This window comes from Pyxidicoccus trucidator (assembly GCF_010894435.1).
GTDB lineage: Bacteria > Myxococcota > Myxococcia > Myxococcales > Myxococcaceae > Myxococcus > Myxococcus trucidator.
In genome coordinates, this window is sequence record NZ_JAAIXZ010000026.1 from 1 (window position 1) to 115,343 (window position 115,343).

General features: G+C 70.0%; 93 protein-coding genes, 2 pseudogenes and 2 riboswitches (1 of these 97 running past the window's edge). Of the genes and pseudogenes, 51 read left to right on the top strand and 44 right to left on the bottom strand.

Annotated elements, in window-relative coordinates:
• The 3 genes and pseudogenes from G4D85_RS43545 to G4D85_RS43555 all read left to right on the top strand — a co-directional run.
• Positions 1-812 (top strand): annotated as a pseudogene (locus tag G4D85_RS43545) (IS701 family transposase); the annotation flags it as partial.
• Between the two features lie 208 nt (positions 813-1,020).
• Positions 1,021-1,158, top strand: a complete 138-nt coding sequence (locus tag G4D85_RS43550) for a hypothetical protein (RefSeq protein WP_164020202.1) — start codon at positions 1,021-1,023, stop codon at positions 1,156-1,158.
• A 157-nt stretch (positions 1,159-1,315) separates the two neighbouring features.
• Positions 1,316-2,326 (top strand): hypothetical protein, encoded by a 1,011-nt coding sequence (locus tag G4D85_RS43555; RefSeq protein ID WP_164020203.1) that lies wholly within the window; start codon positions 1,316-1,318, stop codon positions 2,324-2,326.
• 15 nt (positions 2,327-2,341) lie between these two features.
• On the opposite strand, the gene G4D85_RS50500 is transcribed toward G4D85_RS43555, so the two are convergent.
• The gene (locus G4D85_RS50500; protein ID WP_164020204.1) at positions 2,342-5,143 is read right to left on the bottom strand and encodes a protein kinase domain-containing protein; all 2,802 of its coding nucleotides are present in this window, start codon (positions 5,141-5,143) and stop codon (positions 2,342-2,344) included.
• Between the two features lie 188 nt (positions 5,144-5,331).
• On the opposite strand from G4D85_RS50500, the gene G4D85_RS43565 reads away from it, so the two are divergent.
• The 8 genes from G4D85_RS43565 to G4D85_RS43595 all read left to right on the top strand — a co-directional run bounded on the left by G4D85_RS43565 (position 5,332) and on the right by G4D85_RS43595 (position 15,580).
• Complete coding sequence (locus G4D85_RS43565; protein ID WP_164020205.1) at positions 5,332-6,342, top strand: hypothetical protein; 1,011 nt, start codon at positions 5,332-5,334, stop codon at positions 6,340-6,342.
• A gap of 116 nt (positions 6,343-6,458) precedes the next feature.
• Entirely contained in the window at positions 6,459-6,749 is a 291-nt protein-coding gene (locus tag G4D85_RS43570) for a hypothetical protein (RefSeq protein ID WP_164020206.1), read from the top strand.
• Positions 6,750-6,882: 133 nt separating this feature from the next.
• Complete coding sequence (locus tag G4D85_RS43575) at positions 6,883-7,905, top strand: C2 family cysteine protease (RefSeq protein ID WP_164020207.1); 1,023 nt, start codon at positions 6,883-6,885, stop codon at positions 7,903-7,905.
• The gene (locus G4D85_RS43580; protein ID WP_164020208.1) at positions 7,902-8,315 is read left to right on the top strand and encodes a hypothetical protein; all 414 of its coding nucleotides are present in this window, start codon (positions 7,902-7,904) and stop codon (positions 8,313-8,315) included. The genes G4D85_RS43575 and G4D85_RS43580 overlap by 4 nt, the downstream gene beginning before the upstream one ends.
• Positions 8,316-8,688: 373 nt before the next feature.
• On the top strand, positions 8,689-11,856 hold the full coding sequence (locus G4D85_RS43585) for an HsdM family class I SAM-dependent methyltransferase (RefSeq protein WP_164020209.1): 3,168 nt from the start codon (positions 8,689-8,691) through the stop codon (positions 11,854-11,856).
• Between the two features lie 134 nt (positions 11,857-11,990).
• Positions 11,991-12,608, top strand: coding sequence for a hypothetical protein (locus tag G4D85_RS43590; protein WP_164020210.1), 618 nt, complete (start codon positions 11,991-11,993; stop codon positions 12,606-12,608).
• A 278-nt stretch (positions 12,609-12,886) separates the two neighbouring features.
• Positions 12,887-13,009 (top strand): hypothetical protein, encoded by a 123-nt coding sequence (locus G4D85_RS50505; RefSeq protein WP_275900384.1) that lies wholly within the window; start codon positions 12,887-12,889, stop codon positions 13,007-13,009.
• A 66-nt stretch (positions 13,010-13,075) separates the two neighbouring features.
• Entirely contained in the window at positions 13,076-15,580 is a 2,505-nt protein-coding gene (locus G4D85_RS43595; protein ID WP_164020211.1) for a hypothetical protein, read from the top strand.
• Positions 15,581-15,613: 33 nt separating this feature from the next.
• On the opposite strand, the gene rapZ is transcribed toward G4D85_RS43595, so the two are convergent.
• Together rapZ and hprK are read right to left on the bottom strand one after the other, a co-directional pair.
• Positions 15,614-16,477, bottom strand: a complete 864-nt coding sequence (gene rapZ, locus G4D85_RS43600) for an RNase adapter RapZ (protein WP_164020212.1) — start codon at positions 16,475-16,477, stop codon at positions 15,614-15,616.
• Positions 16,474-17,439: an HPr(Ser) kinase/phosphatase gene (gene hprK / locus G4D85_RS43605; protein WP_164020213.1), complete on the bottom strand. Its 966-nt coding sequence runs from the start codon at positions 17,437-17,439 to the stop codon at positions 16,474-16,476. The genes rapZ and hprK overlap by 4 nt, the downstream gene beginning before the upstream one ends.
• Before the next feature lie 50 nt (positions 17,440-17,489).
• Between hprK and G4D85_RS43610 the strand changes: the two genes are divergently transcribed.
• The 3 genes from G4D85_RS43610 to G4D85_RS43620 all read left to right on the top strand — a co-directional run bounded on the left by G4D85_RS43610 (position 17,490) and on the right by G4D85_RS43620 (position 20,348).
• The gene (locus G4D85_RS43610; RefSeq protein ID WP_240359856.1) at positions 17,490-18,980 is read left to right on the top strand and encodes a glycosyltransferase family protein; all 1,491 of its coding nucleotides are present in this window, start codon (positions 17,490-17,492) and stop codon (positions 18,978-18,980) included.
• A gap of 60 nt (positions 18,981-19,040) precedes the next feature.
• On the top strand, positions 19,041-19,385 hold the full coding sequence (locus G4D85_RS43615; RefSeq protein ID WP_164020214.1) for a histidine triad nucleotide-binding protein: 345 nt from the start codon (positions 19,041-19,043) through the stop codon (positions 19,383-19,385).
• A 192-nt stretch (positions 19,386-19,577) separates the two neighbouring features.
• Positions 19,578-20,348, top strand: coding sequence for a YoaK family protein (locus tag G4D85_RS43620; protein ID WP_164020215.1), 771 nt, complete (start codon positions 19,578-19,580; stop codon positions 20,346-20,348).
• Positions 20,349-20,378: 30 nt separating this feature from the next.
• Here G4D85_RS43620 and G4D85_RS43625 read toward each other — a convergent pair whose 3' ends face one another.
• The 17 genes from G4D85_RS43625 to G4D85_RS43705 form a co-directional block, all read right to left on the bottom strand.
• Positions 20,379-22,619 carry a fused MFS transporter/spermidine synthase family protein gene (locus G4D85_RS43625; protein ID WP_164020216.1) on the bottom strand — a complete coding sequence of 747 codons (2,241 nt, stop codon included), beginning with the start codon at positions 22,617-22,619 and terminating at the stop codon, positions 20,379-20,381.
• A gap of 34 nt (positions 22,620-22,653) precedes the next feature.
• The gene (locus G4D85_RS43630) at positions 22,654-24,345 is read right to left on the bottom strand and encodes a carbon starvation CstA family protein (RefSeq protein WP_164020217.1); all 1,692 of its coding nucleotides are present in this window, start codon (positions 24,343-24,345) and stop codon (positions 22,654-22,656) included.
• Between the two features lie 87 nt (positions 24,346-24,432).
• Positions 24,433-25,215: an ABC transporter ATP-binding protein gene (locus G4D85_RS43635; RefSeq protein ID WP_164020218.1), complete on the bottom strand. Its 783-nt coding sequence runs from the start codon at positions 25,213-25,215 to the stop codon at positions 24,433-24,435.
• A 4-nt stretch (positions 25,216-25,219) separates the two neighbouring features.
• Positions 25,220-28,759: a serine/threonine-protein kinase gene (locus G4D85_RS43640; protein WP_164020219.1), complete on the bottom strand. Its 3,540-nt coding sequence runs from the start codon at positions 28,757-28,759 to the stop codon at positions 25,220-25,222.
• Positions 28,760-28,852: 93 nt separating this feature from the next.
• The gene (locus tag G4D85_RS43645) at positions 28,853-30,541 is read right to left on the bottom strand and encodes an FHA domain-containing protein (protein ID WP_164020220.1); all 1,689 of its coding nucleotides are present in this window, start codon (positions 30,539-30,541) and stop codon (positions 28,853-28,855) included.
• A 165-nt stretch (positions 30,542-30,706) separates the two neighbouring features.
• Complete coding sequence (locus tag G4D85_RS43650) at positions 30,707-31,240, bottom strand: QcrA and Rieske domain-containing protein (protein ID WP_240359857.1); 534 nt, start codon at positions 31,238-31,240, stop codon at positions 30,707-30,709.
• The gene (locus G4D85_RS43655; protein WP_164020221.1) at positions 31,237-32,007 is read right to left on the bottom strand and encodes a cell surface protein; all 771 of its coding nucleotides are present in this window, start codon (positions 32,005-32,007) and stop codon (positions 31,237-31,239) included. Before G4D85_RS43655 ends, G4D85_RS43650 begins: the two co-directional genes overlap by 4 nt.
• Positions 32,004-33,308, bottom strand: coding sequence for a hypothetical protein (locus G4D85_RS43660; protein ID WP_164020222.1), 1,305 nt, complete (start codon positions 33,306-33,308; stop codon positions 32,004-32,006). The genes G4D85_RS43655 and G4D85_RS43660 overlap by 4 nt, the downstream gene beginning before the upstream one ends.
• Positions 33,309-33,449: 141 nt before the next feature.
• Positions 33,450-33,658, bottom strand: a riboswitch (cobalamin riboswitch).
• Between the two features lie 62 nt (positions 33,659-33,720).
• Entirely contained in the window at positions 33,721-34,800 is a 1,080-nt protein-coding gene (locus tag G4D85_RS43665) for a FecCD family ABC transporter permease (protein WP_164020223.1), read from the bottom strand.
• A 67-nt stretch (positions 34,801-34,867) separates the two neighbouring features.
• Positions 34,868-35,347, bottom strand: coding sequence for a hypothetical protein (locus G4D85_RS49075; RefSeq protein WP_205525968.1), 480 nt, complete (start codon positions 35,345-35,347; stop codon positions 34,868-34,870).
• A 108-nt stretch (positions 35,348-35,455) separates the two neighbouring features.
• Positions 35,456-36,361: an ABC transporter substrate-binding protein gene (locus tag G4D85_RS43675; RefSeq protein WP_164020224.1), complete on the bottom strand. Its 906-nt coding sequence runs from the start codon at positions 36,359-36,361 to the stop codon at positions 35,456-35,458.
• A gap of 28 nt (positions 36,362-36,389) precedes the next feature.
• Positions 36,390-38,000 (bottom strand): MXAN_6577-like cysteine-rich protein, encoded by a 1,611-nt coding sequence (locus G4D85_RS43680; RefSeq protein WP_164020225.1) that lies wholly within the window; start codon positions 37,998-38,000, stop codon positions 36,390-36,392.
• Positions 37,975-40,185 (bottom strand): TonB-dependent receptor plug domain-containing protein, encoded by a 2,211-nt coding sequence (locus G4D85_RS43685; RefSeq protein WP_240359858.1) that lies wholly within the window; start codon positions 40,183-40,185, stop codon positions 37,975-37,977. Before G4D85_RS43685 ends, G4D85_RS43680 begins: the two co-directional genes overlap by 26 nt.
• A 59-nt stretch (positions 40,186-40,244) precedes the next feature.
• A riboswitch (cobalamin riboswitch) is annotated at positions 40,245-40,491 on the bottom strand.
• A 6-nt stretch (positions 40,492-40,497) separates the two neighbouring features.
• Entirely contained in the window at positions 40,498-41,025 is a 528-nt protein-coding gene (locus tag G4D85_RS43690) for an FHA domain-containing protein (RefSeq protein WP_164020226.1), read from the bottom strand.
• 120 nt (positions 41,026-41,145) lie between these two features.
• Positions 41,146-41,421, bottom strand: coding sequence for a hypothetical protein (locus tag G4D85_RS43695; protein ID WP_164020227.1), 276 nt, complete (start codon positions 41,419-41,421; stop codon positions 41,146-41,148).
• A 46-nt stretch (positions 41,422-41,467) separates the two neighbouring features.
• On the bottom strand, positions 41,468-42,118 hold the full coding sequence (locus G4D85_RS43700; RefSeq protein WP_240359859.1) for a hypothetical protein: 651 nt from the start codon (positions 42,116-42,118) through the stop codon (positions 41,468-41,470).
• A gap of 128 nt (positions 42,119-42,246) precedes the next feature.
• Entirely contained in the window at positions 42,247-43,518 is a 1,272-nt protein-coding gene (locus G4D85_RS43705; RefSeq protein WP_164020229.1) for a dipeptidase, read from the bottom strand.
• A 280-nt stretch (positions 43,519-43,798) separates the two neighbouring features.
• Here G4D85_RS43705 and G4D85_RS43710 point away from each other — a divergent pair, with 280 nt between their 5' ends.
• The 11 genes from G4D85_RS43710 (at position 43,799) to G4D85_RS43760 (ending at position 55,886) form a co-directional block, all read left to right on the top strand.
• On the top strand, positions 43,799-44,047 hold the full coding sequence (locus tag G4D85_RS43710) for a hypothetical protein (protein WP_205525970.1): 249 nt from the start codon (positions 43,799-43,801) through the stop codon (positions 44,045-44,047).
• Complete coding sequence (locus G4D85_RS43715; protein WP_164020231.1) at positions 44,044-44,394, top strand: ComEA family DNA-binding protein; 351 nt, start codon at positions 44,044-44,046, stop codon at positions 44,392-44,394. The genes G4D85_RS43710 and G4D85_RS43715 overlap by 4 nt, the downstream gene beginning before the upstream one ends.
• A 190-nt stretch (positions 44,395-44,584) precedes the next feature.
• Positions 44,585-44,998, top strand: coding sequence for a cupin domain-containing protein (locus tag G4D85_RS43720; RefSeq protein ID WP_164020232.1), 414 nt, complete (start codon positions 44,585-44,587; stop codon positions 44,996-44,998).
• 302 nt (positions 44,999-45,300) lie between these two features.
• Complete coding sequence (gene cysK, locus G4D85_RS43725; RefSeq protein WP_164020233.1) at positions 45,301-46,215, top strand: cysteine synthase A; 915 nt, start codon at positions 45,301-45,303, stop codon at positions 46,213-46,215.
• An 87-nt stretch (positions 46,216-46,302) separates the two neighbouring features.
• A complete protein-coding gene (locus G4D85_RS43730) occupies positions 46,303-48,018 on the top strand; it encodes a dipeptidase (RefSeq protein ID WP_164020234.1) in 1,716 nt (571 codons plus the stop codon).
• 326 nt (positions 48,019-48,344) lie between these two features.
• Positions 48,345-48,887: a MarR family winged helix-turn-helix transcriptional regulator gene (locus G4D85_RS43735; protein ID WP_164020235.1), complete on the top strand. Its 543-nt coding sequence runs from the start codon at positions 48,345-48,347 to the stop codon at positions 48,885-48,887.
• Positions 48,888-49,118: 231 nt separating this feature from the next.
• Positions 49,119-52,265, top strand: a complete 3,147-nt coding sequence (locus tag G4D85_RS43740) for a DUF4175 family protein (RefSeq protein ID WP_164020236.1) — start codon at positions 49,119-49,121, stop codon at positions 52,263-52,265.
• Positions 52,266-52,273: 8 nt separating this feature from the next.
• Positions 52,274-54,052, top strand: coding sequence for a peptidase MA family metallohydrolase (locus G4D85_RS43745; protein WP_164020333.1), 1,779 nt, complete (start codon positions 52,274-52,276; stop codon positions 54,050-54,052).
• Between the two features lie 97 nt (positions 54,053-54,149).
• Positions 54,150-54,548 (top strand): DUF1622 domain-containing protein, encoded by a 399-nt coding sequence (locus tag G4D85_RS43750; protein WP_164020237.1) that lies wholly within the window; start codon positions 54,150-54,152, stop codon positions 54,546-54,548.
• Positions 54,549-54,767: 219 nt separating this feature from the next.
• Positions 54,768-55,505 carry a DUF4142 domain-containing protein gene (locus G4D85_RS43755; RefSeq protein WP_205525971.1) on the top strand — a complete coding sequence of 246 codons (738 nt, stop codon included), beginning with the start codon at positions 54,768-54,770 and terminating at the stop codon, positions 55,503-55,505.
• Between the two features lie 99 nt (positions 55,506-55,604).
• A complete protein-coding gene (locus G4D85_RS43760) occupies positions 55,605-55,886 on the top strand; it encodes a hypothetical protein (RefSeq protein ID WP_240359860.1) in 282 nt (93 codons plus the stop codon).
• An 84-nt stretch (positions 55,887-55,970) separates the two neighbouring features.
• On the opposite strand, the gene G4D85_RS43765 is transcribed toward G4D85_RS43760, so the two are convergent.
• Complete coding sequence (locus G4D85_RS43765; protein WP_164020238.1) at positions 55,971-58,007, bottom strand: S9 family peptidase; 2,037 nt, start codon at positions 58,005-58,007, stop codon at positions 55,971-55,973.
• 274 nt (positions 58,008-58,281) lie between these two features.
• Here G4D85_RS43765 and G4D85_RS43770 point away from each other — a divergent pair.
• A pseudogene (locus tag G4D85_RS43770) lies at positions 58,282-58,845 on the top strand (DsbA family oxidoreductase); the annotation flags it as partial.
• 61 nt (positions 58,846-58,906) lie between these two features.
• On the top strand, positions 58,907-59,242 hold the full coding sequence (locus G4D85_RS43775) for a tellurite resistance TerB family protein (protein ID WP_164020240.1): 336 nt from the start codon (positions 58,907-58,909) through the stop codon (positions 59,240-59,242).
• A 54-nt stretch (positions 59,243-59,296) separates the two neighbouring features.
• Here the strand turns inward: G4D85_RS43775 and fliB are convergent, their stop codons facing one another.
• Together fliB and G4D85_RS43785 are read right to left on the bottom strand one after the other, a co-directional pair.
• Entirely contained in the window at positions 59,297-60,565 is a 1,269-nt protein-coding gene (gene fliB, locus G4D85_RS43780; protein WP_164020241.1) for a flagellin lysine-N-methylase, read from the bottom strand.
• 10 nt (positions 60,566-60,575) lie between these two features.
• On the bottom strand, positions 60,576-63,866 hold the full coding sequence (locus G4D85_RS43785) for a TIGR02266 family protein (RefSeq protein WP_164020242.1): 3,291 nt from the start codon (positions 63,864-63,866) through the stop codon (positions 60,576-60,578).
• Between the two features lie 145 nt (positions 63,867-64,011).
• Here G4D85_RS43785 and G4D85_RS43790 point away from each other — a divergent pair, with 145 nt between their 5' ends.
• Complete coding sequence (locus G4D85_RS43790; RefSeq protein WP_164020243.1) at positions 64,012-65,151, top strand: hypothetical protein; 1,140 nt, start codon at positions 64,012-64,014, stop codon at positions 65,149-65,151.
• Positions 65,152-65,250: 99 nt separating this feature from the next.
• Positions 65,251-66,270, top strand: coding sequence for an endolytic transglycosylase MltG (gene mltG, locus G4D85_RS43795; RefSeq protein ID WP_164020244.1), 1,020 nt, complete (start codon positions 65,251-65,253; stop codon positions 66,268-66,270).
• A 137-nt stretch (positions 66,271-66,407) separates the two neighbouring features.
• Here the strand turns inward: mltG and G4D85_RS43800 are convergent, their stop codons facing one another.
• From G4D85_RS43800 to G4D85_RS43810, 3 genes are all read right to left on the bottom strand, one after another.
• Complete coding sequence (locus G4D85_RS43800; protein WP_164020245.1) at positions 66,408-67,199, bottom strand: enoyl-CoA hydratase/isomerase family protein; 792 nt, start codon at positions 67,197-67,199, stop codon at positions 66,408-66,410.
• A gap of 17 nt (positions 67,200-67,216) precedes the next feature.
• Complete coding sequence (locus tag G4D85_RS43805; protein ID WP_164020246.1) at positions 67,217-68,791, bottom strand: P-loop NTPase family protein; 1,575 nt, start codon at positions 68,789-68,791, stop codon at positions 67,217-67,219.
• A 90-nt stretch (positions 68,792-68,881) separates the two neighbouring features.
• Positions 68,882-70,261: a hypothetical protein gene (locus tag G4D85_RS43810; protein ID WP_164020247.1), complete on the bottom strand. Its 1,380-nt coding sequence runs from the start codon at positions 70,259-70,261 to the stop codon at positions 68,882-68,884.
• A 277-nt stretch (positions 70,262-70,538) separates the two neighbouring features.
• Between G4D85_RS43810 and G4D85_RS43815 the strand changes: the two genes are divergently transcribed.
• The 3 genes from G4D85_RS43815 to G4D85_RS43825 are packed head-to-tail and all read left to right on the top strand — an operon-like array spanning position 70,539 to position 74,555.
• Entirely contained in the window at positions 70,539-71,567 is a 1,029-nt protein-coding gene (locus G4D85_RS43815; protein ID WP_164020248.1) for an AAA family ATPase, read from the top strand.
• 13 nt (positions 71,568-71,580) lie between these two features.
• Positions 71,581-72,459, top strand: coding sequence for a DUF58 domain-containing protein (locus G4D85_RS43820; protein ID WP_164020249.1), 879 nt, complete (start codon positions 71,581-71,583; stop codon positions 72,457-72,459).
• Positions 72,456-74,555: a BatA domain-containing protein gene (locus G4D85_RS43825; RefSeq protein WP_164020250.1), complete on the top strand. Its 2,100-nt coding sequence runs from the start codon at positions 72,456-72,458 to the stop codon at positions 74,553-74,555. The genes G4D85_RS43820 and G4D85_RS43825 overlap by 4 nt, the downstream gene beginning before the upstream one ends.
• 30 nt (positions 74,556-74,585) lie before the next feature.
• On the opposite strand, the gene sitI6 is transcribed toward G4D85_RS43825, so the two are convergent.
• The 7 genes from sitI6 to G4D85_RS43860 form a co-directional block, all read right to left on the bottom strand.
• Complete coding sequence (sitI6, locus tag G4D85_RS43830; protein WP_164020251.1) at positions 74,586-75,326, bottom strand: SitI6 family double-CXXCG motif immunity protein; 741 nt, start codon at positions 75,324-75,326, stop codon at positions 74,586-74,588.
• Between the two features lies 1 nt (position 75,327).
• Positions 75,328-76,029: a SitA6 family polymorphic toxin lipoprotein gene (sitA6, locus tag G4D85_RS43835; protein ID WP_164020252.1), complete on the bottom strand. Its 702-nt coding sequence runs from the start codon at positions 76,027-76,029 to the stop codon at positions 75,328-75,330.
• 56 nt (positions 76,030-76,085) lie between these two features.
• Positions 76,086-77,486, bottom strand: coding sequence for an apolipoprotein N-acyltransferase (lnt, locus tag G4D85_RS43840; RefSeq protein WP_240359862.1), 1,401 nt, complete (start codon positions 77,484-77,486; stop codon positions 76,086-76,088).
• A 14-nt stretch (positions 77,487-77,500) separates the two neighbouring features.
• Positions 77,501-78,673 carry an exonuclease/endonuclease/phosphatase family protein gene (locus G4D85_RS43845; protein ID WP_240359863.1) on the bottom strand — a complete coding sequence of 391 codons (1,173 nt, stop codon included), beginning with the start codon at positions 78,671-78,673 and terminating at the stop codon, positions 77,501-77,503.
• A gap of 27 nt (positions 78,674-78,700) precedes the next feature.
• Positions 78,701-79,807, bottom strand: coding sequence for a lipase secretion chaperone (locus G4D85_RS43850; protein WP_164020253.1), 1,107 nt, complete (start codon positions 79,805-79,807; stop codon positions 78,701-78,703).
• A 98-nt stretch (positions 79,808-79,905) separates the two neighbouring features.
• Positions 79,906-81,288 carry a DUF4785 family immunoglobulin-like domain-containing protein gene (locus G4D85_RS43855; protein ID WP_164020254.1) on the bottom strand — a complete coding sequence of 461 codons (1,383 nt, stop codon included), beginning with the start codon at positions 81,286-81,288 and terminating at the stop codon, positions 79,906-79,908.
• Between the two features lie 20 nt (positions 81,289-81,308).
• Positions 81,309-82,679: a hypothetical protein gene (locus G4D85_RS43860; protein ID WP_164020255.1), complete on the bottom strand. Its 1,371-nt coding sequence runs from the start codon at positions 82,677-82,679 to the stop codon at positions 81,309-81,311.
• 242 nt (positions 82,680-82,921) lie between these two features.
• Between G4D85_RS43860 and G4D85_RS43865 the strand changes: the two genes are divergently transcribed.
• From G4D85_RS43865 to nagZ, 3 genes are all read left to right on the top strand, one after another.
• Positions 82,922-84,415, top strand: a complete 1,494-nt coding sequence (locus tag G4D85_RS43865) for an ATPase domain-containing protein (RefSeq protein ID WP_164020256.1) — start codon at positions 82,922-82,924, stop codon at positions 84,413-84,415.
• Between the two features lie 2 nt (positions 84,416-84,417).
• Entirely contained in the window at positions 84,418-84,783 is a 366-nt protein-coding gene (locus G4D85_RS43870; RefSeq protein WP_164020257.1) for a response regulator, read from the top strand.
• Positions 84,784-84,929: 146 nt separating this feature from the next.
• On the top strand, positions 84,930-85,994 hold the full coding sequence (gene nagZ, locus G4D85_RS43875; RefSeq protein ID WP_164020339.1) for a beta-N-acetylhexosaminidase: 1,065 nt from the start codon (positions 84,930-84,932) through the stop codon (positions 85,992-85,994).
• Positions 85,995-86,036: 42 nt separating this feature from the next.
• On the opposite strand, the gene G4D85_RS43880 is transcribed toward nagZ, so the two are convergent.
• The 3 genes from G4D85_RS43880 to G4D85_RS43890 all read right to left on the bottom strand — a co-directional run bounded on the left by G4D85_RS43880 (position 86,037) and on the right by G4D85_RS43890 (position 87,907).
• Entirely contained in the window at positions 86,037-86,531 is a 495-nt protein-coding gene (locus G4D85_RS43880) for a hypothetical protein (RefSeq protein ID WP_164020258.1), read from the bottom strand.
• Positions 86,532-86,653: 122 nt separating this feature from the next.
• Positions 86,654-87,328: a thioredoxin-dependent thiol peroxidase gene (bcp, locus tag G4D85_RS43885; RefSeq protein ID WP_164020259.1), complete on the bottom strand. Its 675-nt coding sequence runs from the start codon at positions 87,326-87,328 to the stop codon at positions 86,654-86,656.
• Positions 87,329-87,391: 63 nt separating this feature from the next.
• On the bottom strand, positions 87,392-87,907 hold the full coding sequence (locus tag G4D85_RS43890; protein WP_164020342.1) for a hypothetical protein: 516 nt from the start codon (positions 87,905-87,907) through the stop codon (positions 87,392-87,394).
• Between the two features lie 67 nt (positions 87,908-87,974).
• On the opposite strand from G4D85_RS43890, the gene G4D85_RS43895 reads away from it, so the two are divergent.
• From G4D85_RS43895 to G4D85_RS43905, 3 genes are all read left to right on the top strand, one after another.
• Positions 87,975-88,619 carry a hypothetical protein gene (locus G4D85_RS43895; protein WP_164020260.1) on the top strand — a complete coding sequence of 215 codons (645 nt, stop codon included), beginning with the start codon at positions 87,975-87,977 and terminating at the stop codon, positions 88,617-88,619.
• A gap of 90 nt (positions 88,620-88,709) precedes the next feature.
• Complete coding sequence (locus G4D85_RS43900) at positions 88,710-90,002, top strand: AHH domain-containing protein (protein ID WP_164020261.1); 1,293 nt, start codon at positions 88,710-88,712, stop codon at positions 90,000-90,002.
• A gap of 4 nt (positions 90,003-90,006) precedes the next feature.
• Entirely contained in the window at positions 90,007-90,579 is a 573-nt protein-coding gene (locus G4D85_RS43905; RefSeq protein WP_164020262.1) for an imm11 family protein, read from the top strand.
• Position 90,580: 1 nt separating this feature from the next.
• Here the strand turns inward: G4D85_RS43905 and G4D85_RS43910 are convergent, their stop codons facing one another.
• Entirely contained in the window at positions 90,581-91,906 is a 1,326-nt protein-coding gene (locus G4D85_RS43910; RefSeq protein ID WP_205525972.1) for a response regulator, read from the bottom strand.
• Positions 91,907-92,024: 118 nt separating this feature from the next.
• On the opposite strand from G4D85_RS43910, the gene G4D85_RS43915 reads away from it, so the two are divergent.
• The 6 genes from G4D85_RS43915 (at position 92,025) to G4D85_RS43940 (ending at position 97,849) form a co-directional block, all read left to right on the top strand.
• On the top strand, positions 92,025-92,414 hold the full coding sequence (locus tag G4D85_RS43915) for an MXAN_6627.5 family MYXO-CTERM protein (protein ID WP_164020344.1): 390 nt from the start codon (positions 92,025-92,027) through the stop codon (positions 92,412-92,414).
• Between the two features lie 12 nt (positions 92,415-92,426).
• Positions 92,427-93,470, top strand: coding sequence for a class I SAM-dependent methyltransferase (locus G4D85_RS43920; RefSeq protein ID WP_164020264.1), 1,044 nt, complete (start codon positions 92,427-92,429; stop codon positions 93,468-93,470).
• 122 nt (positions 93,471-93,592) lie between these two features.
• Entirely contained in the window at positions 93,593-95,038 is a 1,446-nt protein-coding gene (locus G4D85_RS43925; RefSeq protein WP_164020265.1) for a UbiA family prenyltransferase, read from the top strand.
• A gap of 13 nt (positions 95,039-95,051) precedes the next feature.
• Entirely contained in the window at positions 95,052-96,443 is a 1,392-nt protein-coding gene (locus G4D85_RS43930; RefSeq protein ID WP_164020266.1) for an FAD-binding oxidoreductase, read from the top strand.
• Positions 96,444-96,467: 24 nt separating this feature from the next.
• Complete coding sequence (locus G4D85_RS43935) at positions 96,468-97,205, top strand: SDR family oxidoreductase (RefSeq protein ID WP_164020267.1); 738 nt, start codon at positions 96,468-96,470, stop codon at positions 97,203-97,205.
• A 128-nt stretch (positions 97,206-97,333) separates the two neighbouring features.
• Positions 97,334-97,849: a Uma2 family endonuclease gene (locus G4D85_RS43940; RefSeq protein WP_338052947.1), complete on the top strand. Its 516-nt coding sequence runs from the start codon at positions 97,334-97,336 to the stop codon at positions 97,847-97,849.
• Here the strand turns inward: G4D85_RS43940 and G4D85_RS43945 are convergent.
• A complete protein-coding gene (locus G4D85_RS43945; protein WP_164020269.1) occupies positions 97,753-98,841 on the bottom strand; it encodes a phosphatidylglycerol lysyltransferase domain-containing protein in 1,089 nt (362 codons plus the stop codon). The genes G4D85_RS43940 and G4D85_RS43945 overlap by 97 nt on opposite strands.
• Positions 98,842-98,925: 84 nt before the next feature.
• Here G4D85_RS43945 and G4D85_RS43950 point away from each other — a divergent pair, with 84 nt between their 5' ends.
• From G4D85_RS43950 to G4D85_RS43970, 5 genes are all read left to right on the top strand, one after another.
• Complete coding sequence (locus tag G4D85_RS43950) at positions 98,926-99,759, top strand: diiron oxygenase (protein WP_164020270.1); 834 nt, start codon at positions 98,926-98,928, stop codon at positions 99,757-99,759.
• Complete coding sequence (locus G4D85_RS43955) at positions 99,756-100,373, top strand: hypothetical protein (protein ID WP_164020271.1); 618 nt, start codon at positions 99,756-99,758, stop codon at positions 100,371-100,373. Before G4D85_RS43950 ends, G4D85_RS43955 begins: the two co-directional genes overlap by 4 nt.
• Positions 100,364-101,155 carry a lysophospholipid acyltransferase family protein gene (locus G4D85_RS43960; protein ID WP_164020272.1) on the top strand — a complete coding sequence of 264 codons (792 nt, stop codon included), beginning with the start codon at positions 100,364-100,366 and terminating at the stop codon, positions 101,153-101,155. Before G4D85_RS43955 ends, G4D85_RS43960 begins: the two co-directional genes overlap by 10 nt.
• The gene (locus G4D85_RS43965; protein WP_205525973.1) at positions 101,143-102,621 is read left to right on the top strand and encodes a radical SAM protein; all 1,479 of its coding nucleotides are present in this window, start codon (positions 101,143-101,145) and stop codon (positions 102,619-102,621) included. Before G4D85_RS43960 ends, G4D85_RS43965 begins: the two co-directional genes overlap by 13 nt.
• Positions 102,622-102,795: 174 nt before the next feature.
• On the top strand, positions 102,796-104,208 hold the full coding sequence (locus G4D85_RS43970; protein WP_240359865.1) for a DoxX family protein: 1,413 nt from the start codon (positions 102,796-102,798) through the stop codon (positions 104,206-104,208).
• Between the two features lie 7 nt (positions 104,209-104,215).
• On the opposite strand, the gene G4D85_RS43975 is transcribed toward G4D85_RS43970, so the two are convergent.
• Positions 104,216-105,283, bottom strand: coding sequence for an MBL fold metallo-hydrolase (locus tag G4D85_RS43975; RefSeq protein ID WP_205525974.1), 1,068 nt, complete (start codon positions 105,281-105,283; stop codon positions 104,216-104,218).
• Positions 105,284-105,512: 229 nt separating this feature from the next.
• Between G4D85_RS43975 and G4D85_RS43980 the strand changes: the two genes are divergently transcribed.
• Entirely contained in the window at positions 105,513-107,189 is a 1,677-nt protein-coding gene (locus tag G4D85_RS43980; protein WP_164020276.1) for an FAD-dependent oxidoreductase, read from the top strand.
• Positions 107,190-107,209: 20 nt separating this feature from the next.
• On the opposite strand, the gene G4D85_RS43985 is transcribed toward G4D85_RS43980, so the two are convergent.
• On the bottom strand, positions 107,210-107,776 hold the full coding sequence (locus G4D85_RS43985; protein WP_205525976.1) for a Uma2 family endonuclease: 567 nt from the start codon (positions 107,774-107,776) through the stop codon (positions 107,210-107,212).
• A 215-nt stretch (positions 107,777-107,991) separates the two neighbouring features.
• On the opposite strand from G4D85_RS43985, the gene G4D85_RS43990 reads away from it, so the two are divergent.
• Positions 107,992-108,573: a hypothetical protein gene (locus tag G4D85_RS43990; protein WP_164020278.1), complete on the top strand. Its 582-nt coding sequence runs from the start codon at positions 107,992-107,994 to the stop codon at positions 108,571-108,573.
• Between the two features lie 146 nt (positions 108,574-108,719).
• Here the strand turns inward: G4D85_RS43990 and G4D85_RS43995 are convergent, their stop codons facing one another.
• From G4D85_RS43995 to G4D85_RS44010, 4 genes are all read right to left on the bottom strand, one after another.
• On the bottom strand, positions 108,720-109,286 hold the full coding sequence (locus G4D85_RS43995; RefSeq protein ID WP_164020279.1) for a Uma2 family endonuclease: 567 nt from the start codon (positions 109,284-109,286) through the stop codon (positions 108,720-108,722).
• Positions 109,287-109,521: 235 nt separating this feature from the next.
• Positions 109,522-113,379 (bottom strand): NHL repeat-containing protein, encoded by a 3,858-nt coding sequence (locus tag G4D85_RS44000; RefSeq protein WP_164020280.1) that lies wholly within the window; start codon positions 113,377-113,379, stop codon positions 109,522-109,524.
• A 76-nt stretch (positions 113,380-113,455) separates the two neighbouring features.
• The gene (locus G4D85_RS44005) at positions 113,456-114,016 is read right to left on the bottom strand and encodes a hypothetical protein (RefSeq protein ID WP_164020281.1); all 561 of its coding nucleotides are present in this window, start codon (positions 114,014-114,016) and stop codon (positions 113,456-113,458) included.
• On the bottom strand, positions 114,013-115,343 hold the end of the coding sequence (locus G4D85_RS44010) for a PKD domain-containing protein (protein WP_164020282.1). Its footprint extends 3,160 nt past the window's final position; 1,331 of the gene's 4,491 nt are visible here — the last part of the coding sequence; its start codon lies off the right edge, out of view; the stop codon is at positions 114,013-114,015. Before G4D85_RS44010 ends, G4D85_RS44005 begins: the two co-directional genes overlap by 4 nt.

Here is a 115,343-nt window from a genome sequence, read left to right on the forward strand (position 1 = left end):
GCCAGATTGGCGTCAGCCTCAGTGTCGCCACCCGCACCGAGCACCTGCCCCTCGACTTCGAGCTGTACCTGCCCGAGGGCTGGACCAACGACGCGGCTCGCCGCCGCGAGGCCCGAATCCCCGCCGATGTCCCCTTCAAGACCAAGCCCCAACTGGCGCTGCAAATGATTGACCGGGCCGTGAAGGACGGTGTTCCTCCGGGTGTCGTCCTGGCGGACACCGCCTACGGCACCTCCAGTCAGTTCCGAGCGCACCTGCGCTCGTTGGGCTTGCACTACGCGGTGGCGGTGGACCCCCAAACCACCGTCTGCGGGCTGGATGAAAAGGGGCGTCCCCGAGGGGACGCGCGGAGTGTTTCGGACCTGGCCCTGCGCATTCATGAGCGGGGAGGCTTCCGCCGGTGCACCTGGCGCAAGGGCACCCAGGAGGACTTGTCGGCATGCTTTGCCCTGCGTCGAGTCATCGCCGCGGGCGTGCCCCAGCGCGAGCAGGAGCCGCTGGAGCTGCTCATCGAGTGGCGGGACGATGAGCCCGAGCCCGCCAATTACTTCCTCGTTTCCCTGCCGGGGTTCAGAACGAAGAAGCAGCTCATCCGTCTGGTGATGCAGCGCTGGAGAACCGAGCGCGTCTACGAGGACCTCAAGGGCGAGCTGGGGCTGGACCATTACGAAGGCCGCCGCTTCCCCGGCTGGCATCACCACGTCTCGGTAGCCCTGTGCTGCTACGCGTTCATCGTTGCCTAACGTGCGCGGCGTTTTCCCCCCTCGGCCCGAGGGGCGGTTGAAGCCCACACGCAGCCGCTCCCGGCCTGAGCGCCACTTCCACGACAGCTTCATCACCGTACGGCTCGCCATGGCGCGCGTGATTGCCACCTGGCTGCCTCGCTGTCCCACCTGCCACCGCTCCAACCACCGACGCGCCTCACGCAGCCTGCCCGGTCTCCCCGTTCATCCCGCGGGCCCCTGATGCAGTAGTGTTAGCAGGAGCCGGAAAAGAGCCCTGGGCAACGCGGCCATCTTCGTGAGGCACGTCAACGGCGAGCTGCTTGCGCCGTGGAAGACGGACAACTGCCACGACAACAAGGACTACGCCGTCCTGTTCTACCCGGCCAGCGGCAAGGTCATCGTGCCGCAGGGCAACCACGGCTACGACTGGTGAGTCGTGACGTCGGGGCGCCCGCGGCTTCACTCCGTGGGCGTTCCGATGCGTCCTTCCGGCGGGTGCGGCGTGAAGCCACGTTGTCATGGCGCCGCACCCGCTCCGTGGAAGAATGGCCCCGCCGGGTGGGCCTTCCGCCCATCCGCCGGGAGCAGTCATGTCGCTGTGGGGTTCACTGCGAAAGCACTTCTTCGGAGCACCTCGGGAGCCGGGACGGGTGGACCGCTTCGAGGTGGAGCCCGGAGGGCTGGTGCTGTTGACGATGCGCCACACGCTCCGCGTGCAGGGAGGCCCCGTAGAGTGCCGCTCGTACGTGACGCAGGGGCTCGCGGCGCATGGGCAGCACGAGATGGTGTTCACCCTGCGCGAGAACTCCGGCATGGCGGACGACGTCCTCCAGCAGAAGCTGGCCTCGCTCTTCGACCGCTTCCGGCAGCTGGCGAGCGAGGGCCGCACGGTGGACGTGGGGGATGTCACCATCTTCGGTGAGCACCGGCTGTTCCCGGGGATGCACGTGCTCTACACCCGGGCCTCGCCCATTCCCGGGCTGCCGGTGCCGCCGAGCGCGCTCGCGCTCCTGCTCATCACCGACAAGGAGCTGGAGCTGGTGCAGCGCTGCGGGCCGGCGAGGATGATGGCCGCGCTGGGCAAGGCGTACAGCCACTACCCCTGCCCTTCGTGGTCGGACATCCGCCGCCCCGAGCTGCCCGTGGAGGCCATCCTCGAGCAGAGCCTGCTGCCCCGGGTCAGCCACTCGCGCGTGTGGAGCGCGCGCATCGTGAAGCAGGACGCGGACATCGTCCTGCGCATCGCCCCCGGCCAGCACGCGCAGTTCCGCCAGCTCTTCGAGCAGCTCCCCGAGGAGACGCAGCCCTTCGCGCTGCTCACCGGGATTGATGACGCCGCGAACGGGTGTCTCGCCTGGGAGCCGGGGCAGACGGGGCCCGTCGCCATCACCCCGCCGGGAAGCACGGGAGACCGCATCAGCGGGTGCTTCCTCCTCGTCCTCCCGGGCATGGAGCAGGAGGAGGCGCGGCTCCACGAGGACGGCTTCATCTGGAGCCTCTCGCCCGCGTCCTCGAAGGCCCTGTGGACCGCGCTGTGCGAAGGACAGGGACTCGCGCTGCTCGTCGGCGAGACGCGGCTGCGCGTGGAGTGGGTGGCCTGAGGCGCCCCCGCATCCCTACTTCCGCCGCTTGCGCTCCGTGCGCGGGGACTTCTTCGTGAACTTCGCGGGCTTCACCTGCTCCTCCGGCGGCAGCGACTCCAGCCACGTCCGCACCGCGTCCGCGCGCGGGGCCCGGCCGGACTCCTTGAAGAGTGCGCCGGCCTTCGCCGCCTCGGCCCGCGCCTCGGCGGGCTGCCCTTCCTTGTAGAGCGCCTGGGCCAGCGCGAAGCCGGACTCGCCCAGCGAGTCCTCCTCCGCGCTCGTGAAGGTCACCGCCTTGCGCAGCGGCTCCAGCGCGTCGCGCGTGCGCCCCAGCCCCAGCAGCGCCTGACCGACGCCGTCGTACGAGTAGTGGAGCTCCTCGTCGTCCGCCTCCAGTTGCTGGCGCTTCACCGCCAGCGCCTCCTCATAGACTTTCAGCGCCTCTTCGTAGCGCTTCAGTCCGAGCAGGCTCATCCCCTCCTCGTCGAGCGCCTCCGACAGCTTCAGGTGGCTGCCCCCGAGCAGTTCGCGGTGCAGGGCCACCGACGCGCTCGCATGCTCCAGCGCCCGGGGGAAGTCCTCCAACCCGCGCAGCGCCATGGACAGCGCCTGGTGACGCCGCGCCACGTCCAGGTGCCGGGCCCCCACGGCCGCCTCCGTCTGGCGCAGCGCTTCCTCCAGTACCTTCGCCGCCTCGGCATACGCGCCCATCTCCAGCAGCGTCCGCCCCAGCGTGAAGGTGACCCGCGCCCGCTTCGGATGCCCCGGCTCCAGCGCCCTGCCCAGCAGCGCCGACGCTTCTTCCAACTGGCGGCGCGCGTCCTCCGGCTGGCCCTGCATCAGCGCGAGGTTCGCCCCGTTCACCAGCAAATCACCCTCCAGCACCGCGTCCCCGCCCAGCCGCTGGAGCGTGGCCTTTCCCAGCCGCGCCCACCGCGTGGCGTGCTCGAAGCGCTCGCGCTCACCCTCCACGAAGAGCAGCTTGTTGAGGACGGAGACCTCCAGCCGGTCCGCCCGCCCCACCTCCGCGTCGAGGACGGCCTGCTCCAACAGCCCCGCGCCCTGCTCCTTCTCCCCTTGCAGCGCCTGGAGCCACCCCAGGTGGAAGCGCAGCTCCGCCACCAGCGGCAGGTACCCCGTCGCCACCACCTGCGGCTCCAGCGCGCGTGCCTTCTCCAGCGCGAGCGGATAGCGGCTCGTGTCCAGCAGCGCCTTCACCTCCGACAGCCGGCCCTCCACCGCCTCCAGCTCCGCCCGCTTCGCCGGGTCCGCCGGACGCGGCTGCTGCCCGGTGAGCGCCTCCAGGTCCGCGCAGTCCTTCGGCGACGGCAGCGCGTACGCCGCGTCCAGCGCCTTCTCCACGCCCGCCTTCTCCACACCGGCCAGCGCGTCCACCAGCGCGTGCAAATCCTGCCGCCGCCGCTCCAAACACACCACCCGCTGGGACAGCAGCGCCTCCGTCTGCACCGCGTGCACGCGCGTGGCCTCACACGCCTCGGTGTGCTGCCGCGCCCACGCGCCCGCGTACGCGTCCAGCACTCCGCCCACGCGCGCCGCCATGTCCGCCGCCAGCGGGCTGCCCGTGGCCGCGAAGGCCGACGTCACCCGCTGCCGCGCCGCCGGGCCCCAGCTGTCCGCGAGCAGCCCCTCCGCCCCCGCGCAGACTCGCGACTGCCACCACGCCACGCCACCGACGGCCGCCACCAGCGCCGCCGCGGCGATGGCGCCGCCCCCTGCCCTGCGACGCCGCGCCAGCGCCTGCTCCTGCGACAGCGACTCCAGCAGCGCCGCCATGGACTCGAAGCGGCCTTCCGGCTCCAGCGCCAGCCCGCGCATCACCGCGCGCCGCACCCAGGCAGGCACCTTCGCGTCGCGCGGGGGCTCCTGGATGAGCTCCGGCGCCAGCGTGGGACGCCGCGGCGCCTCACCCGGAGCACCAGGGCCAGACGGCAGCGCCTTCGCGGCCCGCGACAGCTGCTCCGGGTCGAACGGGCGCGTCCCGAAGAGCGAGCGGTACAGCGCGGCGCAGAAGCTGAACTGGTCCGAGCGCGCGTCCACCGCGTCACCCCGGAACTGCTCGGGCGACATGAACTGGGGCGTGCCCAGCACCACGCCCGCCTGCGTGAGCGGCTCGTACAGCCGCCCCGAGCCCTCCGACGCGGGCGACGGCTCTTCCAGCGAGCCCTCGTCCCGCCCCGGATTTCCCACCGGCCGCGCCAGGCCGAAGTCGGTGACGTAGACGCGGTGGTCGCGCCCCACCAGCACGTTGGTGGGCTTGAAGTCGCGGTGCACCAGGCCCGCCGCGTGCGCAGCCTCCAGCCCCCGGCCCGCGGCGAGGTACGTCACCAGGATTTCCCGCCACGAGCGCGGCTTCGCGTGCATCCAGTCGCGCAGCGTGCCGCCCTCCACCAGCTCCATGGCGACGAAGACCTGGTCCTCCCAGGTGCCCACCTCGAAGACGGGGATGACGTTGGGATGGGAGATGCGGGCCATGGCCTGCGCCTCGCGCAGCAGCCGCGTCCGCCCCGCCTCCAGGGCCCTGGCCGAGCCCGCCACGCGCAGCAGCTTGACGGCCACCTTGCGGTCCAGGTCCGGGTCATAGGCCGCGTACACCACGCCCATGCCGCCCTGCCCCAACACCTTCAGCGGGATGAAGCGGCCCACCTGCGCGCCCAGCGTCCGCGAGCGCGCCCGCGCCTGCATGGGCTCATCACGCCCGGTGTTCGGCACGCTGCGCGGTGGTGACTCGTCCCCGCCCGACACCGTCACCTTCGTCGGCGGCTCCGGCTCCGGGCCGGTTCCACGCGGAGCCCCCGTGTCATCTCGGTCGACCATGCGCGCCAGTGTAGCGGTGAAGTCCCGGAGCGCTGCTTCCCGCCGCGACGACTCATCGCCTCCGGGGTTTCCCTTACGCACGCTCCCGTGTCGTCGATTTCAAAACATCCGAAAACATTTCTATTCGGCAACCCGGGAAAGGCCGGGTCGATAATGCGGCAGGCGATGAGCGTCTGGGAGGGCCCGCCATGACCGTGAACCTCAATGTCTTCACCGCGCGCGTTCGGGACGGCGCGCTCACGGGTCCTGTGAAGGTGGAGGCGCCCACGGTCATCGGGCCCCAGCCACTCCCCTCCGCGCCGCAGATGGGCCCGGTAGCGCCCCAGCGGTTCCAGGACACCTTCGAGGCAGCCTGCACGAAGCGGGAGGACCTGCCCAAGCTGACGGTGCCCGACGCGCCGGGAACGACGGAGCTGCCGCGCCTGAAGGACCCGGCGCCAGTGAATGAGGCGGCCGAGGCCCAGGCCCAGAAGGGTTGGGAAACCGACGAAGAGGCCGTTGCCCAGACGACGGAGTCCGGCTGCGGCGAGGCGAGCCTGGCCTTCGTGAGCAAGGCGAGCCGCAAGGACAAGGCCGAGAAGGCGAAGGCCCGGTCGGAGGAGAAGGAGCTCCAGGAGGTCCGCGCCAAGGCCGAGGCCATCAACACGCCGAAGACCACCGAGAAGAAGGTGGACGTCAACCTGGCCGATGGAGCCACCGCCGAGGAGATGGGCGTGGTGCTCGGGGAGATGGGCATCGACGTCACCGACGGCTACGAGTCCTACGACTCCAACGCCATGAGCGAGGCCTTGAAGCGGGGCGAGTTCGGGCTGGCCCTGGTGGACTCCAACGCCATCCTCAATGCCGCCCTGCCCGCCCACAAGCAGCGCAAGGAGCCCGGCGTGCTGCACTGGGTGACCATCGACGGCTTCAACAGCGGCCGCTCGAAGAAGGACTCCTCGGACGACCTGTACCGCGTGAAGGACCCCGTCAACGGCGAGTACTGGGTGTCCGCGAAGGACCTGGAGAAGGCCATCGAGCAGGGCAAGAAGAGCCACGGTGGCGGCGGGGTGCTCGCCGTGGAGAAGCGGAACGACAAGGACGTGGACACTCGGGAGAAGCGCGAGTCGCTCGCCGAGAAGAACCGCCGCCACTCGGCCTCGCTCGGCAAGGCGGGCGGACATGGCAGCCGGCGCATGAGCGTGGGCGAGTCCAGCTAGGACGCGCCGCGCGCCAGGCCGCCGCTGCCTCGAAGCCGGCCCCATGCTAGCCTTGGCGCCCTTGAACACGGGCGGCACGGTGCGTGCGCGCCCGTCCCGATTGGGGGGTAACCGACTTGGATTCCGACACGCTGACGCTGACCCGCGGCCATGGCCCCCTGATGCTGCCGGAGGTGCCGCACCTGCGGCTGGCCAGCGGCAACTTCTGGCCGGAAGAGGTGGGGGGCGAGCTGACGGCGGGCCTCTTCATCATCGACACCCGCACCTCGCCCTCCAAGCAGGAGCATGTGCGCGTGCGCCCGGCCCAGGTGGTGGAGGTGGACGGGGCCACCCTGGAAATCGTCAAGGTCGGCCCCTACGAGGAGGGCGGCGAGCCCGCAATCCAGCTCCGGGTGCGCGTGCGCTGAGGCGCGGTGCGTCAGGCGCCAGCGGGCGGGCCGCGCAACTCCAGATCCGCCCGCTGCGATAATCCAACATACCGTCGCGCGCCCTTCGGGCAGCCGCGGCCTGCTGCAATCGCGATTCGAGGGGGAAACAGCCATGAGCATGAAGATCGGTGGGAACGACGGAGTCCGGGTCACCCGTAGCACCCAGGAGTCCACCGAGGTCGCCCCGACGCAGACGAGCCGCGCGGAGCCCCAGGCTGTCGCGAAGGAGACGACGCCAGCGTGGGTCAACGCCCGCTCGCAGGACGGCATGCTGCCCCCCAACCGCGGGAAGCAGTTCGCCGCCGCGCTCGGTGGCGCCGTGGAGCAGACCAGCAACGCCGAGGGCCCCAAGGACCCGAAGGCCATCAAGAACCCCAACGTCACCGGCACCTATGGCCCCGTGCCCAACAGCTCCCTGTTCGAGGCGGGCGCGGACGGCACCAAGGCACACTGGAATGACGTGCAGCAGGGCCAGATTGGCGACTGCTATCTGATGACGTCCATGGGCGCCATCGCCCGCGCCAACCCGGCGGCGCTCGAGAACATGATCAAGGGCCCGGACAAGGAAGGGGCCTACACCGTCACGTTCCACGAGAAGGACTGGCTCGGCCGCGACAAGACGGTGGACATCAAGGTCAGCCCCGAGATGCTGCTCGACAAGAACAAGAACCCCATCTACGCCGGCACGCCGCAGGACAACGGCAAGGCGGAGCTGTGGCCGGCCGTCATCGAGAAGGCCTATGCCCAGTGGAAGGGCGGCTACAAGGACATCGTCTCCGGCAACAGCTCCGACGCCATGGAGGCCATCACCGGGAAGGACAGCAGCAGCTTCAACCCGGACAAGGCCACGCTGGCGGACCTGGACAAGCGCCTGAAGGCGGGCGAGGCCCTCACGGCCGGCACGCACGACGACATCAAGTTCCTGGGCATCGACTTCAAGGACGGCACCGACGGCGCGGCCTACAAGGACGGCCGGCTGGTGGCGGACCACGAGTACTTCATCACCGGCGTGGACACCAAGGCCGGCACGGTGACGCTGCGCAACCCCTGGGGCGCCGGGACGCCCGACGTGGTGCTCACGGAGAAGGAGTTCCGCGAGTCCTTCCAGTACGCCAACAGCAACCCGACGAAGTGAGGCGACGGGGCCCGCGCGGAGGACTCCTGCCCGGCCTGGCGCTCGTCGCCGGGCTGGTGCTGGCCGGGTGCGCGCGCGAGGCCCCTGCTCCCCGTCCGTCGTCAGCCCAGGCACGGGACGCGGAGGTCGTCACGCTGACGAGCGGCCATGGTCCGCTCCAGGTGACGCCGGACCTGCGGCTGGCCACCGGCAACTTCTGGCGGGAGGAGACGGACGGAGGCGTGCGTCAGCCCACCGCCGCGCTGTTCCTCTTCGACTTGCGCACCGGGCCGCCCAACCAGCGGCACGTGCGCGTGCACGCGGGCCAGGTGGTGGAGGCCGCGGACCAGGAGGTCGAAGTAGTGGAGGTGGTGGAGCGCGGCGACAGCGGACCGGAGCTGCGGGTGCGGCTGCGGAGTCGCAAACCGTGAGAATTCTCCCTCAAAGCGCGACGCTGCTGCAGCGCCCGTCAATGGCACGAAGCCGAAGCCTCTCGCATCGCACGACAGGCGAGCCGCAAGCTGCTCTTCTGGGATGCGGCTACTTTAAAGCGATCGACGCCAGTATTCTGGTAACTCATCCGCCAAGTTCGCGCCTCCACGTTGGCAGCCCAGCAGGACGTGGCGCCCGTACAGAGTAGCGCCGACGGAAAATCCGTCTCGCCGCCATTAGTGCATCTTACGACTTGTTGACCACAAGCGATGCTGCGTGCGAAATGGTGCAGTGCCGTCGACCACCAGCAAAACCGACCGTGAACTACTACGTCATGCCTGCAGAACCCTCGGACTAGTAGAGGGATGTCTGTTGCCTGCATCGAAGAGCCCGCAGGCAAGTAACGAATCTCACTGGACCGATAAGGGCGACTGGCTGGCTCTTGCACACCAACTTGATGCCGAAAGCCTCTTTTTTGTCGGTCAAGAACCAATAGCCGTTCTCGCATCACTTCCTGACGGGGAGGATGAGGCTCGCTTTTTCAATCGCGTTTGGTGCATGGCTCGCCCGCAGTTGTTCTTCTTGGCTCGTGCGGGGGAACTGGCTGTCTATCAATTGACCAAGCCACCAGTGCGCGGCAATGAATCTATCAACTCAAATGGCCGGCAGTTAGCGCTAGCTCGATCGGCATCGGAGATCCAGGAGCAACTTGCGGATTTCAGGAGGGAAGCACTCGAATCAGGAATGATTTATGGCGACGAGCGCTTTTCATCCGGTGCCTTCCGAGCAGACCGCGCATTAGTCCATGATTTGAAGACAGTGCGCCGTCTCCTCATCACTGAGGGCAAGGGCCTGGATGCATCAATTGCCCATTCCCTAATTGGCCGAGCACTATTCGTGCGCTACTTGGAAGATCGGCGCATCATTACGCCTGACTACTTCCAATCCGTGGCTGCGCGACACCGTGAATGGCGATTGATTCTCGCGTCTGAAGAGGCGGAGCATTTTGCAGAGCCAGAACTCGCCTCAATTCTCTTCTTCAAAGTCCTGAAGGACAAAGACTTCACATATGCACTATTTGAGCAATTGGCTGCCGACTTCAACGGCGATATATTTCCTGTAAGCAGTGAGGAGAGTCGCGAGGTCAAACCTGCGCACCTTCTACTCTTGCGTCGCCTACTCATGGGGGACTCAGTCTCACCCCAGCAGCAGCTTTTCCTATTTGCGTATAGATTTGACATTATTCCCATTGAACTAATCAGTAGCATCTACGAAGAGTTCTACACAGCCCATCGAGGCAAGGGAAAGAATCAATCCAGTTACTACACTCCACCGGCGCTAGTCGATTTTCTTCTTTCTCAGGTCTTAACCGAGAGAGTGTTAGACCAACGACCTCGGGTCATTGACCCAGCCTGTGGCTCAGGAATTTTTCTTGTCGAAACATTCCGTCGCATGGTTCGCCAACGCGTGCGGAAGCACGGGCGACGGTTATCACAGCGTGAATTGCGCTGCATCCTACGAGACCAGATTGCTGGGATTGATCTAAACCCAGAAGCGGTTCCTGTCACAGCATTTAGCCTTTACCTTGCCTACCTACACTACCAAGAGCCGCGAGAGATCAACGTCGACCGACGGCTGCCCAACCTACGTTGGAACCCAGATCGAAAAGAGCGGCAACCAGATCAGCACTTTGACATCCTCTATTCTGGCAATGCCTTTGAAGCCATCGACGAGGAAGATGCGGTGGCTCATGCGCACTTTGGACCAGCCTGTGCCGACATTGTTGTCGGTAACCCTCCATGGGGGGAGATAAAGAGAGATGACGACCTAGGAAGAAGAGCGCTTCCTGCCATTCTCGACTGGTGCAAAGAGAAGAAGGAAAGAGTCATTGGGGACCTTGAGTTGTCCCAAGCTTTTGTTCACCTCGCCACGGAACTACTTCGAGACGGAGGAAAAGCTGCACTACTTCTCTCCTCTGGCGTGCTTTTTAAGCAGCATGTAAACAGCCGCCAATTCCGGCAATCATGGCTCACTCGCTGCAAGCTACGACAAGTCATCAACTTTGCGCACGTTCGACACCTATTCTTCTCTGACGCTGGCCGTCCTACAGAGAAGGGGCACGCAGTTCGCGAAAGCGCCGGTGTAGCGCCTTTCATTTCAGTAGTCTTTGCGAAGGAATCCCCACCGGAAGATCATCGCTTTGCCTACTGGTCGGCAAAACGAACTCTTGAGGTTGAGAAGTCGCGCGCATTGATTCTCAGCCGTGCAGACATGCATTGGCTTAATCAGACGGAATGCCTACGCTACGAAAGTCTCTGGAAGATTTACTGGTGGGGCACGAAACGGGATGAAGGACTCATCCGGACGCTGGAAAGATTCCCATCCCTTGAACATGTACTTCGTGAAAGGGATGCAGATTGCCTCATAGGCCAAGGATATACTCCTGGCAATGCATGGCCTTCACCTGAATGGATGATGGACTACTCGGACTTACTGCCAGACGCGATGGTACGCTACTCGCCGCTCAGCAACATGCCCATGAGTCCTCCTCCACAACGTGTAGAATATCGGCCCCGCAGCGACGAACTCTTCAAGGGGCCTCGCCTCCTCGTACGTAGAGGCATCGGCGGAGTCGATAAACGTCCTATCGTTGCTCGGCTTGAGACATCGCCATTCTGCTTCCGCAGCTCAGTAAATGCATTCCGACTCGACTCAATGTCAGATGAAGAGCGACTTCTTGCTCTCGGTGTGTATTGGTCATCGCTCACGGAATATTATTTTTGGTTAACCGCGCATTCCTGGGGTCTCTGGCACGATGAACTGCAGAAGGAAGTAGCGGGCAAAATGCCACTCTGTCTAACAGGCAGCAAGGGTTCGACGAAGCGAGTCATCTCCGCCACGCGGGCATTGCGAGACTCCGCGCCTCTATTCGAGCAGGAAATTCAAAAGCTTGAGTCCGAACTCGATGAAGCGGTTTTTGATCTTTACGAACTCAATGAAGCGGACAGAGATTTGGTTCGTGACATGTCCCGCTTTGGCCTTGATTTTTACTATCGACGCAGCTCCAGCAATGGAGTAGCGCCCTTAAGACTTCCTTCCGTCCGCCACGGCCTTGCCTCTGACCTCCCTCAGAGAAAAGCAGATGGTTTAATTGGTTACCTTCAAGTCTTCCTTCGACAATGGAATGCCGAGTTAGTGCCTGATGGCGAACTTGGATGGGAAGCTATTGAAGGCCCATCCGGAGCACCCATTCTGGCACTGCTCTTCTGCACGACGCCCAAGGGCGACAAGCCTTCCTGGGTTACCGACGATAGCAGTGCTGCTTGGGCGGACGTGCTTGGGCATATGGAGAAGAATAGCCTCGTAGCACTAGACGCCCAGAAGATGATCTATACCGACACTTTCATCCGAGCGGTGAGCGAACATGAAATCTTAATCGTGAAGCGCAATGAGCAGCGGTTCTGGACACGTAGCATGGCTCGTGAGGATGCAGATACGACTCTCGTGCAAGCCATGCGCCTTTCCGAGCAGAGCAGATGAGAGAGCTTCCAAAGAGACCTTCTCTCATTTCGCCAAAGCGGTGGGAGGTAAGGCGCGCGCACTATCTCGCCGTTTTCGAGAAGGCACTGCTGCTCCTTCGAACCTGTAATGAACTTCCAGAAGACGAACCGAACTTGACTCGTGAATTGTGGTTCAAAATAACAACCGCGCGCCGAGAACTCGACCCCGAGGGTAGATTCTCCCATCCTGTTCCACAGGCAGATAATCTACCCGATCCCGATGCTACCGAAGTGCAGTCGCATGAATTCAAGAAGCCAGACTTTCAATGGATTCACGACGATGACAGCGAAGCAGATGAGCGTTATATCCAAAAATCTTTCGCCATCGAATGCAAGCGACTCGGTGCGCCGACGAAGTCTCGTTGGCGGCTTAATGAGCAATATGTTGTTGGCGGAATGAATCGCTTCCGCGACCCCCGATGGAAGTATGGCCGAGGAATGGCTGAAGGAGCCATGATTGGATTTATCCAAAACATGGAGTTCGAAGCAATTTCCTCCGCAATAGATTCGGACTCAAAACGAATTGGCTTCGACCGTATTAGCCGCGACCCAAGGGGCTGGCAGGAACGAAGCGTCAGCCGCCTTGGCAACTCATTCCGCCGAGAGTTTCCCATTACTCCGTTTCGCCTCTTCCATTTATGGCTAGACATCAGAGATGTTCCCTTGAAAGCCAAGAGAAGTGTTCATCCAGCACCCAAATGCGCACCCAAGCGACGCCGCACGCCGCGTTAGCTATACATACTTCTCAGTAAATCGTCCTTTCGTAGCCTCCTGGCACGAAGCGATCGCTCGCAGGCGCGAGCAAAGATGGCACAGCACTTTCACATACCAACGTGGCTTCGAAAATACGTCGTTACCCGAGAAAGCAGACCGCCCACGGCGAATGAGAGCCGTTTCATGAGTCGCCGCTTCCTCATGTTCCCGCGAACCCGCAATACGCCACCTGACGATGTCCACCACTGGGTAAGGAGGTAAAGTGCCTGCGCACCGGGCCGCCCAACCAACGGCACGTGCGCGTGCACGCGGGCCAGGTGGTGGAGGCCGCGGACCAGGAGGTCGAGGTGGTGGAGGTGGTGGAGCGCGGCGACAGCGGACCGGAGCTGCGGGTGCGGCTGCAGAGTCGCAAACCGTGAGAATTCAGTAGCCACTCGGGCAACCGCTCATTCCCTGCCGCCGATAATCGGCCGGAGGAGTGAGCCATGACCCGGATTGGTGATGCGGCAGCCGAAGCGGCACGTCGGGCGGCGGAAGCCATGGAGCGCGCGCGCAAGGCGGCCGACGAGGCCGCGAAGCGCGCGGCCCAGCAGGCCAGGAGCGCTCCTGGGCTTCGCGCTACCGCGAGCACCTTCGAGACGCGCCCGAGGGCACCCGTGGCGCTGGAGGCGCGGCCGAGCGACGCTCCGTCCCCGGGAAGTGGTGTGCCACGGCACATGCTGGCGCAGTGGACCGCGCCGGCCTCCGACGCTCCAGGTACAGCGACAGCGCTGCTCGCGGGCCTTGTCTCCATGCCCGAGGCAGCGGCGGCGACGCTCGCGGGCTTTGCCTCCATGCCCGAGGCAGCGACAGCGCCACTCGCGGGCTTTGTCTCCACGCCCGAGGCAGCCACAGCGTCGCTCGCGGGCTTTGTCTCCACGACTGGTAACGCGGACTCCGTCGCCGCCACGACCGACCCGGCGGTCTGCGACCTGACCACCGGGGACGCGGCGGAAATCAACGAGCTGGCGGAGACGAACCCGGCCGAGGCCGCGCGGCGGATGGAGGAGCTCATCGCCACCGACCCGAAGTACCAGGACCCGGCGATGGTGGACATGCTCCTCCGGAACTGTGCCCCGGCGCTCACCGCCATCTACGAAGTGCTGGGCAAGCGGGCCGAGAATGGCTTCGACGACTCGGGGAACTCGCCCTACACGCGCGACACGCTGGAGGCGCTGGCCTTCATCACCTCGCGAGCATCCCCGGAAATGCAGCAGCAGATTGGCGAGGGCCTCGCCTTCTGGCTCCCGGACGGCGACCTGAACCAGCTCGACGACATCCTCGGGGAGCTGACCGCCGCGGGAGGGCCGGGCGCGACGCTCTACAACGTGCTCTTCGGCGCGCTGTCCGCGACGAAGCCGGCGGCGGCGCAACAACTGGAAGCCGAGCGCATCGCCGCCGCCACCCAAGCCTTCAACGAGGCGCAGGCCGGCATCGACGAGCTCAACAACGAGCTGGCGGCCCTCATCGGCGCCGCCGGGCCGGGACTGACGCAGGCCGAGTACGACGCGATTGTCGCCAACTTCATGGCGGAGCATGCGCAGGAGTACGCGCGCTTCGAGGCCGCTGGCGCCGACCTCACCGCGCTCATCGCGGACAACGAGGACGTGCTCCTGCATCCGGAGAACTACGACCCGGACCTCGTCGCCCAGGTGCAAGGCGCGGCGAACGAGCTTCCGGAGCTGGCACGGACGCAGGCCGGCTTCCAGTACCTCAACAACGAGATGCTCGCGTCGGGCCGGGGCGAGCCGTCGCTGTTCGACGCGCTCACCGAGGGCGCGGAGTGGCTCGAGACGCCCGTGGAGTTCTACGACGCGCTCTCCACGGTGCTGGTGGAGGCCGCGGGGCTGGCCATGCTGACGGGCCGCCCCGAGGATGCCGAGGCGGCGCTCGCCTTCCTGGAGGCAAAGCCACACGTCTTCGGGCTCGACAAGAAGGAGGCGCAGCAGCTCCGGAGGGACCTGCACGACATCCACATGGGCGCGCAGCGAGGCGCCTCCCGTGCGGACATGGCACGGCGCTTCGAGACGCTCCGTACGCACGTCGAAGGCTTCGGACTCTCCTCCCGGGGCGCGGACAAGCTCCTGGCGCTGGGGGCCATCATCGGACTGGCGGGGACGGACTTCAGCCCCGAGAGCGTGTCCGAGGCGCTCGGCACCGCGCTGGAGTTCCTCGGGGGCTCCGCGGACGTCGGCACCTTCGTGCTGGGCTCCGCCAGCCGCATCGGTGGGACGCTGGGGCACGTCTCCCTGGCGACGGGGTTCCTCACCGGGGTGATGGACGGCGTCCAGGCGTATGCCTACGCCCGGCAGGGTGAGTGGGACCATGCCACGTCGAGCAGCCTGCTCGCGGCGAGCGGCCTTGCCCCGCTCATTGGCGCCTGCATGGGGTTCCCGGGACTGGGGACGCTGGTCGGCGGCGTGCTCCTGCTGGGCGGGGCGGGCGTGGGACTGTGGGCCCAGCAGAACGACCAGGAGCAGTTCAAGGAGCAGCGGCTGGAGGCGCTGCTCGCGGCCGGCGTCCCCGAGCACGTCGCCAGGGTGCTGGTGGACGCGGACCCCTTCCGCATGCAGCAGCTCCAGGACGCGGGCTTCACGCCCGACCAGATTCGCGTCATGGCCGAGCGCTATCCCGGCATGCTCACTGGAGACACCGCGTCGCCCACCGAGGGGATGTACCACGCGGTGATGAGCGGCGCGTTCACCCCGGACGAGGTGATGGCGATGCTCGATGCCGCCAGCCAGGGCGGCACGGACCCCTTCGGCGCGGACACGCTCCTGATGGCGTTCGAGACCCTCCCGCACGAGTCGGGCCGGCTCGACGGCGGCCCCACCACCCGCGAGGGGTGGATGGAGCTGCTGAACTGGGCGCTGGAGAACAGCACGCACTCCGTCATCGACAGTGACGTCGGCCGCGCGGCGATAGAGCGGGCCCTGGCCGCGCTCGGGTAGCACGCGCGGCGGGCCCGGACTCCAGACCGGCCGCTACTCCTTCTCGATGTCGCGGTCCCAGAGCTGGACGCGGGTGTTGGCGTCCTGGAGGCGGCGCGTCAGCTCGGCGGCGATGGCCACCGAGCGGTGCTTGCCGCCCGTGCACCCCAGCGCGACGGTGAGGTACGCCTTCCCCTCCTTCTGGTAGCGGGGGAAGAGGAAGCGGCAGAGGTCCACGACCTTCTCGAGGAACTGCTGCGTCTCCTCGCGGTCCAGCACGTAGGCGGACACCTTCGGCACCTTGCCCGTCAGCCCCTTCAGCTCGGGGACGAAGTACGGGTTGGGCAAGAAGCGCACGTCCAGGACGAGGTCCGCCTGCGGCGGCACCCCGTACCGGTAGCCGAACGACATGATGGACAGGCTGGGCCCCGCCGCCGGCTCCGGGCTGAAGCGCGCCTGCACCATGCGCTTCAAGTCGTGCACGTTCAGCGCGGACGAGTCGATGACCTGGTCCGCCAGCTCGCGCAAGTCGCGCAGCGCCTCGCGCTCGGCCTTGATGCCCTCGGCGACGGTGCCGCTGGGCGCCAGCGGGTGGCGGCGGCGCGTCTCGCTGAAGCGGCGGATGAGGCTGTCATCGCTGGAGTCCAGGAAGAGCACCTCCACCTGGTGCCCGGCGCGGCGGACCTCGGCCAGCATGCGCGGCGCGTCCTTGAGGAAGACGCCCTCGCGGACGTCCACCACCAGGGCCATGCGCTCGAAGTTGCCGCCACCCGCCAGCTCCGTGAGCTTGGGCAGCAGCAGGACCGGCAGGTTGTCGATACAGAAGAACCCCGCATCCTCCAGCGCCCGGATGGCGGTGGACTTTCCGGAGCCGGACATGCCGGTGATGACGACGATTTGCTTGGCGGGCGCGGTCACTCGACCTCTTCTCCCAGGGTGCGGCGCATCGCCCCTTCGGCGATGGCGCGGTTGAGCCGCTCGGCGAACTCTCGCGCCGAATGGTGGCCCTGCAGCTTCAGCAACTGGTTGCGGGCGGCCACCTCGATGATGGTCGCCATGTTACGGCCCGGACGGACCGGAACCACGGACAGCGGGATGTCCACCCCGACGATTTGGAGATGTTTGTCGTCCACTCCCAAACGGTCGTACTCCTGATGCGGGTCCCACTCCTGCAACTCGATGACCAATTCAATCTTCTTCTGCTCTCGGACGGCGGCAACCCCGAAGAGGTCCTTGATGTTGATGATGCCGAGGCCCCGAATCTCCATGTGGTGCTTGATGACGGGGTTGCCGGCGCCGTAGACGGCGCCCTTGCGGCGGGTGACGTCGACGATGTCGTCGGCCACCAGCCGGTGGGCCCGCATCACCAGGTCCAGGGCAATCTCGCTCTTGCCGATGCCGCTCTTGCCCAGCAGCAGGATGCCGACGCCGAAGACGTCCATCAGCACGCCGTGGAGGCTGCTGGACTCGGTGAGGGCCTCCTCCAGGAAGGTCTGGATGCGCATGATGAAGTCGCTGGAGAGCAGCGGCGTCTTCATCAGGGCCAGGCCCCCCGCCTCGCACGCGGCGACGAGGGCGGCCGGAATCTCCAGCTCCTTCGTCACGACGACGCAGGCCAGGTCCTCCTCGCCGAACAGCTTGGCGAGCGACTCGTGCTGTTTCTCCTCCGGCAGGGTGCGGAGGTAGGAAATCTCGGTGTTGCCGAAGACCTGGACGCGGTGGGGGTGCAGGTGCTCGGTGAAGCCCGCCAGGGCCAGGCCCGGCTTCTGGATGCGCGACGAGTCCACGGTGCGCGCCAGGCCGCCGGAGCCGGCGACCAGGGTCAGCCGCAAGTCGTAGTCGCGGTCGTCCAGGAGCTGGGAGATGCGGATGGATTTCATCGTCAGGACGTGGATATCACCGGAGCGCCCTTTTGAGGTGTCCGCCAACCGTGCCCCCTGCCCCGCCCCCCGCTCCCACCTCCGGCGACTCCCCTGACGCCCCTCCGGAGGTCCTGACCGAGGGGGCCCTCGGCCGGGCCCTGCTGATGGCAGTCCTGGCCTCGGGGGCGGCCCTCCGGATTCATTGGGCCCTCAACGATGAGGGGCTGTACTGGCCGGACGAGGTGTACCAGAGCCTGGAGCCGGCCCACCGGCTCGTCTTCGGCTACGGGCTGGTGGCCTGGGAGTTCGTCGAGGGCGCGCGCAACTGGGCGCTTCCGGGGCTGGTGGCGGGGGTGCTGGGGCTCGCCCGCCTGTTCGGTGGCACCAACCCGGCCGTGTACCTGGACGTCATCAAGGGCTTCTTCGCCCTGCTCGGGGTGGCGACGGCCTGGGGGAGCTGGCGGCTGGCCCGGGCGTACGGGGCCTCCGAGCTGGCGGCGACGGCGGGGGCGTCCCTCTTCGCGCTGGCCGCGGTGCCCATCTACTTCGCCCCCCGGGCGCTGAGTGAGAACGCCTCCGCGCTGCCGGTGGTGCTGGGGCTGGCCCTGGCCCTGCCCAGGGGAAGCTCGCGGCGGGCGGTGCTGGCCGGGGCGTCGCTGCTGGGGCTGGCGGTGCTGCTGCGCCTGCAGAATGGCGTCTTCTGCGTGGGCCTGCTGGGGGTGCTGGTGGCGCAGCGGCGGTGGCGCGCGGCGGGCGAGTCCCTGGCGGTGCTCGCCGGGTGGGCCTTCGCATATGGCCTGCTGGACAGGCTCACCTGGGGCCGCTGGTTCCACTCGGCGCGGGTGTACCTGGACTTCAACATCCTGCGGGACGGGGCGTCTGCCTGGGGCACCGCGCCCTTCAGCTACTACGGCCGCGTCTTCTTCCAGGGCATGCCGGCCGTGGCCCTGCTCACGGGCGGGCTGGCGCTGCTGGCCGCGCGCCGGGCCCCGGGGCTGCTGGCCGTCACCGCCCTCTTCTTCCTGCTGCACGCGCTCCAGCCGCACAAGGAACTGCGCTTCCTGGTGCCCGCCCTGCCGCTGTTCGCCGCGCTGGCGGGCGTGGGGCTGGACGCGGTGCTGGCGAGCTGGCCGCCCCGGTTCGCACGCGTCGCGGCAATGGGCGTGGTGGCCGTGGCCACCGTGTCCGGGGCCAAGGCAGGGAGCCTCACCTTCGGGGACGTGGGCCAGTACGAGGACTCGCGGCCGGGGGCGAGCGCCTGGGACGACTCGGGGGACGTCAACCGGCTGCTGCTGGCGGCCAGCCGGCGCCAGGACCTGTGCGGGCTGAAAATCGAGGTGGTGCACCTGGCCTGGACGGGTGGCTACAGCTACCTGCACCAGCCGGTGCCGCTGTACCCCCACAACGGACCGCCCCGGGGCTCGGGCCTCTACAGCCATGTCATCACCCTGCCCGGGTACGCCCCCGGCGAGGTGGTGGCCCAGTCGGGGCCGCTGGTGCTGTCCCGCCTGCGCGAGGGGTGCGTGCCGGACCCCGGCTACGCGTGGCGGCTTCCGTGAGCGAACGGAAGCCCACCGAGGCCATTCCCCCGGGCCTCGCGCGTTGCTAAGCCCGGGGCCATGTCCGACTGCCTCTTCTGCCGAATCCGAGACGGCCTCATCCCCGCGCGCATCGTCTACCGCGATGAGCTGTGCCTGGCCTTCGAGGACATCAATCCCCAGGCGCCCACTCACGTGCTGTTCGTCCCGCTCCAGCACATCGCCACGGTGAACGACATCACCGCGGAGGACCGCGAGGTGGTGGGCCACCTCTTCACCGCCGCCGCCAAGGTGGCCCGGGAGCGCGGCCACGCCGACAACGGCTACCGTGTGGTCATGAACACCCAGCGCGACGCCGGGCAGACGGTGTTCCACATCCACCTGCACCTGCTGGCGGGCCGGCCCCTGCTGTGGCCGCCGGGCTGAGGGCCCCCTCGTCCAGGAGACCGGGCTGAGCGCCCCGGTCCTCCAGAAGACCGGGCTGCGCGCCCGGTCCTCCAGAAGACTCCGCCGCGCCCGGCTTCCCACCGGCCATCCGAGCGGGACGGTGGGGATGCGCCGCCCGACGGGTGTCCCGGCGGGTGGTAGCGTAAGGCGTCCGTCGGGGTTCCCTGCCGTATGCCTTTCAGCGCCCAATCGTCCCCTCGCCATCGACGCGCCTACACGGTGCTCTCCCTGCTGCTGGCGGGCGTGGCGGGGGCGGTGAACGCCACGGGCTTCGTGGCGCTCGGGCTCCACACGTCCCATATGTCCGGAAACATGGCCACGCTGGGCGAGTCCCTCGCGTCCCGGGACTGGCGCATGGCGATGCTGGGCGCGCAGGTGCTGCTGGCCTTCCTGCTGGGGGCCGTGGCCGCGTCCGCGTTGATGGAGGCCGCGCGTCACCGCGCGAGGGGCCGGCATGCGCCCGCGCTGCTGCTGGAGGCGGTCATCCTGGGGGGCATCGGCGTGTGGCTCACGTCCACGCCCGGCACGCGCGAGCCCACCCTCATGTGGGGCCTGTCCTTCGCCATGGGCCTGCAGAACGCGCTCGTCACCCGCGTGTCCGGCGCGGTGGTGCGCACCACGCACATCACGGGCGTCCTCACCGACATCGGCATCCAGGTGGTGCAGATGTTCGCCTGGGTGCGGGACGGCGCCCGGGGCGACGGCTTCCGGGGCGTGCTGCGCCAGATGCGGGCGTTGCCCTCCGCCATCCAGTTCGAGCGCACCCGGCTGCACCTGGGACTGGCCGCCGCCTTCCTCTTCGGGTGCACCACCGGGCCGATGCTCTATCTCCAGTACGGCCCGGCCACGCTGGGGCTGCCGTGCGCGGTGCTGGTGCTGCTGGCGGCGCTCGACTTGAGCCCCGCCGCCCTTGCCCAGGCCGAGCCCGCGCCGCGCACCTGAGTCACTCCGGCGCAGGCCGCGAGACCCGGGTCACTGCGGCTCTGGCTGCGACACCTGAGACGGTGCGGGAGGGCCGGAGGAGGGCTCCACGTCCTTGACGATTGGCGCGGGGCCCTGCCGACGAATCACGTGCAGCACGCTGCTCTGCTCGTCCGTCCAGATGAAGTCGGGCTCGCTGCGCAGGCCCAGGCGGCGCACACGCGCGGAGGCCTGGGTGAAGGTGGGGCCCCAGGAGAACTCCCGGTCCGGGCTGAGCACCATCCAGTTGCTGCGCAGCGCGTCCTCCGACGTCTCGTGGAAGATGAACGTCGAGTGCAGGCCCAGCGCCCGCGCGTGCGCCAGCGTCACCGGCACCAGGTCCAGGTGCACGTTGCTGATGTGCAGCGCGAGCACGCCGTGCGGCGCGAGGTGCTTCTGGTAGAGCGCCACCGCCTCGCGGGTGAGCAGGTGGACGGGGATGGCGTCGGAGGAGAAGGTGTCCAGCGCGAGCAGGTCGAAGGCCTGGGGCTCGCCGCGCTCCAGCTCCTGCTCCAGGGAGATGCGCGCGTCGCCCTCCACCACCTCCACGTTCGCGGGCGTGTCCTTCAGGAAGCTGAAGAAGCCGCCCTCGCCCTCGGCCAGGGAGATGACCACCGGGTTGATTTCGTAGAAGCGGCCGGAGTCCCCCGCCTCGAGGAGCGCCGCGCTCGTGCCCACGCCCAGCCCCAGCACGCCCACGCGCAGGCCCGGAGCAAGGCCCACGGCCTCGCGCAGCCGGCGCTGCTCGGCGATGGCGAGGCCCAGCCCGGACTCGCGCGTGAAGTAGGTGGTGGGCTGGTTGCGCCGCTCGGGGGCGACGTACTGCCAGCCGTGGGTGATGGCGCCGTGCCGCAGGCTGTAGAGGCGCGCCTTCGGGTCGTCCGCGTTCTGCTCCATCACCCGCACCACGCCGAAGAAGTTGCGGGCGCTGAAGCTGGACCGGCCCAGCTCGCGGCCCACGGTGATGACCAGGTTCAGCGCGACGACGGCGAGCATCACCCCGCGCAGCATGCGCCGCACGTGCAGGCTCCGCGTTTCCGCCGGGGGCTGGCGCGCCATGCCCACCAGCGCCACGAGGCAGCACAGGCCCAGCGCCAGCGGGTACTCCCAGTAGGCGCGGAACAGCGCGGTGGCCACGATGCTGACGAACAGGCCACCGAGCACGCCGCCCGCGGAGACCCACAGGAAGAAAGCGCTCAGGTGACGCGGCGAGGGGCGCAGGCGGTACAGCTCGCCATGGCACACCATGCAGCCCGCGAAGAGTGCCGTCGAGTACGCGACGAGCTGCAAGGCGAGCGCGGCGTGAGGCCCGGCCGTCTGCGCGTGCGCGACGCCCGCCCCCGAGGCGATGAGCAGCACCGAGCACAGGGCGCGCGAGTAGAAGGACTCGCGGGAGAACGCGAGGATGAAGGTGAGGAGGTAGATGGCCAGCGGCAGCACCCAGAGGAAGGGGCCGGCCGCCACGTCCTGGGAGAGCTGGTTCGTCGTCGCGAGGAGCAGCACCGAGGCGCACGCGCTCAGCCCCAGCCACAGCAGCGTGAGCCGGAGGCCGGGACGGGGCTCCTCGCCGGCCGCGCCGCTCGCGTCCACCGGGAGGCCCCCTTCCATGGCCGGCGCCGTGACTGGCACCGCCACCTGCGCATCCGCGTTCCGCAGCACGTCCACGGCGCACACCGCGCACGCCACCGCGAAGAGGACGAAGCCCGCCCCCCAGCCCCACGCCTGCGCGCCCCGCCCCACCCAGGGCTCCACCAGGAAGGGGTAGCCGAGCAGCGCCAGCAGCGAGCCCACGTTGGACAGCGCGTACAGCGGATACGGTGAGCGGCCCGGCCGTGCGCGCGCGAACCACGACTGCAAGAGCGGCCCGGTGGTGCTCAGCACGAAGAAGGGCAGGCCGATGGTGGCCGCCAGCATCGCCAGCAGCCGGAGCACCGGCAGGTCCGTCCCTGTCGGCCGCCATCCGGGCCCCGGCGCCACCGGCGAGCCCTCCCACAGCGTCCGCGCGCCCAGCACCGCCACCGCCACCGCGAGCAGCCCCAGGTGCACCCGTGCCTGCGTGCGGGGAGCCAGCCGCGACGCCAGCCCGTGCGCGTACGCGTACCCGCCCAGCAGCGCCACCTGGAAGAAGAGCATGCACGCCGTCCACACGCCGGGCGTGCCGCCGTACCACGGCAGCGCATAGCGCCCCGCGAGCGGCTGGACGCCGAACAGCAGGAACGCGCTCGTGAAGATGGCCAGGGCGTAGCGGAACATGGTGTGGGGCCAGGGGAAGGCGGGGGACGTCAGGTTACACCGCCGGTGCGGTGGCCTGGGGCCCCCCTCGTGAAAACAGGGCGCGCGCGCCCGCGGTGAAGAGGGACAGCGCCAGCGCCAGCAACACCACCGCCACCACGCCGTTGACCCGCGCCGCCGCCGCGCTGGCCGGCAGCAGCGCCTCGCGCACCAGCAGCACCAGGCTGGACAGCGTCACCGCCCCCACGAAGAGCATGGGCACCAGCGCGTAGACGTACGGCCGGTTCGTCCGCTTCAACCACACGCAGATGCCCAGCAGGGACAGCGACGCGAGCAGTTGGTTCGACGTGCCGAACAGCGTCCAGAACGAGCGCCACGCCCCGGAGCCCGCCAGCAGCACGAAGCCCAGCGGCACGCCACACGTCACCGCCGTGCCCACCATCGCCGCGACGCGCCCCTTCCGGTTCGACAGCTCCTGGAGGATGTAGCGGCCCAGCCGCGTGGACACGTCCAGCGTGTCGAACACGAAGGTGGAGAAGGCCATGGCGCCGAAGGTGGTGGCGATGACCAGGTACTCCGGGCCCAGCACCGTGACGATGAAGCGGCCCAGCCCCGCGCCATACACCGCGCCCGGCGCCTTGCCCATCAGCTCACCCTTCGTGGCAATCATCACCGTGGCCAGCGCGATGAGGGCCACGAAGCCCTCCAGCAGCATGGCCCCGTAGCCCACCGGCTTGCAGTGCGGCTCCCTGTCTATCTGCTTCGACGTGGTGCCCGAGCACACCAGCCCGTGGAAGCCCGAGCACGCCCCGCAGGCGATGGTGACGAAGAGGAACGGGAAGAGCGAGCCCGTGGCCCCGGGCACCTGGAAGCCCGAGAAGGCCGGCTGCTGAATCGACACCTCGCCGGTGAAGCCGCCGTAGAAGATGCCCACCACGCCCACCGCCAGCGCGGCGTAGAGGACGAAGCCGCCCAGGTAGCCGCGCGGCTGCAGCAGCACCCATACCGGCGTGAGCGACGCGACGAAGCAGTAGGCGAGGATGAGCGCGGACCAGCTCTTCGCGTCCATCACCAGCAGCGTGGAGTAGCGCGTGCCCAGCCACACCACCCCCAGCGTGGCCGGAACGAAGATGAGCGTCTGCAGCCACAGCGGCGGCTTGAGGAAGCGGTCCACCAGCCCCATCACCATTGCCAGCAGCAGATAGGCAATCGAGGCGAAGGCCACCGCGCCGCCCGGGTTGAAGCGGAAGGTGATACCCGTCAGCTCCACGTCGCCGCTGACGAAGGTGGACGCGGTGGCGTCCGTGAAGGCGACGATGACGTAGACGAGCGTCACCCAGATGAAGGCCAGCATCGCCACGCCCGCCGTGGGCCCCAGCTGGCCGCGCACCACCTCCGCGATGGACACCCCGCCGTGCCGCACGCTGGCCACCAGCGTGGCGAAGTCATGCATGGCGCCGATGAACACCGAGCCCACGACAATCCACAGCAGCGCCGGCAGCCAGCCGAACTGCTGCGCCGCCAGGATGGGGCCGGCGATGGGGCCCGCCGCGGCGATGGCGCTGAAGTGCTGCCCCAGCAGGTAGAAGGGCTTCGTGGGCACGAAGTCCACGCCGTCCCGCTGCGTGTGCGCGGGCGTGGCCGCCGCGCCGTCCAGGCGGAACTGCCGCTCGATGAAGCCGCCGTAGAAGCGATAGCCGAGGGCCAGCACCGCCAGGAAGGCACCGGCAAGCAGGGGGAGGCTCATGCCCCCAGGCTTTCCCGCACCCAGGCCCCTTGTCAAAACCCCGGCGTCACGGTGCGCCGAGCAGGCAGCCGGAGCAGGCCTCTCGACTCAGCGCGGCGGCGCCCGGGGAGCGAAGAGCCGTGCGCCGGAAGGGGCGAGCGCCATCTCCATGGGCAGGCCATAGAGGGACTCCAGCGCGTCCCGCTCCAGCACCGTGGCGGCCGGGCCCCGCGCGAGCACCTTCCCGTCTCGCAGCAGCAGCACGTGCGTGGCGAAGGCGGCGGCCAGGTTGACGTCGTGCAGCACCGCCACCGCGCCCAGCCCCGCGTCCACGCGCGCGCGCACCCGGGCGAGCGTGCCCACCTGGTGGGCCACGTCGAGGAAGGCGGTGGGCTCGTCCAGCAGCAGCAGCTCCGGCGCCTGCACCAGGCCCCGGGCCAGCAGCAGCATGCGCCGCTCGCCGCCGGAGAGCGCCTCGCCGGGCCGGTCCGCGAGGTAGGCGACGCCCAGCTCCTCCAGCACCGCGCGCGCCAGCGCCACGTCCTTCGCCGAGGGCAGGCCCCACAGCCCCAGGTACGGGCCACGGCCCATCAGCACCAGCTCCAGCCCGCTGAAGCCCTCCGCCGGCTCGAAGGTCTGCGGCACCCACGCCAGCTTCCGGGCCAGCGCGCGAGGCTCCCACTCCGCGCGCTCCTGGCCGAACAGCCGCACCTCGCCGCGCATCCAGGGCACCACGCCGAGCACCGCGCGCAGCAGCGTGCTCTTCCCCGTGCCGTTGGGGCCGAGCACCGCCCACAGCTCGCCGGGGCGCACCTCGCAGTCCACCCCGTGCAGCACGGGGCGCGGACCGTAGCCCGCGTGCAGCGCCCGGGTGACGAGCAGCGGCGTCACGGGGCTATTCCAGCTCCCGCTGTTTGGCCAGCAGCTGGACCTTCATTTTCTTCACCTTCTTCAGCGTGTCCGGGTCGTTGACGTCGCCGGCCGCCTCCACCTCGCTGCGGATGTCCTCATACCGATTGCACCACAGGCCGAGCTGGATGCAGGAGTACTGGGACTCGAGCTTCTTGTAGAGCGCGTTCGCCTCGCGCCACTCGCGCTGGAGCGGCGTGGCTTCCTTCCCGCGAGAAACGACCCGCACCTTCTTCGCCGCTGGCGCACGCTTCACCTGGGCCGGCTTCTGCGTGGGCGCCTCGGGCGAGGGAAGCGGCGCGAGGAGGTCCGAGTCGTCGACGGCAATCGCCTCGGGCGGGCCCGCGGGTTCAGGAGCAGGGGCCGCCGCCTCGGCCACGGGCGCGGGTGCTTCCCCTGCTTTCGGGGCGGCGGCATCGGGGGCGGCCGCAACCTGGGCGGGCTCGACAGCCTCGGAAGGAGCGGCCTCGGGAGGAGCGGCCTCGGGAGGAGCAGCCTCGGTGGGAGCGCCTTCGGTGGGAGCAGCGGCTGAGGGGGCCGTGTCCTCGGTGGGAGCGGCCTGGGAGTCCCCGCCGGCCTTGGAAGCACCCGAGGAGGGGGACGACTTGCGCGTCGGCCCCATGGGCTTCGGCAGCGGAGGGCCGTCCGGAATCCCCTGCTCCAGCCCCATCGACATACGGAGCGCGGGGCTGAGCGCGAGCGTCAGGATGGCCCCCGCCAGCAGGAGCACCACGAGGCCCACGGCCATCACCCCCGTCCCCTTGCGGCTGGAACCGGGGGCCGGTATCGCCGTGCGGCGGGTGTCCTCTCCAGGGCGCCGCGCGCCAGGCTCCGAGCCCGGGCGGACGGGAATGGGAGTGCGGCGCGTCTCCTCATGCGGGGTGAGGGACACGCGGACGTCATCGTCCTCGTCTTCGTCGTCCATCCGCACCGGCGCGGGCGCGGGCGCCGGGCGAATCGCGGCGACGGGGCCCGTGCGGCGCGCGCCCCCCTGCACGGGGATTCCCACGGCGGAGGCGGTGCGCGGCCGGCGAGGCGCGCCCCTCGGGCGGTTCGGCCCGGACTTCTCGTCAGGCTCGTTGGAGGTGCCCTCGACGTCGCGCAGGAGCGCCTCGTCCAGCACCACTCGGGGCTGCGTGGCGTCGTGACGCTGCTGGACGCGCGGGTCCGTGTCGCCATCGCGCGCGACGCGGGGCTGAGTGTCCTCGTGCCGCTCGGTCCGGGACGGACGGGCGAAGCGCGGGTGCGTGTCCACCTCGCCGGGCCGGGACGCATCCTCGGCGTGGCCCATCTGCTCCGGGGTGAGGACAGGCAATTCCGAGTCGGCCCCGCCCTCCGCGCCGCTGTCGGGCGAAGCGCCCCAGGAGGCGTCCTCCTCGGACTCGGCGACACCGGGCACCACGTCCAGCTCGGCCGAGGGCGTGACAGGGGGCGTGCCCCGGGACGGCGTGGAGCCCGGGGGCGGCGCCACCACGGGCATCGCCGTCAGGGACGCGGTGCGCTGCGGAGGAGGCACCGGCGCCGCCACGGCGATGGCGGGCATCATCACCGCGCCCGTGCGCTGCGGAGGCGGTATCCCGGCGGCACGCAGGGCCTGCGACTCGGACGGAGCAGGCGCCGGGGGCGCGACGGGCGGCGGGGCGACGCCCACCGCCGGACGCGGCGGCACCACCGCGGGCGGAGGCGGTGCGCCCACCGCCGGACGCGCCGGCATCATCGCGGGCGCCACGGCGGGCGGCGGCACCGGCGCGTGCGCCTGGGGTGCACCCGCGCGAGGAGTCGCGGAGACCGGGGCGGGTGCCGCTGGCGGGCGGGGCGCTTGCGGCGCGCCCACCGCGGGGAACGCGGAGGCGACGGCCGGCATGCCCGTGCGCGACGGCGGAGGAGGCGGAGGCGGTATCCCCGCGGCGCGCAGGGCCTGCGACTCGGACGGAGCGGGAGCGAGCGGCTCGGCCCGGGGGTCGGTCGCCTCCGCCATCCTGGCGGCGGGCGGCTCCTCGGCGCCGTCATCCCACGGCATCTCAGGGGGGACCTGGCGGGGCTGGACGCTGGGCAGCGCGAGCTCGGTGGGGCGCAGGTCCGGCGACATGGGCCGAGGCTCGGGCGCGGGAGGAATCGCCTCCGGCGGCAGCACCGCCATCGGCACTTCGCGCGTCATCGAGGGCGGTCGAGGAGCGGGCGGCGGCTCGGCGGGAAGCTGGCGGTCGAAGGCCTCCGGCCGCACCTCCACCGAGGACGAGGACTCGCCCGCGGCGGATTGCTGCCGGGCGGCGCGGGCGCGGGCCTCCTCCTCCAGCGCCTCCAGCGGGAAGGCGGGCCGGGTGGACTCGTCCACCATGACGCCAGGACGCGTCTCGCCGTCCGACACCGGGCCACCGCCCTCGCGGCTGCGCGGCGTGGGATGGAAGGACAGCGGCTGCACCGGCCCATCCAGGCGGATGGTCTTCGCGGGCAGCATGGCCGGCATCATCGGGCGCGGCGTCAGGCCCCCCTCCTCCGGCCAGGACTCGCCGGCCGGCACGCGCGGCACCTCCTTGAGGGTCGCCAGCAGCCGGCGCTCGGACTGGAAGTCCGCGGCGAACAGCTCGCGCATGAAGCGGCTGACGCTCTCCGGGCCCGCGTTCGCGTCAATCTCCATCAGGCACGCCTGCAAGCGCCCGCGGAACTCCTCCGCCGTCTGGAAGCGCTGCGACGGCTCCACCGCCAGCGCCTTGCTCACCAGCGCCGTCACCACGCGCGGCGTGAGCGGCTCCACCTCGTCCAGCGGGGCAATCTTCGGCTGCGCCACCACCGTCATCAGCTCGCCGGGGTGCACGCTGTCGAAGGGGTTCTTCCCACAGATGAGCTCGTAGAGGCACAGGCCCACCGCGTACAAGTCGCTGCGGCGGTCCACCGGCTGGTGCCGCGCCTGCTCCGGCGACATGTAGAGGAACTTGCCCAGGATGATGCTCGGGTTCGTCTTCGCCGCCGACAGCCGGCTCTTCGCCAAGCCGAAGTCGATGACCTTCACCTCCCCCTCGTAGGAGATGAGGATGTTCTGCGGAGAGATGTCGCGGTGGACGAGCCGCAGCTCCTCCCCGTCGTCATCCTTCTTGCGGTGCGCGTAGGCGAGCGCGTCCAGCACCCGGCCCATGGTGTAGAGGATGAACGTGAGCGGCAGCGGCGACTGCCTGTCGCGCACCCGCGCCGCCACCTTGCGCAGGTCCTTGCCGTCCACGTACTCGAGGGCCATGTAGGCCTCGCCCTCGTGGAGGCCCATGTCCAGCACCTGGGCGATGGAGCCGTGGCTGAGCCGCACCAGCGTGCGCGCCTCGCCCACGAAGCGCTCCACGAAGTCCGAGTCCGCCGCGAGCTGCGGCAGGATTTTCTTGATGACGCAGAGCTTCTCGAAGCCCTGCGCGCCCTCCAGGCGGGCGAGGTAGATCTCCCCCATGCCACCCGTCGCCAGGTGCGACAGGAGCGTGTACCGGCCAAAGGGCTGGGGCCTGAAGGGTCTCAGCCGGGCGGGTTGGTTCGAGGCGTTCATGCGGTGTGGGGAGGCACCACTGGGGCGGCGGGGAGGGCATTGAACCCCGTCCTGGCCCGTTCCATCAACCCGTCAACCGGCCGCGAGGGGTTTTCACCTCAGGCCCGGGTTGGTGAGCATGCCTACATCCTCTTCGAGCACCTCGAAGGCGGCCATCCGGTCCTTGGGCGGGCGCAGGAGCCGCTCTCCCAGGGGCTGCACGTCGAAGCGGGCCCCCACGGAGGCCAGGACCTTGCCCGTAATCAGCACCTGCCCGGGGTTGCCGGTAGCAGCCAGCCAGCCAGCCACTCCCACGCCCTCGCCCACGGCCGTGTAGTCCGAGCGCACCTCGTTGCCGATCATCCCCACCAGCGCGCGGGTGGTGTGCAGGGCGATGCGCAGCTCGCAGCGCTCGTCCTGGGGGCGCCGGAACATGGCCCGCTCCCAGTCGGAGCGCAGGGACAGCGCGGCGCGGACGGCCCGCACCGAGTCCTCGCCCTTGGCGTAGGGCACGCCGAAGAGGGCGCGCATGGACTCGCCGAGGAAGCCCTCCACCGTGGCCTCGAAGCTGAAGACGATGCCCGTCATCCGCGAGTGGAAGTCGTTGAGCATCTGCGACGCCCGCTGCGCGCCGAGCTTCCCGGCCAGCTCGGTGAAGCCCACCAGCTCCGCGTGCAGCACGGTGACGTTGCGCTCCTCCAGCCCGGGGAGTCGGCCGCCCTGGCGCTGGGCCTCGGAGGCGCGGCGCTCGGCCACGTCCGCGGGGTGGTAGCGCTCCAGCGCGCGTCGCATCCGCTCGGTGGCGGGCGAGCTCTCGCGCGGGCCGAACTTCTGCACGCCGGTGGCGACCAGGTGCGCCACCGCGCTGCAAGCGTCCAGCATCACCTCCACGCTGGTGTCGCCCTTGGCGGCGGTGTTGACGTAGAGGACGCCGGTATAGGGCGGCTCGGAGCCGATGGGGATGCACAGCACCCGGTCCACGCCGTAGAGCATGACGCTCTCGCGGCCGGCGAAGCGGCGGTCGTCGCGCACGTCGTCCACGGCGAGCGCGCGGCCCTGGCGCAGGGCCTCCTCGACGATGGCGTCCGACACGGGCACTTCGCCCTTGGCCAGCTTCCCCCGGTGCCGCACCGCCGCGGGCACCATGGCGCCGGACGAGTGCTTGAGCAGCACCACCGCGGTGGTGGCGTCCGTGCGCTCCAGCAGCCGGTCCATGGTGGTGTCCAGGAAGCCGGACAGCGTGGTGGCGGAGGCCAGCGCTTCCGCGGTGCGGAACAGCAGCACCAGCGACTCCTGGCCCACCCGGGGACTGGCGGTGGGCGGCACCGGCGAGGACCCGGAGAAGGAGTCATCGAAGGGGACGGACCCCACGTTGTCCAGCAGGCGCAGGACGTCCGCGTCCTTCACGTTCTTCGCGAGCAGCACGGACGGGCCCACGTCCTGCCCGTGGCCGAAGCGCACCACCCCGCCCGCGCCCAGGTCCACCATCTCCGTGGCCGCGCTCTCCACCGTGTTGGGCTGGCGGACGGAGAGCGTGTTCTCCCCCAGCGCCACCATGTCCCCGGGCGACAGCTGCCGCGAGCCCTGCAGCGGCGCGCCGTTGACGCGGCTGCCGTTGCGGCTGCCCAGGTCCTCGATGCGCAGCACGTCACCCTCGACATAGAGGCGTGCGTGACGGCGCGAGACGAGGTCGCCGCCCAGGACGATGTCGTTCTCGTCCGCTCGGCCGAGACTCGTCACGCCCTCGGGCAGATCGTAGGACGTGTCGAAGTAGCCGGGCCCGTTGATGATGATCTGCCACATCGATTGCCCGACATTACACGACTCTCCCGACTCTTGAGAGAGGGAGGAAAAGGCATGGGTCTCCACGGGGTCTACCCGGACTCTCGGCGGGACTTCCGGGCGCGCGCCTTGACTGGGAGTACGGCCCGGGCGCTCGGGGAGGTGGGCGCCCCCCCGGCCCCGGGGTCAGCGGGGCCGGTGGATGAAGACGGAGTCCCCCACCCTCACGGCCGGAAAGGCGGTGAGGGGGCGGGTGGCGGGCCCGGTCAGCACCCGGCCGTCCTGCCCGAAGCGCGAGCCATGGCAGGGGCACTCCAGCACGCCGTCGGCGGGCTTCCACCCCACGGCGCAGTCCCCGTGCGTGCAGATGCGCCAGAGGGCCGCGTAGCAGCCGGGCGAGGTGTGCACCACCACCACGTCCAGCAGCGCCTGGGGGACGCGCACCTCGGCGAACCCGTCTGGCTCCCTGAGCCCGGGGTGCTCTTCGAGCCGCACCTCCACCCAGCCCTCCCCGGCGGTGCCCGGCGTGGGCCCCCCGGAGCAGGCCGCGCCCGGCGCCCCGGCATCCGGAGCCGGCGCGTCGAGCACCACCGCGTCCCGCCACTCCCCGCCACACCCGGCCCCGACGGCGGCCAGGGCGCAGGTGCCCCGCAGCAGGGTGCGGAGCGCGGCGCGGCGGTCCACCTCCTTTATATGCGGGGCAGGCGGAGTCCTGCTCACGGCGGGGTCCCCTGGAGGGGCTCCCCATTCACCACGGCGACGGCGTCCAGGTCGAAGCCGCCGCCCGTGCCGCCGTAGCCGTTGGCGCCGCTGTCGGTGATGCGGACGTAACGAATGCGTGACAGGCCCAGGGTGGCCAGGTCGAAGCCGTCACCGCCCGCCACCGCGGGGTCCGTGGCGCTGACGCCGTTGGCCGGGTTGGCCTGGATGGGGCGGACGCCGGCACAGCCCGGGTAGCCCCCGTCCGCGTCGGTGGCGGCGCAGGGGAACGGGTGAAAGGTGACGCCGTCGTCGCTCACCGCCACCACGCCCGTCTCCGAGTAGGTGCCTCCGCCGGGAATGGCGAAGGCGTTCTCGAAGACGAGCAGGTCCACGCCGGGCCCATCCACCACGCCCACGTCGGTGAAGCGCAGGATGATGGTGCCCCCGCGGCCCAGCGAGAGCACGTCGAGCGAGCCGTTGTCGGGGCCCACGCCCACGGGAGGACCGAGGACGATGGAGGGGAAGCGGTCCTGTCCGAAGCCGGCGCCTTCACCGGGCTCGAAGGAGACCACCTCGTCGGCGTACGGGTCCGACGGGCGGACTCCAGCGTCGGTGCCGCTGTCCGGCGTGCCGGCGTCGGTGCCGCTGTCCGCACCCGCGTCCCCGGCAGGGTCCGTCCCCGCATCTGGCGTGGTGGGGCCGTCCTCGTCACCGCAGGCGGCGAGCGACAGGAGCACGGCGAGCGCCGCGCCCCAGGGCCAGAGGCTGGAGCCGCGCGAGCTCATGGCGCCTGCTGGATGCGAACGAGGCGGCGGCCGTTCTTGTCACGCAGGCCCACCAACAGGTCCGAGCCGAGGGGCGCCATCAGCTCCACCGCGGTGCACTGGGTGGTGTCGTAGGTGAGCACGGGCACGCGCTCGCCGATGGTGACAGTCTGGGGGCCGCCGATGCCGAACGTGAGCGCGAAGCGGGACACGTCGGTGGAGACGAAGTTGAAGGAGGCATCGTAGGCGCCGCGGTTGAACACCACGCCTTCGCCGAAGGTCGAAGAGGCGTTGGCGTTGCTGCCCACGTCAATCTCCGGCTGGTCGGCCAGCGTGAACGGCGTGCCGGAGGTGAGGGCGTCGGCCACCACCGTCGGCGGCACCGCATGCGCCTTGTTGCCAGCGGAAGCAAAGTAGCCCAGCACCGCGATGTCGTTCTCCGCCACATGGGTGACGCCGCTGCCCGTCGTGCCGTCAGGGAAGTTGGCCAGCTTGGACGTCACGAACGGCTCGCGGGACGTGAGCAGCGCATAGATGCCCAGGCCGCTGGCCGTGTCGCCCAGGGCCGCGCCGTTGACCAGGAACGCCGTGGTGCCGTCCCGGTTGAAGGCATCGGCGGTGAAGTTGCTCGCCGCGGTGACGTAGGTCGACGCCGCGGGGGTGGCCACGTCATAGACGGCGAGGTTGCCCGCGAAGCCCGTGCTGCTCGTCGTGTACCCGGCGGCCAGCCGCTTGCCGTCGTAGGCGAGGTAGCCGTTGGCGAACACCATGGGAGTGCCCGCGCGGTCCGCGGCGGTGACGACGTCGTAGAGCTTCGGGTTGGCCGTCTGCAGGTCCGGCCACGTGCCCAGCGAGCTCAGCGCCGCCTCCTTGCCACCGCCGCGCAGCGCGTAGAGCGAGTACGTGGGCCCGGGCGTCGACGCCACCGTCACCACGTCGTCCGGCAGGGCGACGGACTCGGCGGACGTGAAGCCCGTCTGGAGCATCAGCGTGCCCAGCTTCGCGTCATGGGGAACGGGGTCGCACGGGTTGCCCGCGTCCGTCCCGGCATCCGTGCCCGCGTCCGTCCCGGCATCCGTGCCCGCGTCCGTCCCGGCGTCCACGGGCGGCGGCGTGCCTTCGAGGGGGACGGTGTCGCACTGCTCGTCGCGGCAGACCCACTGCTCGCCCTCGGGGGGCTGGCCGTTGTCGCTGCGGCAGTCGTACGCGTCGACGCACTCGGGATTGCAACCGGTGGTGGTCAGGGCCAGGACGAGCGTGGCCACGGCGAGGGCCGCGGGCTTCGTCCAGGGTGCGGCGCGCTTCAGGTCGGCGGTCTTCATCGGCGTCCAGCTTCCTCTCCGCCCCCACGGGCGGGTTGGGCCTCGAAAGCGAGGAGCGGGACGAAGGCACACCCCGGACACACGTGCGCAGGGGTGGACGCCTCCGTCGCCTCCCCTCGGAGGCTTCGGTGATGTCCGTGCATGGGGCACGGGTCTTCGGCAGGTCTTCGGACTCGCAGGCGCGGGAGCCCGAAGGCACCCACCTACTGGCCGCCGCTTCCCAGCCCGAGGGCCAGTGCGTGCTCGACGGCGTTCGTTCCTGCTCACCGCTGCGGGGCAGTCCCGGACTCACACCGGGTTCCCTTGAGCCGCCGTGGAATCACGGAGGCACCGAGGACTGGCGGGGAAGTACGGCGGGTAGAGGGCGTTGTCAATGCTCGGACAGGCCGCCCCCGTCCGGTGGCACACCCTCTCAGGTCTGCCCCAGCCGCACGCTTCGCCGCAGCAAGCCAAGAAAGAGCGGACCTCCGAGGAGCGCGGTGACGACGCCCACGGGAAGGTCCTGGTTGAAGAGGGGGAAGGCCAGCCGCGCCAGCAGGTCCGCGAGCAGGAGGAAGGCCGCGCCGCCCAGCGCGGACAGCGGAACCAGCAGCCGCTGGTCCGGGCCGAAGGCCAGCCGCAGCAAGTGCGGGACGATGAGGCCCACGAAGCCGATGAGTCCCGTGAGCGCCACCGCGCCGGCCACGCTGACACTGGAGGCGAGCAGCAGCCAGCGGCGGGTGGCATTCACCGGCACGCCTAGCGAAGCCGCGTCATCGTCACCGAGCGACAGGAGGTTGAGCCGGCCGGACAGCGCCCACATGACGCCGACCGCCGCCACCTGGAGGAGCGCTGACAGGGCCAGCGTGTTGCCGCGCTCATAGCCGAGCGTCCCCACGAGCCAGTGGAGGATTTCGCCCAGCCGCTCCGGAGCGGACATCGTCTTGATGAGGGTGATGGCGGCGGAGGCGAAGGCGTTGAAGACGACCCCGGTGAGGAGGGCGGCGTAGGGCGCGCGGGCGGTGGCGCCCCCGCTGGCGGAGAGAACGAAGAGGATGGAGGCGCCCGCGCCGAGGAAGGCGAACAGCGCGGGTGCGGACAGGCGGGCCAGCGCTCCGCCCAGGCCTGGAGCGACCTCGCTCACGGTGCCCAGGCCCACGGCGAGCGCCAGGGTGGCCCCGAGCGCGGCCCCGCCGGAGACACCGAGGATGAAGGGGTCGGCCAGGGGGTTGCGAAGCAGGCCCTGGAGCGTGGTGCCCGAGACGGCGAGCCCCGCGCCGACGATGGCGGCGAGCAGCGCGCGGGGCAGGCGCAGGGACCAGAAGATGACCGCGTCGGAGGAGGCGGGGTCCGTCAGCGCGGCGGTGAGGGAGATGGGCTGCTCACCGAAGCGCACGGCCACGGCGAACGAGACGCACAGCAGCGCGAGGAAGGCACAGAAGAGCGCGAGGACTCGCGAGGCGCGGAAGCCATACGCGCCTCTGCTCGAAACGGGTGTCTCCGCGCTCGTCACGGCGCGCCCCTCCCTTCGCCAGGGACGCGGTGCGAGTCACGGCTCGGGATGCGTGCGCCCACCCCCGTCACCGCTTGGGCCGCATGAGGACGTAGCGCCGCGTGCTGCCATCCACGTCGACGGTGGCGACGACCTGCCACCCCTCGGCGCCGAGCTGCTGGAGCTGCGCGAGGTCCGCCTCCGGGTCCTCGCGGCGCAGGAACGTGTACTCCACGGCCTGCACGGGCGCGGGGGACGGAGGCGAGGGGGCGACGGCGGCCGAGGACGACTCGGTGGGCACGGCCTTGCGGGTGGAGGCCGGTGGGCGGGAAGCCGGAGCTCGCACGGGTGCCTCAGCCGGAGCAGCCACCCGGGTGGGCGTCGCGGCCGGCGCGGGAGCTGGAGGTCGCGCCTCGGTCCGGGAGGAAGCCGGCGCGGGAGTGGAAGCGTCGGGGCGCGCCGAGGGCGAGGCCGCCTGCGCGTGGCCGTCGGCAGGCAGCAGCGAGGCGCCCAGGGCAACCGGCACGAGGCACGCGGAGACGACGAGTGACGACAGACGGCGGAGCATGGGGGAGCACTCCAGGGAGAGACGGCCACGCATCTACTCCGGTCGCCGCCGCCCCGAAAGCCCTCCGCGCATCACCCGTTCGGAAGGGCACCGCACGCCCCGGTGCGGCTAGGGCTTCGCGCCACCCTTCCCGGCCGCTTCCGGGTGAAGCAGCCGGAACAGCTCCTCCAGGCCCTGGCCCAGCGACGGACCGGGCTGCAGCAGCGCGAGCGAGGGCAGCTCTACCCAGCGAGCGCCCGACAGGCCCGGGAGCCCACGCAGCTTGTCCTTGCCCACGTCCACGTCCGCGGCGTCCACCACCACGTCGGGACGGGAGCGAACGACGCGCTCCACCGAGTACACGGGATACGCGGAGCCTCCATCCGCGGCCACGTTGATGCCCCCCGCGTCCTTCAGCAGCTCATTCGCGAAGGAGCCAGGGCCGGCGACCACGAGCGGCTCGAAGCCATAGGCGAACAGCACGCGCGGCGCGGGGAGCTTCTTCGCGGCCTCGCGGACGCGAGTGCGCGTGGCCTCGATGCGGGAGACGACGGCCTCCGCCTCCTTCTGCCGGCCGAGCGCCACGCCCACCGCGCGCATGCCGGCGAGCACGTCCGCGACGGAGTGCAGCGGCAGGAGCAGCACGGGCACACCCAGCTCCGCCATCTTCTCCACGGGGCGCTGGTTGCCCGGACCCGGCTGCACCAGGACGAGGTCCGGCTTCAGCGCCACCACCGACTCGACGGACGGGTCCACGAAGCCGCCCACGCGGGGGAGCTTCTCCACCTCCTTCGCCTCGTCGAAGCGAGACACGCCCACCAGCGTGCTGCCCGCCCCCACCGTGAGCACCATCTCCGTCAGCGATGGGGCCAGCGTCACCACGCGTCGCACCCGGGCCGGAGCCGGCGGCCCCAGCGTGCGAGGCCCCTGGTGCGTGGGGGCACTGGCCGCCCCCGCCGAGCCCGTGACGAGGCACAGCACGGTGGCCAGCACGGCAAGCCACGGGACGCGGAAGCTGGAAGAGCGCAGGTTCATTCTCACGGTGGATTCACCCTCGGGAACTTCAAGGCAGCGCGGTGACGTCGATGGCATTGGACACGGGACGGCGAGGGTCCACGGGGCACGCCTCCAGGGCCGGGCCTCGCGCCTGGGGCGTCGTGTGGCCACGGCGCTCCACGAGCCTGCCGTCCTCCACCTCCACCACGAAGACGCGGCCCGCGTTGGTGTCGCCCAGATACACGGCGCCTCCCGCCACGGCGAAGCGGCTGGCCACGGCGAGACGGCAGCCCTGGGTGCCAGGCTCGCAACCCGGGCTCAGCGCGTAGGACGCCACGGCCACGTCGTCCTTCACCAGCACCAGTCCGGTGGCGCGCACGGAGTCGGCGAGGCCGCCATTCGCACGGTCGAGTCGGGCCTCGCCCAGGCAGGCGACCACGAGTTGCTCCCCCACTCCCTCCACATAGCCGGCGTTGAGGCAGTCCTCCGCGCCCAGGTCGATGGCACTCACCCCACCATCCGCGGGGTCGATGCGCGCGAGCATCCCCGGCCCGTTGGGCAGGTAGTTGTTGTACGGGTTGAGGTTGGTGAGGGCCACGTACACGCCACCGTCCGTCGCCGCCACCGAGTACGGCAGCGGCAGCACCGTGCCGCCGTCGAAGGACTTCAAGTCCAACCCGGTGAGCGGAATCGTGTCCACCCTGCTCGGCTGCTCGGGGTTGGAGACGTCCAGCCGGACCACCGCGTTGCCGGAAGCGAAGTCATTGCTGGCGGTGCCGAACAACGGGACGTAGAGCAGCGTGCCCCACTTCGCGATGCCCTGCGGGCTGGTGTTCCGCCCCAGGTTCACCTGCGACACGGTGCGCAGGCCCAGGCCGCCGCCCTGGGTGGGGCCCTCGCGCTTGAGCACCTGGAGCGTGTTGTTCACCGAGTCGACGACGTAGACATACGGCGGGTCCACGAACACGTCATTGGGCGAGCCGGCCGTCGCGCCCAGCGAGTCCTCCTCCACCACGGCCCCCAGCTCACCGCCCGCGGCCTGGAGCAGCCGGGAGTTCGTCGCGTCCGCGGCGAGCACGAAGCCCTCCCACGCGGCGAGCGACTGCACTCCGGCACCAAACTGCCGCCGGGGCCCGAGTGCATCCGTCCCCGCCTGGATGCCCACCAACTGCCCGTTGGTGTAGCAGGCCGTCACCACGTCGTACGCGCACCGGCCCGCGTGACACGACTGCACGTCCGGGCACGCGTTGCCGCAAGCGCCACAGTTCAACGTGTCCGCCCGGAGGTCCACGCACGAGTCTCCACACCGCGTCGCGCCCGCCGAGCAGCCCTCGCGGCACGTCCCTGTCTCGCACACCTGGCCGGAGGGACACGCGTTGCCACACGCGCCGCAGTGGGCCACGTCGCTCGCGGTGGCCACGCACGCGCCGCCGCAGGACTCCGTGCCGGGGCGGCACTCACACGCGCCCTGCTGACAGGACTGCCCGGCGCCGCACGCATTGCCGCACGCGCCACAGTTCGACGTGTCACCGCCGAGGTCCACACACGTCTCGCCACAGACACTGAGGCCCGAGGTGCACACCACGCCCTCGTCCGGGCAGCCGGTGAGCGTCAGGCCCGCCAGGGCCACCAGCAGCAGCGGGAGGAGCGGCTCAAGGGGACGAGGCCAGCGCGGCATGAGGCTCCTCGGGGGTAGGAGAGGCGGATGAGGTGGAGGGCGCGGAGCCCTCCCGGTCCAGCGCCACCGCGAGCGTCACGTACGCGGCGCGGCCCGGCAGCGGGAAGCCGGTGAAGTCATAGGCCCGCACGTCGAGGAGGTTCTTCACCTCGACGGAGAGGGTAAGGTCCGGCTTGTGCAGGAAGGTGCTGGAAGCGCCCGCGCTCAGCAGGGCGCGCGAGGGCAGGCTGCGCGAGCCGGTGCGGTTGACGAGCTGCGAGGCCTGGTAGAGCACCTCGGTGCGGGCGTTGAGCCAGTCCGGGCCCGCGCGCACGCGCCCTACCCACTTGTGGCGGGGGCGGTACGGCAGGTCCATGCCAAAGAAGCGCGGGTCTCCAAAACGGTTCTGCGTGCGCAGCCACGTGTAGCTGGCGCTGGCGGACAGCCACGGGAGCGGGTGTGCCTCGCCCTCCAGCTCCGCGCCCCACACGCGCGCGGCGTCGAAGTTGTACGGACGCGCGAGCAGCGGCGGGTACAGCTCATACGCGATGAGGTTCTCGTACAGCGCGCCGAAGACCCCCGCGGTGGCGCTCCAGCGGGGCTCCGCGTCGTCCTCCTCGCCCGCGCGAGCGTCGGAGCGCCAGGACACCGCCGCGTCCGCGTACAGGGCGCGCTCGGGCTTGAGTCCCGGGTTGGGCAGCAGTGTGCCCTGGCGGATGTACAGCTCCAGGAAGGACGGCGCACGGTGGGACTGGCCGACGTTGGCGCGCAGGCTGAAGCCGCCGCCTGGTGACACGGCCGCGCCCAGCTTCGGGGACAGCAGCCAGTACGGACCCACGCGCTCCACCCGCAGCGAGGGCACCACACTCACGGCGCCGCCGAGGAGCCGCACCTCGTCCATCGCCATGACGCTCGCGCGCCACCATGACGCGGACTGCGCGTCCTGCGCCTCGGTGACACCCTCGGCGGAGGAGGCCACCGTGACGGTGAGCGCCTGCATGTCCCCCAACGCCCGGCGTCCCTCCAGCTCCACACCGCCCACCGAGTGCCGCTGCACGCCGCCCGCGCCCGGCAGGGCTCCCGTCACCTCCAGCCCGTTGCGCTGGAAGAAGCCTCGCGCACTGCCCTGCCCCACGGCGCCAAGGAGTCCCGACCAGCGCAGGCCCAGCGCCAGTCGGCCCAGCTCCTGGTTGCCGGAGGACTGTGGGTTCTGCACGGTGCCGGGGATGGCGCGGTCCTCCAGCGACAGCTCCGCGAGCGCATCCAGGCGTGAGCCTCCGGGAAGCCGCCGCCGGTAGCGCAGCAGCCCACCGCCACCCCGCGCGTCGTTGCGCGCGCGCAGCTCGGAGACGAGCGGGTTGTCGTCCACCGCGGGCAGCTCGTCCAGCTCGTACGTGAAGTCCCCGTCCGAGCGCCCCGCATGCACCAACAACAGCGCCTGTCCGTCGAGCAGCGGGCCCGTGGCGGCCACATGGCCCAGCACCGTGTCCCAGCTCCCGTACGTCACCTCGCCGCTGGTGCGCAGGTGCGGACCGGGCGCGCGGGTGATGATGTTCACCGCGCCGCCGAGTCCTCCCGAGCCATAGCGCGCGCCCGCGCCACCGCGCAGCACCTCGAAGCGCTCCACCAGCGCGGCGGGAATCTGCGACAGGTCCGCCATGCCGCCCGCGCCGTTGAGGGGAATCCCATCCAGGAACACGAGCACGCCGTTGGCCGCCGCACCGCGCACCACCAGGCTCTTGCTCTGCCCGTAGCCACCGGAGTCCTGCACCGCGAGCCCCACGGAGCCCACGAGCAGCTCCGCCGTGTCACGCGCCTCACCCGCGCGCTCGCGAGCGTCGATGACGGTGATGGCGCCGGTGGGGTCTCGACGCTCCGGCGACTCCGGAGGCGGGGGCGTCTTCCCGCGGACCACGGTGGTGCGAGGAGCGAACGGCTCGGACTCAACAGCGGGGGCATCACCCGGCGCGGAGGCAGCGGCCGGCATCCCGCCATCGGCCGGCTTGGAGGCAGCAGCCGGCTCGGAGGCAACAGCCGGCTCGGAGGCAGCGGCCGGCTCGGACGCAACAGCCGGCTCGGACGCAGCGGCCGGCTCGGAGGCAGCAGGGGGCACCCCGCCATCGGCCTCGGGAGCCTGTGCGTGCGCGACGAGCGGGATGTTGAGCGCCAGGCACGCCACGGCCCTGGCGAGGAAGGTCCACCGCATGCTCCGCCTTCCGCTCTCTCCATCGAAGAGAGAAGGCCACCCGCCCGTGCCGTTGCATGGCACGGTCGAACCCCTGGGCAGGTCTCCTGGCTGACGGGCTCCGGAGTCAGGCGCACGCCGCGCCATTCCGGAAGGGGCCTTCCGCCTTCCCCCGAAGCGCCGCGAGGCCGCTGCCGGAGTGGCGACTGACCGAAGTCCCCGGCCCTGACCTCAGGGCTGCCCGTTCACAGTGGCGGGACCGCGCCGGAATCTCACCGGCTTCCCTCTTGAAAGCCCGACATGGGCACCCAAGGGCGCACCCCTTCTAGGGGGTCACCCCCCGCGCGTCAAGCGAGCCGGGGGACGCAGCGCGGACGAGCGGACATACTGTTCGAACGCCTCCGCCTGGAGGAACAACAACTCCACACCGCCCAGCCGCAGCGAGGCCTGGCGGAACAGCGGCGCGGGCCGGCCCGGGAGAATCAGCACCCCGTCCTGGAACGTCCCGTTGTGGCTCTCCAAATCCGTGACGCTCCACATGCCGGTGTGCGGCTCCTGGCGGAAACGCGCGTGCATGCGGGACACGGTGGGCTCCGACACGACGATGTCGCACTCGGAGCTTCGGCCCACCGTCACCTCGGACGTGCCGGTGCGCGGACGCGGGCGGACCTCGAAGACGAGCGGCTCCACCGAGCGGGCCTGGGGCCTGCGCCCCGTCTGAGTGAGGCCCTGCGTCTGCGTCACGGTGGTCGGCAGCGCGGGCACCGCCTCCCACACCAGCACGGGCCAGCGGAGGGTGCGCAGCAGCGCGTCACGGTCGGCCAGCAACTGGGAAACCAGGGTGGACAGGCGATGGAGCACGGGCTGGTTCCTCCAGCGCGAGAAGCGGCGGAGCGAACCTGTGCATGGGGGTTCCAACCGGACACCCCCCGGTGCTCGGAATTTCGGCGGACGCAACCACCCCGGCGGGCAGGCGCAGCGTTACTCCGCCACCACTCCCGCGTCGCCGCACGGCACGCCCGCGTCAGCCACATCCCGGGCACAGTCGGGCAGGAAGCCCTCGTCCGGAGACGGAGCCCACTGCCCGTCCGGTCCTTCATCGTCCGTGGACAGCGGGCCCGAGCCCGAGTCCGGGGAGAGGATGTAGGCGACCGGGTCCTCCACGGCACAGCCCACCGCCCACGCCAGGAGCCCCGCGAGGAGCAGCCCTCGTGCGCCGACGAAGCGGGAACGCGGAACGGAGGGAAGGCGATTCATCGTCCTCTACTTTCGCGCAGGAGGAACAGGAGTGCCATCGGGGCGCTCACGGGAGGACGACGAACGCGAGGGTCAACCGGGGCTGCACCGCCCAGCCACGGTGGAGCGGCTGGAAGCCGTCGTCCGTGACGTAGCCCAGGATGGGGCGGCCGAAGACGACATCCATCGCGGCGGTGCCCTCCACCGCGAAGAAGCGCGACAGGCGCCAGCGCACGGAGGTATCGGGGCCCGTGAGGAGCGAGGGGATGAAGCGCGGCTTCGCCGGCTGGACGCCCCCGAACAGGGGGAAGGAGGACCGCGCGAAGACGCGCAGGCCCGCGCCCAGGCCCGCGCCCCACCGCAGGCGCCGGGTGCGGAGCACCGCCGCGTCCAGCCAGAAGCCAAAGGTGTACTGCTCCAGCTTCACCTGGGTGCGGGGGTCGAAGATGTCGTCCGGCAGGCCCGCCAGGAACTGGAAGCGGAAGCGCAGCAGCGGGAACTCCCACCCCGACCCGAGCAGCAGTCCCTGGTGGCCTGATGGGGTGTACCCATCCAGCGAGGCCAGGCCGCCCACCATCAGCTGCCACTGCACGGAAGAGCGCGCCACCTGCGCCGAGGGCGGAGACTCCGGAACTTCCGTCACGGGTGGAGGCGACGTCTCCTCGGCCAGCGAGGCCGGGCCGACGAGGAGCGCCACCACGAATCCGAACCGAAGCAACCCACTGCCCGATGCCATGCCCCGGACGCTAGCGCCCGGGGACGCGGTGGGGGAAGGCCCAGGGGGGCCGCCGGCCCGCATCCTTGACGCACGGTAGGGGTGGGTTGACGGGAGGCGGGTTTCTCCCCTCAGCGCTGGACACCCGGGGACGCACGCAGCTCGCGGCTGACGCGCTCGGCCTCGCGGAAGACGCGCAGCAGGTTGCCGCCGAGAATCTTGTGGAGCTGCTCGCGGGTATAGCCCCGGGCCATGAGGGCCTCGGTGATGCGGGGCAGGTCGGCCACGGACTCGAGGCCCTCCGGCGTGGAGGTGATGCCGTCGAAGTCCGAGCCCAGGCCCACGTGGTCCACGCCCGCCACCTTGGCGATGTGGTCGATGTGGTTGATGAGCGCGTCGAGCGGAGGCCGCTTCACCTTGGCGGCCCACTCGAACTCGGCCTCCTGGGACTTGCGGAAGCGCGTGGCGGGGTCGGCGTCCTTGAGGCTCGCCTCCAGCGCTTCGATGGCGGCCCGCCGCTCGGGAGCCGCGGCGGCGTAGCCCTTGCGGAAGGTGTCGTCGATGAAGGCCGAGAAGAAGTTGACCATGACGACGCCGCCGTTGGTGGCGACGGCCTTGAGCATCTCGTCGGTCATGTTGCGCGGGTGGTCGGTGAGCGCGCGGGCGGACGAGTGCGACGCGATGACCGGCGCCTTCGTCACCTTCATCACGTCGAAGAAGGTGGAGTCGGCCACGTGGGAGATGTCCACGAGCATGCCCAGCCGGTTCATCTCGCGGACGACCTCCTCTCCGAAGGGAGTGAGGCCGTCATGGTGCTTCACCTTGGGGTCATTGATGTCGCCGGACGAGTCGGCCCAGTCGGTGGAGTTGGACCAGGTGAGCGTCATGTACCGCGCGCCCAGGCGGTAGAAGTCGCGCAGCACGCCCAGGTCGTTCTGGATGGCGTGGCCGCCCTCGACGCCCATCAGCGTGGCGAGCTTCTTCCGCTTGCCCGCGCGCGCGGCGACGATGTCCTTCGAGGAGAGGGCCAGCACCATCTCATCCGGGTGGCGCTCCACCTGCTGGAGCACGGCGTCGATGAGGCGCAGGGCGCGGTGGGTGTGCTGGCCTGCGAACTCCTTCGGCTCCACCCAGATGGAGAAGAAGGCGGCGCCCAGGTTGCCGGCGCGAGCGCGGGTGAGGTCCAGGTGGCCCGCGCCATTGGGCGGCTTCGAGCCCAGGTCGAAGCCCTCTTCGAGCATCCGAAGGGGCGTGTCCACGTGGGTGTCGATGATGAGCGCGGACTCGTGGACGGCGCGGGCCTTGGCGGAGACCTGCGTGGGCGGAGCGGCGGGAGCAGCGGGCGTCGCGGCGAGAGCGGGAGCCCCCAGCAGGAGCACGGAAGCGAGGACGGAGCGATTCACGCGGGCACCTCGGGAAGAACGGACGCGGGGACTCTCCCATGGGGCGCTGACAGGATGAAGCGCGCCGAGCAGCCCGCTCTCGTCCACTGAGAAGCCACTGGAGCATCCACGCCCGTCCTGCCAGCGGGACGGCTTTCACGAACCTGCACGGTGCCTGGCGGGTGCTTCCGAGGGAAGGCGCGCTGGCACGCCGCCTGCTCATGCAGCCGTCGACCTCAGGCGGTCGAGCTGACGAGGCAGCCGCGCCGTGGTGGCGCGGTGAGGAGCGTGGAGGTGGTTGATGCTTACGGCGGGAAAGCGGTTGGCGGTGTTCTCCATTCGTGAGGGCAAGGGCGGGAGCATCTGGGTGCGGGCGGGGAGCGCCTTCGTGAACAAGGACGGCTCGCTGAACGTGTTGCTGGATGTGCTGCCGCTGGACGGGAAGCTGCACGTGCGCGAGGCGGCGGAGAAGCGGGACGCGGCGGCGGCGGGCAGCCGGTACGCGGGGGAGTCGGGCCTGGACTCGATGCCCGTGGGTGGCCACTCGTGAGGGGGCTGTGGGCGGTGGTGCTGGGCCTGCTGCTGTGCGGGCCCGGCGTCGCGGAGGCCGGCAAGCTGCGCACGCAGTACTCGGGCACGGTGAACCTCAACGAGGCGACGGCGGAGCAGCTGGACCTGCTGCCGGGCGTCGGTGAGAAGGCCGCGCAGCGAATCATCGAGCATCGCAAGAAGCGGCCCTTCCAGCGGGTGGAGGAGCTGGTGCGGGTGAAGGGCTTCGGGAAGAAGAAGTTCCTCAAGCTCAAGGCGCACCTGGCCCTCGTGGGGCCCACCAACTTGAGGGTGGAGCAGGTGCCCGCCCCTTCCGAGAGAAAGGAGGTGGTCGACACGAACAACTGAACTCCTGAATCAGAACTCCGGCAAAGGGGGCCGCCGCCCGGGACTTTTCCTCTCGTGGCCTGGGGCGGCGGCCCTGTCGTGGGTCCTCGCGCCAACGAGGTACAGGTAAAGTTCGTACAAGCCGGTCCGAGGGCACGGCGGTACATCGCCGGTATGCTCGAAGCGAGAGGGAATCCCCATGAGTGACAGCGTGAGTCAGCCGGCAGCCCCGAAGGGTGCGGCGAAGTCACTGAGCTCTACGTACGTCCACCTGCGCGACGACAAGTCCGCGGCCGACGTCGAGGTGACACCGACGTTCTGGCAGGAGCTTGGCAGCGGCGAGCGACCCGGGCTCGACGCCGGGCGCCTGCTCATGCAGCTCGACTCCACCGAGGACTGGCCGACGTGGGAGATGCACCCGGCGGGCGACGAGGTGGTGTTTCTCGTCGCGGGAACCGTCGAGTTCGTGCTCGAAGTGGATGGACAGGAACAATGCGTAACGCTCAAGGCGCCAGGGGACTTCGTCCGCGTGCCGCGCGGCGTCTGGCACACGGCGCGTATCTCCAGTCACTGCTCGCTGGTCTTCGTAACGCCGGGGGAAGGAACCCTGAACCGGCCCAGGTGACGCCAGGGGTCCTCCCGTGCGCGCAGAGCAGGGGTCAGTGCCGTCCCGGGATTGACGGCCCCCATTCTCGACGGACATAGTGACGGGTGAATGTTCCTCCCGCTCCCCACGACTGGCGCTCAGTGCTGCTGCTGCTGCCGCGTGGCGTGTGCCTGCTGCTGTCTGGCGGGCCCCGAGCCCCGGGAGAGCGCGTAACGCGTTCCTGAACTCTCCCGTCGCTCGCGCGGCCCGCCCTCCAACGAGGTGTCGGGCCGCTTCCATTTTCACGTCCTGAAGTCCCCTTCCCACCACGAGGCCCCGCGATGAAGGCAGCCAACATCCTCCAGACCATCGGCAACACCCCGCACGTGCGCATCAACCGCCTGTTCCCCTCGCGGGTGGAGGTCTGGGCGAAGCTGGAGCGCGCCAACCCGGGTGGCAGCATCAAGGACCGCATTGCCCTGTCGATGATTGAGGACGCCGAGGCCCGGGGCGTGCTCACGAAGGACAGCATCATCATCGAGCCGACGTCCGGGAACACGGGCATCGGACTGGCGCTGGTGGCGGCGGTGAAGGGCTATCCGCTCACGCTGGTCATGCCCGAGTCGATGAGCATCGAGCGCCGCCGCCTCATGGCCGCCTACGGCGCGAAGCTGGAGCTCACCCCGCGCGCCCAGGGCATGAAGGGCGCCATCGCCCGCGCCCAGGAGCTGGCGGCGCAGACGCCGAACAGCTGGATTCCCCAGCAGTTCGAGAACGCCGCCAACGTGGAGGTCCACCGCCGCACCACCGCGCGCGAAATCCTCCAGGACTTCCCCGAGGGGCTCGACTACCTGATTACGGGCGTGGGCACGGGCGGCCACATCACCGGCGTGGCGGAAATCCTCAAGGAGCGCTTCCCGAAGCTGAAGGTCTTCGCGGTGGAGCCGACCAAGTCCCCCGTGCTCAGCGGCGGAGCGCCGGGCCCCCACCCCATCCAGGGCATCGGCGCGGGCTTCATCCCCAAGGTCCTCCGCACGGAGCTGCTGGACGGCATCGTCCAGGTTCCGGAGGAGGAGGCCTTCGACTTCACTCGCCGGGCCGCGAAGGAGGAGGGCATCTTCCTCGGCATCTCCTCGGGCGCGTCCCTGGCGGCCGTACACCGCAAGCTGGGCGAGATTCCCGACGGCAGCCGCGTGCTGACCTTCAACTACGACACCGGCGAGCGCTACCTCTCCATCGAGACGCTCTTCGCCTGACGTCCCACCGCGTCAACGGAGAGCAACCAGGGAGGCACACTCCCTGAGCGGTAGCCAACCGGAAGCGACTTGGTAGGCTCCGCCGCCATGAACCGACGCATTGCGAACCTGCTCACGGTGCTGCCCGTCACGGCGGCACTGGTCGCTCCGCCCGTGCTCGCCTGCACCAGCATGGTGGTGTCCAAGGGAGCCACGGTGGACGGCGCCACCCTGATGACCTACTCGGCGGACGCGCACGAGCTGTACGGCGAGCTGTACTACACGCCCGCGCGCCGCCACGCGACGGGCGCCATGCGCGACATCTTCGAGTGGGACACCGGGAAGTTCCTCGGCCGGATTCCGCAGCCGCCCGCCACGTACTCGGTGGTGGGCAACATGAACGAGCACCAGCTCTCCATCGGCGAGTCCACCTTCACGGGCCGCGAGGAGCTGGAAGGGCCGGCGGGCATCGTCGACTACGGCTCGCTCATCTACATCGCCCTGGAGCGCGCGAAGACGGCGCGCGAGGCCATCCAGGTGATGACCTCCCTGGTCGCCGAGCACGGCTATGCCTCCACGGGCGAGACGTTCTCCATCGCCGACCCGAAGGAGGCCTGGCTGCTGGAGCTGATTGGCAAGGGCAAGGGCCAGAAGGGCGCGGTGTGGGTGGCCCTCCGGCTGCCGGACGGCTACATCTCCGCGCACGCCAACCAGGCGCGCATCACCCAGTTCCCCCTGAACGACCCGAACAACGCGCTCTACTCGAAGGACGTCATCTCCTTCGCGAAGGAGAAGGGCTGGTTCAAGGGCGCGGACGACAAGTTCAGCTTCGCGGACGCGTACCACCCACTGGACTTCGGCGGGCAGCGCTTCGCCGAGGGGCGCGTGTGGAGCATCTTCCGGCGCGCGGCCCCGTCGATGAAGCTGGGCGTGGAGTACGCGGACGGCTCGGCGCCGGGCAAGCGGCTGCCGCTGTGGGTGAAGCCGGACAAGAAGCTGTCCGTGCAGGACACCATGGCGCTGATGCGGGACCACTTCGGGGGCACCCCGCTGGACATGACGAAGGACGTGGGCGCGGGCCCGTACGCGGCGCCCTACCGCTGGCGGCCGATGACGTGGGAGGTGGATGGGAAGAAGTATGTCCACGAGCGCGCCATCTCCACGCAGCAGACGGCCTTCTCGCTCGTCGCGCAGATGCGCCAGTCGATGCCGGGCCCCATTGGCGGAGTGCTCTGGTTCGGCCTGGATGACACGGCAATGACGGTCTACACGCCCATGTACGCGGGCATCCGCGAGGTGCCGAAGAACTTCGCCCAGGGCGTGGCGAGCCGCGGGAAGTTCTCCTGGGACTCGTCCTTCTGGGTGTTCAACTGGGTGTCGAACCAGGCCTACGCGCGCTGGAGTGACATATCCGTGGACGTGCAGCGCGAGCAGGGCGCGCTGGAGGGCCAGTTCCTCGCGGACCAGGCCGACGTCGAGAAGGCCGCGCTGGAGCTGTACAAGCGCAGCCCCGAGGAGGCGCGCCAGTACCTCACCGCGTACTCGGTGAAGCAGGGCGAGCGGGTCCACAGCCAGTGGCGCAAGCTGGGTGAGACGCTGCTCGTGAAGTACATCGACGGCAACGTCCGCGACGAGCAGGGCAAGGTGAACCACCCGAAGCACTCGGAGGAGTGGTACCGGCGCATCGCGAAGGAGCGGGGCAGGACGCTGGAGATGCCGCCCGAGCCCGAGAAGGAGGAGCCGAAGCCCGTTGCCGCTCCGGCAGCTCCCGCGACTCCGGCCGCGAAGCCCGGACCGAAGCCCACCGTGGCCCCGGCGCCGTAGGCGGAGCCCAACGACTCGCGCCAATGGCCCTTCCCGCCCGCACCGGGGAAGGGCCTTCGTGTTTCAGCCGCCTACGCGACGCGGCAAGCGACCAGGCAAGCCCCTCCAGCCTCCCCCCTCCCCCCAGGCCCTTCCCGCCGCGTGGCCCGTCCAGCGCGCCAGGGCCGCCCGGGGGCTCCCAGGGCGAGCGGAAGTCCGGCCCGTCGCTTGCTGGTGACCAACAGGCAACGGATTTTCCTCAGCAGGAGTCCCCCTGAAGGGATACACCATGTGCGACTCAAACGACCGGAGAGACAGGGAGGCAGCAGGTGAAGGATGATGTATCCATGAAGGACATGGACACCGACGAGCCAGCGCCGCAGGAAGGCGAGCGGCCCAAGGGCCCTCCCCTCGGAGAGGTGCTCGAGTTCATGCGCCTGCTCTGGGCCGTGGACCACGGCCTCCAGTCCACCTCCAAGCGCATGGAGTCCACGCTCGGGCTCACCGGGCCGCAGCGACTGGTCGTCCGTCTGGTCGGCCGCTTCCCGGGCATCACCGCCGGCACGCTCGCGCAGATTCTCCATGTGCACCCCAGCACCCTCACCGGCGTCCTCAAGCGGCTGGAGAAGCGAGGCCTGCTGGAGCGCAAGGCGGATCCGCTCGACGGGCGCAAGGCGCTGTTCGCCCTCACCGAGACGGGCCGCTCGCTCGACATCCCCTCCGAGGGCACCGTGGAGTCCGCCGTACAGCGCGTCCTCTCCCGCATGTCGCGCACGCGCATCCTCTGTACCCAGGACGTGCTCACCGCGCTCGCCCAGGAGCTGGGTGGCGTCCCCATGCCGGAAGACGACGGCGGCGAGTCCGGCGCCCGGAAGCCCGCCTCGCGCTGACCGGCCGCCCGCCCCCCGCCAGGAGCGCGCGGGGGGCCTGGAAGGGTCGGGTGTCCCCTCGCGTTGCCTCCCGGACCCTCTCCCTTCCGCCTCCTTCCGGCGCCCGACACCGCGAGCCGCTCCCGTGAGTCCCCGGGCCCGGGCACCTCGCGCCGGAGGTGAGGCTGCTAGAGAATCGGGAAATAGGCTGCCTCGGTACGGGTTGCCTCGCCACAGAGCGGACAGGACAGCGTGAATCTCGACACCCCGCAGACCCCAGGCCCCGAGCTGCCGCCCCCGCCTCCCCCGCCCCCCTGGGCGCCGGCCTCCCGGGCCACGCCGGGCTCCCAGACGCTGGGGGTGGCGGCCCTCCTCTCCGAGGTGCGCACCCGCCAGCGCCGCAACCTGTGGCTGCAAGGGAGCATGCTGGGCCTCTCCGCGGCGGCGGTGCTGCTGGTGGCCGGTGGCTTCCTCGGACTGGCAGTCCCCCGTCTGGGTGGCTCCGTGCTGTGGCTCGCCCTCCCCGTCGGCGTCGCGGTGGCCTGCGCCTTCGGCCTGTGGCGCGCGAAGCAGCAGGTGGGCGACGACGTCCGCACCGCGCGGCTGGTGGGCCAGCGGCGCCCGGAGCTGTCGCTGGACGTGCTCGCCGCCGTCGAACTGAAGCGCCAGCGAGGCCCCGAGGCGGGCTGGTCCTCGGACCTGGCCGGCGCCTTCCTGGAGCAGATGGACACGCGGGTGCGCACCGTGGACGTGCGCTCCGTGGTGGACGGCCGCCCGGTGCGCCGCGCCGCGCTCGCCTCCGGTGGCGTCCTGCTGGCCCTGGCCGTGTTGATGGTGCTGCTGGGCGGGCGTTGGAGCGCCGGCCTGGCGCGCATCCGTGAGCTGGCCAGGAGCCCCCAGGCCCAGGCGCAGGTCGAGCCGATTACCGGCGACATCGAGCTGACGTACCGATACCCCGCGTACACGGGCCTCACGCAGCGCACCGTGCCCGGCACCAACGGAGAGGTGAGCGCCCCGGCGGGCACCGAGGTGGTGCTCAAGACGCGCTCGGACCGCCCCGTGGAGCGCGCGGAGCTGGTGGTCAACGGCCAGCCGCTGCCCCTCACCGTCGCCGGCAACCGGGAGTTGGAGGGCTCCTTCGTCGCGAAGCAGTCCGGCCACTACCGCTTCGTCTTCTATGGCCCGCGCGACAAGCTCCTCGTCACCGGCCCCGAAATCGCCCTCAACGTGGAGGCGGACAAGGCGCCGCAGGTGTCGCTGATGACGCCCGCGATGGAGCTGGAGGTGGACCCTGGCGAGAAGGTGACGCTCAAGTACGAGGCCACCGACGACTACGGCCTGTCCGGCCTCGCGCTCGTCTTCCGCACGCCCGGCACGACGAAGGAGACGCGTGTCCCGCTGCCGCGCGAGGACGGCCGCCGCAACCGCGCCACGCACACGTGGGACCTGGGCGCGCTCAAGGTCGACCCTGGCGACAGGATTACCTACTACGTGGAGGCGCAGGACAACGACGCGGTGGAGGGCCCGAAGAAGGGCGTCAGCCGCACGCAGGTGCTGCGCATCTACTCCGCCGCCGAGCACCGCCGCGCCGCGCTGGAGAAGGCCGAGCAGCTCTGGGGCCGCATGGTGGACCACCTCGCGGACCGCCTGGAGGGCCCGGACCGCGCGAAGCAGAAGGACCCGCAGGCCGTGGCCTCCGCCGCGTCCGTGGACACCAGCGGGCAGCAGTTGGTGACGGACATGCGCACGCTGGCCCGGGAGCTGGCGCGCGAGCGCGACGTGCCCACCGAGCTGGTCTCCGCGCTGAGCCACATCTCCGAGTCGCTCGGCAGCCACATCAACGGCACCGCCGACTTCCGCCGCCTCTACCTGCGCACCCAGCGCGCCCGGGGCGAGGACTGGGGCACCGGCAACCGCCTCACCTCCACCGTCAACGAGGAGATTGAGGAGCTGGAGAAGGACATCCTCTACCTGGAGTCGCTCATCGACCGGCAGAAGCTGGAGGCCCTGCAGGAGCTGGGCAAGCAGCTCGCCAACGAGCGGCGCGAGCTGGCCAACCTCGTCGAGCAGTTCAAGAACAACCCCGACGAGGAGGCCCGCCAGGCGGTGATGGAGCAGATTCAGCAGCTCAAGAATCGCATCAACGAGCTGATGCAGCGCATGGCGGAGATGCGCAAGGGCATCCGCGACGAGCACTACAACGCCGAGGCCCTCTCCGAGATGATGAAGGAGCAGGACATGCAGGGCGCGCTCGACGAAGTCGAGAAGCTCATGCGCGAGGGCAAGACGGAAGAGGCCCTGGCCAAGCTCCAGGAGCTCGGCATGCAGATGGACGAGATGCTCCAGAACCTGGACAAGGAGTCGAGCGAGCTCGGCTCCGAGCAGAACCCCGAGCTGGTGGAGAAGTTCGGCAAGTTCATGGAGGAGCTGCAGACCACGGTGCAGGAGCAGCAGAAGGTGGCGGACCAGACGCGCCAGCTGAGAGACCAGGCCCGCTCTCAGAACCGCGAGCGGCTGGCGGAGAAGGGCAAGGCCCTCAAGGACGAGCTGCTGCGCAAGGTGCAGCAGGCGCAGGAGGACTACAAGAAGCTCCAGCCCGAGCAGCTCAACAGCCGCGCCGCGCGTCCCCTGGAAGAGGCCCAGTCCGAGCTGCAGAACGTGGAGCAGGCGCTGAAGGTGAACGACTTCGACCTCGCGGCCGAGGCCGCCGCGCGCGCCGAGGACGCCGCCCGGCAGCTCTCCATGATGGGCGAGCAGCAGAAGCAGCTCGACGAGATGTTCGGCAACCCGCCCGAGGTGCGGCAGCAGTCCGCCAACCTCGCGCAGCGCCTGGAGCGCGACGCGCGCAACGTGGAGGAGGTCAACAAGCAGCTCCAGTCCCTCTTCCCGCCGCCGGGCTCGCAGCTGTCGCAGCAGGAGCGGCAGCAACTGCAGCAGCTCTCGCAGCAGCAGGGCGAGCTGGAGCAGCGCGCGCAGGGGCTGCGCCAGCAGATGGAGGAGATGCAGCAGATGGCGCCCCTCTTCGGTGAGGAGGCCACGCAGCAGATGGAGGGCGTGGGCCAGCGCATGGGCGAGGCCGCGCAGCGGATGCAGGGCAAGGACCCGGGCCGCGGCTACGGCGAGCAGCAGGCGGCGCTGGAGGGCCTGCGCCAGTTCCAGCGGCAGATGCAGGAGGGCCAGCGCGGCGGCAAGGGCGGCCTGCCCCTGCCCATGGGCGCGGGCTCGCGCCGCCAGGAGGGCAACGGGAAGGACCCGCGCAACGAGGTGGAGCTGCCCGACGAGGACGCCTTCCAGGCGCCGAAGGAGTTCCGCAAGGACCTGCTGGACGCGATGAAGCAGGGCGCGCCGGAGAAGTACCGCGAGCAGGTGAAGCGCTACTACGAGGAGCTGGTGAAGTGAGCCACGCCATGCCGAAGCACGAGTCTCCGCTGGCCGTGAGGGCCCTCTTCGCCGTGCTGGCCGTGGCCGTCTGCTGCCTGCCTCCGGCGGCGTGGGCGCAGGACGCCTCGCTCAAGGACGAGGTGAAGGACCGGCTGGGCCGCGTGGACCAGTCCCTGGACGACTGGGACCTCCCCGGCGCGAAGCGCGAGCTGGCCGAGGTGGAGCCGCTCGTCCCCGCCGAGCTGGAGCCGCTGAAGTACTACCAGGGCCGCCTGGCCTTCGAGGAGGGGCGCTACGAGGACGCGGTGTCCCTGCTGCAGGGCGCCAACATCGAGGACAAGCCGGGCAGCTACCTGCGGCTGGCCAAGGACACGCGCGACATCATCAAGAGGCACCAGCGCGCGGAGAGCGAGCACTTCATCTTCTTCTACCCGAACGGGAAGGAGGAGGTGCTCGTCCCCTACGCCCTGGAGACGCTGGAGGCCATCCACCGCGCCATGGCCGAGGACCTGGGCTGGACGCCGCCGGGCGGGAAGATTCGCGTCGAAGTCGTCAACAACGCGCGCGAGCTGGCGCGGGTGAGCACGCTGACGGAGAAGCAGATTCGCACCACGGGCACCATCGCCATCTGCAAGTTCAGCAAGCTGATGGTGACCAGCCCCAAGGCCGTGGCCCAGGGCTACGACTGGCAGGACACGCTGGCGCACGAGTACATCCACCTCGTCATCAGCCAGATGAGCCGCAACACCGTGCCCATCTGGCTGCACGAGGGCCTGGCCAAGTTCCTGGAGTCGCGCTGGCGCGGCAAGGGCGGCCTGGCCATGACGCCCTCCACGCAGGCCCTGCTGGGCAAGCGCGTGAAGGCGGACACGCTCATCCCCTTCGAGAAGATGCACCCGTCGATTGCGCTGCTGCCCACGGCGGAGGACGCGGCCGTCGCGTTCGCCGAGGTGTTCTACGCCATCGACTACGTGCACCAGACGAAGGGCTCCGCGGGGTTTCGCGCCATCATCCAGGAGCTGAAGGCCGGGCAGAAGGACCGCAAGGCGGTGGAGACGGCCACGGGCATGCCCTTCGCCCTCTTCGAGAAGGCGTGGCTGGCCCACATCAAGAAGCAGCCCTTCCCGCAGGAGCTGCTCCCGCGCGAGGAGCGCGTGGTGCTCAAGGAGGACGCCAAGGGCAAGGCGAAGGACGAGAGCGAAAAGAAGGGGCGGGAAATCTCCTTCGGCGACTTCGACAACGTGGAGGAGGTGCCGGCGCGCCGCTTCGCCCATCTGGGAGAGGTGCTGCGCGAGCGCAACCGGGTGAAGGCCGCGGCGGAGGAGTACGCCAAGGCCCACAAGCTGGTGGGCGACAAGTACGAGTCCATCTCCAACAAGTACGCGCTGGCGCTGCTGGAGCTGCGGCGGCTGGACGAGGCGGAGAGCGTGCTGCGCGGCAGCCTGCGCGTGTACCCGGGCTCGCCCTCCACCAACGTGCACCTGGGCCGCATCCTCGTGTTCCGCAAGGACTACCCGAAGGCGAAGACGGCATACCTGGAGGCCCTGGCCTCGGACCCGTTCGACCCGGAAATCCACCTGGCCCTCACGCGCATCCACGGCGAACTGGGCGAGTCGGCGCTGGCCACCCGCGCGCGCACAGCCGCCGTGAAGCTCACCAACCTCAAGCCCGAGCAGGTGGACCACGTGGCCCAGACCTTCCTCAAGGATGAGGATGAGCTGTCGGAGATGAATGTCTCCGCCGCCGGAGTCCCTGGCGGGGAGCAGCCGGCACAGCAGCAGCAGGCGCCCGACGCCGGACGCTGAGCCGGCGACGCGGGCGGGCAGCAGCCGTCCGGCCGAGCGCCCACCCATCCATGGGCGCTCCCCTGTCCGTGCGTAGCTTCAGGCGCGGGGGGGCAGGATGGAGCTCGACTCGCTCATCGCGCTGTCCGCGCAAATCATGGAGGTCGCGGGCGTGGCCGCCATGGTGCTGGGCGCCCTCCTGTCCCTGGTGCTGCTCGCGATGCGCGGGGGCCTGATGCGGGACGTGGCCTACCACCGCTTCCGACTCAACCTGGGTCGCGCGATTCTGCTGGGCCTGGAGTTCCTCGTCGCCGCCGACATCATCCGCACGGTGAGCGAGGAGCCCTCGCTGCGCGCCGTCCTCGTGCTGGGCCTCATCGTCCTCATCCGGACCTTCCTCAGCTTCACCCTCACCGTGGAGCTGGAGGGCCGCTGGCCCTGGCAGCAGCGCGAGACGGGCTCCAAGGCCGTGAATGGCCCCGGGGCTCCCCCCGCGTCGCCCCCGCGTGCCCCGTGAGGCCGATGAGGCGGAGCGCTCCATGCGGCATGGAGCGCTCCCAACCGAGACTGATGGGCAGGGCCACCGTTGGCCGGCGCACCCATGAGCCCTCCGAACGTGTGGTGCTTCACGGACCGCCGGTCCGGCGCATACGACTTGCCGCGACCTCGTTCCAAGGTGCGCGCCCGACAGCCAGGGGTTTCAAGACTTTCCGAAGTACGAAAGGAGAAGCACGACATGAAGCGCACCCTTCAGGGAATCATCGTCACGGCCTCGCTCCTCACCGGCGGTCTCGCCCTCGCCCAGGGCCCGGGCAGCCCGTCTCCCGGTCAGCCGATGAAGGCCGAGAAGGGCATGGGCGGCGACTTCAAGGGCTTCATGGCCCCCAAGGACGAGAAGGCGCTGCTGGACCAGCTGCACTACGCCAACCAGCAGGAAATCAAGCTCGGCCAGCTCGCCGAGAAGAGCGCCATGAATCCCGAGGTGAAGTCCTTTGCCAGCATGATGGTCAAGGACCACACCGCCATGGACCAGAAGCTCATGGACCATGCGAAGGGCAAGGGCCTGAAGGTCGCGGACATGCCGAAGCCGGCGAACGACCTGGAGAAGAAGATGATGGCCCAGGACAAGGCCAGCATGGAGGAACTCCAGGTGCTCAAGGGCGCCGCCTTCGACTCGGCCTACATGGCCGGCCAGGTCGCCGACCACGACGCCACGCTCGGCAAGGTGATGGCGTCGAAGCAGGCCATGCCCACCATGGACCCGCAGATGACGGCGATGATGCAGGAGCTCACCCAGAAGGTGCCCGCGCACCGCGAGCAGGCCTGGACCATCCTCGGCAAGCTGGACGACGGCATGGCCGTGGGCGGCTCCGGCACCATGGGCAGCACGGGCGGCAACATGGACCACGGCTCCATGGGCCACGGCTCCACGGGTGGCACGACGGCGCCCACCACGCCCGCACCGAAGAAGTAGCCCTCGTCACCTCGGCAATACGGGCGCGTTTTCGCCTCATGACACCCCGCGCCTCCTGGTGATTCCGGGGGGCGCGGCTTCGTTGCATGATGCCGCGCCATGATGCTCCGGACCCTGACCCTGGCCACCGCGCTCACCCTCGGCTCGCTGCTGACGGGCTGCGCGAACGACGCGGACTCCATCTGCGACAAGCGGCAGAACTGCTTCGACGACGACATCGACACCGGCGCGTGCGCCGAGCGCGTCGAGGAGTGGGTGGAGGAGGACGACGAGGACGACCGCCGGGAGCGCGTGGAGAACTGCGCTCGCTGCATCGACGACCGCACCTGCGCGGAGGTCCTCGAGAACTGCATCGACGAGTGCTTCGACATCCCGTCCTGAGTCGCGCCGACGCTCCTGCGCCGCTCGGGAGGCGTACCGGGGCCCGCGCCTGAAGCGGGGCCCCGGCGGGCGTGACTCACGCCGCTACTTGCGCGTCCACTGGTCCAGCCAGGCCAGCACCTCGTCGTGCCACTGCACGCTGTTGGCCGGCTTCATCACCCAGTGATTCTCGTCGGGGAAGTAGAGCAGCTTCGAGGGGATGCCCTTGCGCTGCAGGGCGGTGAAGGTGCCCATCCCCTGCGTCTCCACCACGCGGAAGTCCTGGCCGCCGTGGATGACCATCATCGGCGTCTTCCACTTCGCCACGTGGTTGATGGGGCTGTGCTTGCCGTAGCCCTCGGGGTTCTCCCAGGGCGTGCCCTTGTGCTCCCACTCGGGGAACCACAGCTCCTCCGTGTCGAAGTAGCCCATGCGCTCGTCGAGGATGCCGTCGTGGTTGACGAGGCACTGGAAGCCGTCCGGCCAGTTGCCGGCAATCCAGTTGATCATGTAGCCGCCGTAGCTGGCGCCCAGCGCGCACCCGCGCGTCTTGTGGATGAAGGGGTAGCGCTCCCGGGCGGCGGCGAGGCCCTTCTGCAAGTCCTCCAGCGGCTTGCCACCCCAGTCATCGCGGATGGCGTCGGTGAAGGCCTGCCCGTAGCCGGTGGAGCCGTGGAAGTCGACCATGACGGCCACGTAGCCACGCGCCGCGTACGACTGCGGGTTCCATCGGTAGTGGAAGTGGTTGCCGAAGGAGCCCTGCGGGCCGCCGTGGATGAGGAAGGCCAGCGGGTACTGGCGCTTCGCATCGAAGTCCACCGGCTTCACCACCCAGGCGCGCACCGTCTCGTTGTTCCAGCCGGGGAACTCGAACTGCTCGAAGGCGCCGAAGCGGATGCGGGCCAGGTGCTCCTGGTTCACCTGGGTGAGCTGACGCGAGCCGGTGCCGTCCGCGTTCATGACATGCAGGTCCGCGGGCGAGTCCAGGTCGTCATGCACGTAGACGACGCGGCCTCCGGCGGCGGGCTGCGGGGAGTCGTCGGTGCCGTCCTTGGTGAGCTGGCTCACCTTGCCGCTGGCCACGTCCAGCGCGAAGACGGGCTGCAGGCCGAGGTGGTTGGCCACCGCGTAGAGCGTCTTGCCGTCCGCGCTCCACGCGAGGGCGGAGGCGGAGCGGTCCCACTCCTCGGCGAGCACGCGCTCCTGGCCGCCCGGCCAGGCACGGAGGATGACGCGGTAGCGGTCCGCCTCGTAGCCGGGACGCGACATGGCGAGGTACGCCAGCGTCTTGCCGTCCGGGCTGAAGACGGGGCTGGTGTCGGTGGCGCGGTTCTTCTCGGTGAGCTTGCGCGGCTTCGCCTTGCCGTCCACGGGGGCGAGGAAGAGGTCCAGGTCCGTGGACCAGGACTCGGCGCGGCCCACGTCGCGAGCGGTGAAGACCACGCTCTTGCCGTCCGGGGTGAAGGTGAACTCGTCCGCGCCGCCGAAGGGCTTGGAGGGGCTGTCCGCGTCCATGCCCTTCATCACGTCCACGGGCGTGCCGCCGGCCACGGGGACGACGAACAGGTGCGAGCGCTTGCCCTCCTTCCACGTGTCCCAGTGCCGGACGAAGAGCTTGTCGTAGCTGCGGCCGGTGGCCTTCTTCTTGGAGCGCTCGACCTCACGCTGGGGGGAGCACTCCAGGTTGGGGCAGTCGGGGAACACCTCCAGGGCGACGGCCAGCTGGCTGCCGTCGCGGGACAGGCGGAAGGCGCCCACGTCGAGGGGGAGCTTCGTTACTTGAAGCGGCTCGCCGCCGTCCACGGGCAGGCGCCACACCTGCGAGGAGCCGCCGCGCGAGGAGAGGAAGAAGAGGCTCTTCCCGTCGGGGGCCCAGATGGGCTCGGAGTCCGCGTCCGGGTGCGAGGTGAGCTGGCGTGGGGCGCCCTCGGCGTCGAGGTGGGCGAGCCACAAGTCCGTGCGCCCGCGGTTGGCCTCCATGTCGGTGGTGCGCAGGACGTAGGCGAGCTGCTTTCCATCCGGGGAGACGCGCGGGTTGCTCAGCCGGCGTAGGGTGACCTGGTCCTGGATGGTGTACGGCTGGGGCCGGGCCGGCGCGGGTGCAGCGCCAAGGGCCAGGGCCGCGATGAGCGACAGCGGCAAGGTGTTCCTCCTGGGTGGGCCCGCGTCCGCCCCACGAGGAGTCAGGGCGCGGGAGTGCGTTCGGGAGTGGACGCTGCCCGCTCCCCCGAGCGCTGTCCACCTCGCGTCACAAGGACCGCGCGTGACGCGCCCTGGGCCGGTGCGTCACGTCCACGGCCGCACACCGCGCCTTCACGTAGGCATGACGGCGCGAGGCGAGGGTGTTAGAGCCATGGGCATGAGCGACCCTGTCATCGTCCGCGTCTGGTCCGACTTCGTCTGACCCTGGTGCTACGTCGGCCTCGTGGAGGTCGAGAAGCTGAAGAAGGAATATGACGTCCAGGTGGACTGGCGTCCGTTCTTCCTGCGCCCGGAGACCCCGCCAGAGGGCCTGCCCCTGCCGGCCTACGTGCGCGAGAAGATGAAGGACCCCAACAACCCGCTGAAGCGCCGCGCGGCCGCGGCCGGGCTGACCATGGTGGAGCGGGAGGTCATTCCCTCCACCCGGCGTGCCCACCAGGCCGCGGAGTACGCCCGAGAGCACGGGAAGCTGGAGCCCTTCAACGCCGCCATCCTCCGGCGCTACTGGAGCGAGGGCCAGGACCTGTGGCAGTGGGACACGCTCCGGGGCGCGGCCCAGGAAGCCGGGCTGAATCCGGACGACGTGCAGCGCGCCGTCGAGGAGGGCCGCTACAAGGAGGCCGTGGAGGACTCCGTGCGTCAGGCCCATGAAATGGGCATCAACGCGGTGCCTACCTTCATCCTCGGCGACAAGTTCGGCCTCCAGGGCGCCCAGGAGTACTCCGTCTTCAAGCAGGCGATGCAGCGGCTGGGCGTGCAGCCCCGCGCCACGCCCTGAGCGTTCCTGGTGCCCCGGGGGGCTTTCCTGTCCCCGGGGAGTCGCTTAGGAATGGGGCGCGATGACCACCGCGTCGGGCGATGCCCGCTTCCAAATCGAAGTCGTCAAGCTGCTGCTCCAGGTCGCCACCAGCGATGACCGCGTCACGCGCGAGGAAATCGAGCACGTCGTGGACACCGCGCGCGGCATGAGCGTGCCTCTGGAGGAGCTTGCCGCGATTACCCGGTGCCTGAAGAACGGCGAGCCGCTCCCCGCGCCGAACCTGGGCGTGCTGCGCGCCAATCCGGACGCCGTCATCCAGTCGGCCCGGACGCTGATGGCCAGCGACAGCCACGTGCATGGGGACGAAATCGAGATGCTGCGGCAGCTCCGCGAGCTGCTCGGCGTCACGCGCTGACTCGTCCTCCGAGGCCCCGGGCTCACGCCTTCACGGCCCGGGCGGCGTGACGGCTCACAGTCCCTTGAGCAGCACCAGCATCCGGCCCAGCGTCTCCGCGCCGCCCTTCCCCGCCAGGCCCTGCGCGAGCGAGTGCAGCTCCGGCGCCTGCTCCACGTGCTTCGCGATGACCTGGAAGCACTCCACCGCGGCGGCGTCGAGCCGGGCCCGCGCCTCCCCGGTGTCCCCTGCCCCGCCCTCGCACAGCGCCACCACCGCCGGGTGCCCGAAGAGCGTCCACCGCAGCACCGCCGCGCGCAGCGTCAGCCGGAACACGTAGTCCAGCAGCGTGGGCGCATCGGTGAACGGGTGGCGCAGCCAGTGGTTCACCGCGTGGTGACGGAAGTACTGCTCCACCCGCTCGGCCAGCGCCGGGTGCAGCCGCTCGCGCCGCTCCGCATGGATTCGCCACGCCGCGTCCGGTACCTCCGCGCCGCCGTAGGACGTGAGGACCGTACGCACCAGCGTGCTGAACCGCTCGCTCCGGACGGAGCCCAGGCGGGCCCTGAGCACGGTGGCGCAGATGCCGGCCCACGGCCCTCCGGGCAGCGACAGTGAAGTGAAGCCCTCGTGCAGCTCCGCCAGCGTCTCCGGCAGGGTGAAGGAGCGCAGCACGTCGGAGAGCAGGGCCGCGGACTCCCCGTCGAACGCCTCTGTCCCGCGGAAGTAGAACCCGTCCACCCGGAGCGCGAGCTGCCCGAGCGCGAACAGCCGCGAAGCAAACGGAAGCTCCCGCCGCTGGAGCAGCGCCACCGCCGTCGCGCGCACGGCCTCCGCGTGCCGCGTCCACGCATCCTCCGCGTCGCCTCCGAGCCGCCGCGCGACTTCCGGGCGCACGGCCACGTCCTCGGAGACGGGCACGGGCTCCACGCCGTCCTCCGCGAGCAGGCACAGCCGAGCCACCTCCGGGCACGCGAGCGAGCCGACCACTTCCAGCCGCTCACCCCACCGCGTGGCCACACGTGGGAAGGTGGCGCAGGCATCCGGCAGGACGGCCTCTCCGTGCGCGCGGTGGAGCGAGCACAGCTTGCGCTCATCGAGGAACGTGCAGTGCCCGTCCTCGCGCTTCGCGATGACCCCAGCCTCCGCGCCGGGGCCGCTGCCTTCATCCGGCCGGATGAGCGCCTCCACCCGCGCCGCGTCCGGGCCACCCGCCACCGTCTCGCGCAGCCGCTTCCAGCGCGCCTCGCTGACGGTGACCACGAGCCCCGCGCAGCAGGTGTCCTCGCAGGAATCCGCGAGGCACCTGAAGCGCGTCATGTAGCGGGGCGCAGAGGCCGTCATGGCGCGCGGGCTACTTGCGGCCCAGCGCCTTCTTGACGAAGCCCCAGAAGCCGCCGGCGCGCTCCTTGAGGTCGGCGCCGCGCCGGTCCTCCGCCGCCTTGACCGACTCCTTGCTCACCTGGAGCTGCTTCTGCAGCTCCTCGGGCGAGTAGCGCGTGGCCAGCGTGGCCTTCACTTCCTTGCGCGTGGAGTACTCGCGCGCCTCCACGTGCAGCACGCACTCGGAGTCGAGCTTGATGGTGACGGCGACGCGGACGGAGCCCTTGGGTCCCCGGGGCAGGCCCTCGATTCGCACCGTGCCCAGGTACTCGTTGGCGGAGATGTGGTTGTCCTCGCCCTGGAAGATGGACAGCTCGAGGAACTCCTCGTTGTCCTTCGTCGTGTTGATGGCGAAGGAGCGCTGGGCAGGCAGCGGGCTGTTGCGCTCGATGACGCGCTTGAAGGCGCCGCCGGGCATGGCCACGCCCACCGTCATCGGCAGCACGTCGATGAGCACCACGCTGCTCACCTTGTCCACCGAGCCCGAGTACAGCGCCGCGCCCAGGGCCACCGCCTCGTCCGCGTTGACGCTGGCCTGCGGCCCCTTGCCGAACAGCTCCTTCAGCTTGTCGCGCACCATGGGCATGCGGCTCATGCCGCCCACGAGGATGATGTCGTCCACCTCGGAGGCCTTGAGCTTCGCGTCCAGCAGCACGTCGCGCACCACGTCCACGGTGCGGCTGAGCAGCGGGTCGCAGATCTTCTCCAGCTCCGGCCGCGTGAAGACGACGCGCAGGTCCCGGGGCCGCCCCGCCGCGTCCATCATCAGCATGGGGATGTGGACCTCGAAGCTGGCGCGCTCGGAGAGCGCCATCTTCGCGCGCTCGGCCGCGTCGCTCACGCGCGACAGGGCGATGCCGTCGCCGGTGAAGGCGATGCCCTCCTTCTCCTGGAAGCGCGCGAGGAGGAAGTCGACGATGAGGTTGTCGAAGTCGATACCGCCCAGGAAGATGTCGCCGCCGGTGCCGAGCACCTCGAAGACGTTCTTCTCGATTTTGAGGATGGTGGCGTCGAAGGTACCGCCGCCCAAATCGTAGACGAGGACCTTCTTGTTCAGCTCGCGGTTGAGGCCGTAGGCGAGCGCCGCGGAGGTGGGCTCGTTGAGGATGCGCTCCACCTTGAGTCCCGCGAGGATGCCGGACTTGCGGACGGCCTCACGCTGCGGCTCGGAGTAGTACGCGGGCACCGTCACCACCGCGCGCTCCACCTTCTGGTTGAGGTGGGCCTCCGCCATCTCCTTGCACTCGCGGAGGATGATGGCCTGCACCTCCTCGAGCGACAGGACGTTTTCGCCGAGCAACACGGCCGCGCGGCCCGCGGCATCGGGGACGATTTCGTAGTGGAAGCGCTCGCGGACCTGGTTCACCACGGCGCTGTCGTAGGGACGGCCCACCAGTCGCTTCGCGCCGTAGATGGTCTGCTGCGGGCGCAGCACGAGCTGGTTCTTCGCCCGGTGGCTGACGAGCAGCTTGTTCTGCGCGTTGAGCGAGATGACGGAGGGGATGGTGTTGTAGCCCTCGCGCGAGCGCAGCACGACGGGCCGTCCGTTGCTGAGCAGCGCCACGCACGAGTTGGTGGTGCCCAGGTCGATGCCGATGACCGGCCCCGTGCCGGCGACCTGCCCCGGCGGCGACAGGAAGACGAGTCGGGGCAGGCCGCGCTCGTCCAGCGGGGGCGCGACGGGCGCCTGCTTCGCCGCGGCCGGGCTGAGCAGCGTGGGCATGCCCACGGGCTCGGGCGCGCGAGGCGCCTCACGGCGGACGTTGGGCAGGGACGGCGCGGCCGGAGGCGCGGGAGGCGGCGCGACAGGCGCGGGCCGGGGCGCCTGGGCCGCCGCCGGAGGAGGCGGAGGCGGCACCGGAGCGGCCATGGGCCTGGGCGGAGGAGGCGGCGCCTTGGCGGCGGGCGCGGGCGTCGGGCTCCCGAACTCGAACGCGTCGACATCCTCCGACATGTCCAGGTCGAACTCGATGCTGCCACCCGAAGCGCGGGCCGCGGGGGGCGCCGGAGGTGGCGTCACCGGCGCAGCGGGCGCTGCGCGAGGCGGAGGGGGGGCCTCGAGGGGCGCCTCCTCCATGGCGTCGGACAGGTCCAGGTCGAACTCGAAGCTACCGCCCGAGCGGGCCGCGGCGGGCGCCGGAGGCGGAGCCACGGGAGCCGGTGCAGCGCGAGGAGGCGGAGGCGGGGCGGCGCGAGGCGGCGGCGCCACGGGTGCCTCTTCCACGGCGTCGCCCAGGTCCAGCTCGAACTCCAGGGCTCCACCCGAGGTGGGGGGAGGCGGCGGAGGCGGAGCGGCGCGGGGCGGCGGGGCCGCAGCGCGGGGCGGCGGCGGCGCCTCTTCCACGGCATCGCCGAAGTCCAGCTCGAACTCCAGGGGCGCGCCCGAGGGCGGAGGGCCCGAGGAGGACGGCTCGAGCTCCACCGTGAAGCCGACCTCGATGGGCGGCTCGTCGAGCGGCTCGCCCAGGGCCACGGGCGTGCCGGTGACAGGGGCCTCCATCTCGAACTCGAACCCGGGCAGCGGCTCGTCCCCGTCCGGGGGCGAGGGTGGAGGCGGGGTGCTCGCGATGAGCTCGTCGAGCGGGATGTCCACGTCGTCCTCCGCGGGCGGAGGCGGCGCGAAGGCCATGGCGGCCGGGAAGGGCGCGGGCGTCCGGGGCTCGGCGACGGGAGGCGGGAAGTTGAACGGCTCATCCGCGACAGGCGCCTCGGGCCCCTCCGAGGACTCCAGGTCATCGAAGAGCGAGTCGAGCGCCATGCCCCCCGCCGCGCGCGGAGCAGATGCCGGAGCCACCGGGGGCGCGGGGGCAGGCCGCACCTGCGCGGGAGCAACCCTGGGCGCCACGGCGGGGGCGACGGCGGGAGCCACGGAAGGGGCCACCAAGGGAGCCACGGAAGGCAGCGACGGAGCGACGGAAGCGACGGCGTCCGGCTTGCGTTGGAGCATCATGTCGACGAGCGCGCGGCTCGCCGTGTCGAGCTCCTCGAACTGGAGTCCCATGCCGGGAGGCCCGGACGGGTCTCCGACTTCGCGGACCCAGCGCACCAGGGCGGCGCCGCGCAGCACGCGCACGCCCCCGGCGATCTGCACCTCGAACTTGACGGGTGTCCCCACGGGCTGTGGGGTGCGCGAGCGGATGAACATCCCGCCCGGGCTCAGGTTTGTGGCGAACTCTTCAGCGAAGCTCCCCACGGTTTCATGCTTGAGCTTCACCAGCAGACCCACTGCTTTGCGGTCCGTGGTGCGCCTGCCTTGATCCATAGCGCCTGACCATCGCGGTACGGGCCGCTCCGCTCAAGAGGGTTTTGACCCCTCGGCTGGCCGCTCGGCGAATGGACGACACCAGGTACGCCTGTGACCTACCTGCACCTTCCTATATCCTGATGGCCTTCGCAGGAGCCCTCGCATGAGCACAGCCACCCTCACCGCCCCCGCTCCGGCCCGCACGGGCTGGCTGGTGGACCGGCGGCACGACCTGATTTCCACCGTGGGCGGAGTGGCCGCGAGCTTCGCCCTGGTCGGGCTGCATGTCTGGGGTGGCATCAGCAGCCTGGTGCTGTGGTGGGCATGGGTGCTGGCGCTCGACGGACCGCACCTCTTCGCGACGGTGTCGCGCACCTACCTGGACGCGCGCGAGTGGCAGACGCGGCGCCGGCTGCTGCTGGGGAGCCTGGGGTGGTTCGCGGCGGGGCCGCTGCTCTTCGGCGTGTCGGCGCTGCTGGGGACGAAGGTGCCCTTCGTGGTGTTCCTCACGCTGTCGTCGCTGTGGGCGTACTGGCACGTGGTGCGGCAGCACTACGGCATCATGGTGCTGTACCAGCGCAAGGGGGGCGAGTCGTCGCCGCTGGACCGGCGGCTCGACAGCGTGACGCTGTACACCGGGCTGCTGGCGCCGTTCGTGGCGTTCGCGGTGACACACCCGACGGCGCGCAAGCAGCTGGGGCTGGTGGGAGCCCCCACGTGGGAGCCGGTGGTGGCGGGGGCGTGCTTCGCCGTCGTGCTGGCGCTGGTGCTGCTCCATGCGGCGCGGCAGGTGCAGCGGGCCCGCACGGGGCTGCGGGTGAACGGGCCGAAGCTGCTGATGATGGGCGCGGCGCTGGGGCTGACGGCGGTGGTGTTCTGGCCGTCGGTGTCGGCGCGCATGGACTTCGTCATGTTCGCGGTGGCGGTGACGGCGTTCCACAACGTGCAGTACCACGGCGTGGTCTGGTTCTATCACCGCAACCGCTACCACGCGGCCGGAGTGGACCCGGCGCCCTTCGGCCTGGCGCCGAGGGTGAGCCGGCGCTTCATCATCTACGCGGCATGCGGGGTGGTGTTCACGCTGCTGTATCGCGGGCTGGGCTGCGGCTTCGGCGCGCACCCGGGCTGCGGCGGCTTTGACTTGCGGATGCCGCTGGCGGCGGGGCTGACGCTGAGGGATTTGGTGGGGGGCTTCATCTGGGGCTTCGCCCTCCACCACTACTACCTGGACCAGAAAATCTGGCGCGTGAGCCGGGACGCGGGGCTGAACAAGGATTTGAAGCTGGGCACGGCGTCAGCGTAGGGGCTGCCGCCTGCCCTACCGCCGAGCCAGCGCCTGGGACCGGACATCCCGTGACGTAAGCCACTGCGAAGCGGAACGCAGGTGCTACCCTGCGCCCCGATGAAGCGTTTCATTCTCTTCGTGTGCGTGGTCGTCGTACTGCTGGCCGTGGGCGGCACCGGTGCCTTTCTCTGGGCCGAGGGTCAGGTGCAGAGCACCATGGCGCCTCCCGGAGCGGCCCCGGTGGAGTTCACCGTCCCCAAGGGCACGTCCGGGCGCGGCCTGGGCTCGCTGCTCGCCTCCCAGGGGCTCATCCGCGATGCGCGCATCTGGCGCTGGCACCTGTTCCGCCGTGGCGCCTTCGCCCCCAAGGCCGGGCGCCATGAGGTCAGCCCCTCCATGACGGTGGCGGAGCTGGCCACCGCGATGGAGGGCAACCCCATCCCCGAGGACGTCCCCTTCGTCGTGGTGGAGGGCTGGCGCCTGCGCGACACCGACGCGGCGCTCGTGGCCGCGGGCTTCATCACTCCCGGCGCGTACATCGCCGCGGCCAGCAACCCCGGCAAGTTCACCGCCCCCTTCCCCCTGCCCACCGCGGGCACGCTGGAGGGCTACCTCTACCCGGAGACCTACGGCATCCTGCCGGGGAAGCTGGACGTGCAGGCGCTCATCCAGCGCCAACTGGACGCTTTCGCCGCGCGCTTCTACGCGCCCAACCGAGAGGCCATCGCCAAGAGCGGCCGCACGCTGCACGAGGTGGTGGTGATGGCCTCCATGCTGGAGCGCGAGGAGCCCGTCCCCGCGCAGCGCCCTCTGGTGGCCGGCATCCTCTGGAAGCGCGTGGACAAGGGCTTCCCGCTCGGCGTGGACGCGACGTCCCGCTACGAGCTGGCGCAGTGGAACGACCGCGTCGCCTTCCTCAAGCGCCTGCGGGACACGCAGGACCCGTACAACACCCGGCACCGTAAGGGCCTGCCGCCGAGCCCCATCGGCGCGCCCACCGTCGCCTCGCTCCAGGCGGCCATGGAGCCGAAGCCGAGCGAGTACTGGTACTACCTGCACGACGCCCAGAAGATACTGCGCCCCTCGCGCAACGCGGAGGAGCACGAGGCGCTCCGCAAGAAGTACAACGTGTACTGAGAGGGGACGCGGCCCGCGCCCTGAAGACAGGCGTGGGCCGCAAACCGGAGCCACCGTGCGAGGTGAGCGTCCGCGCCGGAGTCAGCGCCCCTGGAACCCCGAGCCGCCGCGCGAGGTGGGCGCCCGCGCCGACGGAGTCAGCGCCCCTGGAAGACGGGGGCCCTGCGCTCCGAGGCGGCGGCGAGTCCCTCGCCCAGGTCCGCGCTCCCGTAGCTCTCCGCCTGGAAGCGCGCCTCCTCCTCCAGCGCCGTCCGCAGCGCGGCCCGGTCCGGAGCCAGCCGCTGCTTCAGTGCGTGCGTGGCCAGCGGGGCGTTGCCGGCAATCTGCGTGGCCAGTGCCCGGGCCCGCGCGAGCACCCCGCCCGCTGGCGCCGCCTCCAGCGCCAGCCCGAGCCGCACCGCCTCCTTCCCGTCAAAGCGCCGTCCGGTGAGGAGCAGCTCCGCCGCGGCCTGCGCACCGGCCCGCCAGGGCACGAAGTACGTCGCGCCCATGCCGGGGTGCAGGCCCAGCTGGACGAAGTTGAGCGCGAGCTTCGCGTCCTCGCCCACGACACAGAAATCACACGCGAGCGCCACGCACAGGCCCGCGCCGATGGCCGGCCCGTCCACCGCCGCCACGGTGGGCATGGGCAGCTCCAGCACGCTCAGGTAGCGCGCGTAGAAGTCGAGCATGAACGTGCGCGCCTCCTCGAAGGAGGCCTTGCGCAGCCGCTCCAGCATCTTCAAGTCGCCGCCAGCGGAGAACGCTCCACCGGCGCCGGTGAGGACCACCGCCCGCACGTCGCGGCGCTCGCGAAGGGCTTCCACGCGGGCCCGCAGCGCGTCCCCCAGCTCGGGAGTCATCACGTTGCGGCGGGCGGTGTCATTCAGGGTGAGGGTGGCGACGGCACCCTCCACCTCCAGCAGGACGTCAGCGGCAGGAGCGGACATGGGCGCGCACTGTACGCTCAGGCTCGCAGCACGGTCACCTTGCGCCCGGAGGGCGCCTGCGCCTGCTCGAAGCGGGTCCTCGACTCCGTACCTCCAGCCTCCGGCCGGCGGTCGAAGACCACGAGCACGCCCTCATCGAGCCCCAGTCGCTCCAGGTACTCATCGAGCTGGGTGAGGCCCTTCTCCAGTGGGTCCTTCTCCCCCTCGCGCCACACCTTCAGCTCCAGGGCATGACGTTGCAGGCGACGCTGGCCGTTCTCCTCGTAGGGCCAGCGCACCAGCAGGTCGATACGCCCGCGCCCCACGCCGTACTCCCGGTCCACCTGGCCGCCGCCATTCACCACCCGCTGGAGGAAGGCCATGAGCACGAGCTGAGGGGCCACCTCATGGTAGGTCATCCCGGCGGCCAGCACCTCGCCGTGCTCGCGCCAGAAGTCGGCGAACTCCCGGAGAATCCGCGCGAAGTCCAGCCGGCCATCCGGCAGGATGAAGCTCCTGGGAACGACCACCACCTTGGGCTCGGCGTTGCCAGCCAGCACCCGGGCGATCAGCTCCTGGTAGATGGGGTTGGCTACCCGCACCGGGTCATTCGGAGCGCACAGACCCAGGTCCCGGGTGTACTGGAGGTCGTCCTGATAGCTGTCCCCGCCTCCCGCAAAGGTGCCCGCCAGCACAGGCTCCAGGATGGCGCGGACCCGAGGCTCACGCAGCTTGTCGGTGAGGCTGTCCAGGTGCGTCTCGCGGCGCGCAATCAACACCGCTCTGGCCCGCTCCACATCTTCACGGCGGATGGGCTGGGCACGGTCGGGGACCAGCTCTTCCACGGCCACCTTGGCCAGGGCGTTGACGAGCCACGGCTGCCCTTGGGTGGACTCGAAGGCCAGCGCCAGGGCCTCAGGCTCGAAGCGTTGACCGGTCTCGGCGGTGTGCTGGGCGTAGAGCTCGACAACCTCCCCTGCGGTGAAGCTGCGGAGGGTGAGCGAGCGCACCTTGATGTTGAAAGGGCTCGCGGTGCCCAGGTGCTCGCGATCTTCAGCGGCGACCTTGTAGTCGCGCACGTCCCTCAGGCCGATGAGGGCCATCGAGGAGGGGAAGTACGTGGGGCGCCTGGGGTAGCCACTGCGAAGCTGGCGCAGCACGCTGAGCAGCGTCACGTCTCGCAGCGCGTCGACTTCATCAAGGAAGACAACCAGGGGCCTGGGTGCTGCCTCGGCCCAGGCGGTGAGGGCCGAGCTGATACGACTGCCAGGGGGGGCGTCGGGGAAGGGTGGAGGCTGAAGCTCAGGAGGCAGTTGATGGAGTGCATCCTTCCGCCACTCCTCGAGCACCGCGAGCTCAGCGGTCCCGACGTCCTGGGGAAAGGGGTTGCCCATCTCCATGGACACAAGCACCGCGACGTGTTGGCCTTCGGCCGTCAGTTCCCATGCGAGCGAGCGCAGTGCAGTTGTCTTGCCCACCTGACGGGGGGCATGGACGACGAAGTAGCCCTCCTGGTCAATGAGGGAGCGCAGTTCGGGCAGGCGCCGGAGTGCCGGCAGCATGTAGTTGCGGTCCGGGCGGCACGGGCCAGCGGTGTTGAACCAGCGGGGCATGGCGCTCACCCTGTAACCGCCGGAGGGCGGGGCGCAAGAGGGACTTGCGGCCCCGGTGACTTCGCAACCCTCCTGCCCCGCCCTGAGCGCCTACGGCACCACGAGCCGCAGGAACGCGTCCTGGTTCCACGCGTTGCCCGCGCCATCGCGCTGCCACCCCGTCACGGCGAGCCCCTTCCCGGGCACCACCGCCATCCCCGCCGCCGAGAGCGAGCACTGGCCGCTCTCGCACACGGCCACCGGCAGCCGCTGCTCGTCCCGCCAGGCCCCATCGGCGCCATACCGCGTGAGCACGTTGCCGCACGCCACCGCCACCGTGCCCTCACCGTCCACCGCCACCGCCGGCCCCACCTCCGTCACCGGGCCACACGCCGGCTGCTTCAGCCAGCGCTCGTCCCCATCCGCCCCCGCCGTGAGCACGTACGGCCCCGACGTCCCCAGCGAAGCCTCGCCCCACACCATCAGCCCCGTGAAGTCGCCAGCCACCGCCACCGCGCCATCCGCGCCCACGGCCACCGAGGTGACGCGCCCCTTCGCACCCGGCACCTCGCGGCCCCACGCCAGCTTCCCGTCCTCGCCGAACGCGAGCACCACGAAGCCGCGCACGCCCACGGTGCCGAACGTCTGGCCATCCACCTCCAGCGTGTCCGACAACTGCCCCGCGAGCACCGACAGCCCGGAGGGCGTCACCGCCACCGCCTGCAACAGCGTGCCCTCCCCCACCCCCGCGAAGCGCCGCGTCCACCGCACGGCGCCGTCCGCGCCGTAGCGCGTGAGCACCGGGTCATGCGCCCCGGCCGTCCACTCCTCGCCCGCCGCCAGCACTCCGCCCGCCGCATCCGCCGCCACGGCGTACACCTTCTGCCCCACCCGCCGCTGCCACACCGCCTCGCCGGCCGGGGAGAACTTCACCAGGAACCCGTCCTGAGCCTCGCCCAGCCCGAAGTCCGCCGAGTACAGGAACGCATTGCCCGTGAGGAACACCGCCCCGTCGCTCCCGGGGGACGCCGCTACCCGCGTCTCGGACAGGCGGTTGCGGAGGAACTCCTTCGACCAGCGCGCCTTCCCATCCGCCGCATACCGCGTCAGCGTCAGCGAGAGCTTCTCGCCTTCCACCGAGTCACGGTCCTCGTCCGAGCGGGGCGTGCTCGACACCACCACCACCACGTCCCCGTCACGCCCCACGGCCACGCCCGTGCCGCTATCGTCCTGGGGGCCCCCCACCACCTGGGTCCACGCCCGTCCGCGAGGCCGCTCCGGCAAGGGGATCTCCCCTGCCGTGGGCGGCTGCGTGGCCGTGCCCGGGTCTCCAGAGTCTCCAGGAAGGGAGGGAGCCGCCTCCTCGCCGGGCTGCCCGTCCCCAGCCAGGGAGGCCGCATCAGCGCCGTTCCCGCCACACCCCGTCCCCATCCACAGCAGGGCCACCGGCAGAAGCCCCAGCCAACGGTTGCCAACTCGCTCTGACCGCATGTGCTCTCCAAGGAGCCCGCTCCCGTCTACCGGGGGCAGGGCCTTGGGAACCTAAGCAGCGTGTTCGGGGGGCGGCATTCCCCCGCCCTCGGAGGCGGCGCTACATGCCCGGAGGGCGTGCAGGCGGCCGGTACGGAAGTCCTCCTGTACCCCGACGTGCCGGAATGTACGGCAGCGGAATAGGTCTACGCCCCAACGGTTGCCAGCGCACGCCTCGGCCACTCTCGTGGCGGAAACCGTTGGTCCCCGCGCCGCCCCGAATTAAGAGAACCCTTCCATGGAAAGCGCCGCCCCTGCCCCACGCCCCGTGCCCGACGCCTCGAGCGACGACCTCCGCGCCGTCGAAGAGCTCGCCCAGGCCCGCAACGAAATCGTCGGTCAAATCGAGAAGCGCGTCGTCGGCCAGCGCGAAGTGGTGGAGCACCTGCTCATCTCGCTCTTCGCCCGCGGCCACTGCCTCTTCGTCGGTGTGCCCGGCCTGGCCAAGACGCTCCTCATCTCCACCCTGGCGGACGTCCTCAACCTGTCCTTCAACCGCATCCAGTTCACCCCGGACCTGATGCCGTCGGACATCACCGGCACGGACATCCTCGAAGAGGACCGCACCACCGGCCGGCGCACCTTCCGCTTCCTGCAGGGCCCCCTGTTCGCGAACATCATCCTCGCGGACGAGGTGAACCGCACCCCGCCCAAGACGCAGGCCGCGCTGCTCCAGGCCATGCAGGAGTACCGCATCACCGCGGGCGGCCGCACCTACCCGCTGGATTTGCCCTTCCTCGTCTTCGCCACCCAGAACCCTATCGAGCAGGAGGGCACGTACCCGCTGCCCGAGGCCCAGCTCGACCGCTTCATGTTCCTGGTGGACGTGGGCTACCCCACCGCCGAGGAGGAGGTGCAGATTGTGAAGAGCACCACCGGCGGCCCGCAGCCCAAGCTGGAGAAGATTCTCTCCCCCGAGCGCATCCTCGCCCTCCAGGAATTGGTGCGCCGCGTGCCCGTCCCGGACCACGTGGTGCGCTACGCGGTGGAATTGGTGCGCCACACGCGTCCCAAGGAGCCGGGCGCGCCGGACTTCATCGCGAAGAATGCATCCTGGGGTGCCGGTCCTCGCGCGAGCCAGTACCTGGTGGTCGCCGCCAAGGCGCGCGCCATCCTCAACGGCCGCTTCGTGGCCACCGTCGAGGACGTGCGCGCCCTCGCCCGCCCCGTGCTGCGCCACCGCGTGCTGCCCAACTTCACCGCGGAGAGCGAGGGCATCACCTCGGTGAAGCTCATCGACCAGCTCCTCACCGTCGTGAAGGGCTAGGCGCGCGCGCACCATGCTGCTCGACGCCCAGACGCTGGCCCGCCTCCGGGGAGTGAAGCTGCGCGCCCGCGCGGTGATGGAGGGCGTGCTGTCCGGCCTCCACAAGAGCCCCCATCAGGGGCAGAGCGTGGAGTTCGCCGAGCACAAGGAGTACGCCCCCGGCGACGAGCTGCGCCACCTGGACTGGAAGGCGTACGGCAAGTTCGACAAGTACTACGTCAAGCGCTACGAGCACGAGACGAACCTGCGCGCCGTCATGGTGGTGGATGCCTCCGCCTCCATGGGCTACAGCAGCGGCGCGCTGAGCAAGCTGGAGGTGGCCACCACGCTGGCGGGCGCGCTCTGCTACCTGCTGGTGCGCCAGCAGGACGCGGCGGGCCTGGCGCTGATGGTGGGCGGAAAGTGGCGGGACGTGCCGCCGCGCGCGTCCGCGGGCCACCTCAACGTGCTGCTGGAGACGCTGGAGTCCACCCTGCCCAACGGCGCCACGGACCTGGGCAGCGCGGCGGACCACCTCGCGGAGGTGCTGCCCCGCCGCTCCACCGTCATCGTCCTCACCGACTTGCTGGACGAGAAGCAGGACGCGCTCAAGCGCATCCTCGCGCTGCGGCAGCGGAAGAACGATGTCTCCGTGTTCCACCTGGTGGACCCGGCGGAGCTGACGTTCCCCTTCGATGACCCCACGCTGTTCCTCGACATGGAGGGCGAGGGCCGCATCGAGGTGAACCCCCGTGAAATCAAGGAGAGCTACCTGGAGGAGTTCAACGCCTTCCTCGCGAGCGTGAAGGCGGCGTGCGCCGAGGCGGACGTGGACTACGAATTGGTGCGCACCGACGAGAAGCTGGACGACGTGCTGCTGCGCTACCTGGCGCGGCGCGGGAGGCGCGGGTGACGTTCGGCAATCCGTGGATGCTGCTTGGCGCGCTGGGCGCCCTCATCCCCCTGCTGGTGCACCTGTTCGACCGGCGCCGTCCGCGTCCGCACCCCTTCGGTCCGCTGGCCTTCGTGCTGCGCAGCCAGAAGCGCACCGCCAGCCGCCTCAAGCTCAAGCGCCTGCTGCTGTACGCGCTGCGCACGCTCATCCTCCTCGCCATTCCGCTGGCGCTGGCCCGGCCGGAGTGGCGCCGCGACACGGCCACGGCCCTGGTGGTGAAGGGCCCCGCGGCCACGGCCATCATCCTGGACGCGTCGCTGTCCATGCGCTGGTCGGACGGCACATCGCTCTTCGAGCGCGGCCGGGACGAGGCGCGCGACGCACTCAAAGACTTGCTCCCCGAGGAGCCCGCCACGGTGCTGGTGTGCACGGAGTCTCCGTCCGCGCCCCCGCCGCCCGGGTTCGACCGAGGCCGGCTGCGCGGGCTGGTGGACGAGGCGAAGCCGACCTACGGGGCGGCGGACCTGTCGCGCTGCATGGACATGGCGGCGCGGGCGCTGGAGGAGAACCCCATGCCGGGCAAGCGCCTGGTGGTGGTCTCCGACATGACGGCCGGGGCGTTCCGGCTGGAAGCGCCGCCGCCCACGGTGAAGGGCCCCACGGGCGCGCCGGTGAAGCCGGAGGTGGTGCTGCGCGACGCGGCCGAGGGCCGGGACGTGCTGAACAACCACGCCATTGTCGACCTCAAGGTGGAGCCCGCGCTGCAGGCGGGGCCTCGTGCGTTCCAGTTCACCTTCACGGTGCGCAACTTCGGCGCGGAGGCAGTGAAGGATTTGGAGGCGGCGGTCCGCGTGGGCGAGACGACGCTGGCCAAGGGCTTCGTGGACGTGCCGGCCGGAGGCACCACGCAGAAGGCGCTGACGGTGCGCTTCCCGCAGGGTGGCACGGTGGTGGGACAGGTGACGCTGGCGCCGGACGCGCTGGTGGAGGACGACCGACGCGCCTTCGTCCTACCGGTGCCCCGGGCGCTGAAGGCGCTGGTGGTGAACGGCTCTCCGCATGCGACGCGCTACCGGGATGAGGCCTTCTTCGTGGACGCGGCGCTCACGGCGCCGGGCTCGCCGGTGGAGGTGGCCACGCGTGACGCGGAGGTGGGGCTGCGCGAGGACTTCTCCGCGTATGACCTGGTGCTGCTGCTCAACGTGGCGGCGCCGGGTGCGGACGATGCACGGCGGCTGGCGGAGTTCGTGGAGAACGGCGGCGGCCTCTTCATCAGCATGGGCGACCGGGTGAACACCGAGGAGTACAACGAGCGGCTGAGCGCGGTGCTCCCGCGTCCGCTGCGCCTGGTGCGCACCAGCGCCGAGCGCGATGACCCGGACGCGGAGACGAAGACGGCGCGGCTGGCGAAGGTGTCGGTGGAGCACGTCCTCTTCTCGCCCTTCACAGGCCGGGCGGAGGAGGGGCTCATCGGGGCGCGCTTCTTCAAGTACATGCTGCTGGAGGCGGACAACCCGGGCTCACCGGGTGCGAGCCAGGTGCTGGCCACGTACGAGGACGGGGCTCCGGCGGTGGCGGTGATGCGCAAGGGCAAGGGGCGCGTGGCGCTGCTGACCAGCACGGTGGACCGCGACTGGAGTGACTTCGCGATTCGCACGTCCTTCCTGCCGCTGATGCAGCGCTTCGCCGCGTACCTCACGGGCTCGCTGGAGGAGCGCGAGGAGATTCGCGTGCGCGTGGGCGAGGGAGCGACGCTCCGGCCCGAGGGCACGCAGAAGGTGACGGCGGTGCGGGCACCGGACGGCAGCGAGGTGCCGGTGAAGGAGCAGCCGGACGGCTCGCTGGTGGCGGGCCCGGTGGCGGAGCCGGGTGCGTACTCGGTGCTGGGCGCGGACGGCAAGGTGGTGCCGGCCCTGTCCTTCGCCGCCTCGCTGGACCCGGTGGAGAGCGATTTGGGCCGCGTGCCCCAGGATACGCTCACCGCATACTTCGGAGAGGAGACGGTGAAGGCGTCCACGGGGGACTCGGACAAGCCGTCCGTGCCGCTGTGGACATGGCTGATTCTGGCCGCGTGCCTGGCGTTCTTCTTCGAGGGCACGCTGCTGCGGAAGTAGCGGGGCTCCCTGACTCGGGGAGCCGCTGCTTCAGCCGCGTGGGGCCTTGACCGGTGGCGCTGTCGCCACCTCTGTGAACACCACGTCGCTCACGCCACAGCCCTGCGCGACCTCGACGAATCGCTCGCTCGCGAGGATGTACATGGAGTTGTCTTCCAAGCGAAACACGTCGAGGTCGGTCGGTAGTGACGCGGCGTCAACCCAAGGGGCGGGGTGCACACGCACATCCTCTCGGCCGCAGAGAGCACAGGGTGGTGCCGGGTCTGGCAGGTAGCAGTCAGGGTGCAGCCGCCCTCTAGAGTGAAGATGCAGTTCGAAGAGAGCCGGTGTTGGAGGCTTCTTGAACACCGGCGACACCGGAACGATGTCCCGCAGCCGCTCTGCCTGGAAGGTCCGCAGTGCGTCCTCCCGGACAAGGAGCCCCCAAAGGAACTCCAGGGTCAGCGGTCCGAAGCGCCCTCTGGCTGTGCCATGAAGAGGCCCAAACATGGTACCTGGCTGCACCAGTGTACCGGGTGGGCAGATGGTGCTCACCAGCTCCGCGAGGCGCTTGTACTCGGCAAGCGGCTCAGGGCGGAGCACCTCCAGCGCTCGGCGCTCCGAAAGGCCGCTGACGTCGATGGCCGGATATGACGTAAACCCGCTCCAGGTAGCGCCACACCCGGGGCAATCCGCAATACCGGGCAGCCCCCAGCGTCGCTGCACACGGCAGGTACCGGTCCAGGTCCGGGGGACCAGGTAGTGTGGCTCCGAGAGTTTGTAGTAGCGCACGTCAGTATTTGGGGGGTGCGGCTGGAAGTTCGAACCGCTGCCAATAGGTGATGGGCAAGCCCCAGAGATTGTAGCGCTGGATCATCAGCGACGCCTGGTCGAAGTGCTCCTCCTTCGTTGCAACAAACTGCTTCTCTCGTATCCAGGCCTGCCAGTCCGCATTCCAAGGTCCGCCCTTCGGGCCGTGGTGGATGCGAGCATGCTCCTTGGTGTCGATGACCAACACCCAGTCATGAATGTTGATGTCCCTGCTCAAGAAGTAGGGCTGGAACGCTCTGGGAAAGATGTGGTGCCGCTCCTTCGGGCGCTGTCTCCACGCCTCCAGGATGCGCCGGGCCTGCTGCTGGCTGGGTAGCTCCTCCGGCCGGTACCACTGGATGATCAGCACCGGCTCCCCGCCGCCGGGCAGGACCTGCGCGTTCCCCCAGTAGCGCTGGCTGTCGGGAGGAGGACGCACGGGCAGGGAGCCGCGCGTACGCACCACCCGTCCTGGCGTCAGGTCCTCGCAGCGATAGAGGGCGCAGATGTCCCCAACGCACGCAGGTGCGAGGCAGGGGTCCGCCTCAGCGCCCTCGCAATCGCCTCTGTCACCGACCTCCGCCCAATCGGTGGCCGGGGAATACGCCTGCCCGGCCTCGGGAACCGGCGCGGAGGCGGCACACGCACAGAACAACCCGAGGAGTGCCAGCCATCTCACGCGCATGTGCTCTCCAGCAGTGTTACCGCGCCCCCATGATACTGCCGGAGGGCACCGCGGGCTCACAGTCCCAGGTTGCCACCGCGGCTCACCCGGCCGTACGGCGTTGTCACCGGCCGGGGAAGGAGCCCCACCCCCTGGCCTTCCGCCGAGCCCTGCTCTCGCGCATCCACCCAGCGTCCACCGGAAGCGGGGTCGAAGAAACCGCTGTACCCGCCCGTCACGGAGCGCACGAGCGGGAGCCCGTACTCGAGCGAGCGGGCCATGCCCATCGCCAGGGTCATGCGATGCATGAGGGCACTTCGGAACCAGCTCTCGTTGCCGATGTTGAGCAGCACCGTGGGCCGCGCGTCTGGCCGGACCAACCCGGTGAAGGCCACCTCGAAACAGATGAGGGGAATCACGGCCACGCCGTCCACGTCGAGCGGAGGTTGTGGCCCCGTCCCGGCAACCACCTGGCTCTTGAGGGTATTCACGCCGAGCCACGCGAAGAGCCGCCGGAAGGCCTCCCCGGGCAGGTACTCCGAGAACGGCACGAGCTTCTGTTTGTAATAGACCGGCTCGCCACTCCCCAACTCGACGAGGGTGTTGTACCTGCCGGCGGGAGCCCGCAGCAGCGCTCCCGCAAAGAGCCTCCGGCCCGCCAGGGACAACAGCTCGCGCAGGGGGCCGATGCTCGCCTCGCCATCGCGGATGACGGACTCCGGCCAGATGACCCAGTCCGCCTCGGTCCGCCGGGTGGCCATGACGTACCGTGAGAGCAGCTCCAGGTCATCCCGCTCGCGGTCGCCCGCGCTCGCCTCGTCCAGGGCGACGACAGCCACCCGGACGGGCCTGGCACCCGCGCTCGGGCGGAGGCTCCCCGGAATGAACAGCACGGCGCTGAACACCCCCACCGCCAGGAGGAGTTGGGCCCGGGCCCTCGGCAGCCAGCTCCACAGTCCGAGACACGCCGAGAGGTAGAGCAGCAACAGCCCCGACGCGCGGGCGCCGACGAGGCCCAGCCATGCGCCGAACGGCCCCTGCGCCAACCAGTAGCCGGAATGCAGCCACGGAAAGCCAAGCCAGACATCGTGGACGAGCACCTGCATCAGCCACAGCCCGAGGGCCTGCGCATACACCGGCACCGGACGGCGTGACGGCAGGGCCGCCACGAGCCCCCACAGGCCATAGGGCAACGCGACCAGCAGCAGGAACCCGCCGAGCACGGCGGCACCGACGAGGCGCTCGCCGGGCGTCAGCACGTAGAGGACATCGACGAGCCAATACAGACTGCTGGCCGCCAGCAGCAGGCCAAACAGGTAGCCGGCAAGGAACCCGGCACGCGGTGTCCCACTCCGGCCGAGCGCGTGGAAGTAGCACGCGAACCCGGCGACGAGCCCGAGCAGGTTGGCGGGGAAGAGCAGGATGAGGTGGGCCGAGAGACCCACCAGCAGGGCCCCGAGCGTGGAGACCCGCGCCACGGAGCCCCTGACGCCTAGCAACCGGGCTTCACCTTCAGCCACCGGCCGTAGTGGTCGGAGTGGGTGTAGAAGGGCCACTTGCGCTGCTGGGTATCGAGCGTCTTCCAGGCGGGCGCCCAGCCGCTATACGAGATGCTCGCCGCCGGGCAGGTGCCGAACCAGGCGGGCTTGCCGAGCAACACGGTGTCGAAGTCGCCCTTGAGGCCGGTGGCCATTCCGTTCGGCCCGGTGTCGGTGGCCGTGCCGGTCCAGTTGGACTTGAAGCCCGCAGTCTCGAAGCCACCCAACACCGCGCCGGCGCCCCGGTAGGCGTAGGGCTCGAAGAACGCCCCGCTGGCGGAAGCCTGCCCCAGGAGCTGGTTGCCCTTGGAGTTGGCGACGGTGCTGTCGAAGTCGGCGTTGAAGTCGCCCCCGAAGAGGACGTGCGCGGGAGGGTAGCTGGCCTTGTTGGCCTCCACCGCACCCCGGATGAAGGCCAGGGACTCCTGCATGTTGGAGATGCGGGAGCTGTCCGAGGCGGCATGTCCGTCGAGGTGGCTGTTCTCGCCGTAGGTCAGGTGGGTGTTGAAGACATAGTAGTAGCGCCCCTCCTTGGCGAAGATGGCCCCCCAGACACCCTTCTCCTTGTGCACGTCGAAGCCCGTCACGTTGGTGAAGGCCTTGAAGCCGAGCTCCTTCACCAGCGAGGTGCCGCTCTTGTAGAACATCACCAGGCCGCTGCAGTCGTTCTCGATGGCCCCGTCGAGCGAGTCATCGCAGTAGTAGCCGGAGGGGGTCACCATGCCGTAGCCGCGCGCGGCCAGGTCGGCCTTGGGACCATCCAGGATGATGTCGTCGTAGTCCCAGGCCTCCTGGAACAGGAGGATGTCCGCGCACTTGAACACCTTCCCCAGGCTCTGCTCCATCTCGTCTCCGAAGTCGGTGACGAACGGGACGTTGTGGAAGATGTTGTAGGACGCCACGGTGAGCGCACCGGCGTCATTGCAGCTCTCGTTGAGCTGCCAGGAGCGGGTGAGCGAGGGGTTGAAGTAATCCGCTTCGCTCACGGCGTCGAACCACTCCGTGGGACGGTTCGAGTAACGGGCGTCGAAAGACGGCGTGGACTCGGCCAGGGCGGCTCCGGGGAGGAACAGCCCCAGCAGCACGGGCAGGACGAGGAGTGAGCGGCTGGAATTATGAGCTTCCATCTTGGGCCTTCCGTGACTGGGCATGGGCTATTGCAGCTGGTACTTGACGAGTAATTGTTGATCGATGGCGGGCATCCGCTGACGCAGTTGCTCCGGCGTCAGGCCGGAGCGGGTCAGCTGCTCGAGGAGCCGCGCCCGCTCCTGATTGAAGGCGCTCAGACGCTCGCTCCGCTCCGTCTGCTCCCGCTGATGCTCCAGATACCGCAGGCTGGACTCGGAACCGGCATGGCGCTCGTACACGGCTCGCTGCTGCTCCGGACCGAGCGGGCCGGCCGTCTCGCGAATCCGCAGCTCGAGCTTCGCCAGCTCCAGCGGCTCCACCACGGACGCGAGCTGCACGCCGTGCTCGCTCTCGAGCCGTTGGAGCCATTCCCGGTAGGCGGCGAGCTTCTGGTCCACCGAGGTATGGGAATTGGTGACGAGACGGTCCACCTGGTGGGGAAGCTGGAAGAGGTCATCGGAGAGACCGAAGAGCTGCCGTTCGATTGAGGGACCGAGGATGCCGCGGCGCGCCTCACGGAAGCGCTCGTGGGCGGCGAGGAGCGCTTCGTCCGAAGCGAACGGAAGCTGTCTCACCACGAGCCGCTCATATTCGGCGTCGACCTGCTCCAGCATGCTCCAGAGCCGCTCCTGGGTGAGGTCGTCGGGGAAGGCGAAGCGCTCCTTCAACCAGGAGAACAAGAGACTCTGGCACGCCGCGGCACCGTCCGGACCCTCGAGCTGGAGCTGGGCCCGGTAGGGGGCGAGTTCCTCGAGGTTGCGCCGCAAGGCCCCACAGCGCCTGTCGAGAAGGCTCTTCAGGAGACGGCTGGGAGTGAGCGCGAAATCCCCTCCCGCGGCGGTGCGCTCGTAGGCAGTGCCCAGCCTCTGTCTGAGCTGAGCCACCAGGAGCCGCGCCTTGATTTCCTCCGCCTCGGGCGCGGTGGCCTCCGTGGGGCCCCCGGCCGCGGCCGTCTTCCCCTCCTCCCGCGCAACCGGGGAGCGTGCCCGGGCAGAGTGCTCGGAGGCGCTCGCGGCACCGCCCCTCCCCGCAGGAGACGCGCTGCTCTCGGAGGCCTCGACATACCACCAGGCCGTGAGCCCGAGGAGCGCGGCACACATCAGGACGCCAGTGACTCTCGAAGGGGCGCTCATGGGTGCTCTCCTTTTCCCACGGACTGTAGCGCTGGAGCATCAGCCCTTGCTGCTGACTGAAAAAAGCACGGGGGCCCGTCACCGGGCCCCCGCGCCAACTACGGCACGAGGTTGAACTCACCCTCGCGCAGCAGGTGCTCGATGGCGGGCGTCACTTCCGCCGCCGCGAGCTCGGAAGCGCGCACCGCCGGGAAACGCACGCCGAGCCCCTGGTTCAGCCGGTGGTACAGCGCATTGGTGCCCAGCGAGTACAGCTGCAAGCCCCGCAGCGCATAGGTGCCATCCAGCTTGGACAGCCCCGCATGCCCCGCCTCGAAGCGCAGCGTCAGCGTGTGCGTACCCGCGCCCAGCTGGTCCGTCACCTGCGCCTCGGCCACCGGACGCTCCGCGCCCTTCGCATCCGTGGCCACCAGCGTGCCCGTGACTTCGTAGCGGTCCACCGCGGCGCTCTCCAGCACCACGTCCACCTCGAGCGCCGCCACCTTGCCGGCCGCGTCACGCACCAGCCTCGCGCGACCCACCGAGTCGATGCGCGCCGTCGGCACCGCGAGCCCGAAGGACGTCTGCGCCAGGCGGTCGAAGGACTGTCCTCCCGCCGAGCCCACCGCGCGCACCTCCAGCACCCACGCGCCCGGCTCGTCCTTCTCGTTCAGCACGCGCGACACCATGGCGCGGTGCGCGTTGCCCACCTTCACCACCGGCACCACGCGGTCCTTCTCGAAGCGCGGCGTGTAGAGCACGGCCTCGTAGCGCACGTGGTCCACCTTCGCGTCCGACTGGAGGCCCACCGTCACGTAGCCATCGTCCCCCGGGAAGAGCTGCATCGCCGAGGCCGTGAGCGACAGCTCGATGCTCGAGCCCGGCACGCGCACCTCCACGGCCAGACCCAGCTCAGCCGCCTTGCGCCCCACCTGCACCTCGTACTGCCCGCGCCCCATCTCCTTCTCCAGGCGCAGCATTGTTATCGGCCGGGTGACGCCCTCGGTCTTGAGGCGCGCCGGGTCCACGCCCATCTGCGCGTTCGCCCGACGCTCGGCCTTCAGGTCCGCGCGGCGGCCCTGCGGGTCCAGCATCGTCACCTCGCGCAGCGCCTCCTCGCCCGCCTTGGCGTTGTTCCCCCTGGGAATCAGCATCACCCACGCCTCGTCCGGCGCGTCGATGGACAGCGACAGCTTCGTGGCCGCCGAGCCCGGCGGCACATGCACCACCGTGGACTTCGAGCGCCGCGTCTCCGGCGCCAGCGCCTCCGCCAGCGGCAGCTTCGGCGAGGACGGGTTGGACACCGAGACGCGCCCGGGGCCAATGCCCTCGCGCACGTCGCGGCCGAACAGCCGGCCGGGAGCCACATCCCCCGCGGAGAGGGAAGCACCCGCGGTGCGCTGCATGTCGGCGGCCAGCGCCGTCTCCGGCGTGAAGGCACCCAGGATGACGGCGGCCAGCGCGAGGCCCGTGGACCTGAAGAAGAAGTGAGGGAAGTTCATGTTCGGTCTCCGGGTCCGCATCAGTGGAGCGCTTCGACGACGACGTAGTTGTGGATGCCGTAGTAGGTGTCCCACGCGAGCGCTCCGCAGAAGTTGGAGCCGCCCGGCGGCGACTGCACGCAGTCATTCGCGCCCGACGCGCCCGTGGTGGCATCGAAGCCGTACTTCGCCACGAGGCACGCGTCGCAGATGCCGTCACCCGCCCACGAGTCGGGGCACACCTGCGTCCACGTCTGGTAGTAGGACGCGTTGAGGTACGGATTCCAGCTCGCGGTGCTGGGGATGCGGTAGCTGCTCGAGTAGCCGTAGGCGATGAGGCAGTCCGGCTCCATGTAGCCGTTGTTGAGCTGGCTGGCGGAGCAGCCGTACTTGTAGACGGTGTTGCCGGTCATGAAGTCATAGGCGTAGCCCGAGTAGTAGTTGTTGCAGGCCTGCCCCGCGGCCGCGACGTTCGTCTCGGGGGGGTACGTCTGGTTCGCTGGCGGAGGAATGGGCGCGGCGGCCACCTTCTGGCCAATGAGGTTGCCGCTGTTGTGGCAGCTGCGGCGCGACTGATGGTGGTTCAGCCGACCGTCGTCGATGATGATGTTGCCGAAGTAGCCCGAGCTGTCGCTGCCGATGAAGCCGTCCGTGCTGGCGTTGAAGCTGCCCCAGCCGAGCAGCGACGCCGCCTTCAGGCCGATGGTGTACAGGTAGCCGCCGCAGTGCGCGTCGCTGGAGAAGAGGTTGGCGTAGACGCGGTTGCCGCGCACCACGGAGATGGGCTTGCCGCCCACCGTCGTCGCGCCCTGCGTGCCGGCGAACGTCCCGTTGGAGTTGAACACGCGCATGTTGTCCGTGCGCTGCTGCACCACCGCCGGGTTGTTGTAGCTGCCGCCGCCGAAGAACTCGACGATGCTGTTGGCGATGTTGAGGAACGAGCCGCTCGTCGTCACCTGGTCCGCCAGCGGCGTGCCCGTCAGGTCCGGCGCGGAGAAGATGACCTGCGAAATCTTGCTCGTCATCGCGCTGACCGGACGGCCCTGCGCGCTCACCGCGCCCGTGTGGCCCAGCATGTAGCGCAGCGGGCTGGAGCCGTTGGAGTGGGTGATGACGGTGTAGCTGGTGATGCCGTTGGCGGTCGCCCACGGCACCACCTGGTCGACGATGGGGCCCCAGCTGCACTGGCTGTAGCCCGCGCAGCTCGCGCCGGGATAGCCCACGACGAGGTACGGCCGGCCATTGCGCATGGTGTCGATGGACGACTGCGTCCAGTAGCCCACCGCCGAGCTCGGCGACTGGTCACCCGTACCGTGGACGAAGACGACACCTGCCGTGGCGAGCGCGTCGCCACTCGCGCCGAGCAGCACCGCGCATGCCGCCGCGAGCGCCCAGCCTGTTCTGGAAGACATCCGCATGAGACCTCCGTGAGGGGGAGGCTGAAGCTCCTCACGAAGCGGTCGCGATTAAAAGGTGCATCGCGTAATCCAGGAGCGCGGGCCGGATGCGGTTTTCGGCACCGGACAGCGAGTGGCCGCCGGTGGACTCCAGCCGCCAACGGCCTGCTGGAAGTCGTGTCCCCGCAGGAGGCCCGGCGCTAGGCTCGCCGCTCCAGCGGGGCGCGCGACGGCGGCTCCAATGAAGGGAACGCGAGATGACGGACAGCAGTCCCCGTGGGGTGGAGCGGATTCCGACCGGAGTCCCCGGCCTCGATACGGTCCTCCACGGCGGCTTCCGGAAGGGCCGCACCTACATGCTGATGGGCCTGCCGGGCGCGGGGAAGACCATCCTCGCCAACCAGGTGTGCTTCCACCATGCCGCCCAGGGCGGACGGGTGCTCTACCTCACGCTGCTGGCCGAGTCGCACACGGAGCTGGTCGCCAACCTCAGCTCGCTCACCTTCTTCGACGGCTCCCGCCTCCCGGACGCCATCACCTACCAGAGCGCCTTCAGCATCCTGGAGCAGGGCGGGCTGGAGGCCCTGGCGGAGCTCATCCGCAAGGAGACCAAGACCCAGAAGGCCACGCTGCTCGTGCTCGACGGGCTGGTGGCGGCGGAGGAGGTGGCCCCCTCCACACAGGCCCTCAAGAAGTTCATCCACGGCCTCCAGGTGGTGACGAACCTGGTGGGCTGCACCGCGCTGGTGCTCACCACGGGCGGCGGCGGCGGAGGCGGCCTGCGCGCCGAGCACACCATGGTGGACGGCCTGCTCATCATGAAGCAGCGGACATTCGGCGCGCGGACCCTCCGCGAGCTGACCGTCCGCAAGTTCCGCGGCAGTGACTACCTGCTCGGGAAGCACAGCTTCGAAATCACGCGCCAGGGCATCGTCCTGTACCCCCGGCTGGAAACGCTCGTGGACGAGGAAACGCCCCCACCCCACCAGGGCGACGCGCGGTGCACCTTCGGCATCGAGGGACTGGACCGGATGCTCTCCGGCGGCCTTCCCACCGGCTCGTCCACCCTGCTGCTCGGTCCGTCCGGCAGCGGGAAGACGCTGCTCGGGCTGAGCTTCCTGGCGGCGGGAGTCCGCGCCGGCGAGCGCGGCCACTACTTCTCCTTCTATGACTCTCCCGAGCGGATGCTGGCCCAGACGGCCGGAATCGGAATGGACCTGAGGCCCTTCGTCGAGCGGGGAGAGCTGGAGGTGAGCTTCCGGGTGCCCGCGGAGAACATCCTCGACAAGCTGGGCGCGCAGCTGCTGGCGGCCATCCGCGAGCGCGGGGTGAAGCGGCTGTTCCTCGACGGCTACGACGCGCTCCACAAGGCCGCCGTCCGGCGCACACGCGCGGCCCGCTTCCTGACGGCGCTGGTCAACGAGTGCCGCCTGCGCGGGGTGACGTTGGTCTTCTCGGTGGAGACGACGACCGCCTTCGGCCCCCAGGTAGAGCTCCCGATGCGGGGCATCTCCATGGTGGCGGAGAACCTCCTCTTCCTGCGCACCGCCGAGCTGCGCTCCGAGCTGCGCCGCTTCATCTGCGCCCTGAAGGTGCGCAACAGCGCGCATGACCCCGCCCTGCGCGAGCTCGTCATCAGCGGGAAGGGCCTGGAGGTGGGGCAGACCTTCGACGACGCACAGCAGCTCATGACGGGTCAGCCCCGGTCCATCGAGCCCGTCCCTCGCGCCCCCGAACACCGGGGGAAGTAGCCATGGGGCCCGTCCTCATCGTCGACGACGAATTTGGCATCGTCGAGGCCATCCGGGATTTGCTCTCCGACGAGGGCTACCGGACGGCCATCGCGCTCAATGGCCGCGAGGCCCTCGAACGAATGGCGGAGGAGCGTCCGGCCCTGGTGCTGCTCGACTACATGATGCCGGTGATGAACGGCCCCGCGCTGCTGGAGGCCATGCAGCGGGACAAGAGCCTGTGGGACATCCCCACGGTGATGATGAGCGCGAGCACCCCGGACCGCTGGCGGCACCTGAGCTGTACCGCCTTCCTGCCCAAGCCCTTCACCCTCGACCAGCTCCTGGCCACCGTCCAACGACTCACCGGGGTGGACCCGAAGCGGTAGCCCGGCCCGCGCTCCACCGCTCCGAGCCCTGACAGGCAGCCGACACCTGGCGCGGAACCGCCACGCCAGTGCCCAGCCCGGGCCTCCGTTCTGCCAGACTGCGCGGCGTGACTTCCGCCCTCTACCGCGACTGTGCCCGCCTCTTCATGGTGGGCTTCCCCGGCACCCGCATCGACGGCGACCTCGCCGCGTTGATGGACGACGGCATCTACGGGGCCATCCTCTTCAAGCGCAACGTCGGCACCGCGCAGGAGACGGCGGCGCTGTGCCACGAGCTGAAGGTGCGCGCCGGCCGGCCCTTCATCCTGTCGGTGGACCAGGAGGGCGGCCGCGTGGCCCGGCTGCGGGGCGCGCCCTTCACCACCCTGCCCCCCATGCGCGAGCTGGGCCAGCGCGGCGACGCCGCCCAGGTGGAGCGCGTGGGCCGGCTGCTGGCCCATGAGCTGCGCGCGGTGGGCTTCGACTGGGCCTTCGCGCCGGTGCTGGACGTGGACACCAACCCGGCCAACCCCGTCATCGGTGACCGCAGCTTCAGCCGCGACGCACAGGAAGTGGCGCGGCTGGGCGTGGCGCTCGCGCGCGGGCTGGAGGCCGGCGGGGTGGCGTCCTGCGGCAAGCACTTCCCCGGCCATGGCGACACCACCTCGGACAGCCACCTGACGCTGCCCCGGCTGGCGCACGGCCTGGAGCGGCTGCGCCAGGTGGAGCTGGTGCCCTTCCGCGCCTTCGCCCAGGCCGGGCTGGCCTCGTTGATGACGGCGCACGTCCTCTTCGACGCGCTGGACCCGGGCGTGCCCGCCACCATGAGCCAGCGCGTGCTCCAGGGCGTGCTGCGCGAGGAGCTGGGCTTCGACGGCGTGCTCGTCAGCGACGACCTGGAGATGAAGGCCATCGCCGACCACTACTCCGTGGAGGAGGCCACGGTGCAGGGCACGCTCGCGGGCGTGGACCTGTTCCTCGTGTGCCACCGCGCGGACGTGCAGCGCCGCGCGATTGAGGCGCTGGTGAAGGCGGTGGAGTCCGGCCGCGTCCCGCGCGAGCGCATCTCCGAGGCGCACCGGCGGCTCGACGCGCTCTCGGCCCGCTTCGCCCACCCGGCGGAGGACCGGTTCGTCACGCTGGGCGATGCCCAGCACCGCGCGCTCGCCGAGGGCCTCGCCAGCAGCTTCGCGGGCAAGGACCCCACCGAGGTCATGCTGGCGTCCCGCTAGCAGCGCGGGCGCCGGAGCGCCCGCGCCCCCTTCGGCACCGGCTCAGCGGAGGTTCCGGGCGTTCCGGTCCTGCCAGCCCAGCGGGGCGTAGCCCGCGCGGGTCTGCTGGTGCGGCATGTTCCCCTCCCTGGCGCCGTCCTCGCCGCCCAGGCCCTGCGAGGTCGGCGCGTAGGCGGCGCCGCCGAGGGAGGAGTACCGGTCCTCCATCATCTTCCCCGAGTCATCCCAGATGGAGTTGTTCTGCTTGCCATCCGCCTGGGGCGTGCGCGGGTCGATGCTGGAGCCAAGCTGTTTGATGGTGGAGTTGTAGCCACGCCCCGCCGTCATCGTCCACGGCGGGAGCTGCTCCTTCGGCTGGGCGCCCTCCATGTTCCGCAGGGCCTCGGCCTGTTCGCCGCGATTGGCGAAGACATTGCCCCGCGACTCGTCCGCCTGATACCCGCCCGTCTCGGGCAGCCCGCGGCAGCCCACGGTCAGCAGCATGCCCACGGCCAGCGTCGCTGCCTGGCCCCACCGCCGAAAAGTCCGCTCGCGCATGTCCACTCCTCCGAGTCCCTGACGTCGGTTGTCCGTCACCCGGAGGAATGGGCACGCCGTGTGTCCGAACCACGAGGCGGCGAAGCGGCGGCCCGGTTGGCCGCCTGGGCGCAGGTATAGCTTCAGCGACGGGCGCGGCCAGCCTTCTTCGCGGCCGTCTTACCAGTGGCGGACTTCTTCGCCGGGGCCGGCGCCTTGCGCGCGGTGGCCTGCTTCGCGGGCGTCGCCTTCTTCACCGCCCTGGTGCCCGTGGCCTTCTTCGCGGGCGCGGGCTTCTTCGCGGGCGCGGCGGGCTTCGCCGGAGCGGGCGTGCTCGCGGCGGGGGCAGCGCCCTTCGCACCGAGCGCGGCCAGCACCTCGGCCACGTGGCCGCTCACCTTCACCTTCGGCCACGCCTGCTTCACCCGGCCGTCCGGGCCGATGAGGAAGGTGGCGCGGGTGATGCCCTGGAACTTGCGGCCATACAGCGACTTCTCGCCCCAGACGCCGTACGCCTCGAGCACCTGGTGCCCGGGGTCCGCCAGCAGGGGGAACGGGAGGCTGTACTTCGTCGCGAACTTCCGGTGGCGCTCGGTGCTGTCCGCGGACACGCCCAGCACCACCGCGCCCGCGGCGCCGAGCGCCGAGTGCTCGTCACGGAAGTCGCACGCCTCCGTGGTGCAGCCGGGAGTGTCGTCCTTCGGATAGAAATAGAGGACGACGTGCTTCCCCGCGTGCTGGGAGAGCGAGACGGAGTTGCCGTCCTGGTCGGGGAGCTGGAAGCCGGGGGCCGTGTCACCTGCTTGGGGCATGGGCATGCGGGCTTCCATAACCACAAACCCCGCCCCGCTCAACGTCCAGCGTCACCCGCCGCGCTCCCGCTACCCTGGGTCGCCCGCGTCGGTGGCGGGAGTCTCCGCGCCGCCATGCTCGTGGCCCTGCTCCCCCGTGGGGTGGCCGTGGGCCTCCAGCCGGGTGAGGTCCACGCGGCACTGCTCCAGCGCGGCCTGCAGCGGCGCGCGGGCCGCTTCCTCGCGCGTCTGTCCCAGCTTCTTCGCCAGGGCCGCGCACGCGGCGCGCTTCGCGTCCGCCTCGTCCGTGCCCGGCCCCGTCGCGCCCGGCGTCGCCAGGGGACGCGGGGGCAGCGTGCCGCGCAGGGTGCGGATGGCGGCGAGCCGCTGGTCCGCCTCGGGCCGGGCCTTCGAGTCGCGGGGCACCGCCTCGTAGGCGGCGATGACGGCGTCCCAGGCCGCGTCCCGCGGCGGCACCTTGCGGTCGATGAGCGCCCTGTACTCGGCCTCGGCGTCCCGGAGCTGGTCGGGGCCCTTGTCACACCCCGCCGCCAGGTGGAGGCAGAGCACGAGGGGCAGCGCGGTCCGGACACGTCGGAAGGTCATCCACATCAAGGTCGGGTCCTCCTGTCCTGCTGGCCTCCCGATTGAACCACGGGTAGGGTGCCGCGTCGTGTCGCCCATCCTCCTCGCCTTCCTGGTCGGTCTCTCCCAGGGCCTGCTCCACGCCGTCGGGCCGGACCACTGCGCCGCCATGGCCACGCTCGGCACCCTGGGCGGGGGCCGCAAGCGCCTGGCCCTCGCCACGGCCCTGCGCTTCGCCCTGGGCCATGCGGCCATGCTGGGCGGAATCGCCGCCGTGTGCCTGCTTGCCGGCGTGGGCCTCTCCGAGACCTTCGAGCGCTGGGCCGAGGTGTTCGGCGGCACCGTGCTGCTGGCACTGGCGGTGGCGGCGCTGCTCTTCCCTCACAGCCTGGGCCACGGCCACCCGCACCTGCCCGGCCACTCCCGCGAGCCGCACGAGCACGTGCACACGGTGAGCACCGCGGCCGGCGCCTTCATGGCCATCAGCGGCGTGCGCTCGCTGCTGCTGGCGCTGCCCCCGCTGCTGATGGGCGGCAGCATGAGCCTGGCCGCGTGGACGTACCTGCCCGGCTTCGCGCTCGGCATCCTCGTGGGCATGGGCGCGGTGGGCCTGCTCTTCGCGGAGGGCCTGTCCCGCCTGAGCGCCGGCCTCACCGCGTGGGTGCACCGCGCGGTGGCCGTGGGCTCCGGGGCACTCGGGCTGTTCTGGATTGGCTCGCGGCTGGGTGGGTAGGAAGGCAGCCGGCGCAGTGCTGGCGCTCAGCCCGGGTCGAGCATCCACATTCTGGCCAGGTCCTCGCCCACCATCCGCACTGGGAGTTCCATGAGGATTTGCGGGATTGTTGCGCTGCTCACGCTCGCGGCCGGCTGCGTGACGACGCGGGTTGTTCACCTCGACACCGGACAGGGAACGCTGGTCGTCCACACACCGGTCGAGTCCGCTCCTGTCGAGATTGACGAGGACGCGTTCAAGAGTGCCGTCGCGCAGCTCGTGCTCGACTTGAAGCTGGACGTCGCCCTCAAGGAGGTCGGCGAGCAGGACCGGCGCTCGTTGCTCGCTTCCGCGGGCGGGATTGTCGACGGAACCCAGGGCCGTACGGTGCCTGCCTCATATGAACGGATTTGCCGGCGGCAGAGTGAGCCTGAGAGCTGCCTGAGCCTGCTCGCAGGTGGGTCTACACCCGGCGCCATGGAGCGGCGGACGATGGCTCTCTACTTCGCGCTGGATACAGTCTGGGAAGGCGTCGAGGAGGCGATAAGGGATTTGGCGGACCCTGTCGTGCTGCGGGCGATGATCACGACAATGATAGGGACAGCGCTCATCCTGATTGTCGCACCCGAGCCCATCACGAAGCTCGTCGCGATTGCGTTGACGGCGTCCTTGATTGCATATCTTGGCACCGGCCCTGTGTGGCACATGGGTCGGGCATTCCTGCGACTCCTGGAGGAGTCAAAAGACTCCCGAAACCTTGCTGAGTTGAAGGATGCCGGGCACCGCTTCGGGAAGGTGCTCGGCGCCAACGGCACTCGTGTGCTGGTCCTCGTCGCCTTGGCAGCGCTCGGTGGAAAGAACGCCATGGCCGCACAGCGGCCCAGGCTGCCGGGCGCGGCCCAGGCTGCAATGCGGGCACAGGCCGAAGGCGGATTCCAGCTGTCAGCGGCCTTCACGGGCGAAGTACAAGCAATGACCGTCCCCGCAGCCGGGGTGCTGAATATCACTCTTGCGCCGACGGCTGTTGCAGCGGTTGCCCTGGGGACTGGAGGCGGGATTCAGGGCGACCTCGAGGGCGAGATTCATCACATCTGCACCAACAAGAACGAGGTATCCGATAGGACAGGCGGCCCGTGGAGCCCCATCTTTGAAGACATCTTCAAACAAGCAGGGATGACCTTGAATGACACCGTCAATCTGGTGCGCATCAAGGGGCACAAGGGGTCCCACACGCGCGAGTACCATCAAGAAGTGCTGAACCGGATTGCCAGGGCGATGAAGGGGTGCAAGGACACCGCTCAGTGCCGGACCAGGCTGGTCAATGAGCTGAGTCGAATCGCTCACGACCTGACGACGCCGGGCACGATGATGAGAAGACTCATCATGAAAGAGCCTGGGGTCTGACCCGATGGAGCGACACTTCTTCAGTCTCGACTTCGACGTGTACGTGCCAGGACGTTGGTACCTCGCCGAGCCCACCACTCCCGCGGGGCAGAAGGTTCCTGATATCTGGGCATTCGTCAGCGGATGCCCGGTAGAGCCCCCCGGGCCGCTGCGAATCCCGTTCTCCCGTCCAGGCAGGTCGCTCGACTTCGACAAGACAACGGTTGCCGGGACCCCCATCATCAGCGCGCAGGTTGCGAAGGTGTTCCGCGAGCTGGCGGGTAACGACGTGCAGCTCTTCCCGGTGGAGGTGCAGGAGCAGTCCGACGCCTACTACCTGCTGAACGTCGCGCGGACGGTCAGGTGCATTGACGACGCGGCGAGTGCGGAAATCCAGCTCTACACTCCAGAGGACGAGGAGCCGGAGCGGGTCGGTGAGTACCGCTCCGTCTCGGGTCTGCGGCTCGACAAGTCGCGGGTCGGCGACGCTCGCGTCTTCCGGCCCTGGGGCTGGCATCCCCCCATCATCGTTGAGGGGGAACTCAAGGAGGCCCTGGAGCGAACCGGAATCGTAGGCGGACGGTTCGACGCGGTTTGAGCTACGAGCGCTTGTCCAGGATGCCCAGCGACATCATCGCCACCAGGAAGCCGTAGACGACGTGCTCGGGGCGGTTGGCGAAGGCCAGCAGCTCCGCCACGGTGCGGTTGCCGTCAATCTTCGGCAGCAGCTCCGCCTCCCACCGCTCCAGCTCCACCTCGTTGAGCTGGTAGGCCGGGGCCACGGCGGGGATGAGCCGGTCCTCGGGCTGGAGCAGCCGGCGCAGGCGCTCCGGCTTGTAGAGCTTCTTGATGCCCCGGACGATGAGGTTGGCCGGGTGGACGTCCAGCTTGATGGACTCCGAGGAGGCCTTCTCCCGGAAGCTCATCACGTAGGTGCCCTCGTCCCACGCGAAGAGCGAGTAGATGACGGCCTTCACCTGCTGGCCCACGTAGTAGAGCCGCTCGGTGTCCTTCAGCAGGCCGCGCTCCACCAGCACGTCGCCGGTGCGGCGGTTCGTCTGCGCGGCCACCGCCGACGCGTCCTGGAGCTGCTCGGGCTTTATCTTCCCGACGCGCACGAGGAACTGCCCGAAGCGGTCCGCCAGCAGGTTGGAGAGGGCGAACACCGGCGTGCCCTTCTCGAAGTACACCACCTTCTTGACCTTGCCCTTCTGGATGCCCAGCTCGCCCGTCTCGCGCGACAGGTAGAAGGCGGTGAGCAGTGAGGGGAGGTTGTCCTTCAGCTCGCCCCGGCGGCTGCCCGGCGCGCCCGCGCCCACGGGCAGCGGGTCCGGCGGCCGGCCCGGCGTGGGCGGGCGCACATGGGTGGCCGGCACCTTCTGCATGGGGCTGGCGGTGAGGTTGGCGCCGCGGATTTCGGCGGTGATGTTGCCGCCGCCCGTCACCTTGATGCGGCCGGTCAGCTCCATGACGTCCTGAGGACCCTCGTCCTCCACGTCGATGTCCAGCTCCACCTCGAAGGCGTCCTGGAGCGAGGCGGCGGCCGGGCCCTTCTTCTCCGGGGGGAGGACCTTGGTCATCGCCTCCAGGAGCTTGTGGGCCTCGAAGGGCTTCTCGAAGTAGCCGGCGGCCTGGTACTTCGTGCGCGCCTCCACGGCGTGCTTGCCGCCCTTGAAGACGCCGGTGATGAAGAGGAGCGGGAGCTGGGGGTTGTCCTTCCGCAGCGCGTCCGCGAGGTGGTACCCCATCATGTCCGGCAGCAGGATGTCGAGAACGGCTGCCGCGGGGGGGTTCGCCTTCGCCACCTCGACGGCCTGCTTGCCGCGATTGGCGCCGGTGACCTCGTAGCCCGCTTCCTCGAAGAGCTGCGTGAGGAGGGACAGGAGTTCCTGGTTGTCGTCGACGACGAGGATTCGGGGTGCCATCGCGGGGCGTACCGTACCAGAAGCGGGGTCAAGGGTCAGACAATCCGCCACCCGACAGGGGCCGGTTTCCGGGGAGGATGCATCCGTCCCGCCGGGGGGTTAGGGTGGCTGCCCCGTGATGTCTTCCATCCGTCATCCCCTCCTCTCATGGACGGTGGGCCTGCTGGCCTGCCTGCCCCTCCTGCTGCCCGCCGTGTCCCTGGCGCAGTCCTCCGGCGACGCGGGCGTCCCCGATGGCGGCATTCGCATCCCCCTGCCAGATGCCTCGGTGGGCGAGGATGGCGCGGACCGCGACAACCCCGAGGGTGAGGACGGCACCGGGCGGGTGAACACCGTCTGCCGCAGCACCGGGGACTGCTCGCCCCGCTTCACCTGCCAGGGCGGCACCTGCCGCTACACGGGTGTGCGGCAGGCGGAGCGCGTGGGGTGTCTGCTCGGCCCCGAGGCGGCGCTGGTGCTGGTGGGACTGGCGGCGGTGGCCGCGCCCCGGCGCAAGAAGAAGCAGTAGCGGGGGGCGCGCATGCGGCTGGGGCTCAAGGCGGACAACCTGCTGGAGCGCGTGGCGGACTGGTTCAACCTGGCCCCCAAGCCGGTGGCGCAGGCCTTCTTCGGGATGATGGCCTCCCGCACGCTGATGGCGGGCGTGCGCCTGGGCGTCTACGCCGCGCTCGCGGAGGGGCCCGCCTCGGCGGAGTCGCTGGCGGAGCGGCTGAAGCTCTCCCCCGAGGGCACCCGCACCCTGCTGGAGGCGCTGGTGGCCTGCGACGCCGTGGAGCGCCAGCGCGGCGGCCGCTACCGGATTGCCCCCCGGGCGAAGCGGTGGCTGGACCCGCGCTCGCCGAAGTACGTGGGCGCCTTCCTGGAGTTCAACTACGCCCAGTGGGACTGGTGGACGGGGCTGGAGGGCGTGGTGCGCTCCGGCCAGGCGGTGGACATCCACCAGTTCGCGCCGGAGGACCCGCGCTGGCGGGACTACATCCACGCCATGCACCAGTTGGCGCGGCTGGCGGCCCCCGAGGTGGCGGCGGCCATTCCCCTGCCCCGGGGGGCGAAGAGCCTGCTCGATTTGGGAGGCGCGCACGGCTGGTACGCCGCGGAGATGTGCCTCCGCAACCGGGGGCTGAAGGCCACGGTGCTGGATTTGGAAGGCAGCGCGCGGGTGGGCCGGGACATCATCACCTCGGCGGGGCTGAGCCACCTCGTCACGCACCGCGAGGGCGACGTGCTCACCGCGGAGCTGGGCGGCCCGTACGACACGGTGCTGCTCTTCCAGGTGATGCACCACCTGTCGCCCGCGCAGAACGTGGCCCTGCTGCGGCGGGTGCGCGGTGCGCTGGCCCCCCGGGGCACCCTGGCCGTCCTCGAGTACCTGCGCGAGGACATCGACGACCCGACCAGCTCCGCGCCGCTGATCGGCCTGCACTACTTCCTCACGTCCGGCGCCGCGGCCTATGCGCCCGCGGAGGTGGAGGGCTTCCTGGACGACGCGGGCTTCAAAATCGAGCAGACCCGGCCCATCCGCCACCTCCCCTTGCAGACGCTCCTGGTGGCCCGGCCGGACTGAGCCGGGGCCACCCTGCCCTGGGGATGGAGGTCCGGTCCGCTGGTCGCCAGCCGGGCGGAGCCTTCCAATCCTGGTTTTCGGCATCCCCCCTTCCCCCTGCGTTAGCCTGCGTTCTTCTTCCGATGCTCCCCGATACACCCCTGCCAGCCGACCCGCCGGACGTGCCGCTCGCCGTCGACCTCGACGGGACGCTGGTGCGCACGGACACGCTCCACGAGAACCTGCTCGCCCTCTTCAAGCACGCCCCCTGGCTGCTGCTGCTGGTGCCGCTGTGGGTGCTCAGGGGCAAGGCCTTCTTCAAGGCGGAGGTGGCGCGGCGGGTGGCGCTGGACGCGGCGCGCCTGCCGTACAACGAGGAGCTGCTGGCCTTCCTCCACGAGGAGAGGGCGCGCGGCCGCCGGCTGGTGCTGGCCACCGCGGCGGACCGGCGCATCGCCGACGCCGTGGCCGCGCACCTGGGCCTCTTCTCCGAGGTCCATGCCAGCGACGGCACGGTGAACCTGTCCGGCGCGCGCAAGCTGGCGAAGCTGAAGGAGTCGCTGGGCACCTTCGACTACGCGGGCAATGACGGGGTGGACGTGCCGCTGTGGCGCGAGTCCCGGCAGGTGGTGGTGGTGCACGCCCCCGCCGACGTGCTGCGACGGGCGCGCGGGCTGGGCCGCGAGGTGCACCGCGTCTTCGAGCGCCCCCGCGTGGGCCCCCGCGTCTGGGTGAAGGCGCTGCGCGTGCACCAGTGGGCGAAGAACGCGCTCGTCTTCGTGCCCATGCTGGCCGCCCACAAGGCGCTGGATGCGGACCTGCTGGTGAAGGCGGTGCTGGGCTTCATCGCCTTCAGCCTGTGCGCCTCCAGCGTGTACGTGCTGAATGACCTGCTGGACCTGGACTCGGACCGCCGCCACCCGACGAAGTGCAAGCGCCCCTTCGCGGCGTGCGCGCTGCCGGTGAGCACGGGCGCGGTGCTGGCGCCCGCGCTGCTGCTGGCCGGGGCGGCGGTGTGCCTGCTGCTGCCGCCCGCCTTCTCCGCGCTGCTGGCCACGTACTACGCGCTGACGCTGGCGTACTCGCTGCGGCTGAAGCAGGTGGTGATGCTGGACGTGCTGGTGCTGGCGGGCCTGTACACGGTGCGAATCTTCGGCGGCTCGCTGGCGGTGGGCGTGCCCACGTCGAGCTGGCTGATGATGTTCAGCATGTTCCTCTTCCTCTCGCTGGCGCTGGTGAAGCGGCTGAGCGAGGTGCGGCGGCTGCGGCTGACCAACGAGGCGGCGGCCCACGGGCGCGGCTACCTGGCGCAGGACTACGAGCAGCTCGCCAGCCTGGGCGCCGCCGCGGGCCAGGTGTCCGTGCTGGTGCTGGCGCTCTACATCACCTCCAAGGAGGTGACGGCGCTGTACTCGCACCCCGAGCGGCTCTGGCTGCTGTGCCCGGTGATGCTCTACTGGGTGGGGCGGGTGTGGGTGCTGGCGCATCGCGGGCTGGTGAACGAGGACCCGCTCGTCTTCGCGCTGAGGGACCGGGTGAGCTACGCGGTGGGGCTCGTCTCGGCGCTGGTGCTATGGGTCGCCCGGTGAGAGGACTCGCGCGATGAAGGCTCTGGAGTCCTGGGGGCGCTATCCCCGCGTCGAACAACGGACGCAGCCGCTGGTGTGGCGCACCGACGCGCTGCCCCGGCCCGGCGGGACGCTGCTGCCCCATGGCCTGGGCCGCAGCTATGGCGACTCGTGCCTCAACGAGGGCGGGACGCTGCTGCTCACCTCGGGGCTGGACAGGCTCATCTCCTTCGACACGGCCACCGGCGTGGTGCGCTGCGAGGCGGGCGTCACGCTGGATACGCTGCTGCGGCTGGCGGCGCCGCGCGGCTGGTTCCTCCCGGTGACGCCGGGCACCAAGTTCGTCACGGTGGGCGGCGCCCTCGCCAACGACGTGCACGGGAAGAACCACCACCGGGGCGGCACCTTCGGCCGGTACGTGCGGCGCTTCGAGCTGGTGCGCTCGGACGGCAGCCGCCGGGTGTGCGCGCCGGACGAGAATCCGGACTGGTACGGGGCGACGATTGGCGGCCTGGGGCTCACCGGGCTCGTCACCTGGGCGGAGGTGCAGCTCAAGCCCATCAGCAACCCGTACGTGCTTCAGGAGACGGTGCCCTTCGGGAACCTGGACGAGTTCCTCGTCGTCGCCCGTGAGTCCGAGACAGACTACGAGTTCACCATGGCCTGGGTGGACTGCCTGGCCCGGGGGAAGAAGCTGGGGCGCGGCCTGCTGTACCGGGGCAACTTCGCGCCTCCGCAGTTCGACGGGCTGCCGCTGGCGAAGAGCCACCTGTCCCACGGCTCGGGGCTGGCGGTGCCCATGGACATGCCGGCCTTCTGCCTCAACCGGCTGTCGGTGTCCGCGTTCAACTGGCTCTACTACCACCGGCAGAACGGCAAGCCGAAGCAGCGGCTCACGCACTACGACCCGTTCTTCTACCCGCTGGACGCCATCTACGGGTGGAACCGCATCTACGGCAAGCGGGGCTTCCTCCAGTTCCAGTGCGTGGTGCCCTACACCACCGCACGCGACGCGCTGGCGGAAATCCTGGAGCGCAGCTCGCGCGGCGGGCTGCCCAGCTTCCTCTCCGTGCTGAAGACCTTCGGCGACCTTCCGTCTCCGGGGTGGATGTCCTTCCCCCGCCAGGGCGTGACGCTGGCCATGGACTTCGCCAACCGCGGCGAGAAGACGTGGCGGCTGGTGGAGGAGCTGGACAAGGTGACGCGCGAGGCGGGCGGCGCGGTGTACCCGGCGAAGGACGCGCGGATGAGCCCGGAGAGCTTCGCGGCGTACTTCCCCCGGCGGGAGGAGTTCTCCCGCTACCTGGACCCGGCCTTCTCCTCCTCCTTCTGGCGGCGGGTGAACCCGGTGGCCCTGCCCTTCTCCCTGGAGTCCGAGCGCGGCCCGGCGGCCTCGCGGCCCCAGTCCCTGCTTGCGATTCGCTGACCCCTCCCCGAGATTCCGCACCCCATGAAGAAAGTGCTCGTCCTCGGCGCCACCAGCGCCATTGCCCAGGCGACGGTGCGGCTGCTCGCCGCGCGCGGCGCCTCGCTGTACCTCGTCGGCCGCAACGCGGCGAACCTGGAGGCGGTGGCGCAGGATGCCACCACGCGCGGCGCGGCGAAGGTGGCAGCGCAGGCGGTGGACCTGAACGACTTCTCCGCGCACGAGGCGATGGTGGACGCGGCGTACACGGCGCTGGGCGGGCTGGACGGCGTGGTGCTGGCGCACGGCGTGCTGGGTGACCAGGCCGAGGCGCAGAAGTCCTGGGCCGCGACGGAGACGGTCCTGCGCACCAACTTCCTGAGCGCGGTGTCCCTGCTGACGGTGCTGGCCAACCGCTTCGAGGCGCAGAAGGCCGGGACGCTGGTGGTGATTTCGTCCGTGGCCGGAGACCGCGGCCGGCAGAGCAACTACGTGTACGGCGCGTCGAAGGGCGCGCTCAACGTGTTCCTCCAGGGCCTGCGCAACCGACTGGCGAAGTCCGGCGTGGCCGTCGTCACCGTGAAGCCCGGCTTCGTGGACACACCGATGACGGCGCACCTGCCGAAGAACAAGCTGTTCGCCTCGCCGGACAAGGTGGCGCGCGGGCTGCTGAGCGCCGCGGATGCGCGCAAGAACGAGGTCTACGTCCCCGGCATCTGGGCGCTCATCATGCTCATCATCCGGACGATTCCGGAGACCGTGTTCAAGCGGATGAAGCTGTAGCCGGGCGCGGGGGCAGGCCGCTTGTCAGAAGGGGCTGATATCCCCACACTTCGAGCATGGCCTACGGCGCGCGAAAGCAGGAGGGTCCCGCAACCCTTGCCGACCTCGAGGCTCTGCCGGAGGGCGTCGTGGGCGAGATCATCGATGGAACGCTGTATACGCATGCCCGTCCTGGGGACGGGCACATCTATTTCGGGCTGCGGCTTTTCGGCGAGCTGGATGGCCCCTTCCAGCTTGGAGTCAACGGGCCCGGAGGGTGGTGGCTCCGCATCGAGCCCGGGGTGCAGGTCGAGGGCTCTCCGGAGTTCATTCCGGACCTCGCCGGGTGGCGACGTGAGCGAGTCCCCGAGCCCCCCGAGGGACGGTGGGCCACCGCTCCAGATTGGGTCTGCGAGATTCTCTCTCCCGCGACGCGAGGCTATGACCGGCGCATCAAGCGCCCCTTCTATGCGCGCATCGGCGTCCAGCACCTCTGGTTCATCGACCTGGAGGAGCGAACGCTTTCCGTCAACAGGAGGGTGAACGGCCTCTGGACGGAGACGGGGGTCTACGGCGAGGAGGATGCGCTCGTTCGCGTGGCGCCATTCGAGGACGTGGAGCTGAGGCTGGGCTGGCTCTGGCAGTCCGTCTGGACCAGGCGCTGAGGCTTGTCGGTGAAGCTGCGGCGGAGCACCTCCATGAAGGGCACGCCGCAGGCACGCAGGAGCGACAGCAGCGTCGTCACCGCCCACGGAGACGGCGTCACGAAGTAGCGCTGGGGCGTCCGCCCAGGGAACGCGTCCTTCAACTCGCGCAGGCGGGCAAGGTACTCCACGCCCACGAGCCGCCGCTCCAGCCACTGCACCTGGCGAGAGAGCCCCGGTGAGCAGCCTTCCGTGTCCACGCCGTACAGCGGGCAGAACCCCAGCGAGAGCTGGGGGATGCCCTCTTCACGCAGGCGCGCCGCGAGCGTCGCCACGACGGAGTAGTACACGCCCCACAGCCGCGTCGGCTCGAAGCGGATGAGGTTGAGCAGGTAGCCCTGGACGCGGCCCTCACGGAAGTACGGGTCCAGCACCGCGTAGCCGAACACTCGCGAGTCAGGCCCCTGATGCAGGAGGAACAGCCGGGCGAGCCCGTCACCGTCGAGCGTCAGCGGCCGGTTGAGGAAGCGCATCTCCACCGGCACCGAGCTGCGGCGCAGGTAGGCGCGGGTGATGGCGTCGACCCTCGCACGCTCCTCGGCGCTCAGCGCCTCGGGACGGACCTCGCGCACCTCGAAGCCACCGCGCGCCGCCTTCCGGAGCGCGCCGCTCACCTTCGCGTCTCGCTCGGACTCCGGCGCGTCGAGCGCGAGGAGCTTGTCCACGCCCATGCCGCTGACGCGGTAGCGCGGCCCTCCCAGCCCGGCGGCGAGCGTCGCGACGTCCTGCTGCACATAGAAGAAGAGAGGACGCCTGCCCTCCTGGAGAAAGCGCTGGAGCAGCTCCGCCCGGTCGCTCGCCGCGCAGACCGGGGGACCGAGCGTCAGGTCGAACCCGAAGGCCCGCTGATAGGCGATGTAGCCGTACGAGGTCTCGAAGTACGAGAGGCCCGGCTGGAGCGTCGAGTAGGAAATCGGGTCGGCGCCGTGCGCTCGCACCAGGTCGTGCTTCACGCGTCCACGATACCGGGGCCGAGGGCCTGGGGCGAGACGCGGCCCCCGTGGCATAGTCGCGCGCGAATGAAGGGGGCGCGGCACATGACCGACGGACGGGCGTTACCTGGCGTGGACCTCACACCGGACGCCCTGGCGGGACCTTCCCTGGAGCGGCTGTGCGAGCTGGCGGCGCGCGACCAGTGGCGGCTCGAGGACCTGGACTGGAGCTCGGTGGACGTCTCGGCGCTGCCGGAGCCCTTCCGGCAGACCGCGGCCGATGCCTTCGCACAGCTCCAGTGGGGCGAGCAGACCGCCCTCTTCGCCGCCATGCGCCTGATGGAGCTGCTCCCCGAGGGTGCCGCGCGTACCTTCCTCGCCACCCAGCGGACGGACGAAGCCCGCCATGTGGCCTTCTTCGAGCGCGTCGTCCGCCTCTTCGGGTGCGAGGGGCGGGTGCGGCCCTCCGTCCTCCGGCTGATGCAGGAGGTGCGGGAGGCGGAGACGCCCGAGGCGCTGCTGCTCGGCATGCAGGTGCTCATCGAGGGCGTGGCGCACTCCATGTTCCTGGAGGCGGTGAAGCTCGTGGAGGCGATGGGCGACATTGAGGAGTTCGACAGCTCGATTCGCGCGCTGAAGACGCTGGTGGCGGAGTCCATGCCCCGGCTGGCGCGGGACGAGAGCCGCCACATCGCCTTCGGCCTGCACTCCCTGCGGCGACTCATTCCCCAGTTGGACGGCGCGGCGCGCCTGCGGCTGGAGGAGAAGGTGGCCCTGTGGGGCGAGTGGCTGCTGGAGCAGGTGCGCGACCCGGACCTCGTGGTGGGCATCGGCATGGACGGAGACGCGCTCTGTGGACGGCTCATCGAGGACCTGAACCTGCGCATCGGCCAGGTCGGGCTCGCCACGCGGCTGGCTCCACTGAGGGCGGAGGGATGAACACCGAGCGCGCAATCCAGGAGCGGATGGGCTTCTTCGTGAAGCACGGACGCCTGGACCGGCTGCCATCCCCGTGGCAGGTCCGCGTGGGCGGGCTGGCGATGCTGCCCGTCACCCTGAGCGAGAGCGAGCGGGAGCGGCAGCGCAGCCGAAGCACCTGGATGGGGCAGGTGCCCATCCGCGTCCCGCTCCAGCTGCTCTACAACCCGCGCCAGCTCCTCGCGGACTCCGGGCTCACCCAAAGCCCGACGAGCGTCGTCCGGCACGTGGTCAGCGTGTACCACGAGGACGCGTTCCTCGGTTACGACCTGCAGCTGTTGCAGTCCCACCCGGGCGGCCTGGCCCTGCTGCGCGAGGAGGCGTCGAAGGTCGTCGAGGGCCGCACGCGCTGGGCGTCATACCTGCGGGGGCTGGTGGCCTGGCCGGGCTACCACGCGCGGCTGGTGGAGCTGGCCGAGGCCGCCGAGCGCTTCGAGTACCCGGACGCGCTGGACGTGGACCCGCGCTTCGCCACGCTCGTCGGCTTCGCGCGGTTCTGTGGCTCCATGCCGGACTGGCCGGAGCGCGGCTTCTACGGCTTCGACCTCGACAAGCTGGTGCGGCGATGGAAGTAGGGCCTGGCGCGCTCGAAGCGGTGGACTTCGAGTTCCAGCGACGCCACGTCGGGTGGATTGCGCGAGCGCTCCACACGTGGTTCCGCGTGGACGTGCAGGGGATGGAGCACCTGCCCTCTGGGCCGTTCCTCGGCGTGGGCAATCACAGCGGCGCGGTGATGATTCCGGACACGCTGGTGTGGATGGGCACGTACCACACGTCCGGCCGCGAGCCTCCGCTGGTGACGCTGGCCCATGACGCCATGTTCGATGCCTACCCGCAGCCGCTCGCGCGCTCGCTGGCGAAGCTGGGCGCGGTGCGGGCCCGGAGGGACATCGCGCTGGAGGCGCTCCGCCAGGGCTACGCCGTGCAGGTGTACCCGGGCGGAGACCACGACGCGTGCCGGAGCTTCTCGCGCAGGAACGAGGTCGTCTTCGCCGGCCGCAAGGGCTACGTGGAGCTGGCGCGCGAGGCCGGGGTGCCCATCGTCCCCGTGGTCTGCGTGGGCGGGCACGAGGCGCTCATCGTCTTGTGGGATGGGGCCTCGCTGGCGCGAAGGCTCGGGTTCGACCGCCGCTTCCGGCTGAAGACCTTCCCACTGTCCCTGAGCCTTCCCTGGGGACTGTGGCTCGGGCCGCTGCCGGGCTACCTGCCACTGCCGGCGAGAATCAGCGTGCGGGTGCTGCCGCCCATCTCTCCCGACGAGGGGGACGTGGACGCAGTGGACGCGCGGGTGCGGACATCCATGCAGTGCGCGGCCGATGCGCTGGCGAGGGGGCGATGTTTCCCATGGCTCGGATGAAGGTTTCCCGGTTCGACGAAGCGCTGGACGTGAGTACCGCGACCGAGGCGGAGCTCGGCGCCCGGCTGGAGCGGCTCTGGGACCAGGAGCCGCTGCTGCGGCCCCGGCCGGAGATGCACGACTACCAGCTCACGTACCCGCCCGCGGTCCAGATGGAGAAGCGTCCCGGCTACCAGCGCGCTCCCACGGACGCGGAGTACCTGAGCGAGGCGGTGGGCGCATTCGGCGCGGGCGGGTACTACTTCCACTTCGGCTTCTGCAAGTACCGCTGCCGCTACTGCTTCCACTACGAGTTGCTGACGAAGCACACCGACGACCTGATGTCGCGGTACGTGAATGCGCTCTCGCTGGAGATGCGACGCGTCCGGGAGCTGACGCCGGGCCTCAAGCGCGCGCTGTACTTCCTGGGCGGCGGCACGCCCACCGCCCTGCCCCTGCACCTGCTGGAGCGGTTCCTGGAGCGGCTGCTGTTCCACTTCGGCCCGCCGATGACGTCGATGAGCACCGTGGAGGCGAAGCCGGTGACGGCCTCCGAGGAGAAGCTCCAGGCGCTGGTGCGGGCGGGCTTCCGCCGCATCAACCTGGGCGTGCAGACGCTGGACCCGGAGCTGTACGCCTTCCACCACCAGAAGGAGGAGCTGCGCATCGCCTTCGACGCGATTGAGCGCGCCCGGCGCGTGGGGTTCGAGTTCGTCAACATCGACATCATGACGGGGCTGGAACGCCAGACGCCCGAGTCCTGGAGGAAGACGCTCGCGGAGCTGGAGCGGCTGGCCACCAGCGGCGCGGTGGACAGCGTCTTCATCTACCCGTACCACGATGACCCACGCAGCGGGACGTACGGCAAGCCCGGCGCGGTGCCCTCGTGGGTGCAGACGGCGCACAGCGATGCGCAGGCGCGGGCGCTGTTCACACGGCTCGGCTGGAAGGAGCTGGGAGCGCGGTTCTACCGCTCGCCCCGACACGTGCGGCGCGAGCTGTTCGAGCTGGCCCGGGTGCGCGTCAATCCCGCGTACGGCGAGGTGCTGTACCACGGGCTCGGGAACTCGAGCTTCTCCATTGGGGACCGGGCCACGTTCCTGAACCACCGTGACGTGAATGACTACTGCACGGCGGTGGAGAAGGGCGGGCTGGGTATCGCGTACTGGAGGACGCTCGACGACTCGCAGCGGGCGACGCGGGATGTGACGTTCGACATCCTCTACAGCCCGTTCACCCGGGTGCGCTCGCGCGCGAAGAAGTACGGCGCGGAGACGATGGCGCATCACCGCGAGCTGCTGGCGCGCTGGTCGGAGCTGGGCCTGGGCCAGGAGAACCGGCTGCTTGGCACGTTCAGCCTGACGCCGCTGGGCAAGCTGGTGCACCAGCAGCTCATTCCCCAGCACTACCTGCCCGAGGACCGCCGCGAGCTGGCGGAGGCCATGGAGCTGCGCCAGCAGGCGGGCCGGAAGTACCGGGGGTATTGAGAATGGCGGAACGTGAGCCCCTTTGGGTTCCTGGGTGCCTGGTGCGAGGCCATTTCTCTCGGCCACGAGCATCCATTGCAGGAGGAGTGACGCCCCTCTGACGCCTGATGCTCCGAAGCGCAATCGGGCTTCAGCTGCATGCGGAGTACCGGAGGCATGGTTGCAGGATGGAGGGTGATTTTGGGCGTCCTCCTGGCATTGGCTACGCTGCCCCAGCCCGCCATGACCACCGCCTCTCCCCTCTCGCCCGCCCCGGAGCCGCTCGCTCCCGCCCCCTCCACTCCCGAGCCGAGAGCCTCCGCCGCGCCCACGCCGAAGGCCTGGGGCCTCGCGCGACGCATCGCCTTCCGCGTCGCCTTCGCGTACCTGTTCCTCTATTCACTCCCATCCCCGGTGAGCTCCCTGCCTGGGATGGAGTTCCTCCCCAAAGCCTTCGACAGCGTCTGGCACGCCGTCGTGCCCTGGGTGGGCAAGCACGTGCTGCGCCTGGGCACGGACATCACCGTGTTCCCCAACGGCAGCGGCGACACCACGTACAACTACGTAATCCTGCCCGTGCTCCTGGCGGTCAGCGTGCTGGTGGCCGCCGTCTGGTCCGTCGTCGACCGGCGCCGCACCGAGTACGACAAGGCGCACGACGTGCTGCGCGTCTACCTCCGCTACGTGCTGGCCATCAGCATGCTGTCCTACGGCATGGCCAAGGTCTTCAAGATGCAGTTCGCCTTCCCCGGTCCGGAGCGGATGGTTGAGCCGCTGGGCGAGTTCTCTCCCATGGGCCTGCTGTGGGCCTTCATGGGGTACTCGAAGGGTTACAACCTCTTCACCGGCGGCGCGGAGATGCTGGGCGGCTTCCTGCTGCTCGCCCGCCGCACCACCACGCTGGGGGCGCTCGTCGTCATCGGAGTGATGACCAACGTGGTAGCGCTGAACTTCTTCTATGACGTCCCCGTCAAGCTCTACTCGTCGCACCTGCTGCTGATGGCGGTGTTCCTGCTGCTGCCAGACGTCCAGCGGCTCCTGGGCGTCCTCCTGCTCAACCGCCCCACCGAGGCCCGGACGCTCGGCACGCCCTTCTCCTTCTCCCGGCGGGAGCGGTGGGGCCTGCTCGCCTTGAAGGCGCTGTTCCTCGTCACCGTGGGGTGGTCGTTCTACGAAGAGCGCAGTGGGTTCACTTCGAGGTACAGCGACTCCGCGCCACGGATCGAGCTCTACGGGCTCTATGAAGTCGAGTCCTTCACCCGCGATGGACAGGTTTTGCCGCCGCTACTGGGCGACACCACGCGGTGGCGCTATGTGGCCGTCAACCGCTACGGCCGGGTGACGCTCCGGATGATGGATGACAGCGTGAAGCGCTTCGGGCTGCAGCATGACGCGCAGAAGCTGACGGCCACGCTCACCGAGAGCGGCGGGGACACGGCGAAGAAGTCCGTGCTCACGTACTCCCGGCCGGACGCGGAGCACCTGGTCTTCCAGGGCACCTTCCAGGACGCTCTCATCGAGGTCCGCCTCAAGAAGGTGGACGCGTCCAAGCACCTGCTCGTCAACCGCGGCTTCAACTGGATTCAGGAGTACCCATTCAACCGCTGAGCCGGGCTCACTCGCGGCTGGAGGCGGGCGCCGGGGCTGTCTCCAGCGAGGGCACGTCGCGGCCCTCGCCGAAGCCCAGGGCCCAGAAGCGCGGGCGGACCGGCTCCCGCGCCACCAGCCGCAGCAGCAGGTACTTCGCCTCGTCCTGACCATCCAGCGCCAGTGCGAAGGTGCCGTAGTGCATCGCCACCGACGTGGCCGAGCGCAGCACCTTGTGCGCCAGGAGGGCCTCCTTCGGCCCCATGTGCACCGGCCGGAAGGCGGTGGGCCGGAAGGCGCCAATGGGCAGCACCGACAGCCGCATGGGGCCGAAGCGCTCGGCCATCATCGCGAACTGCGGGCCATAGCCCGTGTCCCCCGCGAAGAGCACCGGCCCGCCCGTGGTGGACAGCACGAAGCCCGCCCACAGCGCCGCGGACACGTCCGTCAGCCCCCGGTTGGAGCGGTGCTGCGCCGGCACCGCCGTCACCGTCCGCCCCGGTGCCACCTCCGTGGCCTGCCACCAGTCGAGCTCCACCACACTGCCGAAGCCCTCGCCGTCCAGCAGCGCCTTGTTGCCCAGGCCCACGATGAAGCGCGGCCGGTGCTTCTCCTCCAGCCGCCGCAGCGTGGGCAGGTCCATGTGGTCGTAGTGGTTGTGGCTCACCAGCACCACGTCGATGGGCGGCAGGTCCTCGAAGCGGATGCCCGGCGGGCGCACGCGGTGGGGGCCCACGAAGGGCACCGGGCTCGGCCGGTCCGAGTAGATGGGGTCCGTCAGCACGTTCAGCCCGTCCGCCTGGAGCAGCACCGTGGCGTGGTTGATGAACGTGACGCGCAGCTGGCCCGGGCCCACGCGCTCCGGCGGCGGCTTGCCGGGGGCAACGTCCTCGTAGTCGCGCCACGCGCCCCGGGGCTCCGTGCGCAACGCCTCCAGGACATCGCCCGGGTCGAGCCGGCGCACGGGCTGCAGGTTCTGGAACTGCTCGCCGTCGAAGTGGTCCGTCACCGGGCCCTCGTGGCGAGAGCCGGCGAAGAGGCAGCCCTGGAGCCAGGGCCCGCACAGCAGGAGCAGGAGCGCGAGGCGCTTCGTCATCGGCGGAGAAGAATCCTGGAGAGGCGACATGGTGCATGCGCTCCGTGAGGCTGGGAGTCCCGGCGCGGCCCCGGCTCCCGATACTCCTCGTTCAAGCATGAAAGGACGTCAAAGGGTGCGAGCCGGCGTCGGCCCGGCCGGCCGCCCCACGGGCGGAGTATCGACGCCCCCATGCCCGCCAGCCAGGGGGCTTGTTGCGGTGACCTGGGGGGCTTCCCACGTTCGGGTCATGAACTCTGTCCCTGTGACGAGTGAACCGGAGCTGGACCCGTCGGACCCCTACGCTCGCGAGGCGCAGACCTTCCCACGCCTCAGCCCCGAGATGGCGGAGCGGGTCGCCGCCTACGGCACCGAGGAGCGCCTGCCCGGTGGCACCCTCCTCTTCAAGCGCGGAGACCGGAGCGTCGACTTCTTCTTCGTCCTCGAAGGGGTCGTCGAACTCTTCGACCTCGACGAGGAAGACCAGCCCCGCGTCTTCGCCGTCCAGGGCGCGCAGCAGTTCACCGGCGAGTTGGACCTCTTCACGGACCACCAGATTCTCGTGAGCGGCCGCGCCCAGGGCGACTGCCACGTGGTCCGGGTCAAGTCGCAGGACTTCCGCCGGCTGGTGAGCACCGAGTCCGACATCGGTGAAATCATCATGCGCGCGTTCATCCTGCGTCGCGTCGGGCTCATCCGGCACTCGCAGGCCGGCGTGGTGCTGATTGGCTCCGGCCATGGCGCCGACACGCTCCGCTTGCAACGCTTCCTCACCCGCAATGGCTATCCCCACCGGCTCCTCGACACCGACGTCGACCCGGGGGCCAGCGGCTTCCTGAACTGCTTCCAGCTCACCCCCGCCCAGCTCCCGGTGGTCATCGCCCCGGGTAGGAACGTCTTCCGGAATCCATCCAACGCCGCGCTCGCGGATGACCTGGGCTTCAGCGAGCTGGTGGACCCCTCGCATGTCCATGACGTGGCCGTGGTCGGCGCCGGCCCCGCGGGGCTGGCCGCGGCGGTGTACGCCGCCTCGGAGGGGCTGGAGACTGTCGTCGTCGAGTCGCTGGCGCCCGGGGGGCAGGCGGGGACCAGCTCGAAAATCGAGAACTACCTCGGCTTTCCCACCGGCATCTCCGGCCAGGCGCTCGCCGGGAGGGCGCAGGTGCAGGCACGGAAGTTCGGGGCGCGGCTCATCATCTCCCGCTCCGTCTCCGGCATCGACTGCGAGCAGGTGCCCTACCGCTTGCGGCTGGACGACGGCCGCACCGTGGCCGCGCGCTCGGTGGTCATCGCCACCGGGGCTCGCTACCGCAAGCTCGACGTGCCCGACCTCGCGCGCTTCGAGGGACAGGGCATCCACTACGCGGCGACGGCCATGGAGTCCAGCCTGTGCACGGGCGAGGAGGTCATCGTCGTGGGCGGGGGAAACTCCGCCGGCCAGGCCGCCGTGTTCCTCTCCCGCACGGTGGCCAGGCTCCACCTGCTCGTGCGCGCCGGAGGGCTCGCGACGACGATGTCCGACTACCTCGTCCAGCGCATCCACTCCTCGCCGCGAATCGAGCTGCACACGCGCACCGAAATCACCGCGCTCTCAGGGGACAGGTTCCTGCGAGAGGTGACGTGGGTGCACCGACCCACGGGGGAGACGAGCACGCACCGCATCGGCAACGTGTTCGTGATGATTGGCGCCGAGCCCAACACGGAGTGGCTGAACGGCTGCCTCGAGCTCGACAGCAAGGGCTTCGTCCGGACGGGACAGGATGCGCAGGGCCGCGCGCTCGCCTCACCGTATGCGACCACACGTTCCGGCATCTACGCGGTGGGCGATGTGCGCTCGGGTTCGGTGAAGCGCGTGGCGTCGGGCGTGGGTGAGGGCTCCGTGGTGGTGCAGGCGATTCACGGCTTCCTGCACCCGGTGGGAGTCTGAGCCACTTCCTTCTGGTGACGTCAGCGCTGCCAGAAAGAGGTGAGCTTCAGGGGAAGCGCGTCGAAGGGCTCGGCGTGCACCGCGGCATTGCCCGAATGCGTACCGAGCAGCAGCCAGCTTCCGCCCTCCAACCGGTAGACCTCCAGCGTCTGGGGACGCGGGTCCACGAGCCACAGGTGCCGCACCCCCTCGCGCGCGTACACGGCCATCTTCCCGGCCCGGTCCAGCTTCTCTGTGGAGGGAGAAAGCACCTCGCAGAGCCAGTCAGGTGCGAGTTCCACTCCGACGACGTCCGGCAATTCGGGCATGCGCTCTCGCCGCCATCCCGCGAGGTCTGGCACCAGGACATCGCCACCCAGGTGCAATTCAGGCTCGGGGATGAAGACCCAGCCTCCGGGCCCCTCCTGCCCTGGTTCATCATCGAACGGCATCAGCCGCTTACCGAGCCGGAAGGCCGCCCGTCCGTGAACCATTCGAGGGCGGGGGCTCACGTACAGCTCACCGTCGATGATTTCGCCGACGACGTGCGGCGGGAGGCGCTCCAGCGCCTCGTATGCGCTTCCCGGTCGTGACGGCTTGTCGCTCATGTCCTCAGGATGCGGCTCCTCGTACCGCGTCGCAAGCCGCCCCTCCCCCTCCACCTGGATGTCATCGCTCATGTGTCTAGCATGCGCCATACCTCTGACATCCTGTTTGGGTCGGAAGACTCCACAGGTCCCTACTGGGCTTTCTCATCTACCCCACTTGAATGCCGGGCGCGGCAGCAGCCGCCAGGACCTCAGTCCTCATGCCAGGAGCAGGAATGCGTCTTCGTCTTTTCGTGGTGGCCGTGCCCGTACTGATGGCCGTGGGATGCGGCGGCACCAGCAGCCACACCGTCAAGGATGTCGGGGCCGACTACCGCCTCTCGGAGCACCCGGAGCAGGGGTTGGTCATCGTCTCCACCCGCTTCTCCACCGACTGCAAGAATGGGGAGAACCCTTCCGCTGCGCTCGAGTACGAGGACTCCGTATACATGCGCAGGAGCACGGGCGTGATTCCCGTGAACGACCTGCACCTCGCACACGACTTCCAAGCACCTCCCGGCCACTTCTCCGTGAAGGCGCTCAACGAAGGGGCGTATCAGATCCGACGCCTGAGCATCGGACACATCATGCCCATCACCAAGGAGACACGAACCCCGTTCGAGGTCGAGGCCGGCACGGCTATCTATCTAGGCGAAGTCCACTTCAAGCTCACCAACTGCGGCCCCTTCCCGTCCATCACCACCCAGGTCACCGACCAGTGGGAGCGGGACAGCCAGCTCCTTCAACAGAAGATGAAGAACATCCGTGCGGAAGAGGTCGTCAAGAGGTTGATCTCGACCCGAACCGGGAAGCGGTAGCACGCTCACGACAGCAACACCGAAGGAGCAAGGACTCCGCGGCAACGGCCATGGAGTCGAGCCCGTGCATGCCGGAGGGCTCCGTGGTGTGCAGGCGATTCACGGCATCCCGCACCCGGTGGGAGTCTGAGCCGTCCCTCCCCGGGTCAGCGCCGCCAGAGCGAGCCCAACTTCACGGGAAGCGCCTCGAACGGCTCGGCGTGGACAGTGAGGTCACCCGTGTGCGTGCCGAGCAGGAGCCACTTTCCGCCCTCCAGCCGGTAGACCTCCAGCGTCTGGGGACGCGGGTCCGCGAGCCACAGGTGCTTCACTCCCTCCCGTGCGTAGACCGCCATCTTCCGGGCCCGGTCCAGCTTCTCGGTGGAAGGGGAGAGCACCTCGCAGAGCCAGTCAGGAGCAAGCTCCACTCCGACGACATCCGGCAGCTCGAGCATGCGCTCGCGTCGCCAGCCCGCGAGGTCGGGGACCAGCACATCTTCGCCCAAGTGCAGTTCAGGCTCGGGAACGAAGATCCAGCCTCCGGGGCCTTTACGCTCCGATTGGTTGTCGAATGGCATGAGCTGGTCGCCGAGCAGGAAGGCCGCCCGTCCGTGAATCATTCGAGGGCGAGGACTCACGTACAGCTCGCCGTCGATGATTTCGCCGACGACGTTCGGCGGGAGGCGCTCCAGCGCCTCGTATGCAAGCTCCCGTCGTGTCGGCTTGTCACTCATGCCCTCAGGATGCGGCTCCGCGTACCTCCTCGCAAGCCGCCCCTCCCCCTCCACCTGGATGTCCTCGCGCATGTGTCTAGCATGCGCCATACCTCTGACATCCTGAACGAATCAGGAAATCCCAGAGGTCACATGACCACAGTGCTCCCTCCCCGGAAGGCCGCCCCATGAGAAAGCCCCCGGGCTCTCCACGAACCCGGGGGCACCTTGCCACGAGAGAGGGCGTGTCCCCGCCCTAGCCCTTGTTGTCCTTGTCGACGACGTTGTCCACGCCGTCCTTGTCGTCGTCGCCCGGCGGCTCCTTGCCGTCCGGCAGGCCGTCGTTGTCGCTGTCCACGTCGAGCACGTTCGGCAGGCCGTCCCCGTCCGCGTCGCCCTGGACCTCTTCCTTGTCCGGCAGCCCGTCACCGTCCTGGTCGCCCTTCGTGTCGAGCGGAACCTCGAACACCTCCGTGTTCGTCCGTCCCGAGCCGCTGCACTTGCCGTCACCCGGGTAGATGGCCGTGGCAGACCACTTGCCGCCCGCCACGGTGAGCCGGTAGTCCTCGAAGGTGCCGCCGGTGGTCGTCGTCACCGTCTGGTAGACGGGGTTGCCTGCGCCATCCGTGTAGCGCAGGAGGAACTTCTGGCCCGGCCGCTCGGGCTTCGTGTAGCCCTTCACGCGGATGAGGCCACAGCTCTCGGGCGGCTTCTTCGGGTCGTAGAAGTAGACCCTGCTCTTCTTGTCCGGCTCCAGGTGATACGCGGGGAACTCCTTGCAGCTCACCTTCTGCACTTCCGTCGACTCGATGACCACCGTGGTGCGGCGCATGAGCGGCGTGCGCACGGTGGCGCCACCCAGCCGCACCAGCGTGTCCCCGCGCGGCACCCACGCGGTGACGTGGGCGTCGTGCTTGACGCAGTCCTTGTCCTTCTCGTCGGGCTGGAACTTGAGGTGCCCCTCCAACAGCTCGCCCGGCTTCACCATGGCCTTCCTCGGCCCGAAGTCCTGCTTCCAGTGCGCGGGCAGGCCCTCATAGCGGAAGTACACGAGCTGCGGCTTCTCCCCCGCGTTCTTGAACTGGAAGCCGAAGTCCACCTCGTCATACGGACTGGCGTGGCTGGACGGCTTCACCCAGAGGTTCTGCTGGGCGTCGTTGTCGCTGGCGTTGGTGTCGTAGGTCATCCTGCGCAGCTGCACCTTCACGCAGTTGTGCGGGTCATCCACGCCCACGGGCTTCCACACCACGTAGATGTCCCGGAACTCGCCCGAGGGAATCACGGGGATGATGACGCTCTTGTACAGGTCGAACGAGCCCACGCCATCCACGGTGTGGTACGGCGCGGAGAGCAGGAAGCGGACCTCGGTGTCGTACGCATCCGCCGGGCCGTCGTTGTAGACGCGGGCGTAGATGCGGTTGTCCTGGTCCGCGATGGGCCGCTCGTCCACCTGCGTCGTGTTGTAGCCGCCCCCGTCCTCCTGGTTGTCCACCCAGATGTCCGGGCTCGTCCAGGGCGGGTTGCCCACGCGGATGCGCACGTTGTAGTCCACGGGCGGCGTGTAATCGACGGTGACGTCATAGCCGCCGTTGGAGGGGCGCTCGGCGGCCACGCGCACGCTGATGCCCGTGCCCGGAGGCGCGTCCGTGCCGCCCACGCCCAGCGCCGCGTCGCCCACCGTCGTGGCCGGAGTCCTGTCACGAATGACCACCGGCACCTGGCCCTGCGGAATCGCCTTGTTGGCGTAGTACACGAGCACGCCCTTGCCCGGCACCGTCTGGTCCCGGTTCGCCAGCGCCTGCGTGCGCGCCTCCACCCAGTAGAAGTGCGTCTCCTCCTCGAAGGAAGTCACACCCGGCGTCAGGCCGATGGCGATGGCGCCGTACTGCCCCGCCACCAGCGTGCTCTGGAAGCTGACCGGAATGGCCGGCTGGCCCGTGCGGGGCGAGGTCCCCGGCGGCCGGGGGATGAAGAAAACCTGCCCGCCGCTGCTCGTCACCCACGAGGCGTACTGCTTGGACCACACCAGCGGGTGCGCTCCCTCGAAGGGCAGCGCCATGTTGTCCCACCGGTTGGCGGGCTCGGCGACGGGGAACTCCACATTCTCGTGGGCGAACAGGTCCACGAGCCCGAACTGGTGCGAGTAGCCGTGGGCATACTGCGCCAGGGAGTTGCTCGGCCCCTGGATGGAGACGGAGAGCCAGCGGGTGTTGCCTCCGACGACGTAGGGCCAGTTGCCCGTCGTGGCCCAGTCCCGCGTGAAGGCCGGGTCGTTCACCACGAGGATGACCCGGTCAATGTCATCCTCGGGGTCCGAGGTGGCGCCGTCCAGCGCGCCGGGCTCGAGGGCCAGCAGCCCGCCCAGCGCGTCCGTGGCCAGCTCCACCAGCGGCGTCTGCGTGTCCGTGTAGTAGTGGGTGCTGTTGTGGGTCAGCGCCAGGGGGTTCTTGTACACGGGCACCAGCGTGGCCAGGTTGTAGCTGACCTCGTTGATCCACTGCGTCAGCGCGTCGACGCGCTCGGTGACGGTGGCCTCGTCCGCGCTGCCGGAGACGTCCGGGAAGTTCACCCGGAGGACCAGCGTGTCCTGGACGCCATCCGGGAACGGGCCCCGGCTCACCTGGGCCGGACGGAGCGCGAGGTTGTTGTTCTTGCGCACCTCGTCCAGCCCCGTGGCGGGCGTCAGCCGGTCATAGAGGTTGGACACGCGCGCCGTCAGCAGGAAGCGGCCGTCAGCCGCCGTGGCGTCCTCCGGCGCGGGAGGCCGGAAGATGATGGGGCCCACCACGGTGACGCCGTGGACCGTCGTCACGGCGCCGGGCACGGTGGGCACGGTGGCCAGGTTGCCGGGCACGTTGACGGTGGCGCTGGAGTAGCTCTCGAAGAAGCCGGCGTCGCTCCAGTTCGTGGGGAAGACGAGCGGCGAGGCCGGGTCCCCCCAGTACAGCCGCACGGCGGAGTTGGTGGCGGGCGCGCTGTTGCGGTTGCGCACCATCACATAGACGTAGTTGTTGGTGCCGTGGCGCGGCTGCTCGAAGGCGTAGAACCCCAGCCCCTGCTGGGCCGCGGTGGCCAGATTCACGTCCGGCCGGTGGCGCACCAGGATGTCCGGGGAGGACAGGGTGAAGCTCGTCCCGGTGGGCTCCGTGCCGGTGTCTCCCAGGTAGTCGCGCACGTACAAGTCGAACGGCTTCGGCGCGCCCGAGCCCAGGAAGGCCACCAGCCGCGCGGCGTCCGAGTCGATGACGAACACGCGCCCCAGCCCGTCAATCTCCAGCTTCTGCGGCGAGGTGAACAGGGGGGCGATGCCCAGGGTGGAGTCGAAGCTCCCATCCGGGCGGAAGACGGTGACGCGGTGGTTCTGCGCGTCGGCCACCCACATCATCCCGTCCGGCGCCACGGCGACGTCGCGCGGGCTGCGGAACTGCGAGGTGCCCGTGCCCATGGAGCCGAAGCGCAGGGGCGCGCCCACCGCGGGGATTTTGACAATCTGGTTGTTGCCCGTGTCCGCCACGTAGAAGGTGCCATCCGGGCCCACGTCGAACCCGCTGGCGCCGAACCACGTGGGGTCCGAGTGCGCGACTTCCCAGCTCGTGTCGTTCGGCCCGTCCGCCACGAGGATGCGGCTGTTGCCCGAGTCGAGCAGGTACACCCGGCCCAGCGGCCCCACGGCGAGGTCCTTCGGCTGGGTGATATTCACACCCGCCACGGTGTTGCGCGTGGCGGAGGCGAAGGCCGCGTCGTACGTGTAGCTGGAGGTGGCGGCGTTCCACCGGTACAGCTCCACCTCACCGCCCACGCTGTCCAGCGCGTAGAGGTTGCCCTGCGCGTCGGCGGCCACGCCCTGGGGCTGGTTGAGGGCCTGCTCCTGGGCGGGGTCCGCCACGAAGCCGACCTCCGACCAGGTGGGGGTGCCTCCCGCGAGGGTGGAGATGTCCGTGTACTTGATGCGCCGGTGGGCGGTGTCCGCCACCAGCACGCGCCCGTTCAGCTCGTCGACGCCCACGCCGAAGGGAATGAGGAAGTCGCCGGTGACGGGGTTGGGCGCGCCGGCATCGGCCGCGCCGCCGCCCAGGGAGGTCTGACTCCAGAAGAGGGAGAGACCTGCGAGCAAGGCAAGAGGACGCCGCACCGCCCGGAGGCGGTGGGTGGGACGGTTGGGGCTCACGGAAGGGAGTCCTTTCTGGGAATTACTTGTCGAGGAGGAACCGGGCGCGAGCCACGGAGGCCTTGTGCTTCGTGGACTTGGAATTCTTCGTCACGTAGTCCGTCAGGACGGACTTCCCGTCGGACCAGCGTGACACCTCCATCAGCGCCAACTCGCGGACGGCATCGTCCGTGTCGTCCAGGAACGTGAGCGTCTCCTGCTTCGCGAGCTCGGGGCCCCGGCGCGAGAAGGTGTTCAGCGACAGCCGCCGCAGCCCGGGGCTGGTGGCCTTGCCGGCCTCGGCCACATGGCGGCCCAGGCGCGCATCCCACGGCATCTTCTCCGCCGGCTGCGACGTCAGGTAGGCGAGCACGGAGGCACGCACGGCCTCCGCCTCTGGCTTGCCTTCCACGGACTCCCAGATGTCCGAGAGGGCGGAGGCCCGCGCCTTGGCCGCCACCTCCTTCTCGAAGCGGGCGAAGGCGCTGAGCCGCGCGAGGCCATCATCGGTGGCGAAGTCGCGGCCGAGCTCCACGGCGCTCGTCTGGGCCAGGGCCACGGTGGAGACGGTGAGTGCCAGGACAGCAAGCAGGCGCCGGTTCATGGGTTCCTCAGGAAGCGCGTGGAGCGCGCACGGGTAATCTGCTGCACGGTGTGGACGGCGGTGTCGTCCCACAGCCGCTTGGTGTTGAGATGGGTCCGGGGGTTGGTGATGATGGTCCCGCCCCTCATCAGGTTGTAGATGGCGTGGGTGCCGCCGTAGTGCCCGCCACCGGCCCAGCCGGCCGTCGCGCCACTGGCCTCGCCCGCCGTCAGGGTGGCGTTGGTGAGCATGTGGCCCACCTCGTGCGCGCCCGTGTCGCCGATGGCGGCGGCCCGCCCCGCCGCGACGACGAAGTTCCTGGCGGGGGAGCCCGCGGGAATCCACCCATCCGGGAAGGACTCGCCGCGGTTGCCGGTGTTCAGGTTGCCCACGAACATGAGGTACACCGTGTTGGTGTTGGTGGGCCCGGCGGGGTCCACGCCGCGCACCAGGTTGATGAGCGCGAGCTGGTCCGCCGAGGGCGCGAGGCCTCCGTACCCTCCGCCGAAGCTGGCGACGTTGTTCAGGTTCACCGGGCTGCCGGCGGGCAGGGTGATGACGTCCGTGGCGGCGGTGTGGACGATTTCCACGCGAATCCCCGCGGCGATGTACTGCTCCCGGAGAATCTCCGTCACCAGGTCCACGGTGGCCGCGGGGACGGCGGGGATGTTCAGGTTGTTGGGGTCCTGGAAGTTGAAGACGCGGACCGTCATCACCCGGCGCTCCTCGGGGGCGCGCTGGAAGAGCGGCGTCCTGAGCAGGGTGGCCGGCGTCGCGGGGTCGACGCCCTGGTACCTCGCCACCACGCGGCCGTCCGGGTTCTTCGCCTGGCGGACGCGGTGGTTCGCCGTGTTGTAGGCCGCGTTGCCCGGGTGGGCCGTGAGCCCCGAGTTGGTGGGGACGTCCCGGTCAATCTGGTCCGCCACCACCATCACCGCCTGGGACACGAACACGCCCGTGTTGGGCCCCGTCTCGGTGAGGGTGAGGTTGCGGTTGGTGGCCGGGAAGTCCATGTTGGTGACGCCGTCCGCCTCGGTGGTGAACCACTCCAGGGGGTACTCCTCCGCCGTGGCGGCGTTGGTGTTCCGCGCCGCGTCCGTCAGTTGGTAGTAGAAGCGGCGGGAGTCGCGCCCGATGAAGTTCTCCGGGTTGGCGACGGCCGTGAGGCGCGCCTGGTCCGACTCGTTGTAGAGCGTGTTGATGGCGCCGAGGGCGTCCGCCGCCACGCGGAAGGCGAAGTCCCACAGGCCCACCCGGACGAAGAGCGTGGACGTGTCCGCCGCGGTGACGCGGAAGTCACCGTTGGTGTCCTGCATCGTCTCCAGCTTCCACTGGTTGAGCTTCAGCT

Coding starts and splice junctions, on each gene's coding strand:
- G4D85_RS43910 (WP_205525972.1), bottom strand. CDS start 91,906: ATGGCACCCCGAATCCTCGTCGTCGACGACAACCAGGAACTCCTGTCC.
- G4D85_RS43930 (WP_164020266.1), top strand. CDS start 95,052: ATGAAGGCTCTGGAGTCCTGGGGGCGCTATCCCCGCGTCGAACAACGG.
- G4D85_RS43880 (WP_164020258.1), bottom strand. CDS start 86,531: ATGCGCGAGCGGACTTTTCGGCGGTGGGGCCAGGCAGCGACGCTGGCC.
- G4D85_RS43960 (WP_164020272.1), top strand. CDS start 100,364: ATGGAAGTAGGGCCTGGCGCGCTCGAAGCGGTGGACTTCGAGTTCCAG.
- G4D85_RS43975 (WP_205525974.1), bottom strand. CDS start 105,283: ATGACGAAGCGCCTCGCGCTCCTGCTCCTGCTGTGCGGGCCCTGGCTC.
- G4D85_RS43555 (WP_164020203.1), top strand. CDS start 1,316: ATGTCGCTGTGGGGTTCACTGCGAAAGCACTTCTTCGGAGCACCTCGG.
- G4D85_RS43710 (WP_205525970.1), top strand. CDS start 43,799: ATGCTTACGGCGGGAAAGCGGTTGGCGGTGTTCTCCATTCGTGAGGGC.
- G4D85_RS43985 (WP_205525976.1), bottom strand. CDS start 107,776: ATGAGCGACAAGCCGTCACGACCGGGAAGCGCATACGAGGCGCTGGAG.
- G4D85_RS43845 (WP_240359863.1), bottom strand. CDS start 78,673: ATGGAAGCTCATAATTCCAGCCGCTCACTCCTCGTCCTGCCCGTGCTG.
- G4D85_RS43870 (WP_164020257.1), top strand. CDS start 84,418: ATGGGGCCCGTCCTCATCGTCGACGACGAATTTGGCATCGTCGAGGCC.
- G4D85_RS43805 (WP_164020246.1), bottom strand. CDS start 68,791: ATGCCCCGCTGGTTCAACACCGCTGGCCCGTGCCGCCCGGACCGCAAC.
- G4D85_RS43790 (WP_164020243.1), top strand. CDS start 64,012: ATGAGCACAGCCACCCTCACCGCCCCCGCTCCGGCCCGCACGGGCTGG.
- sitA6 (WP_164020252.1), bottom strand. CDS start 76,029: ATGCGCGTGAGATGGCTGGCACTCCTCGGGTTGTTCTGTGCGTGTGCC.
- G4D85_RS43755 (WP_205525971.1), top strand. CDS start 54,768: ATGAAGCGCACCCTTCAGGGAATCATCGTCACGGCCTCGCTCCTCACC.
- G4D85_RS43905 (WP_164020262.1), top strand. CDS start 90,007: ATGGAGCGACACTTCTTCAGTCTCGACTTCGACGTGTACGTGCCAGGA.
- cysK (WP_164020233.1), top strand. CDS start 45,301: ATGAAGGCAGCCAACATCCTCCAGACCATCGGCAACACCCCGCACGTG.
- G4D85_RS44005 (WP_164020281.1), bottom strand. CDS start 114,016: ATGAACCGGCGCCTGCTTGCTGTCCTGGCACTCACCGTCTCCACCGTG.
- G4D85_RS43575 (WP_164020207.1), top strand. CDS start 6,883: ATGAGCATGAAGATCGGTGGGAACGACGGAGTCCGGGTCACCCGTAGC.
- G4D85_RS43890 (WP_164020342.1), bottom strand. CDS start 87,907: ATGACCTTCCGACGTGTCCGGACCGCGCTGCCCCTCGTGCTCTGCCTC.
- G4D85_RS43810 (WP_164020247.1), bottom strand. CDS start 70,261: ATGCGGTCAGAGCGAGTTGGCAACCGTTGGCTGGGGCTTCTGCCGGTG.
- G4D85_RS43820 (WP_164020249.1), top strand. CDS start 71,581: ATGCTGCTCGACGCCCAGACGCTGGCCCGCCTCCGGGGAGTGAAGCTG.
- G4D85_RS43800 (WP_164020245.1), bottom strand. CDS start 67,199: ATGTCCGCTCCTGCCGCTGACGTCCTGCTGGAGGTGGAGGGTGCCGTC.
- G4D85_RS43625 (WP_164020216.1), bottom strand. CDS start 22,619: ATGTTCCGCTACGCCCTGGCCATCTTCACGAGCGCGTTCCTGCTGTTC.
- G4D85_RS43745 (WP_164020333.1), top strand. CDS start 52,274: ATGCCGAAGCACGAGTCTCCGCTGGCCGTGAGGGCCCTCTTCGCCGTG.
- G4D85_RS43995 (WP_164020279.1), bottom strand. CDS start 109,286: ATGAGTGACAAGCCGACACGACGGGAGCTTGCATACGAGGCGCTGGAG.
- G4D85_RS43860 (WP_164020255.1), bottom strand. CDS start 82,679: ATGTCTTCCAGAACAGGCTGGGCGCTCGCGGCGGCATGCGCGGTGCTG.
- G4D85_RS43915 (WP_164020344.1), top strand. CDS start 92,025: ATGTCTTCCATCCGTCATCCCCTCCTCTCATGGACGGTGGGCCTGCTG.
- G4D85_RS43620 (WP_164020215.1), top strand. CDS start 19,578: ATGCCTTTCAGCGCCCAATCGTCCCCTCGCCATCGACGCGCCTACACG.
- G4D85_RS43750 (WP_164020237.1), top strand. CDS start 54,150: ATGGAGCTCGACTCGCTCATCGCGCTGTCCGCGCAAATCATGGAGGTC.
- G4D85_RS43920 (WP_164020264.1), top strand. CDS start 92,427: ATGCGGCTGGGGCTCAAGGCGGACAACCTGCTGGAGCGCGTGGCGGAC.
- G4D85_RS43735 (WP_164020235.1), top strand. CDS start 48,345: ATGAAGGACATGGACACCGACGAGCCAGCGCCGCAGGAAGGCGAGCGG.
- hprK (WP_164020213.1), bottom strand. CDS start 17,439: ATGAAATCCATCCGCATCTCCCAGCTCCTGGACGACCGCGACTACGAC.
- G4D85_RS43645 (WP_164020220.1), bottom strand. CDS start 30,541: ATGTGGCAGATCATCATCAACGGGCCCGGCTACTTCGACACGTCCTAC.
- G4D85_RS43815 (WP_164020248.1), top strand. CDS start 70,539: ATGGAAAGCGCCGCCCCTGCCCCACGCCCCGTGCCCGACGCCTCGAGC.
- G4D85_RS43675 (WP_164020224.1), bottom strand. CDS start 36,361: ATGAACCTGCGCTCTTCCAGCTTCCGCGTCCCGTGGCTTGCCGTGCTG.
- G4D85_RS43950 (WP_164020270.1), top strand. CDS start 98,926: ATGACCGACGGACGGGCGTTACCTGGCGTGGACCTCACACCGGACGCC.
- G4D85_RS43655 (WP_164020221.1), bottom strand. CDS start 32,007: ATGAGCTCGCGCGGCTCCAGCCTCTGGCCCTGGGGCGCGGCGCTCGCC.
- G4D85_RS43935 (WP_164020267.1), top strand. CDS start 96,468: ATGAAGAAAGTGCTCGTCCTCGGCGCCACCAGCGCCATTGCCCAGGCG.
- fliB (WP_164020241.1), bottom strand. CDS start 60,565: ATGACGGCCTCTGCGCCCCGCTACATGACGCGCTTCAGGTGCCTCGCG.
- bcp (WP_164020259.1), bottom strand. CDS start 87,328: ATGCCCATGCCCCAAGCAGGTGACACGGCCCCCGGCTTCCAGCTCCCC.
- G4D85_RS43630 (WP_164020217.1), bottom strand. CDS start 24,345: ATGAGCCTCCCCCTGCTTGCCGGTGCCTTCCTGGCGGTGCTGGCCCTC.
- G4D85_RS43775 (WP_164020240.1), top strand. CDS start 58,907: ATGACCACCGCGTCGGGCGATGCCCGCTTCCAAATCGAAGTCGTCAAG.
- G4D85_RS43695 (WP_164020227.1), bottom strand. CDS start 41,421: ATGAATCGCCTTCCCTCCGTTCCGCGTTCCCGCTTCGTCGGCGCACGA.
- G4D85_RS43785 (WP_164020242.1), bottom strand. CDS start 63,866: ATGGATCAAGGCAGGCGCACCACGGACCGCAAAGCAGTGGGTCTGCTG.
- G4D85_RS43640 (WP_164020219.1), bottom strand. CDS start 28,759: ATGAACGCCTCGAACCAACCCGCCCGGCTGAGACCCTTCAGGCCCCAG.
- G4D85_RS43980 (WP_164020276.1), top strand. CDS start 105,513: ATGAACTCTGTCCCTGTGACGAGTGAACCGGAGCTGGACCCGTCGGAC.
- G4D85_RS43565 (WP_164020205.1), top strand. CDS start 5,332: ATGACCGTGAACCTCAATGTCTTCACCGCGCGCGTTCGGGACGGCGCG.
- G4D85_RS43680 (WP_164020225.1), bottom strand. CDS start 38,000: ATGCCGCGCTGGCCTCGTCCCCTTGAGCCGCTCCTCCCGCTGCTGCTG.
- G4D85_RS43730 (WP_164020234.1), top strand. CDS start 46,303: ATGAACCGACGCATTGCGAACCTGCTCACGGTGCTGCCCGTCACGGCG.
- G4D85_RS43900 (WP_164020261.1), top strand. CDS start 88,710: ATGAGGATTTGCGGGATTGTTGCGCTGCTCACGCTCGCGGCCGGCTGC.
- G4D85_RS50500 (WP_164020204.1), bottom strand. CDS start 5,143: ATGGTCGACCGAGATGACACGGGGGCTCCGCGTGGAACCGGCCCGGAG.
- G4D85_RS43855 (WP_164020254.1), bottom strand. CDS start 81,288: ATGAACTTCCCTCACTTCTTCTTCAGGTCCACGGGCCTCGCGCTGGCC.
- G4D85_RS49075 (WP_205525968.1), bottom strand. CDS start 35,347: ATGCTCCGCCGTCTGTCGTCACTCGTCGTCTCCGCGTGCCTCGTGCCG.
- G4D85_RS43955 (WP_164020271.1), top strand. CDS start 99,756: ATGAACACCGAGCGCGCAATCCAGGAGCGGATGGGCTTCTTCGTGAAG.
- G4D85_RS43660 (WP_164020222.1), bottom strand. CDS start 33,308: ATGAAGACCGCCGACCTGAAGCGCGCCGCACCCTGGACGAAGCCCGCG.
- G4D85_RS43615 (WP_164020214.1), top strand. CDS start 19,041: ATGTCCGACTGCCTCTTCTGCCGAATCCGAGACGGCCTCATCCCCGCG.
- mltG (WP_164020244.1), top strand. CDS start 65,251: ATGAAGCGTTTCATTCTCTTCGTGTGCGTGGTCGTCGTACTGCTGGCC.
- G4D85_RS43685 (WP_240359858.1), bottom strand. CDS start 40,185: ATGCGGTGGACCTTCCTCGCCAGGGCCGTGGCGTGCCTGGCGCTCAAC.
- G4D85_RS43990 (WP_164020278.1), top strand. CDS start 107,992: ATGCGTCTTCGTCTTTTCGTGGTGGCCGTGCCCGTACTGATGGCCGTG.
- nagZ (WP_164020339.1), top strand. CDS start 84,930: ATGGTGGGCTTCCCCGGCACCCGCATCGACGGCGACCTCGCCGCGTTG.
- G4D85_RS43850 (WP_164020253.1), bottom strand. CDS start 79,807: ATGAGCGCCCCTTCGAGAGTCACTGGCGTCCTGATGTGTGCCGCGCTC.
- G4D85_RS43925 (WP_164020265.1), top strand. CDS start 93,593: ATGCTCCCCGATACACCCCTGCCAGCCGACCCGCCGGACGTGCCGCTC.
- G4D85_RS43965 (WP_205525973.1), top strand. CDS start 101,143: ATGGCTCGGATGAAGGTTTCCCGGTTCGACGAAGCGCTGGACGTGAGT.
- G4D85_RS43760 (WP_240359860.1), top strand. CDS start 55,605: ATGATGCTCCGGACCCTGACCCTGGCCACCGCGCTCACCCTCGGCTCG.
- G4D85_RS43595 (WP_164020211.1), top strand. CDS start 13,076: ATGACCCGGATTGGTGATGCGGCAGCCGAAGCGGCACGTCGGGCGGCG.
- G4D85_RS43865 (WP_164020256.1), top strand. CDS start 82,922: ATGACGGACAGCAGTCCCCGTGGGGTGGAGCGGATTCCGACCGGAGTC.